Origin of the sequence: Paenibacillus sp. GM1FR (assembly GCF_002803315.1) — a bacterium.
GTDB classification, from domain to species: domain Bacteria; phylum Bacillota; class Bacilli; order Paenibacillales; family Paenibacillaceae; genus Paenibacillus; species Paenibacillus amylolyticus.
This window is the reverse complement of record NZ_MKZL01000009.1, coordinates 1-109,349: the sequence shown is the minus strand read 5'-3', so window position 1 is coordinate 109,349 and position 109,349 is coordinate 1. Positions and strand designations below refer to the sequence as shown.

Sequence of the window (109,349 nt, the reverse complement as noted above, 5' to 3'; positions counted from 1 at the left end):
CTTTTGAGCCTGAACATCTCAATTTTATCGGAATGGTCTTGGTGGTCAAACCCTCGATCCCTCCACCCGCATAGCGGGTGGTTTTTTGTTTCGCGCGTTTCACGCACTCAACTGGCTAAAGCCATAATAAAAAACCACTCTCCATACATGTATGGAGAGTGGTTTTGAAGATACACATCCGTTTTAACCATGTTCAGTTTGTAGGGTTTGCAGTGAATTTACTTACCAGAAGGTTGAGCTTCTGCTGTATACCCTGTTGGGATATCCGTTTCTGCAGTCACATTGGTGATAACCATCGGATACATCATGTCTGGATCAGGTTGAATAATGGAATAGAGCACGATAGCGCGTCCATCCTTCTCCAATTTCACATCATCAATCTTCAATCCATAACCAGGATGCGGCATTTCAGCACTGAGTTTAACTTTGGTTGTTTTGTCATCAACCTTTGTCGTTGTTACTTCAGGTACAATCGCTTGTTGGCCTTCACCTGGATTGGTTGGAGCTGGCTCTGTTGAGCCGCCATTTCCGTGTTTATCCACAAATTCAAGTGCATTGAAGATCATGCTTGCAGCCTCCATACGGGTAAGCGACTGATCTGGACGGAAATTCCCGTCCTTATCCAGTTCAATGATGTTCATGTTCAGCAGGTTCTGGACTGCAGATATGGCGTCCTTACCGATTTTATTTTCGTCCTTAACAAGATTATACTTCATGATGACCGGATAATTCCCGGTTGTGTTAATCCCTTCATGTAGCAAAGTGACAAACAGTTCACGAGTCATCTTGCCCTGCGGGTTCACTTCAACTGGAATGGACAGTCCATTCTGAGTAGCGGCCTGCACCGCATCGGCATACCACGTATCCGGACTGATTTTATTCAGAGCGGATGCTTCCGCAAATTCATTTTTCAGACCAAATGCATTCACAATCAGTTGAACACCCTGTGGCTCGGACAATGCAAGATCTGGACGGAACAGATCCGCCGTTACTCCGTTAACAATGCCTTTTGATTTCAATGAATCCACAACCGACTTCTGACCTTCATCCTTCACATCTGTGAAAGCAAATACCGATGCACCTCCTGCTGTCATAGAAACGCAGAGCGCAAGTGTTGCAGCCAAACCTTTTTTATGTTTCATTTCCTGGCACCTCCATATGATTAGTAAAGCCTATTTTTTACCTCTTCATTCCTACAGACGGGGCATCCCTAGAAAATGTTTCAGAAATTTCGACATCTGGTGAATACAACACGGGAACACTGCATAGAGCTCCTTTCCGACGTCGATAATCCGATCACCTGCTTTTTGCTAACTGGCTTCGTTGACATCCCATCGGATTAGCGCAAAAATAAGAATAGAGAAATCTATCGGATGACGGATAAACAACGAACTGGATCGCATACAGTAAGAGGGCACGACGCGCTAATAACAGGTGTCGGCCCTTTTCTTGACTCCACCTGCCTGAACTGACTTCACCTATAACAAAAGGAGAACAACGCTTATGTCCAAGAAAGGATTACTTCGCGGTTATGTTGTGTCGAACTGGCCTGTTTATCTGGTTGCTGTTCTTCTGATCATCGCCTCCAATGTCGGGCAAGCTTCCTTGCCCCGCTTACTCGGTAGCTTCACGGATCAGTTGATGCAGAACTCTCTTCAGATGCAGACGGTCGTAAGGTACAGCCTGTCCCTTCTAGCTATTGCCATCGGGTATAATCTGCTGTTCGGTACCGGGCAATTCATGATTATGAAGCTCGGTCGACGCTTCGAATTCATGACGCGTGAGCGTATATTCAGTAAGTTTTCCGAACTTAGCGAACATTATTTCTCCAAACAGGGGAACGGAAAGCTGCTCAGTTATGTCATGAATGACGTTACTTCCGTACGTGAAGCGATATCCAATGGTGTGACACTCATGACCAATGCCACCTTCCTGCTGTTGTCCTGCATTGTCATGATGTTGCTTAGCGGGATTCCGTTGACGCTCATTCTAATCAGTGTTGTCCCTTTGCTGGCGATTCCATTTCTGGTCGTGTTTTTTGGTCCGCGGATTCGCAAGCGCTCTCGCGACGTGCAGGAAGCTCTTGCAACCATGACGGAATCGGCGGAAGAGCAGCTGGGTGGCATTCGCGTAACCAAGACGTTTGCCATCGAAGACAGTGCTCGTGCACGCTTTGGAACCACCGTCGATGAGATCAAGAGCAAACAGCTTCGACTCGTTCGTCTGTCTTCGTTGTTTCAAGCATTGCTCCCGCTGCTGGGAGCCATCTCATTGGTCGTTTCTCTGCTTGTCGGAGGTATTATGACCATGCAGAATTCTATTACACTCGGAAGTTTTGTCGCCTTAACCTTATATCTGCGCATTATTATGGGACCGCTTCAACAGATCGGCAATGTTATTAATACCGTTCAGCGCTCAGGCGCATCACTGGAGCGGGTGAATGACCTGCTCAGCGAAGTAGCAGATGTACGTGAACTTCCTGAAGCCACAGCGCTCCAAACCGTACAAGATATCACCATGGAGAATCTAACCTTCTCCTATCCTGGCAGTTCATCTCCTGCTCTCAAAAACATTCAACTCCATATCCGTGCCGGGCGAACGGTCGGTATTGTAGGCAAGACCGGCTCAGGTAAAAGTACCCTCGTTAAGCTATTGCTGCGTACATATGAACCACCTGAAGGAACAATTCGCATCAATGGTACCGATATTCGGCAGTTGTCGCTGGAAAGTCTAAGATCGCGCATCGCCTATGTCCCTCAGGATGGATTCCTGTTTAGTACCACCATCCGAGATAACATCGCATTTAGCGACCGGGAAGTATCGCTGGATACAGTGGAACATAGTGCACGGCAAGCCATGATCTATGATAATATTGTCCGTTTTCCTGATCGCTTTGATACACTGCTTGGCGAACGTGGACTCACCTTGTCTGGTGGACAACGTCAGCGAACCAGCCTTGCAAGAGGACTGATCAAACAAGCACAGTTACTTATTCTGGATGACAGCATGAGTGCGGTTGATGCTGTCACCGAGAGTGGTATTCTGCGTAGCCTGCGTGAGATCGGCAAGGGCAAGACTACATTAATTATCTCTCATCGCATCAGCGCGGTCCGTCATGCGGACGATATTATCGTTCTGGATGAAGGGCGAGTCGCTGAACAGGGAACACATGCGCAGTTGATGGCTGCCAAGGGGTTATATGCGGCCACTTACCGTTTGCAGGAGGAGGGATTACATCATGTCTAACGCTAACCCTGAACTTCGCCCAGACGCAGAAGACGATCAGAGTAAACGAACTTCGGTTAAGGCAATGATGGCATACGCCAAACCGCATAAATGGGCTTTTGCCGGTATCTTTTTCTGCTCACTGCTTGGCATATCGGCAGATCTGCTGCAACCCTATCTGGTGAAGATCGCCATCGATGATCATCTGGCCGTGGGCCAGACCACTGTGGGCTTTCTCGTTCAGCTCGCAGCCATCTTTCTTGGGCTGGCTGTCATCAGTTTTATTTTTACCTATATCCAGAATAATCTGTTGCAGCATGTGGGTCAGAACATTGTATCCCGGATCAGAAAGGACCTGTTCAAGCATATCTCCAAGATGTCCATGTCCTTCTTTGACCGTTTTCATATCGGCAGTCTGGTCACAAACGTATCCAGTGATACGGAGACCATCAGCAGCTTTTTCACTCAAGTACTGCTCAGTCTGATTCGGGATGGTATGATGCTGGTGCTCATTATCGTCTTTATGTTCCAACTTGATCCTGTGCTGGCGAGTTACTCACTGATCGTTCTGCCTGTCATTGCGGTGGTTGCGGTATTATTCCGTAGTCGACTGCGAAAAGCTTATCAAAATGCCCGTACGCGTCTTTCCCGTCTGATCGCATTTACGGCGGAGAACCTGTCCGGTATGTTTCTGATTCAGGCTTTTCACCAAGAGGAAGAACAGAAGAAACGTTTCTCGGAACAGAACGCACTTCATCTGAAAGCCAACATTGCGCAAGCCCGCTCCAATGTTATCTTCAACCGGACGTTTGATATCCTTGGCAATGCGGCACTGGTTATGATGGTCTGGCTTGGAGGTCGCGCCGTACTGGGTGAGTCCCTGCAAGTCGGGGTATTGTATGCGTTTATCAGCTATATTCGTCAGTTCTTTCAACCGATTAACCAGATTACGATGCAATGGAATACATTCCAGTCCACGACCGTATCGATGGATCGCATCTGGAACATTCTGAATACACGGCCTGAAGTTGCTGATCCCAAACCCGGGATGGCCTCCTCGCTTGAACCACAAAATGTGATGGGCCAGATTGATTTTAACGATGTGTCGTTTGGTTATCGGGCAGACCGGCCCTTGATCCAACAGATGAACCTGCACCTCTATCCGGGTGAAATGGTAGGTATTGTAGGCACAACAGGCGCTGGCAAAAGCACACTGATCTCCCTGCTCAATCGCTTCTATGATGTAGACAAGGGCAGTATGGAGATTGATGGTACTGATATCCGGCATCTGCCGCAGGCTAAGCTTCATCGGATCGTGGGTCTGATTCAACAGGAACCTTTCCTGTTCTCCGGTTCCATTATTGATAATGTGAGGATGTTTCGTGAGGATATTACGCGAGAGCAGGCGATTGAGGCCTGCCGGTTTGTCGGAGCACATGCAATGATTTCACGTTTGCCTCACGGATATGATACACATCTATCCGAACGCGGAAGCGGACTATCCGCTGGGGAGCGGCAGTTGATTTCATTTGCCCGGATCGTGGTGTTCCAGCCCCGAGTGCTCATCCTGGATGAGGCAACCGCCAATCTGGACTCACACACCGAACAGCTCGTGCAGCAGGCGCTGGAATCGGTATCCCAGGGACGCACCACCATTGTCATTGCTCATCGCCTGTCCACAGTGATGCATGCCGATCGAATTCTGGTGATGGAGAATGGGGAGATTGTGGAGGAAGGACCGCACCAGGAACTAATCGCAGCCAAAGGTGTATATGCAGACTTGTACACCCATGCGCGTGATGCAGGTAAAAATTCAGCTATATCAGGGTAATGAACCTGAGTTATAGTAAATACAGAACGTTGAACATGCCGCTCTGCTCATGCAGGCGGCACGTTTGGCATATCGATCAGCATTGTTAATTAGGAGGAACATCTATGCAACAACCCGAAACACCCAAGCGTGACCATCAGCAGATTCGTTACCAACGCAGCACAGCTCTATGGAAGGGAAGTCTATGCTTCCTGTTCCTTCTCTTGTGCGTGAGCTTATTATGGATCATCGTGGACGGACAAGCCGAAAGACTGGAGACAATATACTATTCCATTGCAGCCGTGCTCGGTATGTGGTTGATCGGACCGCTATTCTTCATGTTTGTGTCACGACTAACCAGAACCCCTGCCGTGTTGTTATCCTGGGATGATGATGCGTTAAGCACGGGCAAACGGAAGATTGCTTGGAGCAAGATTCGCAAAGTCGAACTCGCCTCACCTGCCCGCAGCAAGTGGCTCCTGTCTGCTTCTCCCATGTTTGTCCTGTACTTAAAGGACGGCACACGGTCTCATATTCAGACAGATCATCTGCTGAGCAAAAAAGAGCTGAACCAGGCGGTGTCCTTACTTCAGGAGACTTTGCAGGAACAGCAGCAGGATCGTTGAGTACCGGGATGGATGAGGACAAGCTCCCCACTCATCACTGTGATTTCTCTACACCTATGGACAGGCTGACTTTGTAATTGCCGTAAGGTAGCAATGCTTCAAGCAGTTGGCCAAGCTGCTCTGTGGTGCCAGTCTGCACTCTCATCAGATAACAGCCTTCTCCACTGACGCGATGGACTTCAACGATGTCCTCACGTTCAGCAATGAATGTACGAAAGGCGGCATGTCTGTCGCCGGAGTTCAAGAAAACTGTGACAAAGGCCTGTAGGCCGAGGCCAAGGCGTTCCGGGTTCCATTTTACCGTGTACCCTTCAATCACACCCAGATCTTGCAGCTTTCGCACTCTTGCACCAACGGCCTGTCCCGTGAGATGAACCTCTTCACCGATCTCTTTGTGAGAACGTTTGGCATCCTGAATCAGAATCTGCAAAATACGTATATCCGTGTCATCTATCATTTCATTCATCTTGCTTCAGCAATCCTTTCACGGTGAAATTAGCGTGGCCTAATTCCATTCATCATGTTATGTACGCCGTTAAACGGGTTGTATACCATATAGGGTAATACTATTAAACAACTCGAAGGAGTGCAAATATAATGAAAATTCAATTGATTCGCAATGCTACACTGTGGTTGGAATACGGAGGACTGAACATTCTCGTTGATCCGATGCTGATGGACGCCGAAGTCATGCCTGCTTTTCCAAACACACCGAATGAGCTACGTAATCCAAGAGTGAGTTTGCCCGAAACCGAAACGGATTATCTGAATCCGGATCTGTTGATTGTTACACACACCCATGTGGACCACTGGGATGAAGCCGCGGCGAAACAACTTGGCAAAGACATTCCCCTGATCTGCCAGCCTGGGGACGAGAATGTATTTCTGGGTGCCGGATTCACCAATGTAACAGCTGTAGATGAAAAACATGAGCATCACTCTGTCCGATTCGCCCGCACATCCGGGCATCATGGCACAGGTGAAATCGGCGAACGTATGGGCAAGGTGTCCGGTTTCGTACTTGAAGCAGATGGAGAACCTGTCACCTATATTGCGGGGGATACGATCTGGTGTGAAGAACCTGCTGAGGCCATCCGCCAATATACGCCTGAAGTCATTGTCGTGAATGCCGGAGGTGCACGCTTCGTGGAGGGTGATCCCATTACCATGGACGGCCCTGACGTTGTCGCCGTGAAGCGCCATGCGCCGTCTGCTCATGTCATCGCTGTGCACATGGATGCGATTAACCATTGTGTGATGTCTCGTACGGATCTTGCGACTTATCTGGCATCCGAGCAGTTGGATGGTCAGGTGCTCATCCCACGTGACGGCGAAAGTTTTGAGTTTTGAATTGGAGCGGAAGCTACGCTGAATCAAAGCGGAAGAGAAATAACATTTTCACACAGGTGGGTGGATTGTAACGAACTCAGCACACGTTATTAGTCTGTTTTTGGATACTCTAATATTCTAACGAATCCTAGACACCTTATTTCCGCTCTGGGCATGCTTTTCCGGAGATTCATCCGTCTTTTTACCAGGATAACGTGTCTCCGATTCGTTAAATTTCTACTATAGCAATAATCGGCACAATAAGGTGTCCCAGGTTCGTTAGCGCGTATGCGTATGACAGGACCATGTACTTCATTTTCAACACACGCCATTACCTAATTTATATGCTACCTTGTCTGCCACATCATCACTCATGTCCCCCATGCCTTCCCTTTCCCTATAAAATATAACGGAAAAAGCTGGATGCGATGAACTCGCACCCAGCTTTTTTGATTGAAAGAACACGCTAATCCGCTGTCCGCTGGCTTCCTTCTCGGGCATCATCCCCGCCATTGCGCTCCAACGTGTCCCATCCCTTTATGCTAATCCATTACTGCACTTTCAAACGGATCACGTTCCATGATGCTTTCGCCAAACTCGCCGTAATCAAAGTATCAGATACAACTGCACCCCCGCGATTATGAGGAGCAACACGATTTGGTTGCGCTGCCGTATTAGATGCTTTGAGATCATCACTCTCCAGCACGATATGCTCGATCACGGTACACTTCCCGAAGCTACGCAGGTCCACTTCGAGCGGAAGGGATTCTTCCAGATGACGGTTGACTGCAAATACAGTCACTTCACCCTGCTCTTCGTTATGAACCGCAATAGCTTCCAGATAAGGGACATCTGTGATTTGTTTTGTATCGTATTTTGGAGACTGGATCAATGGCACCAATGCTGTTCCACGTCCGAAGAGAGATGTATGCATGAATGGATAGAAGATTGTCTGTCTCCATGAACCACCACCCGTATCTGTCATGATCGGCGCAATTACGTTAACGAGTTGTGCCAGACAGGCCATTTTAACCCGATCCGCATGTTTGAGCATACTGATCAACATACATCCAACAAGCAATGCATCCTCATGATTGTAGATATCCTCCAGCTGTGGCGGAGCAATCTGCCAAGGGTCCATCTTCGAATCATTTTCATTGGAGTGATACCATACATTCCACTCATCAAAGGACAGATACATCGTCTTTTTGCTACGTTTCTTGGCTTTGATATAATCACAAGTTGCCTTCACGGTATCGATAAAACGATCCATTTCAAGCGAGCGTGCCAGGAACGTTGGCGTATCTTGCTCTTGATTGCCGTAGTATTGATGCAAGGACAGATACTCCACGTGATCATACGTATGATCCAGCACCGTTGCTTCCCATTCCGGGAACGATGGCATATTCAGATTCGAACTTCCGCAGGCTACCAGCTCAATCGTCGGGTCCGTCCACTTCATGACTTTTGCCGCTTCAACAGCTAACCGTCCATACTCATCTGCCGTTTTGTGACCAATCTGCCAAGGACCATCCATTTCGTTGCCCAGACACCATGTTTTGATCGCATGTGGCTGCTTGTATCCATGCTTGATGCGAAGATCACTATAATACGAACCTTCCGGATGGTTGCTGTATTCCACAATATTACGAGCTGCATCCGTACCCCGTGTTCCCAGATTAACCGCCATCATCACTTCGGAGTTCGCCTGTTTTGCCCAGTCCACGAATTCATTGAATCCAAATTCATTGGTCTCAATCGTTCTCCAGGCCAGTTCCAGTCTGCGTTTGCGTTCTGACACAGGCCCAACCGAATCTTCCCAATTGTAACCGGATACAAAATTACCTCCAGGATAACGTACAATCGGTACATTCAACTCCTTGACCATCTCCAGCACATCCGTGCGGAAACCCTGTTCGTTCGCTGATGGATGCCCTGGCTCGTAAATCCCGCCGTATACAGCACGTCCCAAATGCTCAATAAATGATCCGTACAATCGCTTATCCACTACACCAATAGTAAAATCTTTATCTACCGTCATTTTTGCTTTTTCCATAATGAATTTCAACTCCCTAAGATTAATATAAAAATTAATTGATATTCTATGGATCAACGTTCATATTTATATTAAAATCGATTATAGCCTTAATTTCAACCTGAATTTTGCAAAATGTTATTCTTTTTACTGAATTTATGTTTAACTTAATTCTATACAGATAAAATGGAGGAACAACTGTGATCAGAGCAAATACCGATGCCGAATGGCTACCCCTATATGAAGCACTTGCCAGTGAAGTCCGTCTACAGATCATCCGCCTTGTTGCAGAGACTCCGATGAATGTGAAAGACCTTGCTGCTTCACTGGGTCTGAGTAGTGCCATCGTGACCATGCATGTCCGCAAACTTCAGGATGTTGGCATTATTCAGTCCAAAATGATACGCAAAGACGGCGGCACACATAAAATGAACAGCCTTGCTGTAGACTGGATTGGCATCTCCATGCCGCAGGAAAGCGGGACAGCCCGCAAGCTTCACGAGGTTTCCGTCCCTGTGGGACACTACACCCACTTTGACGTCTATCCGACATGTGGTCTGGCTACATCCAATCATGTTATCGGACAGTATGATGACCCTCGTTATTTTCTCGACCCCGAGCGGATGCATGCGCATATTCTGTGGTTTGGCCGTGGATTTGTGGAGTACAAAATTCCAAACTATATTTTATCCGGACAACAGATCAATGCGATTGAATTGTCCCTTGAGATCGGATCAGAAGCACCTTCGGTGAATCCGAATTGGCCCTCGGATATTACATTCATGCTGAATGGCATCCGATTGGGGGAATGGACCAGTCCTGGAGATTCAGGCAACGGACGTGGCATGTTCACCCCTGAATGGTGGAGTGACAGTGTCAATCAGTACGGCATGCTCAAGGTACTGCGAATTACCAATGAAGGTACGTTTATTGATGGACAACTTCTATCCGACATTACACTCGCAGATATCCCGGTCGAACGCAACCAATGGACTCTTCGTCTTTCGGTGGAGGAAGATGCTCAGCATGTGGGCGGGCTTACCTTATATGGCGAGGGATTCGGCAACTACAATCAGGATATCCTGTTCCGGCTGTACTATCACGATTGAGTTCTTCAAAATAATAAATAACACCAAAACACCTCCCAGTCGCCTGTCAAAGGCAGAATGGGAGGTGTTTTGTATGCATATGAACATGCGTAGATTATTTAAGAAAGTTCTTGTTCTAACTTACAGCGCACTGCCACCAAACAGGAAGCGATACTCCCAGTGTTTGCCGGAGATATCACTAGTTGTTACACCACCGCCAGCGTTGGAATACGTATGTAATACCTTGCCGTTGCCCAGGTAAATTCCTGTGTGCGTAATGGTTGCGCTAGATTTATTCACGCCCGAATACGATGATGCAGAGCTGCCTTTATACGACATGAAATACATCAGATCGCCGCGTTTCAGGTTTTTCCAGTTCGTCTGAACTGTACCCTTGGCTTTTACATAGTCTCCCTGTTTGCGGGAATCCGCTGGAAGCTTGATGCCCAGTGCATCAATGAAGGCCTGGCGTACAAAGCTGGAACAGTCAAAAGTAGCCGTGCTGTTACGACTGGCTCCGAACTCATAAGGTGTTCCCAAATATTTCATTCCCGCCGCAACCACTTTTTCTACAGACGCATTGCCGGTCACCGATGTACCACTATTCGAACCCGATCCGCTTGTGCCGCCACTAATCGCTTGTGTGTATTTGGATGAAGAAGATATGTAGCCTGTCCGGTTAGCAGAATCCTTAATCTTATACCAATCCGAACCGGATTGCTGAAGCACCGTTACCGTTTCCCCTTTAGCGACCAAGCGAACAATCTTCGCAGAAGAAGAAGGTGTTGTGCGTAGGTTTACGCCCCAAATTACTTTTACTTGTGAATTGTTAACAGCAGCTGCCGATACCTGTGCCGTTAGTGCTCCTGTCGTCAGACTTCCCATCAGCATCGTTGCTGTGACACTTGCCGTAATAATCGTTTTCTTCCAGTTCATGATGTCGAGTTCCCCCTGATGTTACAGAATTTTAACCTGGCTTGGTTCTCCCGGGCTTGCCCCATTGTAAACGGGCTATCCATAACGTTCATCAGTCAAAAGTCCTGTATTGATATAGGCGAACTTGAGCACTAAGTATCAGGGTGTATCCATAATCTACTGGAAAAATTCACTGCTGATTCCTTCTTTTTGAAAGGTTAAATTATTGTAACTATTTGATATGCTTCATTTTACCACGATAAAAGAGTTAGGTCGTTTCTCATTCAGGGCATATGCCATATGACCTAGATTTTAATGTTTAAAATCGCAAATATGGTAAACATTACTATGATTCATTTGCCGATTACCGTTCCCCGAATTCACATTTTTGCCTCCAGACTCAATACGGATCGATTTATCAGCAGTGTCCGTTTGATTATTTCGTATTTCATTTTTGCTTTTCCATAAAAAAAGAAAAGCCAGGGATTTCTCCCCGGCTTAACCTGTATGATGAGTAACATCACTCTACAATTGGTCGATCAACTCATTTAAGGTTCAATTCCCCATACCTTGGCGCCATCCTGATAAGCTGTCACTTTTGTCCAGGCACTGAAGGCCGTTTGGATGGAATCAAAGGAATAATCATTCGTTTGATCAAAATTCGTCCAGTTGTTTTTCGAGAAACGTCCCTGGATGATTCCGGTTTCGGCACCCGCGGCCAAACTGCCAGCACCCGATTTGAATCCAATCTCCAGATACGTATCCGCCGTGCCCTTGGCCGGATCTATTGAAACAAAATGCCCTTCCACGTTACCACTGCCAATCTGCGCATAATCACACCAGAAACTCAGATCAGAGGCACTATCCTTGGTGAAATAATACCGGACCTTCACTTTGCTCAAGTCCACAGCAGTTGTACCTGTATTCTTCACATTAAATTGTGGAGTAATCGCATTGACCGAAGCCCCTGAACTACCATTACGGTATTGTACTTCAAGCGTTCCTGTTGTAACTGGAGGTGCCAATGGGGTCAACACCAATACATTTGAATTCGTCTGACCACTCGTATTAATGGCTACGACTCTATAATTATAAGCCGTACCATTCACCGCTGTAGCGTCGGTATACGTCAGTGCGGTCAAACCTGTTGCCAGATCAGCATATGCTCCGGTACCAACCGAACGTTGTACCTTATAACTCGCTGCTCCAGTTGATGCGGTCCATGTCAGTACCGCCTGGGCATTGCCAGCTGTTCCAGTAAGGTTGAATACGCCTGGCACAACGGTACCTGCGAGTGGTGTTGCAGATGCCTGTGTCGACGGTGCAGACTCACCTACGGCATTCACCGCAGTGATGACATAATAATACGTTGTGCCGTTGGTCAAGCCTGTATCCGTGAATGTCGATCCTGTGACCCCTGTTGCTACAGACGTATAAGGACCACCATTCACCGCTGCACGTTTCACAGTATACGAGGCTGCACCAGCGGCTGCGTTCCAATTCAGAATCACTTGCTCACTTCCTCCAGTTGCTGTTACGCCAGCAGGAGCAGCGGGTACTTCCACTTCCGGACTATCCGAATCTCCGAGGAGACGATCATACTCGCCGTACGCTGTAGCCATATCCACCTGTGACCAGAACCGGTGATACGTAAAGGTAGGTGCACCGTTTTCCCACTGTTTCGTGGTTGTGTTATATGACGTTTTGTACAGATTATCCAGGTAAGCCCATGCCGGATCTTGCTTGATAGCTGGACGCAGATCGGAGTATCCAATGTATACGCCATTGCCACCTTTTGCCGGATCGGAAGGTACACCTGCTGTACCTGGAATCGTATTGCCTTGACCAAAGGTTCCAGACCAGTTCGCCGGGATATAGATCTCTTTGGCAAAGAAGCGGAAGTAGTCTTTACGCTCTTCTTCCGTAACAATCCCCACACCATCATTGTAATCCCAAGCTGTATCCAGCAAAGCCTCAGCCAAATCCTTGGCTTCTTGGCCTTCCGCGCTAAGTGTACCGTTCTCTGCCTGTGTTCCGGCTGCGAAGAAGGTCAGAGCTTTAACGTAACTTCCCAGAACTCCTGTATCCTGCACTGGATCTTTGGTCGTTACACGGAAGTTTGGATTTTCCGTAAACGAACTGAATCCATTCCATTTGTCCGGTTGACCCTGCCATTCCTGACCACCCGGAATCCAGAACTCACCCGGCGCCGGCGTTGTTGCTACCTGAACATTAGTTCCACCCAAAATGCGCTGTCCAGCCGCATTCAGATAATAGCCCTGCGCATCCGTCACCGGACGCTCACCTACAAATACATAATCCTTACTCCAGTCGATCCACTTCGTGATTACCTTCTTGGCCATCTGGAAGTTCTCAGAGGTCAAGTCCCCGCTCTCCGCAAGAATATAGTACATCTCGGCTACACGCTCCAGCGGCCATGCCTGGAATCCAAACCAGGTGTTGGAATCCGGATCACGATATACAGGTGCCTCCTGATAAGCCATGTCATAGAATGTACTTACGCCTGCCGGATAGGCTTTGTATGAACCATCCAGACTGTTGGTTGCTCCCCCGCCGATAGCTCCTTCATGGGATTGTAGCCAAGTGTAGAATTCCAACTGACGTTTCAGCGTAGCATTCCAATCTGCCTTCGCTGTTGCTGATTCCGGAATCAAGCCGCCAGCCGGATCAGACAAAGCATACGCTGCAACCGGGTTTTGATAAGCCTGATGGGTATGGCTCGCTCCAATGCGCCAAGCCCAATCCCCACCTTGACCCAAGCCACCTCCCCAAGACGTATACCAAGCCATGAGATACATGTTGGAATCCTTGCCTGTACCCGGAGTTGGTGTACCGCTCTTCGCACTTCCAATTTTCTGGAAGTATTTATCATACATTCCATAGCGCAGATAGTCCCCCATCTTCTTCGCTTTATCCAGATATTCCGGATTGTTGTATCCCATCTCCTTCGCCCAATACAGCACCTGTACAGCACGCGCATCGGCATCCGTTGCGTTAGTGTAACGCCATTGCGCTGACGGTACCTGCGTTTCCTTTGTGAACAAGCTCATGAAGCCTTCGTTTGCCTTACCAAAAGATTTATCATCCTGAGATGGATGCGGAATGGCTTCCCACACAGACTCCTGCTCCCCACGCTGGAACGTGTTCACATAGGTAGCCGTATGTGATGGATTCAACAGGTTTCCATATCCATACCAGTCATCCACATCGACCAGCCAGTGCATGAGATAGGTCTGATTGTTACCATAGGTCGCCTTAAGTTCGGCATCAATCGGGTCTTTACCCGCTGCATATTGACCATTAAGTTGCGATGGATATTGATCAGGAAAAGGTTTTTCCGCTGCATACGTAGCAGGGCTGTTCGGGTTGTATGAGCTCATCGTAGGCTGTTCTTCCTTGCCGTCACCTTCGTTGACCGGGATAATGTATTTCTCCATACTGTCCCAAGCTGCTTCCAGTTGGGACCAATCTCCCGTGTAGTGACCATACATGGTTTCCAACCACAGCCAGTAACTGTATGCCTCTGACGTCGTCATATGACCATAATCCGGGGCCTCACTCAACAGGGTCTCAATGGAATGATACGGTAGACCCTCTGGCGAAAAATATCCGTTCGCCGGATCTTTCAACTGATCATATAATTGCAAAAACCGGGCTTCATTAATGCCGTCTGCCTGAATCTCGATGGCCTGATCTGCGGCATGTGCTGTTTGCGGCCCTGCCCAGAGTCCGGTGTATCCGGTCAACATGACGGTTCCCGCCAGCATGGCTGTTAAACTTTTTTTCGCAGCTGATTTCAACATTAATATATACCTCCCTGGAATAGTGGAAATTGAATATAAGTGCTGTTGGTCTGCCCATGCTGCTCTTTGGCTTATGATTCAGCTAGTTACGGTTCCAAGCCCCATACTTTGGTGTTTCCCTGATACCCGGTTACCTTGTTCCATGCGGCAAAAGCCGTCTTGGAAGCATCATAGGAATAATCATTACTTAGATCGAAATTGCTCCAGTTATTTTTGGAAAAGCGTGCCTGAATCACGCCGGTCTCTGCTCCAGCGGCCAAACTGCCTGCTCCGGACTTGAAGGTAATCTCCAGATACGTATCTGCGGTACCCTTCGCCGGATTCACTGCGACAAATGTACCTTCAACATTGGCCGTGCCCATCTCGGCATAATCACACCAGAAGGTCATTTGATCCGCACCATCCTTGGTGAAATAATATCGGATCTTCACGGTACTGAGATCAATCGCCTGTGTTCCGGTATTCTTCACGGTGAACTGCGGAGTCACCGCATTACTTGAATTTCCGGACCCTCCGCTGCGGTACTGCACTTCAAGTGTACCGGTCGTCACCGGAGGTGCAGAAGGCGTCAGTGCCAAGACATTGGACAGTGTCTGTCCGTTCGCATTCACAGCTGCAATCCGGTAATTGTACGTGGTGCCATTCAGCGCTGTGGTATCGGTGTAAGTCAACACAGACAATCCGGTTGCCACATCTGCATATGTCCCGCCTCCCACCGAACGTTGTACCTTATAGCTAGTAGCGCCCGAGGCTGCTGTCCAAGTCAGGACCGACTGCGCATTACCAGCTGTCCCACTTAAAGTCAGTGCTCCCGGCACCGTCGAAGCTGCTTGCGGGGTAGCCGACACCTGTACAGAACCCGATGATTCCCCTGCTGAATTCACAGCAGTCACTACATAATAATAAGTCGTCCCGTTGGTCAGTCCCGTGTTTGTATAGGTCAATCCATTAACCCCTGTTGCAACAGTTGTATATGGTCCTCCACTCACCTCGGAACGCTTCACCGTATACGATTCGGCCCCGGATTCAGCGGCCCAAGTCAGGTTAACCTGACTGCCTCCCGCTACAGCCTGCACGCCAGCAGGTGCGCCTGGAACCGTGCCTGGTGTAACACCAGGCACCTGTCCATACACCTTCACCCCTGCATCATAGACTGGAAGGTACATGCTCTTCACAGGAGTGCCTGTGGTCAGCGTCTGGAACGAATGATCATTACTTGCATTCCATGCACCCTGTGGGCCTGTAATGCGGAACTGTACTTCTTTACGATAATTTCCTTCCCCACCTGGATAGATCTTGGTATTACCGAAGTTCGCCGTAATGGCATAGATATGCTGGGCTGTATTCACTACAACTGGTTGGGATACCGTCGCTCCCTCCGTATAGGAGGTCGTCACTTGCACGTCCGATACGGTACGTCCGGCAGCATACACTTCACTCAAATCCAGGAAATACTTAAAAGACAGTTGATCTCCCATTCGGGCAGGCCAAGCGGAACGATTATTAAGCTGTGCTCTGATTTCCGTATAATTGGCACCTGATGATTTGATCGCAGCCTCCACAAAGAACTCATCTCCCTTCACCTCAGGTGCAGGGAAGTTCGCCAGGGGCTGATGATTCTGACCAAATAGCAAATTCATCTTTGCCAGTGCGCCGGTAAAACCAGCATTGTAATCGGTTGCGACCTCATTGCTCACGTAATCCCCGATATCATCGGTATATCCATCCGATGCATCCGGGCCACCGACCATGGCACCATACAGAATGTGGCGATGGTTAGCCGGGATATCTTCGTTATTCAGCCATGAACTGTGAGCGGTCCGATGATGCGGATGTTGAGGTGCATTTTGCCCATATCCGACCACATAACTGCTCTGACGCGGATTATCGCCCAGAATATAATTCATCTGTGAGACAGCAAAATCCTGATATCTTGACTTTTTCACAGGATCACTGACCCAGTCGGAGTATACAAAAGAAATAAAGGATGCATTCGCTGCATATCGGAGCGATCCCCACTGATCCAGCCACGCCAGACCTCCTGGCGTATACTTGACTCGTGTCCCATTGACTCCAACCGTCCAATAATCCAGATTGCGCTCAGTCGACTGAATAAATCTTGTCGCCTCCGGCATGTTCAAACTGGACGTAATACGGGCAAGCAGAATCTGGGCACCATAATGTTTACTGTCCCAACCTTGTGTCCAGGTATAGGGCCAATTGGCTGAGCCTCCGCTAGAAGACCACCGGTCCGTAGCTGCAATGGCTTTGGACAAGTAAGCGCTATCATTAGTAGCTAAATAAAGCCATGCTCCACCCCATGCCAACTCGTCTTCGTATCCTGTCCACGAATTATAAAACGCTGCAGCATCAGTGATACAATCGGTGTATTCCCCCCGATATGTATCTGCGAAGTTGTACAGCTCTTTCGCATGTTGAAGCAGTCTGGCCGAATATACCGGATCATCATCTGCAAATACAATCGATGACGCTGCCAGCGCTGCAGCCGTTTCTGCCGCCAGATCACTGCCCGGGCATGAAGCATCTATCTTGAACGAAGGACGGTTCATCTGCATGACTTCTGCAGGACCCCACCAAGCATGGTCGGTATTACCTGCCCCCACTTGTCCCCATAATTCATTTGGTTTCGTATGCGCTTTCATAAAGTAGTCGGTCGCCCATCGGATATTATCCTTGATCTCCTCCAGTTGTCCGGCCTGTTCATATCCGTCGCTGTATTCCACGACAGACCAGGCGAGCATCGTTGCGGAAGCAGCCATCGGAAAACCAAACTTCACATGATCTCCGGCATCATACCATCCTCCGGTCAGATCAACGCCTACATCAGCCCCATCCTGCATGCCCGAATTACCACGCCATTCGACCCGGTTACTCGCTGGCAACGGACCAGAACGCTGTGCCTCATAGAAGTAAATGGCCTTTTGCAGTGCTTCAGCATAGTTTTGATTTCCGGCGGCCGCATCCGCCTTACGAATTCCTGTGCCCATCGATAAACTCCCTGCCAGTAATCCTGCCGATAACGCGATCATAGCGACTCGTCTCCACCAGCTCCCCTTCATGTTCAACTATTCATCTCCTCTTCATCAATATTCCGTATGCATTACTCTGGACTGCAAGTTTATATCGCTCCTCCCCATGGTGTATTTCAGTGTAAGTTCCACCATTAATTACCATTATAGCCGTTTGTTTCACCAGCTATATAAGCGTTGGTGACTTCTGAAATAACATTGTTGTGACCTGCTCTGCATCATGTGACAAAAAAAGCTGTTTCTCTAACGCATATGCGCGTTAGAGAAACAGCTTCTCGCCCTTGGTATCTTCAACAGTACAAATCGAATGGCATTCTGACCATCCGCCAGTATGTTTCTCTACACCTTAGGTATCAGAACATCTCATTGGTTACACTTTGAACTTGTTAATCTGCTCCTGCAGTTCTTCGGCCATTTTGGATAATGAACCTGCGGATGATGCAATCTCTTCCATCGAAGCCAACTGCTGCTGAGTTGCGGCAGATACATTATGAACCCCGCCCGCTGCCTCTCCAGCAATGTTGGAGATTTGACTTACATATCCTACAACCTCAGTTGTACTCGCCGACATTTCCTCTGAACCTGCAGATACTTCCTGGATTTCACCCGCTACTTTGTTGACCGCATCCGAGATCTGCTCGAAGGCTTGTCCTGCCGCAGTAACCATCTCGATTCCGGCTTCTGTCTCACTGCTGTTCACTTTCACTGCCTGAACAGCATGATCCGTATCTTTCTGAATCAATTGAACGAGATCCGTAATTCTTTGCGCAGATGTAGAAGATTCCTCAGCCAACTTACGCACTTCTCCCGCAACTACGGCGAAACCACGTCCGTGCTCTCCTGCTCGTGCGGCTTCAATGGCTGCATTCAGTGCAAGCAGATTGGTCTGCCGGGCAATGTTGTTGATTACCTCAGTAATGGTTCCAATCTCTGCTGAACGTTCCCCCAGCCCTGTAACCAATTCAGTAAGCGAAGCAATGGAATTTCGAACAGAACCCATCTGTTCAACCGCTTGCTGAATAATCATATTTCCTTCGGAAGATTGATTCGCCGCATCTACAGCAGATACGGATACACTCTGAGCTAGCTCAGCAATCTGCTCCGATCCGAGAGCCATCTCATTCATCGCCTGTGAAGAGCGTTTTACAATATCAACTTGATCCGACGTACCTACGGCCAGTTCCTCAACCGTTTCGGAAATCTGTTCCGAGGCTTGAGTATTCTGCTCCGCACTTGCAAGAAGTTCCTCCGATGAAGCGGCTACCTGTTCGGAAGTCATCGATACCGATTCAATCATGGAGCGCAGATTGCCACTCATGGTATTGAAGGAAGCCGCGAGCGTTCCCAATTCGTCTTTGTTCTTGAGCATAATCGTCTCACCCGTCAGATCACCATTGGCAATAGCCATGGCCGCTTCATTCATCTTTTTGATTGGACGTGAGATGATGCTTGCAATGAAGAATGCAATGAATATCGCGACCAGGAATGCAAAAATTGTCACTGCCAAAATCACATTAAATGTATTCTCAGCCAACTCGACAGAATCACCCGTTGCGGCTTGCGATCCTTCATTGCCTAAAGTGATTAACTTGGTGATAGAGTCGTTTGCTGTGTACCACATTGGATAGGCTTCAGTGTGCAGTCTACTTGCTTCTTCATAGTTATTTGCAATACCGAATTCTATGAATGCAGGCATTTTCTCCAGATACGCATCATAATTCGTACTGAAATCATTGTAGAGCTTCATCGATTCATCATTGCTCTCAATGTATGTAAGCAACTGTTTACGCTCATCCTCAATCTTGGTGAGGAGCAACTTTAACGCTTCATTCACCTTGACATTTTCTTCTTCGTCTTGTTCAACGATAATCGCCAGCGCCAACCGCTCTACATCCGAAACATCGCCATTCATCAAGCCAAGGAGGCTTACACTCGGCATCCAGGTCTGATCCACATCATTAGCTTTGTTTGACATTTGATGGATCTGAATTAATGCATAAACGCTTACAAAAACCAGCAGAGCCACGACGATTAAAAAACCAGTCAGTAACTTGCCTCGAATCGTTAACTTCAATATCCCCAACTTATTCCCCCGCGTGTCTTCCATGTGTCCCACTCCTCAAATAATACATATTTATAATATATCGTCACCGATCGTCGTGAATTGTAGATGTTAGAATTCAATTTCTATAAATTTCATGTAACTTCGAACATAACACAAAAAAAGTCTCCCATCTTTGGCAGAACCAGAGATAAGAGACTTCTTTCAATAAACTACCAAAACTTCACTAGACATTACTTTCAAAAGCTAACGAAAAACACGACGGTGTATGTTAATGAAGAAGTCGGGAATCGACTTGGTATAATTGCGGGTTGTAATCAGAACCACACTAAGCAGACTTCCGAGAATGAATCCTCCCAGAATATCTCCTGGATAATGCACACCAACATATACACGCGACACCCCTGTCAACACAGCGAGTAACAACATCCATGACCCGAAGCTACGTCCAATAAAGAATGAAGCAGCCGCTAGAGCAAATACAAAGGAAGCATGTTTACTTGGAAAAGAAGGATCAGGTACATGGGCAACCAGCTGATGCACAGTCCCTTCCACAAAAGGTCTTGGATGACCGACCGCTGGTGATATCCCCCATTTGGCCAGAACTAGCGCTACAATGGAAGCCACACAGGCATAAAAAACAATTCGCTGTTTCGATGGATCGCCGAGAAACCATACAATAACGAGCAGTGCGATCATGATCCAAACCGCATACTCGGATGATGTGATCATAAACCAGTCCAGAAACGGTATTTGGTCTGCAAACTGATTAATCCAATTAAATAGTGATTGATTCATAACTGGCTTTTAATACCCCCATTACACAAAACAAGATTATTTTTTACATAATAAATATACACTAACTATTTGTCAAACATTCCTCACATTGACCGAAGTTACGAAATCAAAGAGGACATTTTGCTTTCTTTTTGTTAAACTAGTTTGGGTTACATATCAGTTCAATCATAGAAAGGTGAAGATTATGCTTAAAAAATGGTTATGGGGTACAGCCCTGACCCTGGCACTTGCGATTACAGGTGTCGTTGTATATTACGGATATTCGATTGTTCATTTTGCCAATAGCATCTCCACGGCTTCCGGGACTTCATCCAACTCGTCCTCTTCCGGCACAGACAACGATTCAGACACACCAACAACAACGATTCCCAGATGGGAGGGCCAGGAACGGGTGAACATTCTGCTCCTTGGTGGAGACTCAAGAGGCGATGATTCAGGACGCTCAGACTCGGTCATGGTCGCTTCCATTGATCCGGTCACCAAGAAAGCCCATCTATTCTCCGTACTGCGAGATACCTATGTAGCCATTCCCGGGCATGGCAAAAGCAGACTTAATGCAGCCTTTTCCTACGGGGGTGCGGAGCTGACCAAACAAACCATCAGTGATCTGCTCGGTATTCCCATTCAGCATTATGTCTACACAGACTTTACAGGTTTCATGGCACTTGTTGATGCGATAGGCGGCATTGAGATCGATGTGGAGAAAGACATGTATTACACCAGTAAAGCAGATAAACATATGTACGACATTGACTTAAAAAAAGGATTGCAGCATATGGACGGCAAAACCGCCCTGCAATATGTTCGGTTCCGGCATGATGCCACCTCGGATTTTACGCGCACCGAACGGCAGCGGATCTTCATGACCGAGCTGGCCAAGAAAATGCAAAGCACTACGTCGCTCTTCAAAATCCCGGATATCCTGGAAGCCATCGCTCCTTATATTGAGACAGACCTCAGTCCAACCCAGATGTTAAAACTCGCATCACTTGGCTTCGATATCCATGTGAACGATATCGATCAGAAGCAGATTCCACCGAACAAACTACTCACCAATGAACTGGTCGGCTCAGCTCAGGTGCTGGGCGTTGATGTGACCAAACTCCAGTCCTACATTCAGAAACTGTTTGAAGAAGATGCCGAGTCCTCAGAGACTCCATCAGCAGAGGGACAGAACTAAAACAAGCATGAGATATATCAACAGAAAAGACGGCCAAAGCCGTCTTTTTTAGTACCTATTTTCTCCATTTAATGCAGCCTTAATGTTTAACAGGTACCCTTATATGATGAACTCCGGTTCCTGGAGGGAGGATTACAATGTGAAAAAACCGCGAATAGCGGAATGGACCGAACTGCGGGGCATTGCCTTTCTGGCAATCGTCATGCAGCATAGTATCGCTGAGTATATCTATCGCGCTGATATTGAACAACCGGATTCCATTATGCTGACCATGATTTATCATCTGACCCGATTTGGTACGCCGACGTTTGTATTTCTATCGGGTGTTATGTTGTTTTACCATCATCGTAACACCAAACCGGACTATCCTCGCTTCATTCGAAAGCGATTTGGCGATATCTATATGCCGTTTGTCGTATGGACACTGATCTACTGGCTTTCTGTCCGTATCTTCACCCCCGCGTTCTGGCTTGCAGGCATACCGGATTTTCGCAGTCTGATTCGTGAACTGTTTGTCCCACAGACAGGATATCATCTCTGGTTTGTCATTATGGTGTTTCAGTTCTATATTCTGTTCCCCCTGTTTTTGGTGGGAGCAAAAGCCATTCAGAGACGTATCCAGAACGCCTCACGTTTCACGCCCATGCAAGTCATTATCGGGCTAATTCTATTTGCAGCAGCACTATACGGCCTGCTTATGAAATGGTCCTACTATAATATGGGAGGCTGGACAGAATCCATGTCTGAGCCTTGGTCAACGTTGCTGCAATATCGCTCCTATTCATGGGTGATGTACTGGTTCTACTTTTTACTAGGTGCCGTATGTGCCTGGTCAGTGGATAGCTGGAGAAGTTGGACCACGAAGATCCTGCCATGGACGATCTGTCTGTTTATAGGGATGTATATATGGCTTGGTTACGATGTGCTGCGTGGGTCCGGGGATGTTGTGAATCTGAATATCTCCACCTATCTGAAACCAACCACATTCCTGATCATTATGGCTCAGATGTTTATGATGTATGGTTTCCTTGTACTGATGCGGAGCAAAAACACAAGGTTTCAGCGCCTGTTAGCCTGGATTGGCCGCTATTCATTTGGTGGATATCTGGTTCATGCACTGGTGATCTACGCGATCGCTTATGTCACCAGACCGCTTCAACTCAGTGGATGGCATCTGCCTGTAACGTTGCTATCGTTCCTTGTAACCGTTGGTATTGCTCTTGCTATCAGTTGGGCGCTATCCAAGCTTCCTGGCTCACGTTTCACCGTAGGATTAATGCGCAAATCACGTTCTATACCTAATTCATCAGCTGCTGTGAACAAAAGAAATTCATCTGAGCGAACTCCGTCACCCGGCCCAACTCGCAGTCCGGGAACGAGTGAGCCGTTTTAAAAATAAAGAAGAGCGCCCCCTCACGGAGACGCTCTTCTTTATTTCACTTCGCTCGAAGTTGATCGTCCAGGAACAGGTTCCTGGGGACCCGGGGCTGGATGCACGTTGCCCTTCTGATTCACAAATCTCTTCAGATCACCCGTTAATTGTTCCTTCAGCTTGTCCACCAGCTGCGTTTCGCTAATGCCTTTTGCCTGAGCAATCTCAGCCAGGGATTTCCCTCCCTGAAGCTGCTCGTGCAGTTGAGCAGGCGTGACTCCAATAAACCGGGCAATTTCGCCCTTATCTACCATGGAACGTTTGCCATGGTGGGCAAATTCACGCCGCAAATCACGCAGCGGGGTATTAATGACCTTTTTCAACTTGGTATCCATGTCCGCCTTCGTGGCTTCAGCTTGTTCCTTGGTGAGACAACCTTCTTCTACAGCTTGATCCAGACGTTGTGCCAGTGTAGGCTTCAACTTCTGCAATAACTGCTCCTCGCTAAGTCCCTTACGCTGTTTGGCAATCTGGGACAACGTCTTGCCAAGTTCCATCTGTTCTTTCAGATCCCGAAGTCCAATCCCAAGCAAGTCTGCCGTCTCACCAATCATGAACAGACCGTGTCCTGCCTGCATGCATGGCTTCGCTGGTTTGCCAGAGGAAGAAGCTTTTGACGCATCGTCATGTTGCTCAGCACGAACGGCTGGGTCAGCAAATGCCACATGTCCTGTTACTGCTGTTATAACTACGGCTGCCAATCCGGCTGCCATCCATGTTTTCCATTTCAAATTCATTTTTCTGCCGCCTTTCCGATGTCGAAATCCTGTGCCTTCCTAGTTTGAGCCTAAAATCCACTTTTTTATGCCATAAAATACAAAAAGTCATCATTTTTCTCACAATTGATCACAAAAAATCCTATTTTTTTCAGTTTATTTCCGCTATAATGAATGTAACTTCATGATCTAGTCGAACAGTCCTGAATCACCTTATCGCAGGAAGGACGAGATGTAACGATGCGGAAAGATTGGTTAGATCCGTTTAGATCCGATCTGGAGGTCGTGTTTGCTTCAGCGGAGCAACTCGTACGGGAATATCCCGAACCCTTGTCAGGACATGCATTAGAGCAGCTTCGTTCGGTTAATCCGCTGTTACGAGATTCGGGACACAGCTACATCGGGTACATCACTCCACTTTGGATTCAACACTCAGATAAACTACCCCCAGAGAAAGCACACCAATTAAGTACAGCCTGTCTCATTCACATGTTATATTTTCTGAATCAGGACGACGTGATGGATGAACAACCGGAGAATGCCACATTGCAGTTATCCCTGGGTAATCTATATTACATGGATGCACTTCAATCTTACGCGGTATTATTCAATCCTTCCTCCACGTTCTGGGTCTATTTCAGACAATATGTAGTGGATTGGGCCGTGAGTGTTACGGGTGAGCATTCCATTGATTATTTCCAACAGAATCCCTTGTTGATTGCGCAAAAGGCTGCCCCTCTCCTCATTGGAGCTACTGGTGCACTCCTTCTTCAGAATCAGTCCGACCGGATAATCCCGGTGTGTTCTGCCATCAACATCACACTCATGACTCTCCAGATGACCGATGACTTCACAGACACGCAACAAGATGCTGTGCATGGAAACTACAACAGCTACCTCTCCCACATATCCGCAGCACTGAATCACAACTATCCAGTTCATCCTCTAAGCGAACGTATACATGACAATGTATACAATACACAACTTATGAACTCTTATGTAGACATTGCTTATCACTATAATCGTATACTAACATCGTCTAACTTAGGAATATCGCATCTCGAGGCGTTTAATTCTTATTTATGCAGCACTTTAGTACAAGCTGTTCAGGACATTACACAACGGAAGAAACGGCTCCTCCAAGGCGGGTTTCATCACTGGATTAGCGAGCAACAGTTGGGATTCTGAACATAAGGACTAAGCTGATTCAGTTTAATTTTAAATATGAAGGGAATGTTGACGATGATGGTATCAGAGAAAACGTTGCATGAGGATATTATTGAAAAGGCTTGGACTGACGAGCACTTCAGACAACAATTGCACTCCAATCCGAAGCAAGCGCTTCGTGAAGCGTTTGGCATCATAATCCCGGAGCACATTCAGGTGCGTACCGTTGAGGAGCAGCAGAATGACTATGTGCTTGTCATACCTCCCAATCCTTCCAAAGTAAATTATGATGTGAATTGCGGACCTTGGAGAAGTTAAACCGGGTGAGTTATTGGTAATGTAAGAAATCAGGGGTAGGAACAAAAAAGCCGCTGTATCCTTCTGTGAGTTCGTCAATCGACGAACTCGGCAAAAGATACAACCGCTTCTGTTCCTACCCCTTTGGTGCTTGTAAAGCTGATCTGTCCTTGCATCGCTTCAACAATTCGGAATGTCACCATCATGCCCAGGCCTGTGCCTTTGATTTTATTGGAGAAATAAGGCTCGCCCAACCGGGAGAGTGCTTCCTCGTCCATTCCTTCTCCGTTATCCCTGACATGCACCTTAATCATTCCATCCTGCTTGTACGCCCAGATATCAATCTGACCTTGTCCCTGCAGAGCTTCAATACTGTTCTTGATAATATTGATAAAAGCCTGCTTGAACTTCGAGGAATTGCCTCGAATATATAGATCTGGCGGAATGTCGGTAGTGATTTTACCACCTTCCAGATTAGCCATCGGTACAAGAATGCCTTCAATATGATTGAACTCATCCGAGATATTGAGCGAGATAATATGGTCAAACTCAGGTTTGGCAAAGGTAAGAAAATCCGTTATGATGCCCGAAGCCCGATCAAGTTCTTCCAGTGCAATTCGCACATACCCCTTATTTTTGTTGTCTTCCTGTTCCGTCATAAGTTGCAGGAACCCTCTTGTCACCTGAAGTGGATTACGTACTTCATGGGCAACGGAAGCGGCCAGTTCGCTAATAATCTCCATCTTTTCGGATCGCTGCAACTCATTGTTGAACAGCTCCAGTTCCTTGGAATACTCTAGAACTTTAGTATGTTTTTCGGCAAAACGACTTCCGAGAATGGCAATCAACGAGATCACAAATGCAACCATGGACCATTTCCACCATAACAGATGATACGTCCCACTCCGCTGATAATACCACAACAGTTCAGCCACACTGATCAAGGCAAATGTACCAAATCCCGTTGCAAGCAGCATAGCTTCCCGATTTCGTTGCAGCGCTTTGGCGATGGTACCAACCAACAGGATTGTCAGCAGAATGACCAGCACAATGCCAACCACACGCTGTACGAGCAGATTGTAGAGGATCTCCCATTGCCCACCTGAAGTAACATAGATAAATAGAGAGAACACAGCGATAACTGAATATATGAATAGTATTTTTCGCAGTTTGGTGAAGATTCCATGCAGTCCTGGCCCGATTATCTGTTCAAAAAAATAACATAGCGCTGGCATACCCAGCAGCATCGCCAGATCAAAGACTACGGAATACAGGTCACCATATACCTGATAGAACGTATACAAAAATTGCGAGTACGTGATGATCATCGTTCCGATGGAACCCATCACAATGCATAGCGAGATCCATAATCCCTTATGGAATTTGCCAAGGAAGAACGTACAACTCAGCATCGTAATCGCTGTGAACACAAAGGTCGCGCCCAAAATTACATCAATAAGTCCGTTATGAATATATTTCTCCTGTAACGCGGCATAAGGTCCAACCTGAACAGTACCTTGTATCCCCAGACGGCCTTTTTCATTTTGCGACCATACATAGAGCGTGTCACCTGAATTTTCGCTGGATAAGGGCAGCAACACCGCATTATTATCATAATTGTAATGGTAGTTCTCGTAGACCTTGCGGTCTTCCAGATAAACAACAATATGATTGCCTTTAATGTTCTCAAATCGAATGGCTGAACTTTCCTCACTCAACTCAGGGATGGTCAGGCGAGTCCATAAAGAATTCGATCGATCCGTATTGCTATACTCTAACTTATCGCTGCCCTGCTTTTCCCATATTTCGTCTGCTCCCTTAACCTCACTGATGAACCCTTGGTCGTCAACGTTCCCCCATTTTACTTCCCATCCTGTAATGGATACAGGTTGCTGAACCGCTCCTGTAGTTGCAAAGACTATCCCATGTGGCATGCCTAGAATAATCAATACACTCATCCATAAGATGACGATAGCTTTGGGCACATTTTTCATTCACAGCACCTCAAAGTTCTAATTTTCCCTATCTTAGATTCTCTCATTTATCATTCGCCACCGTTTGTCACGTCACCTTCTTGAGATAAAATGAAATTTCACATTTAAGTCGATTTATAGTCTTATTTCCATTTTATTGTTAAAGTTATTCGATTAATCACGCAGGTCTTCGAACTGGTTCACTATCATTTCCCGTTCTTTCTGTTCAACTTGACTGCGAAATTCAAGCCACTGCTCTGTCTCCTCATCATCATAGATGGTCCATATGTCGGAAAAAAGGAAATCCCGTAACTGGACCACTTGCCCGGACCATATACCGCCTACCCAAAACAAACCATCCGGACGACGGATGACGGTACGGGAGAACCCGGGGGTGGACGCCTTTTGCCCGATACGGATGCGTGTGATCATATTACCCAGTGTATACCAGTCCACATGAATCCCTCCCTTACATATTCAAGCTTCATCATAACATAGGCAAAACAGGAAAAGCTGTAAAAACGGTGGCTGCGATTCAATCCTTTGCTCCGGGTGTAATGGTTTCTCAAAGCAAACAAACACGCTAAGGAGATGATTACAATGAATGAGCCCCATCGTACGGTTGAGGTAGAACATAAGGATGTTCAGCATAAATCGGATTCAAGTATGGTCGCTTCCACATTTATTAAATATGCCGCATATATCATTATCTTTTTCGGATTCTTATACTTCTTGGTTAAATATGTATTCCCCAAATTCTAAGGCATTCATATCGTAGTGAACACCCGGAGATAATAACCTGTGCAAGATTACAACACTAGCGCTTTGGGTAACTACGGGGTAAGAAGCATTTGGACAACCGACAATGAAAGGAAGTGTTACTCATGTCTGACAAACCAATTAGTAACGAAGAGAGCGACCGCTATTATGACCGTTATCAGAGGTCCCGCGATATTCCGCCAGAGACGGAAGTCCCGGAAGGCGATATGGATACCTTTGATGAAGTTTCCGGCAGACGGATTGTAACGGAAGATTCGGATCTGGCACCCGTAGCCGCAACCGCTGTGGATGAGCCGGAATTGGATTCACGTTTGGCAGAGACACCGCTGGAATCTGTACCGGATGCAGATCTTCTGCAACCAAACAGTCCGGTTGATCCTGCTGCACCCGATCCGGATGCGCTGCATGGTACCGATCTGCTTAATGGTGCTGGTGCGGATGCCAAACCAGAGAACGACATTCCACCGCGACATTAACAGCTGTTATGACATCCTGAATGAGGAGGTGCATACACGATGAAGGAAGATCGCCAAAAGCATGTGCATGAACCGGATAATCTCGTGACCGAACGGGATATTGACCCGGACTTCGGACTGTTCACTGAGGACTCCTTTCCCGAAGCACTTGAGGATGAGGATCAACGTGATGCGGTCGAGCATGCCATTCCCAAAGAGAAGGCTTCTCGTAAGCCCTCTTCGGATGACTAACTTATATAGATCCGTAGTAGACTTAAAAAAGATGACGTCTGTAATTTTCACAGCGTCATCTTTTTTGTTACCTGTAAGTTCACTTTCTCTTTGCAATTCAGCATCATCGTTTAGCGGAAACCTTACTTACCACGGGCAGTTTGTGATCCAATCCTGACCACTTGGCTACAATCGCAGTGATGATCAATGCAACTCCATTAATAATAAATATCCAGCGTATCGGCAGCCAGCCACCAAGTACACCACCAATAATCGGTCCCGCCATCGTCCCGATCTGGGCAGCGGATTGATTCAGACTAAAAGCCCTGCCCCGGAAACTCGATGCGGTAGCCTGCACAATCATGGCGTTAATTGCCGGAAATACAGCCGCAAAGAATAAACCATACACAAATCGTAAAATGCCGAATGCGATATAACCTGTTGTAAAGAACTGCAGAAGATTCCCTACAGCCCCACCAACCAGTCCGATGATCAACACTTTACCGTATCCAATCCTTGAACCAATCTTGCCCCACCGCGGCGCCATAATAACTGTTGCTACCCCCACCGCTGAGAAAATAATACCCGAGCTGAGTGAGGCACGATCCGGCTGAACACCCATCTCCATCACATAAACCGTCAATAATGGCTCCAGAATCATGACGGAGAACGTACATATGCCCATCATGCCAAGCACCGTCATAAACAAACGATTCGCTCTTGCTTCACGAATATCATCCATGACGTGGGAACGAGCTTTGTTCCGGTTGAAGTTCTCTTCTTTTACCCAGAAGGTTGCGATGATTGCTGAGACTAACACAACAATAGCCGAAAATAAAAATGCATTCCGGTTGCCATAATAATGACTCACCACGCCACCAATTAACGGTCCGATAATACCACCAGTGGCTCCTGCAGTGGACATAATACCAAGTGCATAACCAGTCTTCTCTTCAGGTGTATTTGTGCCTACCAGAGCAATCGCTGCTGGAACAAACCCTGCAAGCAGACCCTGAAACAATCGAACAACAATCAGAGAATACGGGTCCTGCACGAAATAATTGATTAAATACAAGACGGCAAGGCTGTATCCCGACCGGATCAGCATGGGCCTGCGTCCGTATTTGTCAGCCAGTGATCCCCAGAACGGAGACACGAGTGCACTCGCGAGAAACGTAATGCCAAATGCCAGTCCTGACCATAACTCCAGGTGATCACGAACCCCCAAGTCAGCACTTAGAAACAGGGGCAGAAATGGAATCGAGATCGAATACGCGGTGCTGCAAAAAAATACACCAATCCACAATATGACCAGATTGCGCTTCCACGAGAAGTTCATATACCCGCACGCCCTTTCCGTTACTGACGACGGGACTGCCGTGTATTGGAGCGGACGGAACAGACCCGTACGTCCCGATGCGGAAGCATTTTCCTTATTTTACACCCATCATTCCACGAAGACCATCCCTTGTTCACCACAAACACATGTATTACATTGCCATCCTGTCCACAAAAACGGTATGATAGTTGGGTAAATATCCAAATATGATTTGGAGAAAATATATAATGCAGAGATGCAAGGAGGAACGTTTTCATGTCTTTACGGTGGAAAAAAACAACCGCAGTATCGCTCGTTCTTGCGATGCTGCTTATCGTCATTAGTGGTTGCGGACGCCCTGCAACCAGTGCCGAGCAAGCGCCGGTCCCGGCCGCACCTGAAGGTCCAAACCCGGTGGCTACCATTGAGATGCAGGATGGTCAAAAGATCGTTATTGAGCTCTATCCCGAGATTGCGCCCAACACGGTGTATAATTTCATCTCCCTTGCGAATAAAGGGTTCTATGACGGCCTGATCTTTCACCGGGTCATTCCGGGCTTCATGATTCAGGGTGGTGATCCCGATGGCAACGGTTCAGGCGGCCCAGGTTATACGATCAAAGGGGAATTTACATCCAATGGCCACAAGAATCACCTAAATCATACTCGGGGAATCATTTCGATGGCACGTAAATCGGATAATCTTGATTCAGCAGGCTCCCAGTTCTTCATCATGTTAGCTGACGCGGATTACCTGGATAACTCATACGCTACCTTCGGTAAGGTAACAGAAGGTATGGAAGTTGTTGATGGTATTGCTGCTCAGGAAATAGGTGAAGGTGACAAACCGGTTTCCGATCAAGTTATGAAAAAAGTTACGGTAGACACCCACGGTCTGGAATATCCAGAGCCGGTAAAAATGCCTTAATGAACTTCCTTCCAAACGGATGATAATCCATGGTTATGACTTGTTAATGAACTCTAAACAAACAAAAGCTCTGTCCTTTGCGAATCTCGCAAGGCAGAGCTTTATTTTTTGATTTTAATGATAGCGGTTACATCTATGACTTTATAAAAAATGACCTCTTCCGGCATCATCCTCAATACATCCATCCCATCAAACGTAACCAGCCGATAATCGCAATCCATAACGGGCAGCTAAAGGCAACGCCCCATGCAAGCCCTTTCAGTAAACCACGGTTTACTTCCACGAACAACGACTCCTTTCTCCAGGGAATAGTCGCAGTATCGGTAATAGTATATGATTTTATACCCGTTTTCATTCGTCACGCAACCCTCGTTTTCCTGCTTTTGTTCCGCAGATTCATGGAATGCTTTACGGGAACCTGATATACTATGACTACTGTACGATAAATGGAACCTGATTCATGTTTGGAAAGGAGATTTTCCTATGGCAAAATCCAAAAAACGCACTCCTGCTCCCAAAGCAGCAGTAGCACAGGATAAACCCACAACACTGAAGGATCTGCTCAGCAGTGATGTGCTGGAGAAGCTGAAAGCTCAGGCGGATGAAGCCAAGGCTGCCGAGGCGGCTCTTAAAGAGCAGGAACGTCAGCAGGCAGAAGAAGCCCGCCAAGCGGAGCAGAAGCGCCGGGATAACGATTTCGAATATTTGCTCAATAACAGCGCTATGGACTGGAAAAAACATAAGTAAACCAAGGCATGACCTAAGGGTGTCTCCTATCACACATGCCAAAATAATATTACAGCAGACAGATGATGAAGTTGATCTGTTCCAGAACAGGGCCGCGTTGCGGTCCTGTTCTTTTTGATATATACACATATGATTCACGCGTCTTGAGCCGGGTATGTTAGAAGTAGAGCGTACAACGATAATCTAACTCATGGAGGGATCAGAGATGACAGAACAACGTTTGGAAGGCAAAGTGGCGATTGTAACCGGAGGTGGATCGGGTATTGGTCAGGCTACTGCTATTCGATTCGCCGAACATGGGGCCAAAGTGTACATGCTGGATCGCACACCCGAAAATGCGGAGGAAACCAAGCAGACGATCGAAAAGGCTGGCGGAGAAGCGTATGTGATCGAATGTGATATCTCCAAACCGGATAATGTGCAGAAGGCAATCAATCAGGCTGCGGCTGAAGCGGGTAAACTGGATATCATATTTGCGAATGCCGGCATTAACGGAACGATGGCCCCGATTGAAACGATGGAAATTGAGGACTGGGACCAGACGATGGAGATCAATATGCGCGGAACCTTCGCAACCGTCAAATATGCTATTCCTCATCTGAAAGAACATGGCGGCAGCATCATTATCACTAGTTCCATCAACGGTAACCGGGTCTTCTCAGGGATTGGTTTCTCTGCATACGCTTCCAGCAAAGCGGGACAAACTGCATTTACCAAGATGGCTGCACTGGAGCTGGCTCGTTATAAGATCCGTGTAAATGCCGTTTGCCCGGGAGCCATCGATACCAACATTGATGATAACACCTACCCGTCGGATGATCTGAAAGAAGTACAGATTCCTGTTGAATTCCCTGAGGGTCACGAACATCCGCTCAAGGGCGAACCTGGAACGTCGAAGCAAGTGGCGAACCTCGTTCTGTTCCTCGCTTCCGATGAAGCCTCTCATGTTACAGGTACACGAATCTACGTGGATGGTGCGGAATCTCTGCTCCGTGGATAAACATATAAAAGCTGGCCCCATTCAGGGACAACGCCCAAACATCCCGCAAGCGACCTGATCCAGTCAGGTTACTGCGGGATATTTTATTTATAAAGAGTTTATAATGCGGCGCAGGCGCAACTACTAGGATTATCCCTATACCGCGGAGCTTTTACCTTTTTTCACACGATGCTTCAACCGATCTGGAATGGCAAAGAGCAAAATGTACATCAGCGAGAACAAGACTAATGCAAGGATCTCTTCCCCAAGGATGTACATGGGATACGGACCTAGCACATCCAGCACCGAGGGTGTACTCGGTTTGTGTCTCAAAAACATATAATTCGCGTCAAGCATGACATCTACAATGTATACGATTAGTGCTGCCACATTCACAAATATCATCGAACCTGCTACAGATCTCCAGCTAGGTCGCAGCTGTTCCACCCAGGTCATATATAGTAAAGCCAGAATGATACAGGCATGAGCAACGATAAATTGAATGAATCGAAAATGTGCATAACCATAACCCAGATTAGGAGTCAGGATCGCCATAAGGGCTCCAGCAATGCCTGCAAACAGCAGTGCAGAATGTAACAGTCGACTGCGTGTCAGTAGTAACAACGCCGATAATAGCAGAGACAGACTGCATAGTTCGAGTGGCAGTGAAGTCTGCAGGCTCCATATCCCTCCATACACATACCAGAGTTGCAGCACGATTTCGCAGGCAAACATGATGCAGGCCAGAACAATCCGCAGTATGCGGCGTGCCCTCTCTGACCATGATCGAAGATGGTGTCGAAGCAAAAACATCAGTACAATCATTGCTGTAATTACGCTAATTGAAACGATATGTGAAGTGGAGAACAGGATAAACGGCTCTGCATCATAAGGGTCCAGCCATGTTGGATACGCCATGCATCTCTTCTCTCCTTTACAAGGATCTCACCAACAGTATCTCTCTTTAATGTTAACTTTTTCATTTTGCCATTGAATGAAAGAGCTGTCCAGTTGGAATTCTAAATAAGCATTGTAATTTAAATATCTTTATGTTAAGATAAATTCAGAAACAAAACAAACGAAAAGTTAGTAACTTTCTTAATCGAAATAAAATATACCGTACTTAACAAACGTTCAACTGAACATTTACACTATCCCATTTCATCTAGGAGGAAATATTATGCAAATCAAAGGACTTCACCACGTATCCGCTCTAACAGCACATGCCGATCAGAACTATCGTTTCTACACCAACATCCTGGGTTTGCGCCTCATTAAAAAAACGGTCAATCAGGACGACGTGTCCGTCTACCATCTCTTCTATGGCGATGAAAAAGGCAATCCGGGTACCGAACTTACCTTCTTCGAGATTCCGATGGCCGGACAGACACGTGAAGGTGTGAACAGTATATCTGGCACGTCACTGCGCGTTCCAAGTGATGCAGCACTGACTTACTGGCAGCAGCGTTTTGACGAATTCGAAGTCCCACATGGAGAGATTGTTGAACGGGGTGGTCGTGCCACGCTTTCGTTCACAGACTTTGAAGGACAACGTCTGATTCTGGTCTCGGATGAAAACAACACAGGTGTCGCTGGTGGTAAACCATGGGATCAGAGTCCTGTGCCTGCCGAGTATGGCATTGTAGGTCTTGGCCCTATCCATCTTACGGTAAAAGATGCTTCCCTTACCGCTCCGGTTCTTACAGAATTGCTCGGTTTCAGAGCTAAAGGAAGTTACCCTGCCTTTACTCCAGGTCAACCTGATGTACTCGTTTTTGAATCCGGTGAAGGTGGCAGCGGCTCCGAGGTGCATGTTGAGGAACGGAATGACCTTGCCCAAGAGCGTCCTGGACGTGGCAGCGTACACCATGTTGCATTCCGTGTGGATAACGAAGAAGAACTCAAACAATGGGTGGAACGGGTTCGTAACTTCCAATTCCCTAACTCCGGTTTTGTAGATCGCTTCTACTTCCGCTCCCTGTACTTCCGTGAAGCAAACGGTATTCTGTTCGAACTTGCAACTGATGGTCCGGGATTTGATACAGACGAAGAATTGGAGCATCTGGGTGAATCGCTTGCTTTGCCTCCATTCCTTGAAGGTCGCCGCGCCGAGATTGAAGCCAATCTCAAACCGCTGGATACCGTCATTCGTTAATATTCGTAACAAAAAGAAAATAAAAACGATGTTCACCAGGCAACTCTGAATACCGGATACGGTTCAGGAATCGCCTAGTGAATCATCGTTTTTTTATGTTTATGCTTGTCTTGCCCCTTCTGTAAGGTCGCAAACTTGCAGATTGTGTTTTACTTCGTCAGATACGATGTTGTGAGCGGTACAAACAGAGCCGAACCCGGATCTTCAGATACAATCTCTACATAGACAGCGTCTGTACCTTTAACATCCACATCTAGACTCATCATACCGCTTTCTGGAGTGATATTGAACTTTTTGAGTGTCGCGAGATCCTGATCATAGATATGAATCTCCTGATTTCCTTTCAGCGCGGCAAGTTCCAAGTGCAGAGAAGAATACTTTTTACCCGTATTAATCTGGATATCATCCCCCTGTTTCGTAGGATCATTATGCAGATAAACATCCTTGTAATCCTTGCCTTTATATGTGGTATCCTTAGGATCTTTGGTGTGCCAAGCGGTAGATCCCAGTACGGATGTTCCAAGTGCACTCAGCGTTACTTTTCCGTTGGTTACGGGCTCAGATCCATTCTTTCCGCCAATCAGGACGGATGAAGTTGCACTGTCATAAGTGATCTCTGTCCCAAGCAAAGATCCCACAGCACGCACAGGCAAATAAGTCGTTCCGTTGTAAGTGATAGGCAACACTGTTTTACCATTGGCATCTTTGGCTGTCACCGTGGCACCATCCATTTTTAGCGTAATCTTGCTGTTTAGATAGGCTTTAATCTGCTCCAACCCTGTTGCTGCGAGTGCACCTGTTCCGATCCCAAGCGTTAGTGTACCTACCATCAAACCCAGTACAACTTTTTTCTTCATCAAAATCCCTCCTGAATGTTAAAATGATTTGTCCTTTATACATTTAAACGACTAAAGTGATAATGTCAATTGTTTACTGCATTTTTAGTACACATTGCCTATTTCCGGGCAGCACAAAACGAGGCTGTATGTCCCCATTTTTTTCAGCCTCGCCCTGTTTCCCATTGTCCGTATACGGAGAAAGGAAGATATTCTTGTCAGTTGTTCACTTAACTCCACAATCGAGACTTTTAATTCCCACTGCACTATGATATCAACAGGATGATATCAATCAAAAGATTCATAATATTCTTCTTCATACACTTCCATGCTGTACTTCAAATCTACGGCCTTCCACTCGCCATCTTGATACTCATAAGCAAATGTCAGATCACCCGCATACAAAGCCGCACCGTAAGATCCTGCTGCTGATACGACAAGCTGGCCATCCTCTACACTGTAATAGGTAACTCCACCGAACCCCAACTCTTCGTTATATACGCCGCCACTCGTATCTTCCTCGATCCGTAAAGGTTCTGCTTGAACGCCATCAACGGCGACATCAACATCCACACGGTCTGATCTAACCGTAACTTTTGACTTCACATGTTGTTTCGCAATCTCATCCAGAGATTGCATCTTCATCTCTTCCAGCGTTACCGGATTAATGATACGTGCTTGTCCCAAATAAATACCTGTTCCATGACCTTCCGTGTACAAAACGATAATTTCTTTCTGGCCGTCTCCATTCAGATCCAACTCGTGCACTTCGGGTTTGTAAGACCCGCCTTCTCCCTGCCAATCACTAAATTCTCGCGTTTTGCCGTCCACTTCCAAAATCATTCCGTTATATATATATCCTGAACCCTCAACTTTCATAGGGTATAATCTGACCTTCTCATTCTCTGGAGCTACCGAAACGTATTCCTCTTTCACGGGAATCGATTCCTGTGTTGTCTTCGCTGTGTCATGCAGTTTATCTATATTGGAAGCCTCGCCCACTGCGGTCTGGCTGGATTGATCATCTATGTTAAGCTGTTTTTGCGATTCATTCATGGTTCTGGCAGCCGAAGTTGTACTAATCGTAGCTACCGCCAAAATAATCATCAGCAGGATACCTGTCCAAGTTTTCAATATACTGGGCTCCTTTATCTGTTATGATAATCCTATTATATCTTCATTTATCGCCCGCAAGTTGCGAATTTGTTAATCTTTCATAAAATAATCTTTACAAATTTTCGTTTTCACGAAAGAACGTTCTGCTTTAACCAGAATAAGCAAATTATCATGCCAAAACTGTGCTCCAAAAACAAAAAAAATCCCGAACACAGCTTAAGGCTGCATCCGGAATGCTTTGGTTTTGTCCAATAACCGATCGGTTAATTGTCTCAGTTCTTCAGCCGAGGATGAAATCTCCTCCATGATGGCTGTCTCTTCGTGTGCGGCATCCATAATTCGTCTCGCCTCATCCGAGAACGATCCGGCTTTCCCCTGGATCTTCTTCACATGACCGTGCGTTTGCTCCACGCGACCGGTCTGTTCTGCAATCTTGGAACCGATATCATGCGCACCCTTCATAAATACTTCCACTGTTCCTGTCAGTTCATGCAACGTCTGATCCACAGAGACGGTCCGCTCCGATTCATTAACCACGAGACCATGCTGCTCATGAGACAGTTGGGCTGTCTCCCTGATCCGCTGCTGCACACGACTAATCAGCTCATTAATACGGTGTACCGATTCCTTACTTTCGTCTGCCAGCTTGCGGATCTGCTGCGCCACGACTGCAAAACCAGAACCTTCTTCGCCAGCTCGTGCAGCCTCAATGGATGCATTCAGGGCAAGTAACCCTGTTTCCTCTGCGATGTTTTTGACAGACTGGGTAATTACCTCGATATCGGAGGCTTCCTTCTCCAGCAACAACATAATGTCGCGGGAACGATTGTGGGACTCGGCCAGCTCGTCCATCCCTTTCATCAACGATGAGAAAGTCTGTTTTGTATGATCCACCGATCGTTCCATCTGACCCGACATCTCTGTCATGTCCATAGACTGGCTATGCATACGCTGAAAATCGTTCAGCATCTCATCCGCAGTGATCAGAGATTGATGGGAAGTGACCTTCTGCTCTTCTACGCCTACTGCAATATGATCCACCGCATCCGACATCATCTCGATCTGTTCAGCGGCCTGGGTAATCGCTTCACTCAGAGACTGTGCGTTCTGTGAAGTCGTTCTTGTACTGTCTGCAATATCATTTACAATGCTTCGAAGGTTAGAAACCATTGCGCGAAAAGCATCATATAATACAGTAAGTTCATCCTGCGTGCGTCGCTGCGGAATCTCGGTTGTCAGATCTCCCGCTGAAACCTGCTGTGCAGCCCGGGACAGATGAACGATTGGACGAGTCAGCCAGCGTGAGGCAAACCATCCCAGAATCCCGTTCCAGCATACTCCCATGATCAGGATAATCGATATGTATACCCAATTCGGAATATCTAACGTAACCCAGTCTTTGACAAAAAATATAAAAAAGCCGCTAGTTCCGTAGGTAATAATCGAAATCAGTACCAGACCTGCGACAGTCTTTGCTCCTAAAGTCCATTTCATGTGCACACCCCGTAGTCCTTTTTTCCTATTTTACCAATCAAGTACCAAATTTCATGTGATATACATCACTGAAAACGTTCTATTTCCCCTCATACTTGCCGTTCATGCATGACTTCTCTACCATATAGCGCATAATGTATAAGACAAGCTTGGATATCCCTAATTTTATTTATTATCGGCACAAGAGGCCAAATGATTTAGATTGGCATCCATTTTGCTTAAATGATATACTGAGTGCGCTTCAGCAACGCTGAAGCCGAACTATTTTTATTGATGCCACTGGAGGCGAACGAGATGTCTACTATGTCCACACGGACGGAGAAAGATTTTATCGGTGAAAAAGAAATCCCGGCTTATGCTTATTACGGAATTCAGACGGTACGGGCCGTGGAAAACTTCCCGATTACCGGCGTTCCGGTACACCGTGAGCTGATCACGGCTCTGGCTGCGGTGAAGAAGGCAGCAGCGATTACCAACATGGAGTTGAAGATGCTGCCGAGCAAGATTGGCGATGTGATCGTCATGGCGGCTGAAGAAATGATGAAAGGCCATCATCTGGATCATTTTATTGTAGACTCCATTCAGGGCGGTGCAGGCACCTCCATGAATATGAATATGAACGAAATTTTGGCCAATCGCGGGCTGGAACTGTTAACCAAAAGCAAGGGAGACTACTTCCATTGCAATCCCAATAATCATGTGAACATGTCCCAATCTACTAATGACGTGGTTCCTACAGCACTGCGCATTGCGGCGTACCAACTGTCGGAGACGTTACTCGCTACCATGAGAAGACTACAGGATGCGTTCCGTAAAAAAGAAGTGGAATTTAACGATGTGGTCAAGGTTGGCCGTACCCATCTTCAGGATGCCGTACCTATTCGCCTTGGACAAGAATTCGGAGCTTATGCCCGTGTCATCGGACGGGATATTGAGCGTCTTGAATTCGCCAATCGCCGCTTGCTTACCATTAACATGGGTGCAACTGCGGTAGGTACAGGACTCAATGCCAAACCCGAATATATCGTCAAGGTTACAGAGCACCTGTCTGATGTTACCGGACTTCCACTACAAACAGCTGAGGATCTCGTGGATGCAACGCAGAACACAGATGCCTATCTGGAACTTTCAGCGGCGCTGAAGGTATGTGCGGTTAGCCTTTCCAAAATCTGTAATGATATTCGCATGATGGCTTCAGGTCCACGTGCAGGATTCAATGAATTGCGCCTGCCACCGCGTCAGCCAGGTTCGTCCATTATGCCGGGCAAAGTCAACCCCGTTATGGCAGAAGTCATTAACCAGGTATCCTTCCAGGTGATGGGGAACGACCATACGATCTGTATGGCGTGTGAAGCCGGTCAATTCGAGCTGAATGTCATGGGCCCCGTTATTGCGTTCAACTTGTTGCAATCGCTGAAAATTATGAATAACGGCATCGATGTTTTCACGCGTTATGCAGTTGAAGAGATGGAAGCTAACCGTGAGCGCTGCGAATTAATCATGAAGCAAAGTTTCAGTGTGGTTACGGCGTTGAACCCGCACTTAGGTTATAATGTGGCAGCTTCCATTGTGAAGGAAGCACTCAAGACTGGACTTTCCTTGCAAGAGATTATTCTCGAACGCGGATTGCTGACACCGGAAGAACTGGAAGAGATTCTTCATCCGGAACAGATGACTACACCAGGGATTGCCGGAGAACACTTCCTGCGTAATATGGAACGTTTGTAGGTAATCAGGAAAACTAATGCAGCAACCCAAACACAAATAATTAACAAGAACCCTCGCATACCGTTTATCCGGTTTGCGGGGGTTCTTGTATTCAGAGATAATAAGACGCCAGCTATTCGATTAAGCCCAACGTTTACGCTCAAGGGAAGGTAGAATCTGAAGTTCCTCCCTGTACTTGGCAACCGTTCTGCGGGAGATGACAATCCCCTCCTCGGCGAGGAATGTGGACAAATGACTATCCGAGTATGGACGCTGAGCCTGTTCCGTGCGAATGATTTCTTTTAATCTACGTTTCACCGCTGATGCTGATGTTTTATCCCCTGACGTTGTACTGATTCCCGAGGCAAAAAAAGCCCTGAGTTCATATACACCATGTGGGGTCTCAATGTATTTACCGTTCACCGCACGACTTACCGTTGATTCATGCATGCCAATCTTCTCTGCAATAACAGCCAGATTAAGCGGTTTTAGCCCGGATGGGCCTTTGACCAAAAAGTGCTTCTGCTCTTCCATCACTGCCGCCAGCACACGCACTAAAGTTCTGCGCCGCAAGTGTACACTCCGAATGATAGCCCTCGCTTCTGTCACGCGGGTAGACCAGGTTGCGTCGGGAGCCTCTTCCCTGATCCAGCGGAAGCACGCTTCATTCATCGATACCCGAGGGTTACCTGCTGCATGCAGACTATAATGGACCTCACCGTTACGCAACCCAACAATGGCATCCGGAATAATGTAATGTGGCCGTTCCGTACATCCGATCGATCGACAGGGCTTGGGGTCCAGACGTGTAATATAGTCATAGGCAGTCTGAGCTTCCCGTGAAGTCATACCTAATCGACTCCCTGTTCTACCTGGGTGAAAAGGAACCAGTGCTTCCAATCCCGCTTCCACCATCCACTCCGCATTCAGCGCTGCTGATGGATCACGTCTAATCTGGAGCAATAGACATTCTTGCAGATTCCGCGCCCCTACACCAGCAGGGTCCAGCGATTGGAGAAGATCCAGTCCCGCTGCAATCTTGCTCATCGGAAGCTCAAGTGTTGCTTGCACCTCTGCCAGTTCAACCGTCAGATAACCATCATCATTAACGCACCCTGCCAAATATACGGCCATATTTTCCAATTCGTCTGGAATTGTCATCACTCGAATTTGCGCAATCAGCAATTGTTCCAGAGTAGGTTCGGCACCTTTGGCCTGAAGCAGCGGATCATAGGAACCATACCTGCGCTGATCCATTCGCCGCGGAATCCGGGCGAGGGGCGCGGCTTGTTCTTCCAGTTCGAGTACTGGATTTTCCTCCGCCGCATCCAGCAAGTAACGGGTCAGATCCTGGCCAGACATGGTTAGCAAATGAAAGGATTGTTTCATCTCCGGCGTGATGGACAGCCGAATACGTTGTTCCTGTACCAACTGAACACCCAACATCCGTTACCCTCCTTATACCTTCGGCAATAAGCATCTGTGTTTCTTATACGAACAAAAGGATTTGCAGGGATAATAGCATACTATTCAAGCAAATGTAAGAAGTTTTTAGTCGGATCATGGGTTTCTGTCTAGTATTTCTCCGATACCAGCTTCGCCTGTGTAAACAGCAGTAGATAGTCTCTTCCACCTGCCTTGGAATCCGTGCCTGACATGTTAAATCCGCCAAATGGATGTGTGCCCACCAGTGCTCCGGTACATTTCCGGTTGAAATAAAGATTACCCGCAAAGTATTCACGTCTTGCCTGTTCCAGATGTTCACGATTTCGTGAGATCACCGCGCCGGTCAGACCATAGTCTGTATTATTGGCGATATCCAAAGCATCCTGGAAAGATTCTGCTTTGATGAACGCAAGCACAGGTCCAAAAATCTCATCCTGAGCAATTCGGGCTTTCGGGTCCACATCGGCAATTATAGTTGGTTCAATGAAATAACCTTCAACGTTCCCTGTACCGCCACCGTGCACAAGACGCCCCTCACCCTTGCCAATTTCAATATATTCCGTGATCTTTGCATATGCCTTGTCATCGATAACCGGCCCAACCTGACTGCCAACTTCAAGTGGACTGCCCATCGTCAGTTTCTGTGTCCGTTCAATCACTTTTTGCAATACTTCATCATATACATCCTTATGAATAATGGCACGGGAACACGCCGAACATTTCTGTCCTGAGAAACCAAATGCCGAAGCGGTAATGGACTCTGCCGCGAGTTCCAGATCACTGTCACTGTCTACTACGATGGAATCCTTGCCGCCCATCTCTGCAATAACCCGTTTAATCCACTTCTGACCTGGAGCAGTACGTGCTGCACGTTCATTAATTCGCAGTCCTACATCTCGGGAACCGGTGAAACTGATAAACCGGGTGAGCGCATGATCCACAAGATAATCACCCACTTCACTGCCTGGTCCAGGTAAAAAGTTCACGACGCCATCCGGCAGACCAACTTCTGCGAGCAGCTCCATAAACTTCGCGGCAATCACCGGAGTTGTGCTGGCGGGCTTTAATACTACCGTGTTGCCGGATACCAGTGCAGCAGAGGTCATACCTGCCATAATCGCCAGTGGGAAGTTCCAAGGTGGAATAACAACACCAACACCCAGCGGTATATAACTCAGTTCATTATCTTCCCCTGCAATCCGCACGAGGGGCTGCGGTTCACTCAGTCGCTGCATATCCCGTGCATAGAATTCCATAAAATCAATGGCTTCCGCTGTGTCCGCATCCGCTTCAGGCCAAGTCTTGCCGGCTTCATAGACCATCCATGCGGAGAATTCATGCTTGCGACGGCGCATAATGGCAGCTGCTTTGTATAGATAACGGGCCCGTTCATTCGGGTAAGTATGTTTCCATGTGTGGAATGTCTCCGCCGCTGTCTGAATGGCCTTTTCGGCCAATTCTCGATCTGCCTGATGGATCGTTCCGACAACTTGATTCTTGGCTGCGGGGTTCACGGAAGTTAACGTGCGGCTGCTTGTTATTTTTTTCCCACCAATAATAATCGGGTATTCCTGCCCAAGTTCAGCTTCTACCTGACGAAGTGCGTCTTCAAATGCTTCCTGGTTCGCCTGGACTGCAAAGGGTGTGAATGGTTCGTTAACAAAAGGGATATTCATCAATGATTCCTCCTTCAGGATGTAAGATTCGCTGGCTGCTCGCCTAAATTATTTTGCATGTTACTCATCACCAAATATATGTAGCAAAATCCGTGCCAACTCCGGTTGAGACTGAAATATTTTTCTCGTTAAATTTAACTAAAGAAAATTCACACGGGCCACTCCGATGACAGAATAACCTTCCGATCGCTGTTATCCCCAGATTTTTTTGATTCCTTTTTATAAAGTTAAAATTTCCATGAAAAATAGTAGACCATCGCCAAATCTGGCACGTTTCTTGCTTGAATTAAGGATGCACAATGCTGAAGGAGGAAACGAAAATGAGTGTGGGAACGGAAATATATCGCAAAACCTTATTAACCGTGGCAGGCAACAAAGCTGTAGAGAACCTGTCCATTAGATATGGTAAGAAGCTGGCAGGCAAATTTATTGCAGGAAACACCTTGGAAGAAGCTCTCCAAGAGATCCGCATACTCAATAACAAAGGCATTATGGCTACGCTCGATCATCTGGGTGAAGGCATCACCCGCCTGAGCGAAGCGGCATTGTACAGGGATGAGTATGTACGCCTGGTAGAAGGCATTGCACGTGAAGGCGTAGACTCCAACGTCTCGCTTAAACCAACCCAGATGGGCCTCGCACTTGACCCGGAAGAGGGTTACCAAAATATCCGTACCGTTGCCGCACAAGCCAAATTACATGATCTATTTGTTCGAATTGATATGGAGGATAGTCCATTTACTCAAGCGACGCTGGATATTGTCCGAAGACTGCACTCGGAAGGACTGCATAATACAGGCACAGTATTGCAAGCCTACCTGCATCGCACCGAAGAAGATACACGTGATATGATTCGGGAAGGTATTCGGCTTCGGCTGGTTAAAGGTGCTTACAAAGAACCCGGATCAGTCGCCTATCAGAATACTTCTGAAGTCATTCATCACTTCAAAACGATGATTCGTAATCACCTCGATCAGGGTGTGTACACTGCGGTTGCCTCGCATGATGATCACATCATTAACTGGACGAAACAATACGCCAAGGATCGGGGAATCTCGCCGGATGCCTTTGAATTCCAGATGTTATATGGTCTGCGGATGAGCGAACAGGAACGTCTCGCCAAAGAAGATTATCGCATTCGCTGTTACGTACCTTATGGCACCATGTGGTATCCGTACTATACCCGCCGTTTGGCCGAAAAACCGGCTAATCTCTGGATGGTCGTTAAGAATATGTTCCGATAGTTATTTTCCAGTTGGATCAATATTTATGAAAAAAGACAAAAGAAAACCATGTCGCCTCTTTTTTTCTGGGCACATGGTTTTTTCAGTACGAACACTTTACGAGAGCATCCAACTTGACGAATGGTCTAAACAAAAGTTGACAACTATATAGTTAGGCACCATACTATATGTATGGACAATCAAAACAAATCAACAACTGATATGTACCTCATCCCTTCGTTAGTACAAACGAAGCGTCAGGTTGATCGCTATCAATTAGACGTGGATGCACAAGCCGTGCTTGTCGCATCCAGACTGATGGTAGCAGGAGCCAAACTTGGGCATGCTGCGGAAATCCATTTCTCCAGATTCGGTTTATCGACAGGTCGATATCGTCTGTTGGCAGATCTTGAAGATCATGAAGGAGAAGAACTGCCCTCCCAACTGGCGGAAAATCTGGGTGTAACCCGTGCTACCGTAACTGGTCTAATCGAGATTTTAGAACGTGACGGACTGGTTGCTCGTCGGACGAGTTCCGTTGATGGTCGTCAGAAGTCAGTCATTTTGACCGCCAAAGGTGCGAAGAAACTAACGGATATGGCTGCTGAACATTTTGCTAGACTGGAAGCGATGGTCGGATTACTTACGATCGAGGAAAGGAGTGTGTTTCTCAACCTGCTGGGGCGTGTAACACAAGGTATTGCTGCACTTACAGATGAGTCACACGACTTGTCCGAACCAAAATCCTAGGAGCATAACGAAGAAAGGTAAACCGGGCTAGTTCAACTAGCCCATTTTCATCCCCATATAGTTAGGCTCCTAATTATATATAAATGAAAGCAAATCAGTGATTTCTAAACAAAAAAGGAGTAGTGATATGGTTAACCTTAATGACCCCATTCATTCCGAGGAAGCTTATCCAAACCGAGCCGCTAATCCTCCCCCAAAACCTTTTGTGCTGTGGCGTGAATTAATCCCGGCCTACTTGTCTCCTGCCATCATGGCAAGCATCGGGGGAATCGTTACCGCTGATAAAGTCCTTCAGTTACGAGCTTTAACAACGATTGGAGGGGCGTCTCTACTTATGGCTCTATGGGCCGGACTCTGGCTTCGTAACCGTAAGAACCGCACACAGTGGGTGGCGAAAGCACCCCGAATCGTTGTCGTGGGCTGCTTGGCACTTGCAGGCGCAGGGTTTGGCTTGGTGGCGGCGTGGGGGATTTCTAATGTATTGCAGATCGTAAACCCGAGTTCTTCATGGGCTTGGTTGGATCATATTGGGTTCGATTTTCCATTGTCCGGTGCAATAGCTTGTACGATCATGACATGGCGCTGGCGAGCTTACATTATCAAATAAACAAGTTCATTATAAGGAGAGATTGAAACATGATTACTATTATTGGAGCAACAGGCATGATTGGAAATGCACTTTTGAGACGTTTGATGAAAAGAGATATTCCCGTTCGGGCAGTAAGTAGAAAGCCGGATAAGCTTCGTCAACAAATGGCGGACTTGTCGTTGTCCGGGATTGAAATCTGTGCTGCCGATGCAAATGATTCCGAATCGATGCGCAGAGCTTTGGAGGGTACCAGTCAACTATTTCTAGCGTTATCCAACACCCCTAAACAAGTGGAACTAGAGACATCCATTATTCAGATGGCTGTGCAAGAGGGAGTGAAACATGTCGTCAAAATATCCAGCCCAGCATATGACGAACGTTCACCAGTAGCTGTAGCAGGCTGGCATGAACAAATCGAGCAAGCTCTAGTGAAATCCGGGATGACATATACGATGCTGCGGCCCTATGCTTTTATGCAAAATCTGCTCCGACTTGCACCAACCATTACAACCCGAGATGTATTCTTCGGCTGCATTGGAGATTCCCCGTGCAACTTCATCGATTGCCGAGACATCGCAGATATTGCTACAGAAGTTCTGACTAGAGACAAACCAGTGAACCGCATCTATACGCTTACCGGTTCCGAAGCATTCACTTATGCACAGATTGCAGATAAAATGTCCACCCTGTTCAATCGACCGATCGGATTCCTCAACCTCAAACCCGAGGAGCTTCGAACGGATCTGATCGAACATGGACAGATGCCTCCTTGGCTTGCAGACCACGTTGTGGAAATTCAGACGATGTCTACCGTTGTGCCAGAGAAGCCGACGGATATGGTTCAACGCTTGCTTGGCAGAGCACCGCGCTCACTTGATGCATTCCTGAGAGAACATCGAGATGCATTTAAACCAAGGCTGTAGCAGAGTTATACAATAACGAAAAGGGGCTCTCTGGCTCCAAGCGCTAACGCCCCCACCGCATATTAAAGCGATAAACAAAAATGCAAAGTTTAACGAACTTCAGCGTTCTAGAGGATGATTATGAGATCTACAGGAATCATAGGCGGTAATAATGTTTTTAATGAGAGAACTTAACTATTAATTAAGCTAAAGTCTAGCCTCTCTTTTTGAGTGGCTAGACTTTATATTATGACTCTTTTAATGCGAAAATTATTAAAGTGAGAACTTCCCATGATTTGCGCCCGAAGACTGTCAACCACTAATTATGAGATAGAACCACAATTTTAAATGTCTATTTTTCTGGACACACCCATTTATTATTTAAAAGTTAACCACTTAATTGTTGAATAAGGATAGAGGCATTGGCATTGATCTGTGATCCGCCCACCAGGGTTTGCAGATCAACAGCGGATGCACTGGAATGATTCCGCAATGTCAGCACATCACCGGGAGCAGCCGTAATAATGACCATGCCTGGATTCGGTTGAGTCCCAGCTCCTGAACCATAGACACTGCCACCTACAGGGGCTCCGTTTTGATAAAGGGTGAATTGGTTTGCCTGCACACCTGCAACGTTGAAAAACACCGCATAGTCCCCGGCATTACCAATAATAATCGCAGCGGTATTGGGCGCATGAGTAATATTAGTAAGATTTTGGTTGCTGTCGAAGATTACATCCGCTTCAATAGCTACAGTTTGAGCTGAAGTATTAAAAATATAGGCATAAGAGGACAACCCTTGCCCTGCTGTACCGGTTGCTCCAGTGGCTCCTGTTACTCCGGTAGCCCCGGTACTTCCCGTTGCTCCTGTAACACCAGTCGCTCCTGTCACTCCAGTAGCTCCAGTGCTTCCCGTTACTCCAGAAATGCCCGTGGCTCCTGTCACTCCGGTAGCCCCGATACTTCCCGTTGCTCCTGTAACACCAGTCGCTCCTGTCACTCCTGTCACTCCAGTAGCTCCAGTGCTTCCCGTTACTCCCGTAATACCCGTGGCTCCTGTTATTCCGGTGGCCCCTGTAACGCCCGTTGCTCCTGTCACTCCAGTAGCCCCGGTGCTTCCCGTTGCTCCCGTAACACCAGTGGCTCCTGTCACTCCAGTAGCCCCGGTGCTTCCCGTTGCTCCCGTAACGCCCGTCGCTCCTGTTACTCCGGTGACCCCGGTGCTTCCCGTTACTCCCGTAACGCCCGTGGCTCCTGTTACTCCGGTGGTCCCAGTGCCTCCCGTTACTCCCGTAGCTCCTGTCACTCCAGTAGCTCCGGTGCCTCCTGTTACTCCCGTAATACCCGTGGCTCCAGTGGCTCCAGTTACACCCGTTGTGCTCAGCGTTTCTCCCAATAACTCCTGGGATACCAATCGGTGAGCCGCGACTAATTCGCCTGCGGCATTTTTACCCCATACGGATATTTGTGCTTCTGGAGCAGCCGTGTCTGAGGTTGAAAATACAAACTCAAAAGCATCAAAATTCCCATTATAAACTTTGGTTATGACCTGATTAGGTGATACATTGAGCAGTTCTTCTACATATAATGTTCTGACTCCATTAAGGTAATAGCCCCGAAGAAGCACTGTGAACACATCTGTCGCATTCCGGTTATCGATTTTGACCGTAACGGATTGAGTTGGTCGGATCCCCGTTATTCCTGAAATATTATTCTCAATGGGCCCAGTTGATAGAATCGCCATTTCATCACCCTCCTTCGATTGAATTCATTCATTTCAGTCCTTGGTATAGTATTATTCAGACGATACTTAATGGTGTGGACAAATTGAGAGTCAACATATAGAATCACTTAACCTGCCCAGTGAATGTGTTGAGATTAACGAACTGATACTGTCATGTTCATGAATGCTTCACTTTCGCTTCAGATTGAGAGCGTATTCTAGTTGTACAAAACAAAATTAACCACTATTTCCGATTGTCTTATGTATGATTCATGTCAAAAAATCTATACACACTTCACTTTGAAAGCTATAATATGGATAACTATCTCACTCAAATATTTCCATTTACTCCGATCATAAAAGTTCCTTGTAACAGGTACAGTTCTGAAAGTTATGCCCTAACTGAGGTGATATCGATGAAACATTTACTTCCAGAATTAATGTCTTTATTGCGTACGGATATGGATGTTCTGGATACAGACCTCCCCACACTTACCATTCCGTCATCAACATCGTTGGTAGATGCCTTCTGCTTATTCGACACATCTTCTTATTTATTCATTCAGGATGATGGCCCTCTATTGGGATATATCGCCGTATCCGATGTTTTACATGCCATGATGCATGCGCATCGCCTAATAGAAGCTTATTTTGAGACCACACTGGAGACAGCGGGTTCAGCTCTGACATTAATTAATGAAGATGCCAAAGTGGCCTACTGGACAACTGGCGCGGAGCATGTTTTTTCGATCAGCAAAAATGATATTATCGGACAACCCGCGGCGGACTTTTTCCCTCCAGATCGGCTACAGTCTCTCAAAACGTTGTATACCGGTGAAACGGTCTACCGCAAACAGCATCAGCCACGGCCCGACCTCTTCGCCCTGATTAATGCTCGTCCTGTCCAACTGGATGGACATATTGTGGGTGCAGTTGCTGCCGAAGTGGATATAACAACCGAAATCCGATTACATCAGGAACTATTACATATGACCTCCAAAGTCCAGCACCTGGAGAAAGCCGTTGCTCGGCTACGTCCCGAATTAGATCCATTTGCCAGAATCAAGGGCAGCAGCCCGGTCATCAAACAGTGCATGGAGACCATTCGCAAGATCAGTACCACCTCAGCAACCGTACTTATTCTCGGGGAGAGCGGCACAGGCAAGGAGTTATTCGCCAAAGCCATTCATGATCTCCGTGAATTGCAGACTGCACCGTTCATCGCTATTAACTGTGGGGCAATCCCTGCTTCCTTGTTTGAAAGTGAGTTGTTCGGCTACGAAAAAGGTGCCTTCTCCGGAGCAGATCCCAAAGGAAAAAAGGGCAAGATTGAGCTTGCCGAAGGGGGTACTCTTTTTCTGGATGAGATCGGTGAGATGCCATTGGAATTGCAAGTGAAACTGCTTCGGGTGTTGCAGGAGAAAAGTTACTTTCCTGTGGGGGGAACGCGTATGAAACAGGCCGACTGCCGGATTATCGCAGCAACCAACCAGAATCTAATGAGTATGATTGCCCGTAATCAATTCCGAGAAGATCTCTACTATCGGCTGAATGTCATTAACCTAGTCATCCCTCCTCTGCGTATGCGCAAGGAAGATATATATGAATTAACCCAGACGTTCCTTCAAGAATTCTCATTGCTCTATAACCGTCATATTGAGTTGGTTCCACCTGAAGTGTTCAAGTTGCTGTTCCAATATGATTGGCCAGGCAATGTGCGTGAATTACGAAATGTGATCGAACGCCTGACCATTCTGACGACAGATGGTGAGGTGAAGCAGGAATATCTGCCCGATACCCTCACTTCCCTCATCATGCAAGAACAGTCCGAAGTTCAACTGACATCCGGAATTCATTCATATGCCAACAACGAAAATCAGCAACGTCAGGATTCGGCGGGAGCAGAACCAGAAAAAGAACCTCGATCCGTTGCAAATGTGGACGAATTAGATCCCTCGGATGATTCCGAACTTGTCTCAGGTGTTACCTACCAGCAAAAATTGGAAACCTATGAGGCGCAGCTTCTAATTCAATATCTGAAAGCAGCAGGTGGCAACAAACGAACACTGGCCAAGCAACTTGGCATCTCCAGGGCAACGCTCTATAATCGCATGAAGAGGCTTGGTCTATGACCAGCCTCTTCTTGTCGTTATTATCCGTATGATGAGTGAATAGAACCCTACAAAATCCGCGCCAAGCGAGTCAGCGCTGTTCTGAGATGGCGATAGAATGTCGCCCGACTCATGGAACACGTCTGGGCTGCGGCAGTTGGATTGCCAGCATGCGTCCAGTAGGCCGCGTATAACAGCATCTGATCCTGTGGAGATAGACCATGTACTCTGCCTTCCAGCAGATCCATGACATACAGCTGTAATTGGATCCCATCCCTGGCTCCTGCAACCCTGCCAGCATATTCATGCAATTCTCCTGGAGAACGAAGGTGCCCTAGCATCTTGCGAACCTCCTGTTCCGACCAGGATGTCCGCTCCCGCACCGTTGTTCCTGGCTGTATCCGATCATCTTGCCATTCAGGATCAAGCAGGGACATAACCCACGCTCCGAATTGCCCACTACGCAAATCCAAATCAAGCACATCTGCCGGGTCCTCATATCTGTCACAAGCACGGGTTCGGGTTCTCCGCATCTGAAAGCCAATACTCAGCAGGAACAACTTCAGATGAGGATTCGTTGCAATCAATATCACTCTCGCACCATCACCCAACAGAGACAGTCGGTCCAGTGCCATATACCCCACCAGTTCTTCTCGTGTGTAACCAGGCACGTCATCTCTTGCCGCAGCCAGCAAAGCAAAGTGAGTATCACTTTGATCCGGATCATTGCCAAGCTCCTGTGGTGTGAAGCATTCATTCATCTCATTTGGAAAATGCTTCAGTAGCAGCCCGCTACTTTCCCTATGTACTAGCACTGTAATGAACATGGCGATCGGCTCTCCAAGCTGGTCACGCATCAATACGATCCCTTCGGGATAACGGTGCGCCAGCTCATCCAGGAACGGGCCATAGAACACGGCCTGATCTGGTGCCACGCTGTATTCACACCATTGTTGTAACAGCCTGTGCAGCGAAGGCAGATCCTCTTGTTTCATCGTTTCAAGAGGGGAGAACAAGGAATCACGGGACACATCCGCGTACTTGCGGAATTGAAGCATGGACTCCTGACAGAGCAACAACATCTTCCGGGCAATCTGGCGGCGCTCATGCGAACCTGCCTGTTCATGTAGCGGTTTAAGCAACTTCGCGATTTGGATACGCATCGTCTGCAACCGATGCGGCTCACGTTGGCGCAAATCCCGTAGCAGATGCACCCTGCCCATGTCATGCAGGGCAAGACCATCCGGGCCGGAACGAATAAACGACATCTGTCTCAGCATGTGGTACTCTTCTTGGGTCACAGTTATATCCAGTACAGATGATAACAATTCCTGATTTGCTGTTCCAAGCAGGGTTAACACCTCCACCATGGGATGCAGACGAGGAATCGTCAGTTCCAACAGCAATCGGGCACTAATCATATGCGACAGTTCAGCCCATTCGGCATGGGGAAGATTCCGTCTCTGATCCGCAGCTTCCACAGCAAGCGCCAAACCCAGCGGATGTCCATCGGTCATTCTCGTAATAGTACCTGCCATCCCCTGATTCAGAGAGCCCGCAACCGAGATATACTCCGAAATCTCTTCGACGGTAAAATGTTGAAGCTGCATCTGTACAAACCGCTGATGCAATCGGGGATGTGTCCGCCAGGCGGATGCAAGTTCTGGGCGTGATGCCAGAATGACAAGTATCCCTCTTAACGGAAGTTTGGATATGAAGACTTCCATGAACCAACTTTCCAGCAGTGCGAGTTCTTCATAATTATCCACTGCCAGGACCAATCGCTTCTCGACCGAAGTGTCTTTCAGCAAGCTCAGTGGTCGCGGATATCCGTCATTATCCAGTGTTTCCAACTCCAACGTAGAGGACAAATATTCCATAAAAACGGAAGGCGTTGCGCCGCATGATCGGCCATCCATCCATATTGCCGTCGCACCTTGATCACGAGATACGGATAACATCTCTGAAAGCAAAGAAGATTTACCGATGCCTCCCATACCCGTAATTGAAAATATGGTCAGTGGCGCTTCCGGATGATTGAACCACCGCTCCAGTGTCGTCAGTTCCTTGGTTCGACCAATGAAACGTTTGCCATCCTCAACATATTTGTCGTATTGAGCCTCACTACTGTTTCCCATATATGTCCTCCGTACTAGATACTGGTACTTTTAATATACTTTTTTCTCTCACAAAATTGAGACTATATTGAGACGCGCAATTGCATGTGAAGTGATAGAATCTTGTTAAAAGCCAATTTATAGTAAATATTCAAAACAGCGGACATGGAAACGTTCTTACAAGGTATACATAGACCCCTCCGCGCTACTTCTTAACATAATGGATCATTCCGCCAATCAAGCACAGCCAACATGTACATGAGCATTTACCGATCTCGAATTCATGCTTCCCTTTCATACCCTACTACCAGCCCGATATTCCAGGAAAGGCGGATTTGTGTGAGAATAAACCTCGATATCTGTAATCTGAGCGGACAACTTGGAATCAATCCTAAACGACTTAATGAATGGCTGCACCAAAGTGGCATTTCAATGGAGGACAATGAAGCAGGACAGGAAGGACGTCCCGACCGGTCGTCACCCCCGTATCGGCTGGCTGCTCCTTCTTCATTATCACTGGCACCTTCCTCCGGTCAAACGAAGCTTTATCGGGGCCGACGCTCCACTTCCACTCTGCAACGCCTGCCTACTTCATTACGACACACCCGGCGGATTAGTAAAAACTGCTAGACTGTGCTCAAGGTAGTGTAAGGTCGATGCACAGTCTGTGTTGCATCCCTTTCACCTCATCAAGAGGATTGCCACTGTCCATTCTCAATCATCACGTGCGCGAGCAGCGCCATCTCCAGACAGATTCTTCTCCCTTGATCCATGTAACCTGGACCCATCAGTTCTTCCAGCTTCTCCAGTCTGTTGTACAACGTTTGCCGATGAATAAATAACTGGGCGGCCGCATCCCGTTTGGAACCAAAGTTCTGCAAGTAGGCATCCAACGTCTCTACCAATCGCAGGTGATGCGTTTGGTCATGTTCAATCAACATACCCAGGTGATCCTGGACAAAGGGTTGCAGGAAGGATTGGGGTAATGCCTTTAACATTTGATATATACCCATACGTTCGTAAAAGTGAACATGTTCCATCGAATCTACCGATCTCGAAACTTCGATCACCTGATAGGCCTCCTGAAGGCTCTCCGGCAGACTGGTCAAACGGCTGCGAAACTTGCCAAATCCTACATGAATCATAACCTGGTTCAAGTTGCGGCTGGCAAACCGCTTCACATCCAGGGCGATTCCTTCCAGCAATCGCAGCAGTTGATGACGTGCAGCGGCCGTAACCGCTTCCTTCGCACAGCACAGATATACCTGGTTGTTCTTCAGCATAATCAGGCTAGGCAGATTGTTCTTCTTGAGCAGGGAACGAAGCAGGACAAGAACATCCTGATGATTCGCTTCCATCCTCTCCCGGCCCGTACCCTTCAATCGATGCTCAATCTCGATGACCCCTCCCGCAAACCAGTACTGTCCCTTCACCAGCAAACGAAGTCCCATTCGGGTCTGGGCCTGCTCCTCCTGATGGATGTTGCCATTCATCAGATCCTGGATCAGCTCGTTCTGATTGCGGACCATCTTCTCTTCAAGAAACTGGGAGCGAAGCGTGAGCGCTGCCGCTGCCTTCGCTGAATAGTCGAGCAACAGCTTGAGATATTCGACTGGAGCTGCGGGATGCACAATCATGCCTACAGCCGAAAATACCTGGCCAAAACAGACGACCGGATGACACAACAGAGCCTTCTCTTCGTCTATGTGGAACCATAATTCGGTATCTGAATCATTCAAATCCAGATGTTCTACCTCCTGCTCATACCAGGTATAGATGGCCTGTTCCATCTCCGGAACAAGTTCGGGCACAAAACTGCCCGGCTCCATGGACGAAATGTACACCACCGGTTTGGCAGCATACTCATGCAGCAGGTTCAGCACAGCAGACATATCCGTACTCTGTAATGTACGCTGCTGAAGCTGGCGGGAGTAGGCTTCCAGACTTTTCAGCAGTTGGTGCTGATGATTAATGAGTAGAGAGTGAATATCCTGTGTAATCTCGACAAAACGGACCGGTTGCTCAAATACGATTAGCGGAAACTGGTGTCTGTCCGCCAGTTCAATCAGTTCTTCCGGGATTCCGAATATGCTGGTACCAAACTCCACACACAGCCCGGCTGCCTCACTGCCAATGAGCTGAAGCAGATACTCTTCGCGCCCTTCTTCCGATTGAAGCCAAAGTCCAGTGGATAAAATAAGATCATGGGGGCTTACGAATGGAGATACATTGGTAATCTCCAATACATGAACCCAGCCAACCTGACGGTTCACTCCATCCTTCCCTGCCGCTAGTCGTGCTCGGCCAAATACCGGACGTGCAAGGATATCTTTGATCGTAAACACACGGTCATTTCGCAATGGCGATCCCTCTTCGTGTTATTTTTTCTTACATTATAATCCATGGACAAATGTCCTGAACAGTCTTTTTCGACAATATGTTGAGTTCAATTTCTAAAGATTAGACATCAAGTAAGGTGCAAAACGATTATCCAAGTCATAAACTTGTAGTATAAGCTAACAACCAATAAATGGACGAGGTGCATGGTGATGAGAATCGGAATTCCCAAAGAAATCAAGAATAATGAGAATCGTGTAGCAATGACTCCGGCCGGGGCTGCTGATTTCATCAGAGCCGGTCACCAGGTACTGATTGAACAAGGCGCGGGGATCGGCAGTGGATTCACGGATCATGAATATCAAACTGTGGGCGCCGAGATTCGGATGGATGCCAAGTCCGTGTGGACCGAAGCCGATATGATCATCAAGGTGAAAGAACCACTTGCCAGTGAATATGGATATTTTCGTCCGGGACTGATTCTGTTCACCTACCTGCACCTCGCAGCGGAACCGGAGCTTGCCAAAGCCCTTATAAAGAGTCGGGTAACGGCTATTGCGTATGAGACGTTGGAGGTCAACAGCGCTCTCCCCCTGCTCACCCCTATGAGTGAAGTTGCAGGCCGCATGGCCTCCCAGATCGGAGCACAGCTACTGGAGAAAACAGAAGGTGGCAAGGGCATTCTGTTGTCAGGTGTACCCGGCGTCAGTCGGGGGAAAGTAATCATTATTGGTGGCGGAACGGTGGGAACAAATGCAGCCAAAATTGCTATTGGTCTTGGCGCCGATGTGACCATCCTTGACCTGAATCTGAATCGACTGCGCCAATTGGATGATATCTTCGGCAATCAGATCCACACGCTGGTATCCAGCCCGTCCAACATCGCAACAGCTGTTGCGGCGGCAGATCTGTTGATCTGTGCGGTGCTGATTCCGGGCGCCAAGGCGCCAACGCTTGTCAGCGAGCAGGTGGTGAAGACGATGGCACCGGGTTCGGTCATAGTGGATGTCGCGATTGATCAGGGCGGGATCGTTGAGACCATTGATCATATCACAACCCACGATGAACCGACCTATGTGAAACATGGCGTCGTGCACTACGCGGTGGCGAACATGCCGGGCGCCGTGCCGCGTACGTCCACGGTGGCGCTGACCAACGCCACCATGCCTTATGCGCTGCAACTGGCGAACCACGGTGCAGCCGCCGCGATTCGCGGCAGTTCGTCCATTCGCAGCGCGGTTAACGTGCTGAATGGACACATCACGTATGAGGCGGTTGCCCGGGATCTCGGGCATGCCTATGTTCCTGCGGGTCAGGCGCTGGAGAATACCGCCGCTGTCCAGTAATCTTGATATGATCGTTCCATCCGGCGCCTTGTCGCCAGGCCTGTGGGACGCAATAGAAGCGCAAGTCGGGCAGATGATGTTCCCGGCTTGCGCTTCTTGATTTTTTTCACATATAGGATAGCTTGTTGGTTGGTATAAGGCCTTTAGTTTCCTACGGTTTTGGCGCTTCAGACTGCTCGCTCACTGCACACTTCGCGGAAGTTGCAATCCCGGCAGGACCGGTGCGATGGCATCGCTGTGAAGTAGGTGACGTCCTTGGGACGGTTGTAATACTCATCCTCCACGCAGGATCGCATCTCCTCAATGTAACGACCTACGTTCTCCTCCACCTTCCGGATATCCTCTTCTGTCGCTGTAAACTCCCTGTGTTTTCCGGTTAACAGGTACTCCACTCGCAGCTCAATCTGCTCCAAAGGGATTCGGTAGTGTTCTCTCACATAGGATGCGTACAGCATTAGCTGATCGGAGAAGTCATCTTCCTTGCCCGTCTTCCAGTCCACAATGACAATATTGCCATTACTGCGCCGATACAATAAATCCATCTTCACATACACACGCGTATCGTGCAGCATCATGGTATCCCATTTCTCAATCTCCAGAATGTCCGTACTTGCCCGGGACAAGTCCTCCCACGTAAGCGTCTGGTACAGGTTACTAACACAGGCCGAAGCCCGCTCCTTAATCCTGGCGATCCGGTCATTCAACGTATCATCCCCGTAATAAATCTCGGACAACATCGTGCGGTTCTTGGGGTTCAGCCGCCACTGATCCGCGTCCATCGATTCCACATACGCCTGATTCAGCAGCTTGCGTATCGTCTGTTCCAAAAAGTGTTCACGCGGTTTATCTTTGCCCTCTTCCCTGCTGCGTACCGCCGACTCACACATCCGATGCGCAAGGTCCCCGAAGACAAGGTACAGATTGCTAAGCTGTTTCAGACGGTACAGACGAACCTGCATCTCATCAGCAGAGTCTGTCTTCCAGCCGTTATGGGCACCGTAATAATGATAATAATATTTGCGCAGGCACTCATCGAACATACTCGCCCGCGACTGCGAATAAGACCACTGCGGGTATTGTGCCATAAGATATTCTGCCTTTCTGTATGCCGGATCTGCATGAGATCCCTTAATGCTCACAGTATAAAGCCCGGGCAACATTGCCGCAAGCGCGCTTCCGTTATTTTCTTCTGACGCAACCGTTTCCGATTCGATCCGTATCGTTTATATAGTAACATCACCAAAAGATGAAATTGCGGAGCAGAACGCATAATATACTCCATAGAGGGCAGCGAGTCCAAGATGCTAGTAAGGGTCTTACGGGTCCAGCGCGGGCCCTGCGCTAACGAATCTCACACACAAACGTGAGATAAGACGTTCTCGGTTCGTTAGAAAATGTTTATAAGTTAAAAATTGTACAGGCATATCCTAAAAGGAGGCACCACCCATGAATCGACCGGATTGGTTCCAGGCGGAAGAAGCATTACAACAGATCCAAGTCATCGGAAGCGACCGGAATGAGCTCGTGAACATCATCGGCGATGTAGAAGGATTGAATTGCATTGGCACAGGTACGGATGCGGCTGTATTTACGTATGACGGCTTGCCGCAGTATGCCTTCAAGATGTACTCGGATCATGCCTTGGACAAACTCGAAAATGAAAAGCAAGTATACGAGCAACTCAAAGGCCTGCCATACTTCCCTACCTATTACGGCAGTGGCCGGAATGTTCTAGTGATTAGTTTTGAACCCGGGGATACCTTGCTGGAATGTTTGGAAAAAGGAATCCCCGTCCCCGAGCAGGTGATGCTCGATGTGGACGCAGCGCGAGAAGCTGTTCGCAGCCGTGGGCTGAACCCCCGCGACATTCATCTGAAAAATGTAATTCTTCAGGATGGACGCGGCAAAGTAATTGACGTATCCGAGTATATCCAGGACGGCAATGACAATCGCTGGGAGCATCTGGTCTGGGCCTATCACAACATCTATCCACGGATCAAAGGTACGCCCATATCTCCACGCATGCTGCAAACGATCAAATGGGGATATAATCAGTTCGATCATGCTAATGTCAAAATGGACGACCTCGCCAAGAAAGCCAATCGTCTGTTCTCCAGATTTATGAAATGAGCACGTTGTACGCATAGATGATTGTCTTGATATTATTGAATCAAAACCACCCGGATGAACGCCTCGAATTGGCCTTTATCCGGGTTATTCTTCGTAGATGTAAGTATGAGTATTGTTACGGTAATCACTGCTGTGTGCTCTACTTCTACTTCTGCTTTTGCTTTTGCTTTTGCTCACAATTGCGACTGCGAGTTACTTAGAGTCACAACCTTCGTTATAGACATTTTATTCGAGACTACTGCTAAACTGCTCGCGCTCAACCTTCTTTTCTCCCCCGCCCCTGCGAGGGGGTCATGCCCTTGTACTGTTTGTATAACTTCGTAAAATAGTTGGCATTGTCGCAGCCGACTCTGGCGGCGATCTCTGTAATGGTCAGACTACTACCTTGCAGCAGCTGCTCTGCCTCACCCATCCTGCACCCGTTCACGTATTCCACGAAGGTACGTCCGGTCAGCTTTTTGAACATTTTGCAGAAGTGATACGCATTCAGTCCCACATGGCTTGCCGCTTCCGTAACAGACATCCTACCTGTGGGGTCCGCTTCAATCTGTGCAATCAACTGTTTGAAACGTTCGCGGTTGGGAAAATACGATCCGCCCGATGATTTATCCGGCAACTGCTGCGGCATAAATGTACGCGCAAGCAGGGTAAACAAAGCATGCAGTTTGGACTTCACCACGAGCTGATAAGCCGGGGGCTGTAACGCCATTTCCTCCACAGCTTCATTCAGCAAAGAATAATAGCCTGCGCAGGTTGCATCTTCCTCTGCCGGTTTGACCGGAAACCTCACCCTGCCTTCCAGATACGGCGCGACATATTGCTCATGCACGGGATCATGGGTGAAATCATGGAACAGGGCGCGGTTAACCACAACGGAATCATAATCCACATCCCCATCATCCAGAGCATACCCGACATGCAACGTGCCTCCCGGAATGATGATGACCTCACCCGCTCGAACCACATAAGGTTTGCTATCAATATGAAACAACGCACTGCCCCTTCGCATGACAATCAGTTCAAAATGTTCATGCCAATGCAAATACAGAATACATTCTTCCTTTTTCATATCCGAACACCAATTTCGGAACAGCTGAAATGGGTGTGATTTATGATCAATTCGGGTGTTTTCGTGAAGCGCTTTCAGATCTAGCACGACTTCTCCCCCCTCTGAACAAGATCCGACTAATATTACACAAGATTGTGTAGAGCCATCCCGCTAATGCACGGCTATAATGAGTGTGTCACGAAGTACTATAAGCCAATATTGGAGTGAAATACAACCATGAATAAATCATTACGCATCGGTACCCTTGTAGGCGGGCAGGACGCCGTCCGTGTTATTCCGCAGATCATGCAACACGGCTTTGAATCATTTAACCTGACCTTCTGGCAAACAACTGGCGACCTGGACTTGGCAGAGACAGCCAAACGTGTCCGTGAAATCGTGGACGAACAAGGTATTGTCATTTCCGCGGTGAGTGTATTTGGTAATCCGCTCACAGGAGCCGGAGACAACGCCGATACACTGGCAAGCTGGGAGCGGGTTATCGATAATGCACAGCTCTTCGGTGCAGATATCGTCTCTGGATTCACCGGACGTCTGACCGATCAACCCATTAATGAGTCCATCCCCCGGTTCAAGGAAGTATTTGGTGAACTGGCACGCCGGGCAGCGGACCGGGGTGTACGCATTGCTTTTGAAAACTGTGATATGGGTGGTACCTGGCAGACGGGCGACTGGAATATTGCACATAACCCGACGGCTTGGGAGATGATGTTTGACGCTGTTCCGGATGACAATGTAGGCCTGGAGTGGGAGCCTTGTCATCAAATGTCCAGCCTGATCGATCCTATTCCACAACTGCGCAAATGGGCTCACAAAGTATTCCACGTACATGGCAAAGATGCCACGATTGCCTGGGATATCGTCAAGGAATATGGTGTGCATGGCCCACGTGAATTTGTCTGGCACCGCACCCCGGGCTTCGGGGATAGCAACTGGGCAGACATCATTACCATCCTGCGTCAGAACGGTTATCAAGGCACGATTGATATCGAAGGCTGGCATGATCCCGTCTACAAAGACGAACTCGAAATGACCGGACAGGTGCATGCATTGCGATATTTGAAACAATGCCGCGGCGGCGATTTTGTACCCAATCCGGTATAAAAAAACATGCGAGCTGTATAACACAATCCATGCGAAGGAGATGAGAACATGACTCATCCTTATCGGGTAATTATTGCTGGCTGCGGTGCCATGGCAAATACGTGGGCCGATTACGCCTTACAAAGACCGGATACAGAAATCGTCGGACTGGTCGATCTGTATGAACAGACAGCCCTTGCTTTTGCTACAAGACATGGTCTCACCTGCCCTACGTTCACCGATATCCGTGAAGCCATTCAAACGACTGGTGCAAATATCGTATTCGATGTCACCATCCCAGCGAGCCATTACGGCATTGCCATGACAGCGCTGAAGGAAGGATGTCATGTATTTGGCGAAAAACCACTGGCGGAATCCTTCTCCGATTGCACAGATATTGTGCAAACCGCTCGCAGTACAGGACACATTCAAGCCGTCATGCAGAATCGCCGTTTCGATCCGCGGATCCGCGCCTACCAGCACCTCATTTCCGGGGGAGCAATAGGGCAGGTAGGATACGCAGGAGCCGACTTCTTCCTCGGGCCGCACTTCGGCGGATTCCGGGATCTGATGGATAGTCCGCTGCTGCTTGATATGGCGATACATACTTTTGATCAGGCCCGATATATTCTTGGAGCCAACCCAATCTCAGTATATTGCCATGAGTTCAACCCTCCAGGTTCCTGGTATCAGGGCAATGCGATGGCGTTATGTATATTTGAGATGTCCGACGGGTCCGTGTTCAACTATCGCGGTTCCTGGTGCGCAGAAGGTGTACCCACATCATGGGAAGCAAGCTGGCGCGTAACGGGTGAAAAGGGTACTGCCATCTGGGATGGTCATGACGACATCTATGCTGAGGTGGTTACTGCGCAAAGCCTGGATGCTGATGGCAAACCATCCTTTTTCCAACCAAGTGAGCGGATTGAAGCGGAACTGCCTGTCATGGACAAAACAGGTCATCACGGCTGTCTCGAAGACATGTTCGCCGCACTGGAATCCGGACGATTACCTGAGACCGATTGCAGTGATAACCAGTTTAGCATGGCTATGGTCCTCGCTTCCTTGGAAAGCGCCCGCATAGGCCAGAAAGTCTTCATCGCCGATTTGCTAAAAAACACATAGCGAAGCGCCTATGTTTTTCATAATAAACAAAGCCCAACTGCAAAGTTTAGCAGTTTGGGCTTTCTTGTTTTTTTACCTACTCTCCTATTTTAAAAATGATATCGTTCAAAAACAGTCGCGCTCGATAGTAAAAGCAGTGCAGGGAACGAAATCGATTCTGAAGAAGCAAAGCGTTCACCTTTATCACCGGATTTCGACTTTACAAAAGTCGATCAGGAAATCCGGGGATAACAGCGATCAAAAGAACGATTCGTAACCGGAACGGCTGCTTCGCGAGCAATGAGCATCTTTTTGAACTTTCATCATTTTATAGAATTCCTTTTTTCATTGCCTTATACACTAGTTGCGAGAACAAGCTGTTGGACCAGGCGAACCACGGTCTGGTGAATGTGTTAGGATCATCGGCGTGGAAGCCCTCATGCATATATCCGGTACCCGCATCCGTGTTCTCCAGCAATTCAATCATCGCCAGCATCTCCTCGTCATTGTCTGCGGTCAGGCCCTGCATGGATAGCGCCATGTGCCAGATATATCCCGGAGGGGTATGAGGGCTACCAATGCCTTTCGCTACCTGCCCTTCATAGTAGAACGGATTTTCCTTACTCAAAATGAATCGACGTGTGTTCTGATACACCATGTCTTCAATCGAAGCATACTCCATATACGGAATGGACATTAGGCCAGGTGTACCCGCATCGTCCATCAGACAAAAGTTGCCGTAACCGTCCGTCTCATAGGCATAGATCTGTCCATACTCTGGATGACGGTAAGTACCGTACAGAGAAATGCCATGTCGTATGTCTTCTTCCAAACGAGCCATTCGACTCACCAGCTGTTCATCCCGGAACACCCACTTCGCGATCTCCCCCATCTGCCGCAAGGTTACCGCAGCGAACATATTCGCCGGAATATTATAATGAAAATCACAGGCATCATCGCTCGGACGGAATCCAGACCAGATCATGCCCGTATAATTCACTGGCATACCCAATCCTTCATTACGCAGGGTATCATGAGCTGGACAATTACGCCGCATGAACCGGTAAGGTGATTGCTCTGCGTGATGCTGTTCTGTCTCCCATAGTTGTACGATATTCTCCATCACTTTCTTGAAGCGCTCATCGAATATATCCGTGAGTTCCGTTTCCCGCCAATATGTATAAGCCAGCTTCATGGAGAAACAGAGGGAATCCAGTTCAAATTTCCGTTCCCACACCCAAGGTGACATCTCCGTCTCATCATTGGCATCCCAATGCCATCCATTCGCCGTTTCATTGAACGCATTGGCATAGATATCCATATCAGCGTAGAACGTGTGCCTTTTGATCAGCCCTCCGATGATACGCTGTAAGTTCTCGTCATACTTCGCAAGCGGAACATAATGCATGACCTGTTCTACAGAATCCCTTAACCACATCGCGGGAATATCCCCTGTAATTACAAAGGTTGTTCCATCCTCTAATAGCTTCGTGGTCGTTTCCAGTGTATTCGGAAAACAATTTCGAAACTGCGCCAGCAATCTCGGTCGATGTTGCAAACGCTCGTCCGCCTCAGTCAGAATATCCTGCACAGCTTGTGGCAATTCCAAATGTGGCATAGGGATTTTCGGTAATCTGAACTGTTCCATGGATGTCGTCTCCTTTGAATTGGTTTATTTAAGTTCAGCTAATATTTTTTACACCAGCACTCCGATTGCAGAATAACCTTCCGATCGCTGTTATCCCCAGATTTTTTCCGATCCCCTTTCTCAAGGGAAAATCCGGTGATAAAGGCGCACGCTTCGCTTCTTCAGGTTATTTCTGCCCTCTCCGTTATCGTGTAAATATTTAGTTGAACATATATAGATTGGAGCTAACACTCTAATTATATTGTTATTTTTGTTATGATAAATTATAATAACATTATTATTTGTAAGTGTACTGTGTCAGAAGATGATCGTCAAATGAAGGAGTAATGATATGTCACGCAAAGTATCCATTCAGACGCTGGCTGACCAGCTCGGATTATCCAAATATGCCGTCTCCCGCGCACTCAGTGGCAAGACGGGTGTCAGTGAAGGAACACGCGCACGGGTTCTGGAACTCGCTCGGGCACTGGGGTATCGCCAAAGTACTCCAGGTACTAGCAATAGTTCTGCTACTGCAAACCATGCAGATCCGTCCGAACCACCGTTTGTTCTCATTTGCATGAATCAGCTCAACCGCGGTGAACCCCACTACTGGCAACGTGTTCTGTCAGGCATGATCTCCGCCTGTAATGAGCGTGGTTGGCATCATGCCATTGTATCTCCCTCACTCGGAGTGACGGACGAGAACACCTCTCCCGAAAAAGCTATTGCTCCTCACTTGGACTGGGAACGTTGTGCCGGGATTATTGTCATGGGGGCTTTCCCGCATACGGTTCTGCAAAGACTCTCTCAGACAGGTCGGCCTATTATTTTGGTAGATCATCAGGAACCCCTGCTGAATTGTGATACGATCAGCCATGATAATCTGGAAGCTGGCATCACCGTGGCTAGATATCTAATGTCTATGAATTGCCGAAGAATCGGCCTCATCACAGATGATGGCCGTGCTGCGAGCTTCGCCCAGCGGAAAATCGGGATTGAGTTGGCTCTGAACCATTTCCATGTGGACACCAGTCATACGACCAGCTTTAGAGAATGGAATATTCCGTATGAGAACGGCGAATGGGTTAACCAATTGGCTACCGCCATTCAAAACATACCAGATGACAAACGTCCCGATGCCTGGATTGGTGTTAATGATGATATTGCTTTGCAATGGATGCATAAATTACAGGAGATGGGCATCTCCACGCCTAAAGATTGCCTTGTCATCGGTATCGACAATGTACATTCTGCCGTTACGTCCTCCCCGCCCCTGACCACAGTTAACCTGTGCAAAGAGGAACTTGGACAGCGTGCGGTGGAAGCTTTGCAACGCCGGATCGAACGCCCGGGAACGCCGAAAGAGACGGTTATGTTATCGACTACGTTGATTCCAAGGGAATCGGCATAATTCGGAAAGGGTAACCGTTGTTTTCTGAAGATGGTTTCGTTAGGTACTTGCTGTCCCCGTAAATCTGGTGCATACGAAAGAGGCCCCGCATACCATTATGCAGGGCCTTTTCGTATATTAGGCTTATACGCTTATATGTCTCTATACATCCACACTTAAATCAGTTGATCAATCCTTATATCATCCATTCAAAGCATCATTTACTTCATGTCTGAGAATTGTACTACTGGTTATTTCAGCCAAGGCAGGCTATCGTACGACGGAAGATCCACTTCCCAATTCACATCACGGAACTCACGGTGAACCACCGTTCGTTTCAAGGTGAACTTGGTAGCAGAATTCTGATGGAGTCCATGAACCATTAATTTGAGATCACTTGTAACATATTTTTCGTCATTATTTATCTCTTTAATCGAATTTAGAATTGAAACGGGATATTCGATTCCTTCACGATCAACCGCCACCCATTTGTCCCCGGCAATTTCGTTGGAGAACTCTGCACTTCCTAACAATACAAGAGAATGCTGGTCATCGGTTCCACTACCCGATGGAATATAACTCCCTCTTTCTGGATCAAAGTTATACCCATTCAAAACGACTCTGTCACCCGATTGCTCAAATATTGTGGTCGTGAGAGGGAGTTGTTCAAGATCAATTTCGATAGACTTTTCTTCCTTTACCAGTAAGGTGTAGCCATCTAATACAAAGCGAATATTCTTCGCATCCACCGTCACAAATGCGGGGTCCCACGTCTCGGATAGTTTCAACCAACCGCCATTTTCGTTCGCTTCACTCAGATCACGGAGCCGGAACTTCGGCTGTCGAGCGTAAGGCCTGCTTCCGTTAAATATTCTATACTCATTGGTTTCAGGAATTTCGATGTGATAAAGGATATCCATCTGTTCCTTCCAATCCTCACTCACTTTAGCCTGCAGTTGATCATTCAAACTGACATTCACATCAAGTCGGGTTCCGTTTGGCGTTCTCACAAGTTGTGTCATGTCTAGCTTTACCCCCTCAGGAGTGGTATAGGTGTTGTCCATGGGAGCCTCAACAGACATTAATTTGGCTTTGGTCATATCGATGTTGAATTGGAAGCTCCAATCCACCGTTGTATTACTTGCTGTAATTTTTCCAGTATCAAGATTATAATGATCAGGGATTTTTAAATAACTTAATTCCCCCCGTACAAATACGTGATCTGGAATATCATCATTCAATTGGAATACAAACCTTTGATACTTCCAACTGCTAAGCCTCGTATCTACCGCCATGGAAGCAACACTGTTCCCTTTTTCATCTGTAACATGAATTCTTCCCGCATCCAGATAAACATCCGATATCGTGTTGCCTTTAGGGTTGCTTTGTTCTGTTATAATAATAATTTGTGAACGATCCACTAGAACATCGCTAATCTTGAGCGTATACCCCTGATCTAGAATTTGAATATTCGGGTTAATTACAAGATCAAGTGGTTTCAGACGTTTGTAATCGTCCGTCAGATAAGCAGATCTTATCTCTTCTGGTACGGGGATGTCGGGAAGCCGCTGATCCACAGCATTTACCGCGGGTTGTGCTAGCTCTGCTGTTCGTTCGAAAGCAAACCAGGCCCCTCCCGCAAGAATCACAACTGCCGCTGCGGCGATTCCAGTCCGGCGCATCCAATGCGCTCTCTTGGATTTTTTCACGAATGGATGCTCTTCTTCTCCATTTTCCATAGACACGCCATCCAGCTTCTGCATGACCTTAAGCGTAAAATCCGCATCCGGCTCCTCACGGTACAGGTGCTCCTCCCATAACCGATCTTCATCCTTTGAAATAGGCTTCATACGTAGCTAAACCTCCTTTGCGTTCCATTTGCTTCCTCAGCGTTTTTTTCCCGCGATAAAGGGCGTTGCGCACTTTGGTTGAACTCATGCCTGTAATGTCTGCAATCTCTTCATAGCTCAACTCGTTTGTGTACTTCAGTAATAACACCAGGCGATACGATTCAGGTAACTGTTCGAGCTGTCGATATATTTCACGCTGCATCTCTTTATGCAGCACACGCTTTTCAGGTGTTTCATTACTGACAGGTTCGATCCCCTGATTGACCGGAGACATGACGGGTTTCTTTTCCCGTATAAAATCCCGCATCCGATTCACCGCAATGGTGTACACCCACGACGAGAAACTTCTTCCCTCACGCCGCGACGAGAGATAACGATAGATGCGAATAAACGTATCCTGAGCGAGATCCTGTGCATCCGGATGACTCGCGCCCATTCCGCGCATGATGCCGTAGACTTTATTTTTATATCGATCCACTAGCACGGAGAACAACTGCTTATCCCCTGCAACAATACGCTGAATAAGCTCCTCCTCCGGTATCTGTTGATTCATGTAATCCCCCTTCTCTACAGCTTCCATGCATGGTTCTGTACTATATAGACGGAAGCCATTCCCGAAACCTCTCACTTTATCCAAAAAAAAGAATTCGCCCTACCGGCAAAACCGACTGGGTGAACTCTGCTTACTTGCCTCTTAATCTTCCCTGTTCTTCTCCGCAACAAAATCAGCAAGCTGGGAATAGATCGCCACAATCTCATCCATCGACATGCGCACGAGTCCACTGGACGACGGAGCGACGAACTCCTGAATTTCCTTGACGACCGGGTCGTCCTGAAATCCCCATTGCACTTTGGTACGCTTGCTGTACTGGGTGTATACACCTTTTCCGACAAAACAAGCGATGTCCGGTCGGTATTTCTCCAACTTTTGCCGTAAAATCTGTCGTCCTTCTGCGTACTCTTCCTTCGTAATATCCTCCATACCTCTGGTGGGCCGGGCCACAATATTCGTGAATCCATATCCCAGCTTCAGCAACTCTCCATCCTCCTGTGCATCATATAAACGCGGGGTTAATCCCGACCGTTCAAGGATGCGCCAGAACCGGTTTCCTTTGTAAGCATAATGATGACCCGTCTCTCCAGACGTAATGCTCGGATTGAAACCAATAAACAATATCGATAAACCAACATCCAGATGATCTGGAATCATGATGGGAAGCCCCCTTATCTTTTTTAACTAATTACATCTTTCGTGTGTGTATAAAATGATATAATAAGCAAAGTATTTTCGAAATCGGATTGAAATTTTCATGAAAAAGGAAGCTGAACTAATGATTGCAGACATCATGCTTGAAGTCGTCCTGCCCGTCTTTCTCCTGATCGCCGTCGGGTCCTGGATGCAAAAGGTGTTCAAGCTGGACTTGTACACACTCGCCAAAATCAATTTCTATTGTATTACCCCAGCAGCCGTCTTTATGAGCATGTACCACTCGGATATGTCGGGCGAACTGCTTGGGACCGTGACACTCTTTTACGCGATATATGTATTGATTCTCTATATTGTAGGTTCTGTATTTGCGCGCTCGCTTCGGATGAATAAAGGCATGAAGGCTGCCTTCAACAACAGTATTATGCTGGATAACGCAGGCAACTATGGACTGCCCATCAATGCACTGGTATTCCGCGGCGATCCACTCGCCTCTTCCATTCAGGCACTGGTCATGTCTTTGCAGGCATTACTGACATTCACCTATGGCGTGTTGTCCATTCAGGGCGCGAAGCTCAAAGGTAATTACCGTGCGGTGATTATTGGTTTTCTTAAAATGCCTGTTCCATATGCACTCTTGCTGGGGATTCTGTTACACATGTGGGAGGTTCCCTTGCCTACGTTCCTGTCCATGCCACTGACCTATGCGCAGCAAAGTATGGTTGCCGTCGCACTGTTGACGCTCGGAGCACAGATTGTAAAATATCCAATTCAACTGTACCGTCTTGATGTGTATATTAGCACATTTTTGCGTCTTCTGATTGGCCCGGCTATCGGGATTTCAATTGTGCTACTGCTTGGGTTGGAAGGCATCGCCGCACAGGCACTCATTATTGCCTCGGGTATGCCGACCGGTGTCAATGCATCCATTCTCGCAGAAGAATACGATAACGAACCCGATTATGCAGCCCAGACCGTGCTAATCTCAACGTTGCTTAACATCATCACAATTACGGCACTTATCTCTTATGCCAAAACGTTCTGAAATTTTAGAATGGAATAAATATCCTTAGCATTAATAGAACGGTCTGTCTTCACATTGTGGAGATGGGCCTTTTTTCATCCATTACATTAAGCAAATGCCATAACACCCTTTTCAGAATAGATAAATAGTCCCTTCATTTCCTGAAATAAGTATACGCTCAAAATTTATTATGCTAAGATTTAGGAGTTTCCAAAATTTGAATCTACATTTAGAAAGGAAGTCAGCATGAAAAAGCTAGTTATAATCATGTTCCTCTTGTCATCTCTCATCGCAGGCTCTACAGCTGCCAGTGCCAAAAGTTCCACCTTCAATGATGTCTCCCAATACAAACACTCTTGGGCTATCGAATCCATTGAATTTATGAGCAAGAAAGGAATTATCAAAGGTTACCAAAATGGCAACTTCAAACCCGATAATAGTGTGACCAAAGCAGAATTCATCACGATGTTTTCACAGTTATTTAATAAATACATAACGAATGATGACACTCCAACTCGTAAGTTTAAAGATGTTCCTGCCAGTCACTGGGCTTACAGTTCCACATCTAAAGCACTCTCACAGTTTACCTATTCAACATATGCCATTAAGAAGGGAAACAACTATTTCTACCCTGATAACAAACTCACTCGTATCGGAGTAGTAAATCTGTTACCTGTCTTATACCAGGAGATTGATGATGATCAAGAAGTCTATGACATTCTCCACACGATGAAAGATATCCCCAAACACGAGTTTAAAAATGAACTTTTGGATGATGGACGCTTTAATTATGAAATTGATGGGACCAATAAGATCTACCCGTTACTTTTTGAAGGACTGGAACTTAGTGATGATCACTCGGCTTTGGTTGGAAGCCGTCTCTCAGCCTTGCAGAAGAAAGGTATAATGACAGCGAATGAAGGCCAATTTAATCCCAGAAAAACAATAACAAGAGCAGAAGCAGCAACTATTCTTCACAGATTATATCTCGATCTAAAAGCAGATGGTACGCTTAAAGAATATTCAAGCAAATAAAACGTAAAAACACTCTGTATCCAGTCTACAACATGGGCTACAGAGTGTTTTATTTTAACGAGTGTATACTATGTTTCAAACGTCGTTCGTTCCGGGAACTTGCCGCCTTCCCTGAATAAACATCGTACCAGTCGCTGCGCAGCTCGGTTAAAGAAAAAACTCGGACTTACCCCATCCACCTGGACAGGTTCCAGTTCCCTCACACTTTCCTTGATCTTATTCATCTCAATGAGCCCCATCTTTCGCTCATTCGGTCCGAAGCGATAAATAACCTTCTCATCGTCCTCCGTCTGTTTCACCAGCAGAATCACAGATGCCATACAGGTTACCCCCTATCGTTACGTTATGAGATTCCATTAATCACTTGCCTACTATAATTATTACCCAGATTCTAGTGGAAGGATATAGGACTTAAGTTAGTTACACCTAAATTAAATATCCTGATATAAAGATTCTCTGGAATGAGTCGTTGGGCTTACTAACACCCTGCTCACGCTATCCTTATGGATAGTCACTGTCATGAAAGTGCGTACTGCCCAAGTCGTTTTTCTCCGTTTATACTAACCTTATCTTGAATTCCCAAAGGAGAGAAACTTATGACTACAGCTCAAATATATAGCCACGGTGTGACCTGGGAAGAAGCATTTAGCGTTGCTCAGGGATACAGCATTAACGGTACGATCTACATTGCAGGACAATTTTCGCATGATATGCAGGGGACGTTTATTGGTGTCGATGATATTGAAGCACAAGTCCGCCAGACACTGGATAACTTGGATCGCGTGCTCGCAGGATTTAACGTGACCAAGTCGAACATTGCTGAACTGGAGATTTTTTTGGTTCACCCGCAGGAGCATCTTGAGCCATGTGTTGCCGTGTATAAAGAGTACATTGGTACGCATCGTCCAGCTGTTACGATGGTTGGGACATCGGGTCTGGCCTTCCCTCATCAACTGATTGAGATTCGCGCCGTTGCTCATACCGACTGATCCAGGTCATGTCAAAAGTTGCAGCGCCAAGTAAAATGGCCTGATAAGGTTTCGCTTTAACGAAGTTCATATACAAAAAAAGAAGCAGGGCCGGATAAACTCCTAACCTGCTTCTTTATGAATTCTTATTCTTATTATTTGACTTTCACCGTCAGCGTATTACCAGATGAAGTGAGGGATGCCCCAAGCCCTTCTACCAAAACTCTGAGGGGAATGTACGTCGTTCCCTTAATTTCCTTGGGTGCTGCCTGTAGGGTGACTTCTTTTCCGTTCACCTTCACCTTTTTACTGCCCAAGGTAAAGATTAGCTTGTACTTATCTTTGGTAACGGTAATGGTCTGAGTCTTACTGTCCCAAGACGTTTTGGCTTTCATTGCTTTGGCCATCTCACGCAGAGGTACGAGATTTGTGTTATTCATTACAATTGGAGACTCGGTGAAAATAACCTTGGAACCATTCACCTTCACCTGAACAGAAGACGTGATATATTCTGGTTTAGGAGCAGCTTTCTTTTTTGTTGCCGTTGAAGACTTGTTGCTTTTCTTGGTACTTCCTGAACTGGATGAACTTGAAGATGAAGATTTGGAACTCGAAGAGGAACCTCCGTTGTGATAGTGATATTCCCCTTGTTTCAGCCCCCATTTTGCACAGTTGGTACGACAGGTGTGCCCTCCACTCGAATCTGTTCTTCCCGGGTGAGCAGACGCAATCGTAGCAAAAATCATGAAAATGGCAAGCAAACTACTTATTACTTTGATACGCATACGGATAACCTCCAGCAATTAGTTTGGCCAGAGTATCATACCATAATTACCCATACAATATAGGTGAATAACAAAATTTATTTTCATATAACAATTTACAAACGCGGGTCTACTCGCTCTGATTCCAGCGAAAGCGCCGCCAGCACGCATTCATGAATTCGTTCCACTGGCTCTCTGCGTATAAAGCGCTCAATACCCTCCATACCCAAGACACTCTCCATTAAGGCGTGACGTTCTTTTTTGGACGTTTTGCGTTTACGAAGTCGGGACAGATTCTCGGGTGCCAGGTAGTCCATCCCATAGATGATGTGCAAATATGCACGTCCTCGTACTTTAATCGCAGGCTGAATCATTTTGTTATTATTCCAGGCGCGGAATGTTTCGGGTTTGATCACAATCCCCTCATGTCCTTCCGCCGTAATCTCATTCCACCAACGAATGACATCCGTTTCATCTGCCTCACTTGCGATCACGCGATATTCCGTCTCCATCATCAAGGTCGACATCCGGGCGAACTCACGGTTTTGTTCCATATGCCATTCATGTGTTTGCTCCCAAAATGCTCCCGTGCTATGTGCAAGTGTATGGAACGGCGCAATCCGAATGTCCCCGATATCATCCACATCCCAGCAGTATTTCTGGAATACATCGCGGAACGTTTGGGAATTAGTGAGTTTACCTACTGTTTCCTGCAACCACTCCTCTACGTTACGACCTGCTGCTTGAGCTTCGCGCAGTTTGTCCAGCACCGTAGAGCGATCCATCATGGAGGCTTCAGCCACATGTGCATATTGTGAAGCAATCAGCTCACGCGCCTTTAGATTCCAAGGTACAATCTCCGCATCGAGCAATACAAACTCCGTCTGATGACGCTCAAAATAACCGTCTACGGTCAAGTCCGCATGTAATCTGGAAAGCACATCTTGCTCTGTCGAAGGGTCAAAAAAGGATCGGCCCGTCCGGGTCACAATGTTCCCCAACATCGGCCTACCCACTCGTTGCACCGCAGCTTGCTCATCGCGGAAAAGAAGCAAAATGGCCCGACTGCCCATGTGTTTCTTCTCGGCAACCATACGGGTAACGCCCTGTGAGCGATAATAATGGAACGCATCCTGTGGATGCTCCAGATATCCCTCTACAGAACAGACACTCGGCGGCGGACTCATCGTGGGCGGGATGTAAATCAGTTCTTCCAGCGGTACAGTATAATGGGAAAACGTATCAATTGCCGTCTTCGCCACCTCACCGTGCACAAACACATCAAGTTTGGATGCTGTCTGAACCGTGAAACCCTCCTTGAACTTACGTATGTTGGGCGGAGCAAAACGCCGCTGTTCCCAGCGCTTTAATGGACTATCCGGATCCCTCGCATAATCCTGCTTCGCCGGAACACTGACTGCCTCACGTTCTGGCATTCGCCAAGCAGTGAGCATGCCACCAAAAACGACACCTTGATCAATGTTGACCGTATCATTCACAATCGTAGGATATGGACGGGGATCATGTCCCCAGACGATGCATTCACCCGAATTGTGATCCACGTACCAATCCTTGCGCATAGGCCGACCCTGCTCATCCGTACCCTCCACATCGCCATATCGGCAGTAATCCTGAATGCGTTTGGACTGTTTTCCGATAAAATGATCTCGAATTCCCGCGTGTGCTACAACCACCTGTCTTACCCCGTTCCGGGAAAAGACCAGATGAGATGGTGCATCAAGCAGAAATGCCCTAAGCTCTGCACGTACTCGCTTTGCTGTCTCTTGGCCTTGCTCCCGCTCAAACTGTAGCAGTTCCATCTCCACCCGTTCGTCACCATGACTCAACGTAACGTCACGACCATCCAGATAACGCGCGATCTTCCAGCAGTGATTACTGTCAATCATGTAGGCGAGCTCGGCGGCACAATGCCGTTGCCAGAACAACAGACAATTTAATGATTCTGGCCCACGGCTCGTTACGTCACCAACGGAAACCAATTTCCGTCCTCCAGGGTGACGGTACAGACCACTTCCATCCTCGTCCACATACCCGAGACGCACGATTATTTCCATCATTTCATCGTAACAGCCATGAATATCTCCGATGATATCAATACCTGTACCCATGTCGACCAGTGGATTGGATGTGCGGACAAACGTAATCTCATCCGGCCGCTTCAGCACATAACTGGCATCGAAGCCATCCTCACGGATCGAGCGTAATGTACGCTTGAACTGCTGTACCTGTTGCTTCACCCGTTGACGTCCACGCGGATACTCCCGCTGGGCATCACGTTCCAGCAGCTCTTTTTCAGGGATATCCAGCACCACAGCAATCACAGGCACATGAGCCTTTCTTGCCACCTGAATCAGGCGCTCGCGATCCTCGGGATACAGATGTGTCGCATCCACCCAGGTCAGCTTGTTCAGACGGCAGCGGGTTGCCAGCATCGCCTCCATCACCTCAAATGCTTTAGCCGATACTTGCTGATACTCCGCATAGATCACATCCGCTTCACTGCGAGGACGGTGTTTCCAATCCACATACTCATCATCTCCAACCAGCATGCGGAATTGATCTGACGAGACGGCTTCTGTGCGGCGAATGACACTTTCTGCAACGAGACGATCCAACATCGTACTTTTGCCACTGTTGGACGGGCCAACAAGAACGACGATACCTGCATAGGGCAGACGGATCTCCCGCTGTCTTTCCTTCATCTCATTTTTCCGATCCTGCTGTCCTCTGCCCACACTAGCTGTTTCGCTAGAACCCGTTTTTCCACTCATGATAGACTCTCCTTTCTCCGTTCAAAAATGACCAGTTGGGTAGGTTGTCCATAGCCCTCTACATGCTCACCGATACCCATAATTTCATAGCCATAGTTCCCGTGCTGCGTCCATTCCTCACACCGGGAAGCCAGCTCCGCACGAGTCCACTCAAAGCGATGATCATGGTGGCGGAAGCTTTCCTGCTCCATTGCATACACTTCGTTATATTCCTTGTTTGGCGTAGTGACCAGCAGCACTTCTGGCTGATATTCGTTCATGATTGTATTCATAATTCCGTTCAGACGATATTCCTCAATATGCTCAATCACTTCGCACAGAATCATGACGTCCTGGTTTTGCATCTGCTCGTCAAAATAAAACAGTGAACCGATGATCGGCTCCGGCATAGCCACCACTCCTGAACGACCCTCCAGCTTAGCAAAGCGCTCCATGGCCCGGAGCCGCGACTGCCCTGAAGGTTCAACGGCCAGAATGGCCTCCACACCGGGAATGTACGCCAAACGGGCAGACAGCTTGCCTTCACCCGCTCCCATATCAACAATCTTCCGTTTGACTGGCAACGCTGCAATCACATCTGTAATCGTACGATAACGCAACTCGTTTAACCGCACAGGAGGTTCAGATTGTTCATATTGCCCGCCATCTCCTCCAGCTGTACCTGTATCTACATCAGCAATCTTTGCATTACCATCTTCTATCTCTGTATCTACATCTGCATCCGTACATTCACCTGGACCTCTAGAATCTGCATTCAGTTGCTTCTCATCGCTATCGGACTCGGACCCCAGGTACTCTTGTTCTCCTTCTTCCTGATGCCCTGCTTTATTCTCCTGAATAATCGCTTCCGAGGTGTGGCCTATTCCCCTCTCCTGTCCAAAGGACACAGTCAAAGCACCCTCTTGACGCTCATACTGCCGAATCAGTTCGGTAAAACGTAGCGTACGCTTCACAATGAGTTCTTTCAGTGGATGAGCATCCAACCACCCTTCACCATATCGTTTGATTTTATCGATCTCATCTTCACTGATGAAATAATGTTTGTAATTATCCAGCACTGGAATCAGTAGAAAAAGCTGACGCAGTGCATGTTGTACCGTGTTACGACCACGCAGGATGATATGGCGAACCGTGCTTTTATTTTTCAGATTAAAGGAATAGGACAACTCTCCACGTTCCATCGAAACTGCGTATCCTAATGACGAGAATAATTCTTCCACAACTCGATCCGGCAGATCGGACGCCACTGGGCCAAATGTCAGTTCCAACTCAAAAGTATGACCTACCCATTGCACATAGTCTTCCTTGGGCTTACCATTCAGGGCCGTCCCTAGCGCCCCACGTATGTAGGAGCAGAACAAACTGCTGGTCACGAACTCACGATCATTGATATATTGCGTTATGTCATACCCATCGGGTGTACCCCTGACCAGATCCACAGGATCAGGCTCGGCATGAATCAGCACTTCCGTTTCGTTCTCTGTAGTTGTGGTGTACACCATTCTTACATGCACGCCTTTGTCTACGCGGTCATATATATTCAGCGGGTTCTTCGCTAACAAATGGGATACAACCCCCGCGTCAGCGCCGCTTGCTTTCAAGATCAGATGCATCAGTTCTCCTCCTTATATATAAAAAATGTCGTCACGCACTAGTGCGTTTCTTGCAAACCTGCTGAAAGCCCAAGCGTTCTTAAACGTCCCGGAGCCAGAGCAGCACAAGTGCATGATGGAGCGCTAACGAATCGCTGGCGTCTTATTTCATGATGAGAAGCACCCTCGGAAACCTAACAAACCCCAGTCACGCTATATGGAGATAAACCGCCTTCTTCTATCCTTTTATCCGACTTTTTCGGAAAATAACGTGTCTCATGTTCCTTACATTTTAAAAAATCACCCTTGAGGCAACATAAGACGTCCTGTGTTCCTTAGAACATACTCTCCCTCGTGATTCTTCACATTCAGCCAGCCGACCTGGACTATAAAACGTTCGGACGCGGACATTCATCATCGAATCGCTTGCCTGGTGTCCTAATTGTTCCCCCACACCTCTTGTAATGCAAAACGGAAAATCCGGTCCAATTCTTCAAATTGAATAATCCGCTCATTCTCCATCTGGCCGGCCAGTTGTTCAAAATGCTCGATCTTCTCCGCCAAAAAAGCTTGTATTGCGGGCAACTGCGGCTCCAGATCCAGTTCCTCGCCCGCCTTTTTCCGGCGCAGCAATTCATGAATCTCCGTATATAGCGGCGTAGTCGCAGGTACAAGTTCTTGCACAAGATCTTCAAATGCCATCGGCGGCATCGCATCATAACGTTCAATCCAGCCACAAGCGAGCAATGGACGTAGAACATAGAAATACTTTTTGATCTTCACCTGCTCACCTTGTAAATAATCGCGGAAGTTCCCCTTTGCCATATTGAGATAATGATACATGCAGGACTTGGGCGAGAAGGTCAAAGGCGACAGTGCACGGATATGCTGTGCCACGTTATACTGTTCATCATACTGAATGGGGGATTGCAGCCACTCCAGTAACGGTGGATTTGATTTGCGAAACAGCTTCAAAGCCTTACGCAGATCCCAACCATTAATATCGAGCTGATCACTGATGGGGCGTTCGATAACATCCCTTTTATCCTCAATCGACAAGTACCACTCCAGCGGTCTTACATACAAGAAACGAACATCATAATCACTATCCTGTGAAGGAAACCCCCACGCCCGACTGCCAGATTCACAGGCATAGATGATCCTTACCTGCTCCTCCTGTTCAATCTGCTTCAGCTGTTGTCTAATCGTATCTCTCATTTCTTCATGAACGTAGGTCATGGTCCGTCCCCTCCAAATTCCCCAATTTAAATCTCTATCTCTCTCACCCGGTTCGCGAGTGTATCATATCCTGCCACAGTCTCGGCAATATACGTCAATACCGTTTCACTCCAACCGTAGATGTAAAAGGTTTTGCCATCCCGTGGCGGTACCATTGCCTGTTGATAAGGTGCTATATCCACAATAAATGCCTTCAACTCCGGATTCATCATCCGGCGATATCGCTCAAGCTCAGCATATAACGGGCTGCCTTCATTCTGCTGTTCATCGGTGATCATAATGATCTGATCCACTTTTTCTCCGATATCCCGAAGTTCCCGCACCGGTCGACCGGTGTCTGTTCCACCTTGTGCGCGAATACGGTGAGCTTGGGAAAGGATGCTCTCATCCATCTTGGGACGAGCATCTTCAACCATATGGTCGAATAACCAGAACAGCGCGTTACCTCTTGTTTGTTTATATAGTGCCAGTGCCAGCACCGAACCAATCCGTAAATAATCCCCTTGCATGGAACCGGAACGATCCAGGAAAATAGCCGTTTTTCCCGGCAGCGTTGGTAGGTTGCCAATGGATAGCTCTACCGCTTGTCGCAAAGCATCCCGCAGCTCTTCCCTCGCAATCATTTCATATGCACTGGCGAATCGGAATGGTAAGATGCGCGACTTACGCAGGGCTTCTGCATCCGTTAGACGACCTGTTACGTAATCGATATTTTTCGATTTTTCAAAAACTCCCGCACGATCCATTGCATTCAGATGGCGCAGCAACGCAAAAGTCGGCATCTGTGACATTAACGCCTCCCACACCGTACGTGTCGGTTGCATGATCGAGGTGACCACCGAATACGGGAGTTTACCTTTCTCGATCAGATGCATCCGACTTGCCGGGTTTGGGGTAGCTTTCAGCTTTTCAAGCGCCTGCAACTGCGGAAGTTCCGTAAGATCCACCTCATGCCCGCGCAAATAACGGAATAAGGCTTGTTGCTTCGTATCTATCGGCTTGGGATGTGCTGTAGCGATCATATCGCCCAGACTGTATCCACGCCCACGCCCGTTGTATTTGATGGCCCAATATTCAGTAATGCCGTTCAAAAACCGACTCACCTGACGCTTCACCGCTCGGCCGCCCTGTCCCCGACCAGTTCCTCTGAGAATGGTCAGAAAATCGGCCAAGTCAGCCGGTGTCTGTACCACCTTGGAGAATACCTTCGCAAACTGATCCGGGTCCACTTTGGACAGCAGTGCCAGCCCGTATAGAGGCTGTAACCGCATCAAACCTTCATTACGAGCATAGACCAGCGCCCGCGCCATAAACCCTGCATCGACCTCAGCCATCTCCTGATGACTGACCATCGCATCGTCCATCAGTTGCTGGGTATCTGTATAAAACGTATTGTTCAATGTATTGGTCATCAACATCTGTATATATTGTTCCTCCACCAATCGCTCATAGGCTCCATAACCCCCATGATTACGTGTCGTTGGCTGAGGTTGATTAAATAATTGTTTCGCTCTGCTCATCACTCATGACCTCCCGGTGTGAGTCTATTTGCTGTTCTTTCATAATAAAATGTTCCGAGGAAAAAGGTGGGAAGGTATAATACCCGCTCTACCGCTGAGCTACACCGCCATGAACGGCGGCGATTGGATTCGAACCAACGACCTGGTCGATTAACAGTCGAAGTAACCCTCCCTGGCGCCTCGGAACCTTAATTCACAGCGCTTGTTGCTGTCCCGCTTCACAACCTCATTATGCCTCACACATCTACATGCGAACATGGTAAAAGTATGACGACGACTCAATTTCTGAAATGGAGTGAATTTTCATAAGTTTAAAATGAAACCTGCTACTCATCCTGCTACAATGAAGGGATAACAAGGAGTGAATGTGCATGGCAAGAGAGAGTTTTGACAAAGAAATTCAGTTCTTACGCATGTTATCCCTAACAAGCGGTGCATATAACCGCAAACAATATGCCGAGCGGCTTGGCATATCCGTACATACCTTTGATAAAACCAATCGCAGATTAAAAGAAATCATGCAGACCGTCGCCGACCAACGCTCAAGTGCCGAAGCAGGCCGGGAAATGGCAGATCTCGTCCGCTTCCAATACGGGGAGTCGGCAGAGCCTATGTTGCTCTTCCTCTTCCGCGCCAAGTCGATGAAAGAGACTGAAGTTCAGCGGCTTTCTGTCCTTTTGCATACCTTACAACATAAAACCCTGACCGCGATGGAACTGCTGGACGCCTGCTGTGCTGATCTGCCGGAGGATCTGGCGTTACCTGACGAGAAAACCATTCGTTCCGATCTGAAGTATCTGGAAGAGGTTGGGGTTATCCGAAAAGAGCCGGGTGGCAGACCGTATCGATATGCTTTACAACAGGACGTCCTTACCGAATTGACAGTGGAGGAACAGCTGGAGTTGTATGATTTTGTGGATATGATGGCGAACACCCAGGTTCCTTCCGTACAGGGGTACTTATTGCGCGACAGTTTAAAAAAAGCCATTACGGCAAGTTTCCCGCAAGAAGAAGCTACCGAGCCCTATATCTATAAGTATCACTATTATTCTCGTATCCTGGACGAAGCTCATCTCTACACGCTGCTTAGTGCGATTCGTCAGCGTAAACGTGTGCAGTTCCTATACTATTCACCGAAAAAACCATCCAGCTACAGTTCACAGAATACGAATCCACGCTTTGAACGGGAAGCAGGTGGTCGATCCAACCGGATCGTGCCCCTTGAAGTGATCTATGACCATCAGTATGGTCGTTGGTATGTAATTGGATATCAGGGCCGCCGTGGCTTTGTGAAATTCCGCATGGAAGGCATAACACAGTTGGAGGAACAAGATTCAGTAGAAGAGCAATACATGCTTGAACTGAAGCAGCAGTGGACCGACATTAGTCGCTACAGTTGGCTCGTGGATACGGGAAATACCGTGACGGTTCAAGCTCGCTTTTTCCACCCGGAGCGTGGTCAGCGCAACTTTATTCTGGATCGGGTTCGTCTGCAAGGTCAATGGGGCAAAATTATACCCGAAACGGATCATACCTTTCTCTACGAAATCCAGGTCAACGGTACCACTGAGATCAAACCGTGGTTGCGGAGTTTTGGCTCAAGCTGTGAAGTAATCGCACCTCAGAGACTACGCCAAGAGATGATCAAGGAATGGAAGGAGATTGCGGAATATTATGAACCTGTTCGAGAAGATGTTCAATTACCAGATGATGACACGACTGAATGAAACCGGACTGTTCACCTGGACCTCACAGGAACGGGCCTGGCTTCGCATGATGCTGAATCACCCTGCTGCGAGAGAAGCGCTGAGCGCTGTAACGTTGGATAAAATGTACAATATGCTGAATAGTGAGCAGGACCTGAACCTTCAGGATTACCTGACCGAAAAAGCCAAAAGTGAGGAAAACAGTGTCTCTCATCCACTTCTTAGACAATTACGGCTAATCATTCTCCATCACCAAGGATTTCGGCTGATCGGTCGCGTCCGCAATGGACGCACGAGCCATGATGAATTCGGCTTCCCGTATAAACTGGAGTATTCCATGGTCAAAAAAGAATGGTACGTGCTCTGGTATGCTCCTCGCTTCGACAAACTAATGTCGACCAAGCTGCACAGCATCGTTACCGTGGAAGCCCAACCGGTTGAACCGGATACCGCTTCTGGCTACACTGCCCGAATTGCTGTGATAACGGAAAAGCGCAAAACGACCATCACCATCGAGGTACTGCCCGAGTTCAATCAGGAACTGTCCCGAATCCTCTATGCCTTCTCCTGCTTTGAGAAACAGGTCGAGTACCTGGAAGCCAAGCAGACATATCGGATCGAGCTGACCGTTCCGCGCAATGAGATGGATTACGTCTTATCCAAAATGCGTTTTCTCGGAAAACGGGTTCGAATCGCTGACCACACAGTGCTACGGGAACGGATGTCTGAAACAGCTGCGAAGGCACTGGCACGTTATGCGGAAAAAGATCCCGATACGCATTCCGAACACTCCAATGAAGCTCAGCATCACCAACGTGAGGAAGGCTCTCTTGCGAAAGCCGATGGTCAATGATTTTGTAAGATTGGGTTAACCATAACTATTGCTCAAAAGCCAAATCCATATCTATATCCATATACGAAAAAAAGGTCTGGAGAATCTCATCCAAACCTTTTTGGTATACCTGTTTGCTCGTAAAATATCGTGAAGTGGCAACCAGCTTTACTCCGTTCCACTTAAAATCGTTTCCAGTGTCCAACACATTGCTATGAACAAGGTTAAGCGAGTCTTGAAGGGACTGCCTTTGCTAAGATGACGGTTAATGCGCTCCTGTACTACGTTCCTCCACTGCTGCTAGCTGCCGAGTTCCGTCTTTTGTTAATCGCGTGCACGCCCATAACCACTGCAATTAATTCATACGTGTCCAGTTGTTCCGACTGGTTATCTAATACAAATGCGCCTGAACTAAACCAGCCGCTGGTGCGACGGAAACTGGCCACAATGCGGCCACCACTGCCACTTATATCATATTCCTGCGAAAATGCTGGAGCAGACACATCATATGTACCTCGTGATCCTGCGTCATATTCATACTTTTTACTTAAGAAACTGAACCTGGCCCGCAACACACCCAGATGTCTCCCATCTGCTGCAGTGATATCCCAACGATTCGTTAACATGCGAAATTTGCCGCTACAGACCAATCCCTTGTTATCCGATACATCGAGCGAAGAACCAAAGACACTTTTCAAATCCAGATGCCCTGCCTGTTCCTGATTTGGATTCATAATCTCGGTGTAACCTGCGTTAAAAAAGTTATCCCTGAAGTATAGTTCCATAACGCTTTCTCCTTTCCCTTACATATCCTTTTGTTCTCTTTAACCTAATCTCACATCGAGCACACAATATATCTATATATACGTATAATTAATGGTAGTGGATTCAAAAAGTGGATTATTACTGGATGTAAAAAAACGAGCAACCCTGGTTGCTCGCATCACGTTCAAGTTATCCTGTTATCAGACTTCGACTTTTTTGTTGTTCAGGTAAATGGTAGCCCACACCAAGATGACCGCCACAATGACTTCAAATACAATGCTTCCCCACATGCCGTCCGACCATAGTACACCATTGGCTGTGATTGCAATACCTGTACTTTCTTCCGTATACCGGAACATCTCATTTGGACTGAAGCGTCCTGTCGTAATGATATTTTCCAACCAGCCAAGCAGATTAACTAGGACAAAGAATGCAACGATTCCAATCCATGGCCCAGTTCTCCAACGGAAGCTGCCTGCAATCGAGATCGAAAGGAAGATAATGACGGTCATGAATACCATAACCCATGCGCTAAACAGCAACAAACTAATATAATCCGAAACATGCAGACCCGAAAGATCAATATTGGTAGCCATGTTCATTCGTAGCTTCATTGAGATATAGATGTAGGCATGAGTCGCGAATATAATGACTAACCCCAACCCGCAAAGTAGTCCAAAGATCAAAGGAGACAACACATGTGATAGGCCCGTTACGGGTAACAGACGGCGATTATAAGAGCGGATATTGGACGTGTATGTTTTGATCATTTTCACATAAATAGCCACACCAACTCCAACATAACCCATAATGCCAAGCACAATCCCTGTGACCTCAGATACGAAAAGGGAAAGCCCCACTTGAGCGATAATCAAAATAACTAGCCCAGCCAGCAGTGTATTCCAGTTCCTTCTAAAGTCATACTTCAATAATGTCATCATTCCGCATAGACCTCCTTGAACATCTCATCCACACTTTTCCCATATTTCAGACGGAGCGTTTCCACTTCTTCCCGCATCACCAGCTCACCCTCGCGAATAAAGACAACTTCATCAAAAATCCGTTCGATATCATTCACAAGATGCGTGGAGATAATCAGACTGCTGTCTTCATCATAGAATTTGACGATCGCATCCAGAATCTTGCCACGCGCGACCGGATCTACTCCGCCAATCGGTTCATCCAGCAAATACAGACGAGCCTTACGAGAAAGTGCCAGTGTTAGTTGTAGTCGTTCATTCATACCTTTTGACAGATGTCGTACCCGGTCACTCTCGACAAGGTTCATGAAGTCCAGCATCTCCCGCGCCTTCTCCTCATCAAAATCAGCATAGAAATCGCGATAATACGCAATCGCATCCCGCACTCTCATCCACTTCTCGGTTAATGGACGATCCGGCATAAATGAAACCAGCGCCTTTGTCTCCAGCCCAACAGGCTTACCTGTGACTTGAATCGTTCCGCTGCTCGGATGTAACAACCCTGCAACCAGCTTCATGAGCGTACTTTTTCCACTACCGTTGCTACCCAGCAGACCTACGATTCGTCCTGGAGCAATATCCAATGTAATATTACTGAGCGCTTTCTTATTGCCATATGTCTTATTGATCTGGTTCAGTTCAAGGATGTTACTCATGCGTTGTTCCTCCCTTTCCTTCCGCAACGGCATCGGCTACGATGGATAAGATATCCTGCTCTTCGATCCCCAGTTCCTGCATTCCGGTCAGAAAACGTTCCAGCAATTCACCGGCCATCTCTTTTTTGATCGTCATAATCTTCCGCTCCTCACTGGTCACATATCTGCCCAAGCCCCGTTTGGTTTCGACCACTTCTTCCCGCTCAAGCTCCTGAAATGTCCGTTGTACTGTATTTGGATTGATCTGTAGTTCAGCCGCCAGTTCACGAACCGAAGGAATTTTGTCACCTGCCTGAAGTGTCCCGGTTACAATCTGTCTTTTGATGTACTGCATGATCTGCAGATAGATTGGTAAATTATTATCAAATTCTATAGTCACAAAGCTCTCGCTCCTCTCTGTACTGGTGTGTTAGTTACATAGTACACTAGTGAAATAGTGTTGTAAAGCCCATTTGTTAAAATATATATTCGCTCAATTGATGGGCAAGCTTCTGCTATCGATATCCAGACAAAAAAAAGAGCAGAGCGTGAAGATCTGCTCTGCATAACTTTATTAATCGTATTGTTATCTTATTCATATGCTTATCCAATAAAAAAGAGCCAGCTATACGATATCTAGAGGTACTTTGCCTTTAGGTGCAGGGAATGCCTCATCCAAACGGGCGAGTTCCTCTTGTGTCAAAACGATATTCACTGCTGCTGCATTGTCTGCCACATGATTCAGCTGTACCGCCTTGGGAATCGCCAGCACATCTCCATCCCTGATCACCCAGGCTAATGCGATCTGCGAAGTCGTAACTCCTCGATCCTGTGCAATCTCCTGAATGACTGGATGCTCCAACAGTTCACTTCGAAGTCTGCCACCCTGTGCCAGTGGACAATACGCCATTACAGGAACGCTCCGTTCCCGCATCCAGGGAAGCAGATCATGTTCGATACCACGCGAAGCTGCATGGTAAAGCACCTGATTCACCATGCACTGAGACCCCTCCGGCAGACTCCATAACTCCTGCATATCCCTTGTATCCAGATTCGATACACCCCAACGAAGAATTTTACCGGATTGCTTTAATTGCTCCAAAGCCTCAACCGTCTCTTCGAGGGGTACTCCCCCTCGCCAGTGAAGCAAATACAGATCCAGGCGATCTGTTCCTAAGCGCTTAAGACTACGTTCACAGGCCGTAATCATCTGCTTGCGATCCGCATGATGGGGATACACTTTGGATACGAGAAAAACTTCGTCACGATGGCCCGAGATGGCCTTTCCCGTAATAACCTCTGCCCCACCTTCTGCATACATCTCCGCCGTATCAATCACGGTCATTCCCTGTTCAATACCGGAACGCAGTGCGCGTACTTCTTCTTGCTGGCTGGATTGCTTCTCTCCCATGTTCCATGTGCCTTGTCCTATCGCAGGCAGGGCAGTTCCATCCGGAAGTAGAATCGTGCGTGTTTGATTACCATGCATCATCTATATTCCTCCATTCTGAAGACTTATGGACATTCCGACCTCTCTAACGACGACTATACGAATCATAAATCATGTTATCACTCACATGTCTCCAGTGGCTCATCATCATGATATACAATTGATCCAGTGGCACTGTGAGGCTACTTTGGGCAACGCTGATGGTCGCATCGACCATATTGCTGTTGACCGTCATCAATTTGCGTTTCATCCCGTTCTGACGATCCAGAAAGGCTTTCTCGTCCCGCAATTTGACCCCGATCATTTTCTGTCCCATCAATTCATACATAAAAATATTCTCAACGTCTCTCCAGGCCACGGCTCCTCCTGCAGTATAAGAAGATGCATCCACAAACCCATCCTCATCGATTACAAAAGAAGGTTCCTTCTTAATCATCTTTACCAGACTGTAACAGAAACATAGCCCAAAAAACAAAATGGATAGAAGTCCAATCACATCCGAAAGGATGGAATCATTCGTAACTGAAGAACGATCAAAAATCAAAAAAAATCCGGCTGCCACAAAGAGTGCCGCCCCTGCCGTAAGCCACGCCATTCGTTTCCGGTTTGGATATTCCACATGCTGCTCATAGGATGTGCTCAACGTGACGTTCCTCCTCCATTGTGACTGAATCATACAAGTTCTATATAAACGAATGGCTATGAACCAAATAGCTGAATGTAGAACAGGAATTGCATTGTACATTAAACCAAATTCACCAATGTTAAACATTAAAATTAGACCGTTTTTCGTCATTTCTGCGCTTATTCAACATTAGGATTCGTCATCCTTCGAGCAAATCCTTTTAACACACCTATATGAATTGAACTAAAGAATGTTTGCACCACCCACTCCGATGACAGAACAACCTTCCGATCACTGTTATCCCCAGATTTTTCGATTCCACTTTTTCAAAGTGAAAATCCGGGGATAGCCTATGATTCCGATGCAGCTTTCTTTCAGAAAGCTTTTAGGCGAACGCTCTGCTTCTTCAGGTAATTTCTGTCCTCTCCGTTATCACCCTTATTGTCCTGTCCCTAGCTTTCCGTTAATATAAATGGAAAGGTTAGGAAATTAACCAATTCTAATTCATGGTGGGAGGACAAACAATGATGAGTCAGCGCGGCATAACATCGGAAGATCTTTATCAGATTACATGGGTTAATGATCCAACTCCGTCCCCTCAAGGCGGACAACTGGTATATGTAAGCCGGAAAACGAATGAAGCACGTGACGGTTATTGTTCTCACCTGAGACTGCTGCATCTGGGGACTCAAAAGGACAGGCCCTTTACCTCTGGTGAGAAGGATCATTCCCCTGCCTGGTCGCCCGATGGGTCTCAGTTGGCCTTTTTAAGAGAGGTTGATGGGAAATCCCAAGTGTGGATTATCGCATCAGATGGCGGAGAAGCACAGCAAATCAGTCACCTGAAACATGGCGTCAGTTCCCTGCTCTGGTCACCAGACGGTCAAACTTTGCTTGTGAAATCATCCGCGGATATGAGCGGAGATGAAGAATCAGAACATACAGATCCTATAAACGACAAACCCAAACTGCTGCAAGAACATGTCGTAGACCGGATTCGCATGAAATCAGATGCCAGTGGATTATGGAACGGTCGACGTTCCCACCTTTTCGCTCTCGCACCGATCGATGCGGAAGCAATTCCTGTAACTACAGGTCATTATGACGTCGGAGACTACGCCTGGTCCCCGGACGGAACATCCGTCGCTTGGATTGCGCAGATGCCTGAAGAAGGCGAGGACCATAATGATTACACCCTGACTAATCATGTGTACCTCGCCAAGGCAGACGGATCGGATGTGAAGCAGTTGACCCCGGAAGGGTATACGTTCAGCCGACTGGCCTTTGCACCGGATGGACAATCCATTGCACTGCTCGCCAGTGACCGTTCCTATGGAAATGCCACGCTTGTGAAGTTGTACACCCTTCAGATATCAGGTGGTGAACTCGTATGTCTGAGCACAGATTGGGACGTACAGTTGAATCACAGCATTGTTGGCGACATGCGATCACATCTGACAACCACGGGGCCTGTATTCAGCAGGGATGGTTCTTCAATCTTCTGTCTGGCGACCATCCATGGCAGTGTACGCATCGCCAAATTCGCTCGAGACGGCAGCAGTGCTGACTATATATGGCCTGACGAACGGGAGATTTATCAATTTGCCGAGTTGGAAAACGGGCAGATCGTTGCCGCTGTAGCCGATACACTAAATCCTGGTGATCTATATATATATGAACAATCGGAAAATCCCGGGGTAGAACCGATTCAGCTCACCCGCAGCAATCCACAGCTTGAGGATGAGATCCATCTAAGTACACCTGAGACCTTCTGGTTCAATTCCTCAGATGGCCTACGGCTGCAAGGATGGATCATGAAACCTCATGGCATGGTCGACGGGGTCAAAATTCCGACCATTCTGGAGATTCATGGCGGCCCACACATGATGTATGGTTTTACATTTATGCACGAGTTCCAGATTCTCGCCGCACAAGGCTACGCTGTTATGTATATCAATCCACGCGGTGGCCTCGGATACGGGCAGCAGTTTGTAGACGCATGTCGCGGAGATTATGGTGGTGGAGATTATCGCGATCTCATGGAGAGTGTGGATTATGCCCTGTCCCAGTATGAGTTTATCGATGAATCACGATTGGGCGTAACCGGGGGCAGTTATGGTGGCTTCATGACCAACTGGATTGTTGGACACACGGACCGCTTTAAGGCGGCTGTTACCCAGCGTTCCATCTCCAATTGGCTATCCTTCTACGGTGTAAGTGACATTGGATATTTCTTCACGGAAGACCAGATTGGCGGTAACGCGTGGGATGACACGGAAAAGCTGTGGAAACATTCCCCACTCGCTTATGTGGGCAACGTTAGTACTCCCCTGCTCATTTTGCATGGCGAACAGGATCTGCGGTGTCCAATTGAACAAGCCGAGCAGTTGTTCATTGCATTAAAACGGCGCAAGCAGACCACAAGACTTGTTCGTTTCCCAGGGGCAAACCACGAGTTGTCCCGTGGAGGTCACCCTCACTTGAGGGTACGCCGTTTGGAGCATATTGCCGGATGGTTTAACGAGTACCTGTAACGGACTAATATTTAGACTATTAATTCAGAGTATAGAACCAGATATGGATACAACCCTAAAAGCCGTCCAATGAAATCTGTTATGATTTCAACGGGCGGCTTTGGCTGTTCACTTTTTATAGAAGGAAAGATTACTCTTCGCCCCACACTACGGTGATTTCATTCAGATCCTTGTTGGTTGCAGACACCGAACCTGTGATCGTTACGGCATATTTGCCATCTTCACGACCCACAATGCTGAAGCCATCTGCCTGGATATCCTGAGTGTTCTGACTCAAATTTTTGGTCTGGTAGTAGTCTTTGTAGGATGTTCCAACGGTTAGCAACGTTTCTTTGGTTGTGTACGTGAGCACTACTTTTTTGTCACCATCCATTATGTTCTCAATGAGACTTGTTGCCTTCGCATCCTTCGGTAATGGGAAATCAGCCGGAAGATACTTGGACTTCACACCTGCCGCCTGTGAGTTCGTACCTGTAGATGGTGATGTCGTTCCGCTGTTGCCTGTGGATGTTGACCCACCAGAAGAGCTTGAAGAGCCGATGCTAACTTTATTGTTTTGGGAATCATACTTCACTTCGGTCTTTAACGCATCGGCAATCGAACGAACGGGGAGATATGTACTGCCTTGATATGTAATTGGCGCAAGCTTTTTGCCCTGGTCACCTGTCGGTGTAAATTTCTGTCCGTTCACTTCGATGGTGAGCCCATGGTTCAGATAAGCTTTGATCGTCTCCAGTTGTGTACCTGCATATACACCTGCCGATCCGGTTAACACCATGCCAAACACACCCGCAGTAATCAACCACTTTTTGCTTTTCATCCTTAAACGCCTCCTGAGTTCAAATGTCAGCCTTATGCATAATACGATTCAAGACGATCGCTCGATGTACACGAAAGACTCATGTAGTTATGCTCATCATGTATGGATACGAGCTTATTCGGATAACAGCCCGTTGTTCCACCAAATGTTAGCAATATAATAGCATCTGACAAGAGGTTGTAAACGATAAATGGACAAAACAGGACCAAGGGCGTACAAAAATAGTCTTTGTCGTATGCCCGCTGTACTCTCGCTCGTTAAGTTGTTCTTATATGAATAAAGTCCTGAATTCCGGACCATACATATGAAGCTAATCATACATGCACAACAGTTGCGAAATTAACCAATGTATTAGATAATTATTTGTCGATTTGTGGTCGAAGGAACGGAACTCAAGGGGGATTAAATACGATGAATAACAATAACAGTACATTTGACCAGTCTATTAACCGGATCTCTACCGGATCAGAAAAATGGGATGCGCTTGAGGATATATTCGGTGCTGCTGATGCGCTTCCGATGTGGGTGGCCGATATGGATTTCGCTGCTCCACCATCCGTCATTCAGGCCCTGCAAACACGGATGGAGCACGGGATTTTTGGTTATACAGTACGGACTGAAGCGTATCATGCAGCTGTTGCAGGGTGGATGGAACGGCGTCACAACTGGAAAATTAACGATGACTGGATCGTATTCACTCCAGGTATTGTGCCCGCACTCAGCATTGCTGTACAACGATTCACCGATCCTGGAGATGCTGTAGTCATCCAACCCCCGGTGTATGCTCCCTTCTATGAAGTAGTACGTGGTCAGGGCCGTGAACTGATCACCAATCCTTTGGTAGAGAATAACGGTCATTATACGATGGATCTGGAACAACTGGAATCCAGCTTACAGACAGGTAGGGTCAAAATGCTGATTCTGTGCAGTCCTCATAACCCGGTTGGACGGGTATGGACTCGTGAAGAGCTTGAAGGGCTTACGTCATTGTGTCTGCAATACAACGTACTGATGGTTTCAGATGAAATCCATGCCGATCTTGTTCATCAGCGCGGAACTCATACACCACTGACCCTGATCTCGCACGCCGTCTCTGATCTAAGTATCATCTGTACGGCTCCAAGCAAAACGTTCAACATTCCTGGCCTCTGCACATCCAACATCATCATCCCCAATGCCAAGTTGCGGGAATCGTTCGCGCAGGGTGTAAAAACGATGGGACTTGCCAATATCAGCACACTGGGGGCTGTCGCAACCGAAGCTGCTTACAATGATGCCGAGGAATGGCTGGTTGAGTGCCTTGCCTATATCCGTGGAAATATGGCGTATGTACAGCAATATGTTGCGGAACATATGCCTCAGATTAAAATGCATCTGCCCGAAGCGACCTATCTGTTATGGATGGATTTCCGGGAGCTGAATATCCCACATGCACAACTATGCAATATGCTTCTTCATGAAGCAGGGCTTGCTTTCAATGACGGGAGCTTCTTTGGAACAGAGGGCACAGGGTTCATGCGCATTAATGTAGCCTGTCCACGCTCCACGGTTGAAGAGGCGATGCGCAGGTTATCTGTGTTATTAAGCAATGTGTCGGGCAAATAAGCTGTCAGTTACATCTATGTACGTTGCGAACAAAACGTGTACTGTTTGTTAAATGGTGAATATTTGTCAAAATAGAAAAAGGGGTGCCCCGTAGTCAAGTCCATGACTCATATTCATGGTCAATGACTTCACAAGGGGCACCCCATTTGTATTCGATCATTTTATTTATTCAAAACATAATTAAAATTACAGTCACATCGATATCGGCATCGGTGTAATTCTGTCGCACAACCTGTTCAACAAATCCCGATCATGGCTTATGATCAATAGCCCCAGATCACGCTGGCGAGCCACTTCCATCACGGTATGCCATATCTGTGCCTGAGTGATTGCATCCAGCATCGTTGTCATCTCATCTGCGATCACATAACGTGTCGCTGTGCCAAGCGCCCGCGCCACACAGAAACGTTGCAGTTCTCCACCGGATAATTCAGTCGGCCTACGGTCCAACCAGGTCTGCTGAATACCCAAAGCTTCGAGCAACTGTTCATCCTGCACAGACGCCTCCTGCAATACGCGGCGCATTCGCCAGCGTGGATTCACAGCTTTCTCCGGATGCTGGAATACCAGCTGAACCGGACATACTCCTGTACGTGGGAGTGGTTTCCCATCCAGAAGTACTTGTCCTGCCACAGGTTCGGCATATCCTGCAAGGATGCGTCCAAGACTTGTTTTTCCACAGCCACTTGGTCCCCACAAGCCAACGACTTCGCCTTGTTTCACCTGCATATTCATCTGCTGGAACACCCACGATTTCGGATCGTAACGGTAACTCACGTCCCGTGCTTCAAGTGACATGGAAACACCTCACTTCTCCGCCCCGTACCTTAAGAAGTTCTGGACGTTCGCGGGTACATGCAACGGTTGCTACGCTACATCGGGGAGCAAATGAACATCCTGTCGTGATTTCTTGACCTGCCAACGGCTGGGAGCCTGGGAGTGGCTGAAATCCGTTCTGCGGCAACGCATTCCAGAGCGCTTTTGTATATGGATGACGCAGACGTTCTCCCGTTCCCGTAAAATCATCTACCTGCGCCGTCTCTACATTGGCACCCGCATAAAATACAGCGATGCGATCCGCTGCCGTTAGGGCCGTCGTGATATCATGAGTAATCCACAGAATGCCTACACCATCATTAGCAAGTTCGCGAAATTGCTTCATTGTCTCGGCCAGTACTTCGGGATGGATGCCTGGTGTCGGCTCATCTGCAATGATCAGCTTCGGATGACCGGAGGTCGCTGTCGCCATCAACACCCGTCTTGCCATACCTCCGGACAACTCAAACGGGTATTTCCCGGCCGTTCCTTGAGGAAGATGATAACGCTCCATTAGCTCCTGCTCCGTCTTTTTCATATGAGATCGAGTTATGAAGCCTCGTTTCCGTCCGGAATCTCGGGTTACCGGCTGAACTTGCCTTCCCACCTTCATCAGCGGGTCCAAATAACTGACGGATTGTGGAATCAACATCAGTTCATCACCACGCAGATGAAGCTGCCGCTCCGGGGTCAAAGGCTCGCCACTATAGCTAATACGTCCCTCTAACCTGGAATTGGCAGGCAGAATGCCCATGATGGCCTGCGCCAGCACACTTTTACCCGATCCACTTGCGCCTACAACAGCCACAATCTCGCCCTCGTTTATGGAAAGATCCAGATTCTGAATGACATAAGTCTGTTCGTTCCCAAACCAACCGCGAGCGCGCCGAAATGACACCGACACTCCCTCAATATCAAGAAGAGCCATATTACCTCACCTCCCTTGAACTACCTGTACCCGTCAATGTCTTCAGACTGTTGCCCAATACATCAAACGCACGAACAACCACCAACAATGCCAGTCCCGGGAAAAAGGCGAGCCACCACATGCCAGCAGATAAATATCTCATCGACTCGGACAAAATAATTCCAATTGCCGGTTGTTGCGGGGACAACCCCAGCCCTAGAAACGTAATGGCTGCCTCATGCAGAATGGCATGGGGAAAGATTAGCAGTACGCCAACGAACAGCTGCGGGACCAGATGTGGCAGCATATGCTGCACCGCAATCTGTAACCGCGATTGACCCAACTTGTGTGAAATCTGAATGTACTCTGCGGATTTTAGTTGGATCATCTCCGCTCGTACAATCCGGGCCAGATTCGGCCAGTGTGTCAGCGCAATCGCTGCCGCAACTCCTGCCAAACCTCCACCGAATACAAAGGCCAACATAACCAGCGATACCAGATGAGGTACACTGAGGAACAAGTCGATAATCCATGAGATTACCCGGTCAGCAGCCTTGCTTGAAGCGGCAGCCAAACCCAATAGCAGTGCGATCAATCCGCCACCACATGCAGCAAGCAATCCCACTTGAATGCTGGTTGCCAATCCTTTTAACGTACGCATGAACATATCTCTTCCGAGCCAATCTGTGCCAAATGGATGCGCCCAGGTTGGAGCCAAATTCCGATCCATTAGTGAAGTCAGCGTAGAACCAGCCGGAAGCAGCCTGCCCGTCAACCACACAACGGCAATCCAGATCACCGCGAGGCTTCCCCAGATCACCGCTCTTTGGCGAGGGTTGCGGAAATTTTGGTCTCTGGCAGCCGTATAATCTTTTCTCGATGGGCGTGATGTTCCTGTTCCATTCCCAGCTTGTAGAGACCCGGTATTAATGTTGTACCGTACCTCTTGATTCGCAGTTTTCACTTTCTGTATTTTGGCTGTTTCTGTCGTCTGCTCGGAGGAGCGTTCTACCGTCTGCTTCATGACATCAGCTCCTCCTTCATCCGTGGATCAATCAAGCGATACAGAATGTCGGCAACCATATTACCTGTGAAAACAAAAATCGCACTGCACATCACAAGTCCAAGCAGCAGTGGAACATCTCCACGCAACCCCGCCTGAACCGTCGCCTGACCAAGGCCAGGGTATGAAAATACCTGCTCTGCAAGCACAGCCCCGCCAAACAGTTCACTGAACGAAGCAAACTGCAGCGTGATGGCTGGCAAAACAACATGTCTGAACCCATGTCGACGGAACAGCTGAAATCCACGCTCACCTCGCGCTCTCGCAAACAGAATATAATCTGACTCGAGCACATCTGTGAGCTTCTGCCGGGTATGCAAAGCAATAGAGGCTACCCCGGTCAGGCTGAGAGTCAACGCTGGCAAAATCATATGAATAACCCGATCTCCCCATGTAACCTGATCAGCTGACATCCCGGCGGGTACTCCAAGCCCAACCGGAAGCCATCCAAGCCACACACCAAATACCATCAGCAACAACAGCGCAATCCAGAATACTGGCGTGGAAGCCAGCGTATAACAATACCAACAGATCAGGCGATCCAGCTTCGAATCCCGTCTCATGGCGGCAACTACACCAAGAGTGAAACCAATGATGCCAGATAATATCCAAGCTACAGCCATAAGTGCGACAGAATTCATGAATCGTTCCTGGATAATATCCGCTACAGGTTGTCTGTAGATCATTGATGTCCCCAGATCTCCCTGAATCAGCGTTTGTCCCCAGGTTAGTAATCGTTCCACGGGAGATTCATTCAATCCCCAACGTTCTTCGATTAAACTGCGCTGTTCGGCGCTTACCCTGATCATGTCTCCACCAATGTAAGCTTCGATCGGATCAACAGGAGAGAATTGCATTAATATAAAAGACAACACACTGACTCCAACCAATAGAGATACAAGTCGCAACATTTTAAAACCAACAAATCTGGCCCATCCATTCCTGCCTGTCATCCAATCTCTCCCCAATTCAGGCTAAAGCTACCGGTACGTTTCCTACTTTGTACTGTTATCCCAGGACCATTCCTCCAGATTGGTTGTCACCGGCCAGCCGTGACCATGGGGGTGGATCTGCTGCTCACCAATGTTCAGGCCATTCGTAACCAGATACAGGTGATCTATGTTCACAAGCCACGCCCATGGCGCATCACCCTGATAACTGAAACCTGTTGTTCCATCCCATTCCGCTTTCTGCCAGAACGGCAATGCCTCTTCTTCACTTGTTGCCTGAAGGGCTTTCTCCATCCAAGAATCCACGACAGGATTGCTATACAGCCCCACATTGTAATACCCTTCTCCTTTGTGAGTACTGCTATAGAGGTTATAGGTTTCCAAAGGATCATGACTGCCCCACCCAAACAATACAGCGTTGGAGTAAGCCATCTTTTTCGTCTCTTCACGGCTTTTGCCTTCAACATTGATTTTGATTCCCGCCTGGGCTACCATATCCGCAGCAGCCAGTGCCAGAGATTGTCTTGTTAAATCACCTGCAAAATAAAGCAGATTGAACTCGGCCTTAACGCCGTTTTTCTCGACGATACCATCACCATCCGCATCCACCCAGCCACCAGACGCCAGAATGCGCTTCGCTTCTTCGAGATTGGCATCTGTAAATACAGCTTCTGCATTGCTCCAAGGCAGATCATCACTGACGGAATAAGCCGGACGACCGTACCCTTCCAGTACGCCCTCAACCAAAGCCTTACGATCAATCACAACGTTCACCGCTTGGCGAATCGCCAGATCGGATGTCACATCATTCCCTGCGGGAAGACCCTCGCCCGACTTGGCACCAGCAGGTTGCATGGGGAACATGATGCCACGGTTATCTACGGTTTTCACGGCCTCCAAAGTCATACCATTCACCTGTTGTTTGCTAAACGCTGCCGGGATAGCAGCGATATCCACCGTACCTGCCTGCGCAGCGGCGTAGGCCGCATCTTCATCCAGATAGAGGAAGGTGAGTTTGTGGAATGCAGACTTGTTACCGTAATATTCTTCATTGGCCTCAACGATAGCCTGTTGTCCTTTGTCCCACTGAACCAGCTTGTACGGCCCTGATCCGACCGGATGTTCTGCATAATCGGCACCATAGGCGTGTTCAGGCACAATGCCAAGTGTCGTCAGCAGACTGATGAATGTAGACTGCGGCGACTTCAGTGTAAATAAGACCGTGCTATCATCAGGTGCCTGTACATCAGCCATATTGGTCAGATCAATCACGGACCCACTCTTGGCAGCTGTTTCAAACGTAAATTTTACATCCTCAGCCGTCAGGGTTTCCCCATCAGAGAATTTCACATCGTTCCGAAGCGTAACCGTCCAGGTCAGCCCATCTTCACTAACTGAGTATGCGGTAGCCAGATCGTTAACCAGCTGTAACTTGGCATCCCTCTTCAGCAAGGTACTCTGGAAAAGCGGTGACCCATATTGCCCCCATCCGGTTGTCGGATCAAACCCGCCTTCCGGCTCGGTGCCAACGGCCAGCACCAATTCGTCTTTGGTTGAGGTTGTTCCTGACTGTCCATTCTCTGCTGATGAAGCTGTTGGTGCTGTGCCCTGCGCACAACCAGATAAACCAATGGAACATACAAGTAAAATGCCTAATCCTGTTCTACCTTTTCGTTTTCCCCATCTCCATGAAAATCTGCCCATTCTGGTCGTTCCCCCTCTAAAGTTGTGCTGCACTCACTTTTTCGTGTTACTTTTTAGAGAAATTGTAGCACAAAACACAAATCATATGTCAACAAAGTTAACTTCGTAATCCATATTTTTTCATATTTTAGATAAAAATCCGGGTAAACTCTATAATCGAGCATCTGGATCGCTTATAGAGAGTCAGGTATTATAACAAATAACAAAAAAACAGACCGTTGGCATCTTGAATTGAGATGTCATAGCTCGGATGACGCACAAAAGTTTCGGAACCAAAGAAGAACTAAATAACATTAAAATTAAATTATTATAAAACTTTTTTCATTTTTAGTTTTTATATATTATAAGAGCAGGAAAAACCATAGGAGAGTGAAGAAATGTCTAAGAGTAAGGTGAAATTATTTGGATTAAGCCTGGTGCATCTCTTATGTTCTCAGTGACTAGCTCATCTTTGTATGCAGCTCCTGTTTCTGTTGAACCAAAAGAAGGATTGTTTTTTGCTACCACTGAAGAAATTAGCAAAAACGTGGCACAGTCAAACATTGTACTAGAGAAACCTAGTTCTGATTTACATGACCTTAATGATTACAGCTTTTTCCCATATGATGTAAAGGAAGTTGCAATCAACCCTGAACTGAGATCATTCTTACAAAAAGCACTTCAAGGCGGGAAAAAGGTTTACTTATATGGTGGGCTGACTTCGGGGAAATATGAGGAGCTTTTAAACCAACCGTTAGAGTTTAAAGTAAGTAATGAAGCTGAGGGGGGAAGTAAGATCGCTCGTCATTAAATGATGTTCAACAAAACGAAGGTGAACTAAAAAGCGGCCTAAGAGAAACAACCGAACAAGAGATTGTGGGTTATACACTCGAGGATAAAAACTATAAATTGTTGTTGCTTAACTAGCAAAACATGAATGAAAACGGAAACGAAATACCTACGGATGCATCAATTATTTTAAATCAAATCGTCAATCACGAAGAAAGAGCGAATCAAATTACTCCTTCTGCTACTATTTAAAAAGTAATACAACTGATATTAGGACTCTTGTCGGCCTTTATGGACAATATAGTGGTGAAATGGTTACTCAATGGTTTCTGTACAAAGAAAATAATGAGTCAGATCCAAAATTTGATTATTTCGCAATCAAAGATATTATTCGAATAAACAAACTTGGGCTCTACCAATTCCAAGAAGTTAACAGTTACTCATGATGTAATTTACGCAAAAGATGATTTATATAGTGCTTCTCCTAAAACCTCAAGTAGTGGACCTTACACAGTTTCATTTGCGTATCCGTGGGGTTTAGAGTGGAGTTTTACTTACGATGGTAATCCCAACATTTCTGTCACAGAGAACACAAGTGCAGATACAGCAAAGTGGATAATCACACCTGGTTTCTTAAAGAATCTCCAAGGATCAGATAGACTTGAATTAGGTAGCAGCTGGAAAGCAAATCCTGCATCTACTTACACCGGAGTACAGGTCAGTCATGTTTCGGAATGGCACAGTGCCATTGAACACATGTTCGATTTAAGTAACACATTCAATGTGGGGGTATAATTGGTAATGAGTAAATTCCAAAAAATTGTGTCTGTTCTGCTGGTGCTGATAATTGTCTTACTGTGTCTTAACTATTTTGAGATACGGTACAGCAATAAATTACAAAATATTATCATTGAGCATTTGTACAATCATAAATCCTAGAACAAATTTAATTACAGAAGGCCACCTACATCTTGAACTGCTCCCTGTAAAGTAGCAGTTAAAAACTAAAAATGAGTTCATTGAGATGCCTTAGCTCGTTTGACGCGCTAAGGCATCTTTTTTTATGCAGCACGTTGGTATTCGTTCGGATATATACCTTCCAAATTCTCTGTCTACGGTAGTTATTTTAGTTACGTAATATACCTGTTAACGGCGCTATAAAGATCTTCGTAGGTGCCATACTTCGTAAGATAATAACTTTATAACTTATAAGTTCCCCAGAATCATTCAGTCGGTTGGTTATCCAGACAGCTACTTACACGAAACTTCCTCTTCGTTTATCCGTACTTCAACTGAAGATGGTTCTACTCATGAGACGTGTACGTACTGAACGCCTCTGTCACCCTAGCTCATAGGCAGCTCACCTGAATGTTTGGCGTACGCCTTTTTCAAGGTATCCATCACGAGTTTATTATCTGCATGGGATGAGTACCTATGAAACAAGATGCTTCACTTCTTTTCCATTATGCAATACGTTTTTGAGCTTTTATTTTTAAGCTCTTTAATCACAGGAGAGCATCTTTTCCCTTTATGAGCAGGTTTACATTCAATCCCTGAGTATCGGTTTTCGGTACCTTTAACCCGTCCAATCCATGTACTCTGTATCCTGTACTGAATTCTTGCTTACCTTAAAATGTTTAGCTTCTACATTCGGATTGAATTGGAGCTCAAGACAGCGTTGTACAACCTGCAGTTTAATTTCTAAAGAAACAAAACTTCGTTTAGACAAAACAAAACTCCCCTCATCGTAGACGTAGGAGTTTGTTTTTCTGCTGTCTACGATGAAGGGACATCTCATGTCTAACCCAGAGTCTGTTTTAATTACATTCACTTATTTTTTCAAAATTTCACTCTTATTTATTTAATCTGCAGAGCGATGATGATGATGGCTGTGACCATGCTGACCTGCACTTTGATTGTGATGATCCAGACTTTGATCCGGATTGCCATCCTGATGACTCTGAGCATGAGCCAGTTTATTGAGTTCATCCACATAAGTCACAGACAGCTCAGCGTACAGTACCCCTTTTTGCACTTGAATCTGTTGATGCAGATGACGTAATCGTCCCAGGTTTCCCCGCACTGCAATTACCTCCAGACATTGGTCATGGTTCAGGTGCACGTGCATATTGGAGATGATGTCATGATGCGCCTCATGTTGCAGCTCCATCAAACGAATGGGAAGATCACTGATATGGTGATCGTAGACCATCACAATGGTGCCTGCCACATCCTGGTCGGATTGTAATGCAGAAGGTTGCAGTAATGTTTTGCGAACAAGATCACGGAAAGCCTCAGATCGGTTTTTGTATCCCTGTTCCTCAATATAATGGTCAAACTGCTCAATCAGAGGTGTAGGAAATGCCACACCGAACCGGGTCAAATCTTCTTTGTCTGCCATGCTTCTCCTCCTGCGCCCTCATTTGCTTCGAGTGTACCACAGACTTGTCTGCTCATCGACTATACTGTTGCATAAAGCGTACTGCCGAATGTATCGCCTGTTGACCAGCTTCACTCTCCAGATCAAATTGATAATCATGTCCCAGCTTCTCTGAGGAGTTCGAGAAAAATAACGTTTCCGTATCAACATCAAGTCGCTTCAAGACTTGTGCCAGCTCAATCGATTGACTGGTCAACGGGTCAACATTGCCTGAGGTAATGAATGCAGGTGGGTACGCCGCAGTAACCTGAAGCACAGTCGACATTTCATTCAGTCTCGGGTAGTCTTCGAATGTTTTGACTCCGGTATATGACCAGAGAAATGTACGTATGAGTGGAAACCCTGTTTCCGCTACTGTACTTAGATTGTAAGGACCACAGAATAGAAGAACCCCGCGCAAATCATCCGGTTGGGCTACTCGTGTTATATTCATCAGCTTGGCTAGGGATGGATTCGTCACCACGGCCGCAGTCTGACTTGCAATCTGGGCACCTGCCGAGTTGCCTGCGAGAAATATGTTATCCGGGTCACCCTGATACTCGCTGACATGGTTCTTCACATACATCAAAGCCTGATTCGTCTGGATCACGGGAGTGGGATATGTCGTATCTGGTGCGAGCGCATAATTCATACTGACGATAACATAACCCTGTTTGGCTAATTGTACGGCATAATCTGCGATGTCCTCTTTGTCACCCAAGACCCATCCACCGCCATGAACCCATAGCACGACAGGCAAAGGTTCCGAAGTTACGGAAGGATAATAGATATCCAGCGTACTGTCATTACGCCCTTCGTCTGCATAGGGTACATCCGCAACACGAGTTATCCCATCCGAGAGCGTAGTGTCCTTGCTATTTGTGTCTGGATTAGCAGTTTCAATTAATGATTTTAATAAAAATACCGTTATTTTGGGTGTCCATTGTGTGCCAATCCCAATAAAACCTATGATCAAAATTAGTACAACGCTGGGAATCCAGTAACGTTTACGTTTAAAACCTTTTGCCCCCGTACGTTTCGTTTCCAACTTGGACTGCAATAGTTTCACCTCGTTCCATCATCATCGAAGCGTCTTTACATCTAAAGTTGTGTACGTTGCGGAGAGAACCGGGTTTCCTCTTATTTGGGTCTCTTGGCGATTTCCTGTCTGACTTTCACATACGTAGTGGATACGTTTTGCTCCAGTGTATGAATACTTTGTTTTGTTCCTGCCCACTTCTCTGCTGCAGACGCCAATGTGTTCAATGAGCTGAGTACACGTGACGTTTGGCTTTGTTTTGTACTCTGTTTGAACTGTTGTAGAGCGTTGGAATATCGTTCTTTTGCCAGACTCGCCTGTTTTTTAGCCGTTTGAATCTGTTTCTTCGTGGAGTCGGCCCCTGCTAGCATAGCTCGTAAACGTTTTATTTCAGCGCTCTTCCGTTTACGAGCTTCAGCAAGTTCCTTTTTCTTGATCCGGATGTCTTCTCTGGCAAGTTTCACAACGGGTCTCAACGTCTCTGCCTGAGTGCGGATCGCTGCACTCCATTCCTTATTTTTGATGGCTTTGGCTGCATCCAACTGTCTATTGACTGAACTATAGAGGGCGAATAGTGGTTCATATCGGGCTTGGGTTTGCTTTACCTTTTCAGCTAGAGCTGCGACCTTCGCATCATCGGTTTGTCTTATTTCTACACGTAATCGCTCCAATTCGGCGGTATTGGCGGCATGAAGTGTCTTTATCTTTTGCTCCCAAGCCTGCTCTTGTGTCTTCCAGTTCCCCACTTTCTCGTACGCTTGCTTCAACGTTAACTTGGTTTGTGCGTCGGCTTTATTCAAAACGGAATCCCAGGCTTTCTGCGCTGTTACGCCAAGATCTATGCCCGCAGCCTCCACTGAAGAAGCAAAATAGATCGTGCCTGCGCTGAAAAGAATTACAAGCCCTATAAGCAGGCGTGATCTGAAAATAAGATGAGTCATCGATGGCAATTGACGACGCCGGACGTTACTTTGTTCCATCATGTGACTATGGCTACCTGCTATTGGAGAAGGGAATAGAATGTCTCTCATCTCCATTGAAGCTATATCTTCTGTAGCTGTATCTTCGCTATGCTGTCGCCCCTTCTTTTCTTCTAATAAACCATAGTGATCTATGAAGTTATGAGAGCTTGATCGTTCCAATAGGGAACAACATGCCATGGCCTCCTGTTCATTTATCGTTTCCTTCCATGCTTCTGTTTGCATGCGTCTCTACACCCTTTCTTCTAAAATATTTAGCAGAATAGCCAACGAAATCAGCGAACGACAAAAAAGCACCCGCAAGTCAGGCATTTGCCTGCTCTTACGGGTGCTTCCCTCATAAGCCGTTCCATATGAGATTCGATTGAACGAGTCGCTCGAACCTTTCCTTTTTCTAATATATTCCATTCACTGTGTCTGGTCAAGTAAATCTGGTTTCACTGGTTGAATAAAACTTTCGATCAACGGGAGAACCCTTCCCGCTTATAGTTAACAACTGATACAGCTCAGCTTATTGATTGACCAAAATAGCTTTCATTTCCTCGGTCAGATCCTCTTCTTTCAGCATCATGTAGATGTTCTCGCCACGAGTTACATTTAACTTGATCTGATAAATGGTATCTTTCTCTGTTAGATAACCAGACCGTTGACGTTTGAGCAAATCAATAATGATTTCTTTGTTTTTAGTCGCTATCTGTTTGTTACCACTTAGATTTCCATCGATATATTCTGGCTGCGGAGTAGTCCACTGAAGCGAACCCGGACTGTTAATCTCCTGCTTCGCAAACTGAGCGGAGACAATCTCATCTGCCTGGACAAGCAACTGGTCGTATAACTTGTTCTCCTTCAGCCAAGCCAATACCCGATCATAGCTAGGTTTGATCTCAAAATTCCACATCTCCCTCGGTTGAAATGGATCTTTCGAAGTAGAATCCTGATTCATCTCCGCGTAGGCAAACGACTGCCACGGGGAGCGCTGTTCTTCATAGGTCTGATCCAAAATGTCCTGTTTCAACAATGCTTTGAACTCACGGACTTGCTCCGGATTGCTAATATAAACCTTCCGGTATGAACTTATGGCAGAGCGAATGCCGAAACTTAACGCATCTTCATCCAGCTTATACGTTTCAAAGGCGACTCTTTTGTAATCCTGAGACTGTTTCAGAGCCATTAATTCCTGATGGAATTCCGCTTCTGGAATGTAGTATTTACGTTTCATCACTTTGCCGTTATCCAGCTTGTAGTTAATTAATATAGACTCGTCATTACGCATACCTGTATTAATTGGATCATCCAGTAAAGGAAGATCGGAATCAACAATTTTTTGATGAAGAGCGATAACTGCCCCCATGTATTCCGGATCATTAGAATAGAGGTGAGCATCGTCCTTTTTCTGACTGACACCGTTACTGTAGGTATAACTCTCCCCACCAAGCTTGATGCTGTTCACCTTGCTCATTTCAGGCACTCGAGCGGCGTATCCATTCCAGTCGGCAATAGGTACGTACAGTATCAGACCAGCGATGATACCATATAGAATCAGCTTGGGTAGCAGCCTGCTGCTCCAGATCAGCCATGTTTTGCGAATAATCATCTCCGCAACGATATAACCTACAATTCCTCCGAGGATATATCCGAAGATTCCCCATCCAGCTGATCCTCTTGGAGCAATCATTGTAAAGTAACCTCCGCCAATCAGAACCAATGAAAACATCAATCCAAAGCGGAATATAGGTTTTATAAGCTTAAACGTAACTGCTTGAGTAGCAGATTCAACCTGTCTCTTCGCATAAAGTACATAGGTTAGAGGAATAAACAGGATTGCAAATATAGCATAGATAATTAACTCCTGACGGATTACAGGGAGGTTACTGATCGAACCCACACGCAGGACAAGTGAGAGTTTCTCCGCATTAAAGCCCACTTCTTCAAAAGCATAACCGAGCAAATAATGCTGGAGATGAAGTGACATAATGAACCATACGACAACAGGTAACAAGACGAGTGCATACACGGTGAGTCCCTGCAATACAGATTGACCAATACACATGCCCACCGCCACAGTTAGCATGAACATAAACAGCGAGTAGATACTCATGCTCAAGCCCCACATCCAGATTGTACTGCCATCAAACAGAAACGCAGGTTGATCCAGTACCGCCCATACCCAGCCGGTAATCGCAGTTGTAATCCAGATTGGAATCAGGATCATGGCATATCCGGTCAACAGATTCACCGTTAATAGATGTTTACGACGTAACGGCAAACTATGGAACAGATCCGAAGGTGCACCAGATTGAATGTACCGAAAAAGAAAGATTCCAGCCGCTACGGGCAGTGTGATAGCGAACAGAATCTGCACTTCACCATTGGCCTGAAACAAACTTATAATCTGCTGTGGCACATCCCTGTACTCGGTAGCGATATATAACGGAAGTGAGAACAACAATGTGATGAGATATAAAATGCCTATCCATCCATGCTGTCTGAAATTTTGGATCAGGATGCCCCGGTTACAGAACAATCGGTTGAATATCATATCCTGCGTCCTCCATTTCATAGATAAAGATTTCTTCTAGCGTCAAAGGCAGTACATCCAGCAGATACGGATCATGTATACGGAATTGATCCGTTACCTGTTGTCGGTTACCTTTGACAATGTACAGGGATACACTTCCCCGTTTCTCTTCATGCAAAATATCAATCTGCTCATCCATGGCTTTGGCATGGTCCGGGTGGCGGAAAGCGACCTGGATTTTATGCGTATCCGCCTTCAGATCATCGAGATCTTTCTCTACAATAATTCGGCCTTTGTGCATAATCGCCACATGGTCACACAGATCTTCGATCTCACGCAAGTTGTGGGACGAGATGACAATGGTTACCTGACGTTCAGCTGCTTCCTGGAACAGCAAGTTTTTGATCTGCTGGCGCATGACCGGGTCAAGGCCGTCAATCGGCTCATCCATCAGCAGCACTTCAGGCATACAGCTAAGTCCCAGCCATACGGCTGCCTGACGGCGCATGCCTTTGGACATGCGATGCAGCTTGCGTTTTACATCCAGTTTGAATACGGTGGCCAGTTGCTTGAACCGCTCCTCATTCCAGCGCGGGTAGACAGAACGATAAAATGCAGCCATCTGAGTTATTGAAGATTGCGGGAAAAAGTAGGGTGAATCTGCCATAAAAATCGTGCGGCCTTTGAGATCCATATTTTCATAAATCTCATTATCTTCGATACGAACAGTCCCGCTGTCCTGACGGTAAATACCAGCCATCATTTTGAGCAGCGATGTCTTGCCTGCCCCGTTGGAACCGAGCAAACCATAGATCGACCCCTTATGTATGTGCATCGTTACGCCATCCACTGCCTTTTCCTGTTCAAATGCTTTGACGACTTGATTCAGCTCAATCATGAGGCTCCTCCTTCTCTATACGGGCCATCGCTTCCTCAAACAAAAGCGTCATATCCGCTTTTGTCAAACCGGAATACGAAGCTTCTGCAATCAACTTCACCAGAGACTCTCTGATCTCATCTCTCATGGCTTCATTCGGATGTTCCACTGACGATGATACGAAGCTCCCTTTTCCCTGCAAAGAATAAATGTAACCTTCACGTTCAAGCTCACGATACGCTTTCTGAATCGTATTTGGATTCACGGTCAGCTGCGTGGATAACGCACGAACGGAAGGAAGCTGCTCGTCGGGCTTTAGAATACCGTATACGATCATTTCTTTGACTTTGTCCACTAGTTGCTCGTAGATCGCCTTACGGCTGCGTACATCTAATTCGAACATCCCGCACCTCCTTTCTGTAAATGTGTGAAATAACCCATGGGTTTTAAATGACTGTAACTGAGGTGTATGTGTAGTTATCTAGGTGAAAAAGGCGTTACCTAAGCTGTACAGCTGTAGTGCCGTACATATTCAACTCTTAGGTGTATTAACTGTACTACTATTATTAATACAGTTAAATCAGATTGTCAACTGTTGACTTTGACTTCTTGTTTTATTGGGAGTACGTTAATAAAGAAAGATTATATGGTTTAAATGACATATATAATTTTTGGAAGAGGTTCATTCTGGCTTAGGACGCGGCACGATCAGGATGACGTTCACATGAGGTGAGGCAAAACGGCTATCTGAAGCGATGTGACTAGATGTGGCTACTCGAAGTGATACGGCTACCCGCAACCTTTGCTTGACCGCTTTTGACAGAATTACATGCAAAGGTTGTTCAGGTCTTTCCCCTTCCGTTATGATGGAGATGAAATATTGTTCAATAATCACTTTATCTTTGTTACTTTTTGTGCGCGTTTAACCTGATTGATTGTTAGGTCTGTTATGCGTTTGTTGTGTTGTAGACCTATTGTTTGCACAGTAGTGGCTGTTTAGCAGGTAGCTTATAAGAGTTAGCAAAACTGTGTATTTGCTTAAATTCGGGTTTGCACAAATGAGCTACTATGCAGTGGTCGAGTGTAGAATGGGCCCGTTATTCATTTGGCTTGTTGGTCTAAAAATCCGAAGGTCTGTATATCATTCGCGTTGAATGGGTCGGGCAGACTCCGGCCTTTTCAATCGTTTATCTGTTCGTTTGGAGTGCCAACTCGTGCTGTCCGCACTGAGCATACATATTGCATATTTGTCTTTCAAAGGGTGGACAAGTACATGAGAAAGCACCTCGGAATTGATATCCTACATATAGATTATTTTTAATTTTATATCTGAAAACATCTATATGTAGTGTTTCATATTCATGGATGGATATAGTATCTTTTTAGAAAAAGTGTCCACTCTTTGAAAGACAAAATCAAGATAAATGTCCTTTTGTAGTGGACAAATATATGCCCGAATTCCATTTATATAAGCTGAACTATACATTTACACGAAAATATAGAAGTAAGTAGTAACCCTAAGAAGTGTAACTAGAAGCTTGCTGTAAGAAAGATACTATGGAGGCATATGTTACACTTCTAATACCTCATAAGGAGAATCCGAGATGAATGAACATAGACAGGATAAAGATCAGAATAATAAAGCGAACGCCTCATTCGAGACTAGTGACCAACAGGGAGAATTAAGCGGGGCAACAACGACTTCAGATACTAGTCCGGTACAAGCAAATTCATCACAACGTGTGTTAATTGTAACCGCGGTTGATGCGGAGAAAGATGCGGTCCTCCGTGGTTTGGGAAATACGGCCGCGGAACGATTTGACGTCATCGCTGCGGGCGTTGGCCCAGCCTCGGCCGCAGCAGGAACAGCCGCTACATTGGCATATGCCGTAGCGGCTGCAAGCACTAGGGCGTTGGCGCAGGGTTCCACCGCGCCAAGCCCATCCGATGTGGCACAGGCATCTGCCACATCTTCAAGGCCGGGCCCCCTTGCCGGGACCGGTAGTTCACCAGCCTACATGCTGGTGATCAGTGCCGGCATCGGCGGTGGGTTCCCCGGCCGGGCAGACGTCGGCTCCCTCGTGGTAGCCGACGCTATGGTTGCTGCCGATCTGGGCTCGCAGACGCCAGACGGCTTCCTTAGTGTGGACGAGCTCGGATTCGGCTCGTCCATTGTGGCGGCGGACGCAGAGCTTGCCGCTCGCCTGCGCCATGAACTGCAGCGGGCTGGGCTCGCTGTCAGCGGAGGCACTGCGGTCACCGTGTCCACGGCGACCGGAACAGCGGAGACGGCTGCGGAGCTATTGCGCCGCGTGCCGGATGCCGCCACCGAAGGCATGGAAGGCTTCGGCGTGGCAACAGCTGCCCAGCAGTTCGGCGTGCCAGCACTCGAACTGCGGGCCATATCCAACGCGGTCGGTCCACGCGACCGCGACGCTTGGCGCATCAAGGATGCCCTTGATGCGCTTCAGGCTGCAAGTTCCATTTTACGGGAGGTTATTACATCATGAAAATTGCATTTTCCCCTTGTCCAAACGATACATTTATCTTTCACGCGTGGGTGCACGGGTTAATCCCGGGCGCACCTAAGCTGGATGTCCGTTATGCGGATATTGATATTACCAATGGTCTGGCAGCAAATTCGGATGGACCCAATACACCTGAAGTGATGAAAATATCTTATGCAGCACTGCCATACGTGTTATCTGACTATGCTCTGCTTCCTGCTGGAGGCGCACTTGGCAGAGGCTGTGGTCCTTTGGTTCTGACCGCCAATGGCACGACTGACCCAGCATATCTGTCTGGACGACGGGTTGCTGTGCCAAGTGAACGTTCGACAGCATATCTATTATTCCGTCTGTGGGCAGCGCAAAATGTTCCGAGTGGTGTAGGCGAGATTGTTGTCATGCCATTCGACCAGATCATGCCTGCTGTACGTGACGGCAAGATCGATGCCGGACTTGTCATCCATGAAGCACGCTTCACGTACCAGAATTATGATCTCAAACTAATGACAGATCTCGGGAACTGGTGGGAAAGCGACACAGGCCTTCCGATCCCGCTTGGAGCGATCATCGCACGTCGCAACATGGATGCTCATGCCCTCGCCGGATGGGCACGCGCCTCCGTTGAATATGCATGGGCGCACCCCGATGAGTCGAGAGCATACGTTATGGAACATGCCCAAGAAATGGACCCTGACGTAGCTGCACAACATATCGGCCTGTACGTTAACGAGTTCAGCGCCAACCTGGGTGATGATGGTTACGGTGCAATCACTGCACTGCTTGGCCGCGCCATGAAAGAAGGACTCGTTCCCGAGTTCGACCTTGATCTGTTGCGAATCTAAATTTGATTTAATTTGAGTTAGTTTCTCTTCGCTCTATATCTAAAGAACCCAGCGCACCTTATCTAGCCGAATAACGTAGTATGAGAATTCTAAAGAATCTCAGACACCGTATTCGGCTAAATCTCGTTCAAATTGCCGATAACTCTCACACTCAAGCACAATAACGATCTTACGATTCGTTAGAAATTGGTATGTGCAGATTTTCCTAGAATAGCGTGTGCTCGGTTCGTTAGAGTTCGTTCCAAGACGCTCTGAGGAGCAAGCTTCGTAGAAGCCTATTCGGGGATTCGAAATTTAAGTGGTTTGTAAAAGTAGACTTAGGGTGCTACAAATTCGCAGTTTTTTTCTCTTACGAACCCAGTGCACCTTATTTAGCCAAATATCATGCTACGAAAATTCTAACGAATCTCAGACACCGTATTCGGCTAGAATTCGTTCATATCACCGACAAACTCGCATAATTTCGCACAACAACGATCCTACGATTCGTTAGAAATTGGTATGTGCGGATTTTCGGCGAATAGAGTGTGGTCGGTTCGTTAGAGTCCGTTCCACAGTGTTCTGAGGAGCAAGCTTCGTAGAAGTCTATTCAGGGTTTTCGTGGATACAAACTTCTTAGCTAGCTAGGGTGATGACGGTGTCCTAGCGTCTTGTTTTGTAAGAGCTTGGTTACTTCGGGTTAATAAAGGTTGTATTCAGAAGCTTAGAAGGCTCACGAATCGGAGTCTACCCTTAAACTCCCCCGCACCTATTTCGCTGAATCTCTACTTTCCAGCAAAAGTTATATAAGCCTTACCGGGTTTCGGATTTGCGGTTTGCGGTTTGCGGTTTGCGGTTTGCGGTTTGCGGTTTGCGGTTTGCGGTTTGCGGTTTGCGGTTTTAGAGTCTAATCTTTAAACTATATAGATTGAACTCATAAAATTAAGAACCGCCTAATCGGGTAAAAGATAGTAATAACTGAAAAGGGCGGGGATTCAAGTGACAAATGAAGAAGAGATTGAAGAGCTAACAACGGCCATGAAAGAAACGGATAGTACGCGCATGTATGAAAGATATTTAGCTGTCCGTTTGCATTTGGAAGGCCGGACTTTAACCGAAACTGCAGACATTTTGGGCAG

91 protein-coding genes are annotated in these 109,349 nt (G+C 47.1%); 39 read left to right on the top strand and 52 right to left on the bottom strand.

All coding sequences use genetic code 11. From position 1 onward, the window contains the following. Nucleotides 1-218 precede the first annotated feature (218 nt). On the bottom strand, nucleotides 219-1,142 hold the full coding sequence (locus tag PAEAM_RS05550; RefSeq protein ID WP_100526932.1) for an S-layer homology domain-containing protein: 924 nt from the start codon (nucleotides 1,140-1,142) through the stop codon (nucleotides 219-221). A gap of 361 nt (nucleotides 1,143-1,503) precedes the next feature. On the opposite strand from PAEAM_RS05550, the gene PAEAM_RS05545 reads away from it, so the two are divergent. From PAEAM_RS05545 to PAEAM_RS05535, 3 genes are all read left to right on the top strand, one after another. After that, the gene (locus PAEAM_RS05545; protein WP_100526931.1) at nucleotides 1,504-3,246 is read left to right on the top strand and encodes an ABC transporter ATP-binding protein; all 1,743 of its coding nucleotides are present in this window, start codon (nucleotides 1,504-1,506) and stop codon (nucleotides 3,244-3,246) included. Beyond that, the gene (locus tag PAEAM_RS05540) at nucleotides 3,239-5,056 is read left to right on the top strand and encodes an ABC transporter ATP-binding protein (RefSeq protein ID WP_100526930.1); all 1,818 of its coding nucleotides are present in this window, start codon (nucleotides 3,239-3,241) and stop codon (nucleotides 5,054-5,056) included. The genes PAEAM_RS05545 and PAEAM_RS05540 overlap by 8 nt, the downstream gene beginning before the upstream one ends. Before the next feature lie 104 nt (nucleotides 5,057-5,160). Then, nucleotides 5,161-5,661, top strand: coding sequence for a hypothetical protein (locus tag PAEAM_RS05535; RefSeq protein WP_100526929.1), 501 nt, complete (start codon nucleotides 5,161-5,163; stop codon nucleotides 5,659-5,661). A gap of 34 nt (nucleotides 5,662-5,695) precedes the next feature. Here the strand turns inward: PAEAM_RS05535 and PAEAM_RS05530 are convergent, their stop codons facing one another. Then, nucleotides 5,696-6,127 (bottom strand): Lrp/AsnC family transcriptional regulator, encoded by a 432-nt coding sequence (locus tag PAEAM_RS05530; protein WP_036611514.1) that lies wholly within the window; start codon nucleotides 6,125-6,127, stop codon nucleotides 5,696-5,698. 131 nt (nucleotides 6,128-6,258) lie between these two features. Here PAEAM_RS05530 and PAEAM_RS05525 point away from each other — a divergent pair, with 131 nt between their 5' ends. Next, on the top strand, nucleotides 6,259-7,011 hold the full coding sequence (locus PAEAM_RS05525) for an MBL fold metallo-hydrolase (RefSeq protein WP_100526928.1): 753 nt from the start codon (nucleotides 6,259-6,261) through the stop codon (nucleotides 7,009-7,011). 529 nt (nucleotides 7,012-7,540) lie between these two features. Here the strand turns inward: PAEAM_RS05525 and arfA are convergent. Continuing rightward, nucleotides 7,541-9,046 carry an arabinosylfuranosidase ArfA gene (arfA, locus tag PAEAM_RS05515; protein WP_100526926.1) on the bottom strand — a complete coding sequence of 502 codons (1,506 nt, stop codon included), beginning with the start codon at nucleotides 9,044-9,046 and terminating at the stop codon, nucleotides 7,541-7,543. Nucleotides 9,047-9,228: 182 nt separating this feature from the next. Between arfA and PAEAM_RS05510 the strand changes: the two genes are divergently transcribed. Further along, on the top strand, nucleotides 9,229-10,134 hold the full coding sequence (locus PAEAM_RS05510) for an ArsR/SmtB family transcription factor (RefSeq protein WP_430211574.1): 906 nt from the start codon (nucleotides 9,229-9,231) through the stop codon (nucleotides 10,132-10,134). A gap of 120 nt (nucleotides 10,135-10,254) precedes the next feature. On the opposite strand, the gene PAEAM_RS05505 is transcribed toward PAEAM_RS05510, so the two are convergent. The 5 genes from PAEAM_RS05505 to PAEAM_RS05485 all read right to left on the bottom strand — a co-directional run bounded on the left by PAEAM_RS05505 (nucleotide 10,255) and on the right by PAEAM_RS05485 (nucleotide 20,762). Beyond that, nucleotides 10,255-11,049, bottom strand: coding sequence for a C40 family peptidase (locus PAEAM_RS05505; protein WP_100526924.1), 795 nt, complete (start codon nucleotides 11,047-11,049; stop codon nucleotides 10,255-10,257). A 527-nt stretch (nucleotides 11,050-11,576) separates the two neighbouring features. After that, a complete protein-coding gene (locus tag PAEAM_RS05500) occupies nucleotides 11,577-14,852 on the bottom strand; it encodes a glycoside hydrolase family 48 protein (protein WP_100526923.1) in 3,276 nt (1,091 codons plus the stop codon). Nucleotides 14,853-14,938: 86 nt separating this feature from the next. Next, nucleotides 14,939-17,932 carry a glycoside hydrolase family 9 protein gene (locus PAEAM_RS05495; protein ID WP_243391278.1) on the bottom strand — a complete coding sequence of 998 codons (2,994 nt, stop codon included), beginning with the start codon at nucleotides 17,930-17,932 and terminating at the stop codon, nucleotides 14,939-14,941. A gap of 340 nt (nucleotides 17,933-18,272) precedes the next feature. Next, nucleotides 18,273-20,009, bottom strand: coding sequence for a methyl-accepting chemotaxis protein (locus tag PAEAM_RS05490; RefSeq protein WP_243391277.1), 1,737 nt, complete (start codon nucleotides 20,007-20,009; stop codon nucleotides 18,273-18,275). A 201-nt stretch (nucleotides 20,010-20,210) separates the two neighbouring features. Next, nucleotides 20,211-20,762, bottom strand: coding sequence for an undecaprenyl-diphosphatase (locus PAEAM_RS05485; protein ID WP_100526921.1), 552 nt, complete (start codon nucleotides 20,760-20,762; stop codon nucleotides 20,211-20,213). 184 nt (nucleotides 20,763-20,946) lie between these two features. Between PAEAM_RS05485 and PAEAM_RS05480 the strand changes: the two genes are divergently transcribed. Together PAEAM_RS05480 and PAEAM_RS05475 are read left to right on the top strand one after the other, a co-directional pair. Further along, a complete protein-coding gene (locus PAEAM_RS05480; RefSeq protein ID WP_100526920.1) occupies nucleotides 20,947-21,942 on the top strand; it encodes an LCP family protein in 996 nt (331 codons plus the stop codon). Between the two features lie 139 nt (nucleotides 21,943-22,081). Beyond that, nucleotides 22,082-23,335, top strand: coding sequence for an acyltransferase (locus PAEAM_RS05475; protein ID WP_100526919.1), 1,254 nt, complete (start codon nucleotides 22,082-22,084; stop codon nucleotides 23,333-23,335). Nucleotides 23,336-23,373: 38 nt separating this feature from the next. Here the strand turns inward: PAEAM_RS05475 and PAEAM_RS05470 are convergent, their stop codons facing one another. Beyond that, nucleotides 23,374-24,111, bottom strand: coding sequence for a hypothetical protein (locus PAEAM_RS05470; protein WP_100526918.1), 738 nt, complete (start codon nucleotides 24,109-24,111; stop codon nucleotides 23,374-23,376). Between the two features lie 219 nt (nucleotides 24,112-24,330). Between PAEAM_RS05470 and PAEAM_RS05465 the strand changes: the two genes are divergently transcribed. Together PAEAM_RS05465 and PAEAM_RS05460 are read left to right on the top strand one after the other, a co-directional pair. Beyond that, nucleotides 24,331-25,278: a hypothetical protein gene (locus tag PAEAM_RS05465; RefSeq protein ID WP_100526917.1), complete on the top strand. Its 948-nt coding sequence runs from the start codon at nucleotides 24,331-24,333 to the stop codon at nucleotides 25,276-25,278. Nucleotides 25,279-25,332: 54 nt separating this feature from the next. After that, nucleotides 25,333-25,575, top strand: coding sequence for an NHLP leader peptide family RiPP precursor (locus PAEAM_RS05460; protein ID WP_017690236.1), 243 nt, complete (start codon nucleotides 25,333-25,335; stop codon nucleotides 25,573-25,575). 74 nt (nucleotides 25,576-25,649) lie between these two features. On the opposite strand, the gene PAEAM_RS05455 is transcribed toward PAEAM_RS05460, so the two are convergent. Together PAEAM_RS05455 and PAEAM_RS05450 are read right to left on the bottom strand one after the other, a co-directional pair. Beyond that, nucleotides 25,650-27,512 (bottom strand): sensor histidine kinase, encoded by a 1,863-nt coding sequence (locus PAEAM_RS05455; RefSeq protein ID WP_243391276.1) that lies wholly within the window; start codon nucleotides 27,510-27,512, stop codon nucleotides 25,650-25,652. 189 nt (nucleotides 27,513-27,701) lie between these two features. Next, the gene (locus tag PAEAM_RS05450) at nucleotides 27,702-27,983 is read right to left on the bottom strand and encodes a hypothetical protein (RefSeq protein WP_036611533.1); all 282 of its coding nucleotides are present in this window, start codon (nucleotides 27,981-27,983) and stop codon (nucleotides 27,702-27,704) included. Between the two features lie 144 nt (nucleotides 27,984-28,127). Between PAEAM_RS05450 and PAEAM_RS31715 the strand changes: the two genes are divergently transcribed. The 3 genes from PAEAM_RS31715 (at nucleotide 28,128) to PAEAM_RS05440 (ending at nucleotide 29,014) form a co-directional block, all read left to right on the top strand. Continuing rightward, complete coding sequence (locus PAEAM_RS31715) at nucleotides 28,128-28,289, top strand: hypothetical protein (RefSeq protein WP_017690239.1); 162 nt, start codon at nucleotides 28,128-28,130, stop codon at nucleotides 28,287-28,289. A gap of 122 nt (nucleotides 28,290-28,411) precedes the next feature. Beyond that, nucleotides 28,412-28,783, top strand: coding sequence for a hypothetical protein (locus PAEAM_RS05445; RefSeq protein ID WP_036611534.1), 372 nt, complete (start codon nucleotides 28,412-28,414; stop codon nucleotides 28,781-28,783). A gap of 39 nt (nucleotides 28,784-28,822) precedes the next feature. After that, nucleotides 28,823-29,014: a hypothetical protein gene (locus tag PAEAM_RS05440; protein ID WP_036611535.1), complete on the top strand. Its 192-nt coding sequence runs from the start codon at nucleotides 28,823-28,825 to the stop codon at nucleotides 29,012-29,014. Nucleotides 29,015-29,117: 103 nt separating this feature from the next. Here the strand turns inward: PAEAM_RS05440 and PAEAM_RS05435 are convergent, their stop codons facing one another. Next, nucleotides 29,118-30,332, bottom strand: coding sequence for an MFS transporter (locus PAEAM_RS05435; protein ID WP_100526915.1), 1,215 nt, complete (start codon nucleotides 30,330-30,332; stop codon nucleotides 29,118-29,120). Between the two features lie 255 nt (nucleotides 30,333-30,587). Here PAEAM_RS05435 and PAEAM_RS05430 point away from each other — a divergent pair, with 255 nt between their 5' ends. The 3 genes from PAEAM_RS05430 (at nucleotide 30,588) to PAEAM_RS05420 (ending at nucleotide 32,985) form a co-directional block, all read left to right on the top strand. Beyond that, complete coding sequence (locus PAEAM_RS05430; RefSeq protein ID WP_100526914.1) at nucleotides 30,588-31,238, top strand: peptidylprolyl isomerase; 651 nt, start codon at nucleotides 30,588-30,590, stop codon at nucleotides 31,236-31,238. A 483-nt stretch (nucleotides 31,239-31,721) separates the two neighbouring features. After that, nucleotides 31,722-31,985, top strand: a complete 264-nt coding sequence (locus PAEAM_RS05425; protein ID WP_036612099.1) for a YqkE family protein — start codon at nucleotides 31,722-31,724, stop codon at nucleotides 31,983-31,985. A gap of 205 nt (nucleotides 31,986-32,190) precedes the next feature. Then, complete coding sequence (locus tag PAEAM_RS05420; RefSeq protein ID WP_036612094.1) at nucleotides 32,191-32,985, top strand: SDR family oxidoreductase; 795 nt, start codon at nucleotides 32,191-32,193, stop codon at nucleotides 32,983-32,985. A gap of 135 nt (nucleotides 32,986-33,120) precedes the next feature. Here the strand turns inward: PAEAM_RS05420 and PAEAM_RS05415 are convergent, their stop codons facing one another. Beyond that, nucleotides 33,121-33,882, bottom strand: a complete 762-nt coding sequence (locus PAEAM_RS05415; RefSeq protein ID WP_100526913.1) for a YwaF family protein — start codon at nucleotides 33,880-33,882, stop codon at nucleotides 33,121-33,123. A gap of 262 nt (nucleotides 33,883-34,144) precedes the next feature. Between PAEAM_RS05415 and PAEAM_RS05410 the strand changes: the two genes are divergently transcribed. Further along, the gene (locus tag PAEAM_RS05410; RefSeq protein WP_100526912.1) at nucleotides 34,145-35,119 is read left to right on the top strand and encodes a ring-cleaving dioxygenase; all 975 of its coding nucleotides are present in this window, start codon (nucleotides 34,145-34,147) and stop codon (nucleotides 35,117-35,119) included. Nucleotides 35,120-35,268: 149 nt separating this feature from the next. Here the strand turns inward: PAEAM_RS05410 and PAEAM_RS05405 are convergent, their stop codons facing one another. The 3 genes from PAEAM_RS05405 to PAEAM_RS05395 form a co-directional block, all read right to left on the bottom strand. Continuing rightward, nucleotides 35,269-35,976: a stalk domain-containing protein gene (locus PAEAM_RS05405; RefSeq protein WP_100526911.1), complete on the bottom strand. Its 708-nt coding sequence runs from the start codon at nucleotides 35,974-35,976 to the stop codon at nucleotides 35,269-35,271. A 267-nt stretch (nucleotides 35,977-36,243) separates the two neighbouring features. Then, nucleotides 36,244-37,089: a hypothetical protein gene (locus PAEAM_RS05400; RefSeq protein ID WP_100526910.1), complete on the bottom strand. Its 846-nt coding sequence runs from the start codon at nucleotides 37,087-37,089 to the stop codon at nucleotides 36,244-36,246. A gap of 198 nt (nucleotides 37,090-37,287) precedes the next feature. Further along, on the bottom strand, nucleotides 37,288-38,565 hold the full coding sequence (locus PAEAM_RS05395; protein WP_100526909.1) for a methyl-accepting chemotaxis protein: 1,278 nt from the start codon (nucleotides 38,563-38,565) through the stop codon (nucleotides 37,288-37,290). Between the two features lie 294 nt (nucleotides 38,566-38,859). On the opposite strand from PAEAM_RS05395, the gene PAEAM_RS05390 reads away from it, so the two are divergent. Then, the gene (locus PAEAM_RS05390) at nucleotides 38,860-40,293 is read left to right on the top strand and encodes an aspartate ammonia-lyase (RefSeq protein ID WP_100526908.1); all 1,434 of its coding nucleotides are present in this window, start codon (nucleotides 38,860-38,862) and stop codon (nucleotides 40,291-40,293) included. Between the two features lie 120 nt (nucleotides 40,294-40,413). Here PAEAM_RS05390 and rpoN read toward each other — a convergent pair whose 3' ends face one another. After that, the gene (rpoN, locus tag PAEAM_RS05385) at nucleotides 40,414-41,718 is read right to left on the bottom strand and encodes an RNA polymerase factor sigma-54 (RefSeq protein WP_100526907.1); all 1,305 of its coding nucleotides are present in this window, start codon (nucleotides 41,716-41,718) and stop codon (nucleotides 40,414-40,416) included. Between the two features lie 128 nt (nucleotides 41,719-41,846). After that, complete coding sequence (gene pruA, locus PAEAM_RS05380) at nucleotides 41,847-43,394, bottom strand: L-glutamate gamma-semialdehyde dehydrogenase (protein ID WP_100526906.1); 1,548 nt, start codon at nucleotides 43,392-43,394, stop codon at nucleotides 41,847-41,849. Nucleotides 43,395-43,714: 320 nt separating this feature from the next. Between pruA and PAEAM_RS05375 the strand changes: the two genes are divergently transcribed. From PAEAM_RS05375 to PAEAM_RS05360, 4 genes are all read left to right on the top strand, one after another. After that, on the top strand, nucleotides 43,715-44,638 hold the full coding sequence (locus tag PAEAM_RS05375; RefSeq protein ID WP_100526905.1) for a proline dehydrogenase family protein: 924 nt from the start codon (nucleotides 43,715-43,717) through the stop codon (nucleotides 44,636-44,638). Nucleotides 44,639-44,809: 171 nt separating this feature from the next. Continuing rightward, nucleotides 44,810-45,367, top strand: coding sequence for a MarR family winged helix-turn-helix transcriptional regulator (locus PAEAM_RS05370; RefSeq protein ID WP_051449834.1), 558 nt, complete (start codon nucleotides 44,810-44,812; stop codon nucleotides 45,365-45,367). Nucleotides 45,368-45,494: 127 nt separating this feature from the next. Beyond that, nucleotides 45,495-45,974, top strand: coding sequence for a hypothetical protein (locus PAEAM_RS05365; RefSeq protein WP_036672385.1), 480 nt, complete (start codon nucleotides 45,495-45,497; stop codon nucleotides 45,972-45,974). 29 nt (nucleotides 45,975-46,003) lie between these two features. Continuing rightward, nucleotides 46,004-46,879, top strand: coding sequence for an SDR family oxidoreductase (locus PAEAM_RS05360; RefSeq protein ID WP_100526904.1), 876 nt, complete (start codon nucleotides 46,004-46,006; stop codon nucleotides 46,877-46,879). 367 nt (nucleotides 46,880-47,246) lie between these two features. Here PAEAM_RS05360 and PAEAM_RS05355 read toward each other — a convergent pair whose 3' ends face one another. Continuing rightward, nucleotides 47,247-48,602: a collagen-like protein gene (locus PAEAM_RS05355; RefSeq protein WP_100526903.1), complete on the bottom strand. Its 1,356-nt coding sequence runs from the start codon at nucleotides 48,600-48,602 to the stop codon at nucleotides 47,247-47,249. A gap of 419 nt (nucleotides 48,603-49,021) precedes the next feature. On the opposite strand from PAEAM_RS05355, the gene PAEAM_RS05350 reads away from it, so the two are divergent. Then, nucleotides 49,022-50,713 carry a sigma-54 interaction domain-containing protein gene (locus tag PAEAM_RS05350; protein WP_243391275.1) on the top strand — a complete coding sequence of 564 codons (1,692 nt, stop codon included), beginning with the start codon at nucleotides 49,022-49,024 and terminating at the stop codon, nucleotides 50,711-50,713. A 47-nt stretch (nucleotides 50,714-50,760) separates the two neighbouring features. On the opposite strand, the gene PAEAM_RS05345 is transcribed toward PAEAM_RS05350, so the two are convergent. Further along, entirely contained in the window at nucleotides 50,761-52,830 is a 2,070-nt protein-coding gene (locus PAEAM_RS05345) for an nSTAND1 domain-containing NTPase (protein WP_100526901.1), read from the bottom strand. A gap of 318 nt (nucleotides 52,831-53,148) precedes the next feature. Here PAEAM_RS05345 and PAEAM_RS31580 point away from each other — a divergent pair, with 318 nt between their 5' ends. After that, nucleotides 53,149-53,439 carry a hypothetical protein gene (locus PAEAM_RS31580; RefSeq protein WP_133120414.1) on the top strand — a complete coding sequence of 97 codons (291 nt, stop codon included), beginning with the start codon at nucleotides 53,149-53,151 and terminating at the stop codon, nucleotides 53,437-53,439. A gap of 59 nt (nucleotides 53,440-53,498) precedes the next feature. On the opposite strand, the gene PAEAM_RS05340 is transcribed toward PAEAM_RS31580, so the two are convergent. Further along, a complete protein-coding gene (locus PAEAM_RS05340) occupies nucleotides 53,499-55,169 on the bottom strand; it encodes a PucR family transcriptional regulator (protein WP_100526900.1) in 1,671 nt (556 codons plus the stop codon). Nucleotides 55,170-55,358: 189 nt separating this feature from the next. Between PAEAM_RS05340 and ald the strand changes: the two genes are divergently transcribed. Continuing rightward, nucleotides 55,359-56,492: an alanine dehydrogenase gene (ald, locus tag PAEAM_RS05335; RefSeq protein ID WP_100526899.1), complete on the top strand. Its 1,134-nt coding sequence runs from the start codon at nucleotides 55,359-55,361 to the stop codon at nucleotides 56,490-56,492. A gap of 167 nt (nucleotides 56,493-56,659) precedes the next feature. Here ald and PAEAM_RS05330 read toward each other — a convergent pair whose 3' ends face one another. After that, nucleotides 56,660-57,577, bottom strand: a complete 918-nt coding sequence (locus PAEAM_RS05330; RefSeq protein WP_100526934.1) for a PD-(D/E)XK nuclease family protein — start codon at nucleotides 57,575-57,577, stop codon at nucleotides 56,660-56,662. Nucleotides 57,578-57,938: 361 nt separating this feature from the next. On the opposite strand from PAEAM_RS05330, the gene PAEAM_RS05325 reads away from it, so the two are divergent. Continuing rightward, nucleotides 57,939-58,622: a serine/threonine protein kinase gene (locus tag PAEAM_RS05325; protein WP_076329467.1), complete on the top strand. Its 684-nt coding sequence runs from the start codon at nucleotides 57,939-57,941 to the stop codon at nucleotides 58,620-58,622. A 256-nt stretch (nucleotides 58,623-58,878) separates the two neighbouring features. On the opposite strand, the gene PAEAM_RS05320 is transcribed toward PAEAM_RS05325, so the two are convergent. Next, nucleotides 58,879-59,778, bottom strand: a complete 900-nt coding sequence (locus PAEAM_RS05320; RefSeq protein ID WP_100526898.1) for a helix-turn-helix transcriptional regulator — start codon at nucleotides 59,776-59,778, stop codon at nucleotides 58,879-58,881. Nucleotides 59,779-59,907: 129 nt separating this feature from the next. Between PAEAM_RS05320 and PAEAM_RS05315 the strand changes: the two genes are divergently transcribed. Further along, nucleotides 59,908-60,795 (top strand): sugar phosphate isomerase/epimerase family protein, encoded by an 888-nt coding sequence (locus PAEAM_RS05315; RefSeq protein WP_100526897.1) that lies wholly within the window; start codon nucleotides 59,908-59,910, stop codon nucleotides 60,793-60,795. 48 nt (nucleotides 60,796-60,843) lie between these two features. Next, nucleotides 60,844-61,899, top strand: a complete 1,056-nt coding sequence (locus tag PAEAM_RS05310) for a Gfo/Idh/MocA family protein (RefSeq protein WP_100526896.1) — start codon at nucleotides 60,844-60,846, stop codon at nucleotides 61,897-61,899. A 307-nt stretch (nucleotides 61,900-62,206) separates the two neighbouring features. Here the strand turns inward: PAEAM_RS05310 and PAEAM_RS05305 are convergent, their stop codons facing one another. After that, nucleotides 62,207-63,526, bottom strand: coding sequence for a glycoside hydrolase family 125 protein (locus PAEAM_RS05305; protein WP_100526895.1), 1,320 nt, complete (start codon nucleotides 63,524-63,526; stop codon nucleotides 62,207-62,209). Between the two features lie 331 nt (nucleotides 63,527-63,857). Here PAEAM_RS05305 and PAEAM_RS05300 point away from each other — a divergent pair, with 331 nt between their 5' ends. Continuing rightward, entirely contained in the window at nucleotides 63,858-64,919 is a 1,062-nt protein-coding gene (locus PAEAM_RS05300; RefSeq protein WP_100526894.1) for a LacI family DNA-binding transcriptional regulator, read from the top strand. A gap of 230 nt (nucleotides 64,920-65,149) precedes the next feature. Here PAEAM_RS05300 and PAEAM_RS05295 read toward each other — a convergent pair whose 3' ends face one another. From PAEAM_RS05295 to PAEAM_RS05285, 3 genes are all read right to left on the bottom strand, one after another. Then, nucleotides 65,150-66,748 (bottom strand): hypothetical protein, encoded by a 1,599-nt coding sequence (locus PAEAM_RS05295; protein WP_100526893.1) that lies wholly within the window; start codon nucleotides 66,746-66,748, stop codon nucleotides 65,150-65,152. Continuing rightward, nucleotides 66,726-67,301 carry an RNA polymerase sigma factor gene (locus PAEAM_RS05290; RefSeq protein ID WP_100526892.1) on the bottom strand — a complete coding sequence of 192 codons (576 nt, stop codon included), beginning with the start codon at nucleotides 67,299-67,301 and terminating at the stop codon, nucleotides 66,726-66,728. Before PAEAM_RS05290 ends, PAEAM_RS05295 begins: the two co-directional genes overlap by 23 nt. Nucleotides 67,302-67,442: 141 nt before the next feature. Next, nucleotides 67,443-67,958, bottom strand: coding sequence for a mismatch-specific DNA-glycosylase (locus PAEAM_RS05285; RefSeq protein ID WP_100526891.1), 516 nt, complete (start codon nucleotides 67,956-67,958; stop codon nucleotides 67,443-67,445). Nucleotides 67,959-68,079: 121 nt separating this feature from the next. Here PAEAM_RS05285 and PAEAM_RS05280 point away from each other — a divergent pair, with 121 nt between their 5' ends. Further along, nucleotides 68,080-69,000 (top strand): AEC family transporter, encoded by a 921-nt coding sequence (locus PAEAM_RS05280; RefSeq protein ID WP_100526890.1) that lies wholly within the window; start codon nucleotides 68,080-68,082, stop codon nucleotides 68,998-69,000. Nucleotides 69,001-69,225: 225 nt separating this feature from the next. Beyond that, entirely contained in the window at nucleotides 69,226-70,014 is a 789-nt protein-coding gene (locus tag PAEAM_RS05275; protein ID WP_100526889.1) for an S-layer homology domain-containing protein, read from the top strand. Nucleotides 70,015-70,082: 68 nt separating this feature from the next. Here the strand turns inward: PAEAM_RS05275 and PAEAM_RS05270 are convergent, their stop codons facing one another. Beyond that, a complete protein-coding gene (locus PAEAM_RS05270; protein ID WP_091015650.1) occupies nucleotides 70,083-70,334 on the bottom strand; it encodes an RNA-binding protein in 252 nt (83 codons plus the stop codon). Nucleotides 70,335-70,610: 276 nt separating this feature from the next. On the opposite strand from PAEAM_RS05270, the gene PAEAM_RS05265 reads away from it, so the two are divergent. Then, the gene (locus PAEAM_RS05265; RefSeq protein WP_100526888.1) at nucleotides 70,611-71,003 is read left to right on the top strand and encodes a RidA family protein; all 393 of its coding nucleotides are present in this window, start codon (nucleotides 70,611-70,613) and stop codon (nucleotides 71,001-71,003) included. A 134-nt stretch (nucleotides 71,004-71,137) separates the two neighbouring features. Here the strand turns inward: PAEAM_RS05265 and PAEAM_RS05260 are convergent, their stop codons facing one another. From PAEAM_RS05260 to PAEAM_RS05240, 5 genes are all read right to left on the bottom strand, one after another. After that, nucleotides 71,138-71,767: a copper amine oxidase N-terminal domain-containing protein gene (locus PAEAM_RS05260; protein WP_076319440.1), complete on the bottom strand. Its 630-nt coding sequence runs from the start codon at nucleotides 71,765-71,767 to the stop codon at nucleotides 71,138-71,140. Between the two features lie 95 nt (nucleotides 71,768-71,862). After that, nucleotides 71,863-74,469, bottom strand: coding sequence for a polynucleotide kinase-phosphatase (locus tag PAEAM_RS05255; protein WP_100526933.1), 2,607 nt, complete (start codon nucleotides 74,467-74,469; stop codon nucleotides 71,863-71,865). 65 nt (nucleotides 74,470-74,534) lie between these two features. Then, nucleotides 74,535-76,151, bottom strand: a complete 1,617-nt coding sequence (locus PAEAM_RS32200; RefSeq protein WP_243391274.1) for a 3' terminal RNA ribose 2'-O-methyltransferase Hen1 — start codon at nucleotides 76,149-76,151, stop codon at nucleotides 74,535-74,537. 417 nt (nucleotides 76,152-76,568) lie between these two features. After that, nucleotides 76,569-77,369, bottom strand: a complete 801-nt coding sequence (locus PAEAM_RS05245) for a nucleotidyltransferase domain-containing protein (protein ID WP_100526887.1) — start codon at nucleotides 77,367-77,369, stop codon at nucleotides 76,569-76,571. A gap of 26 nt (nucleotides 77,370-77,395) precedes the next feature. After that, entirely contained in the window at nucleotides 77,396-78,889 is a 1,494-nt protein-coding gene (locus PAEAM_RS05240; protein ID WP_100526886.1) for a TROVE domain-containing protein, read from the bottom strand. Between the two features lie 371 nt (nucleotides 78,890-79,260). Between PAEAM_RS05240 and PAEAM_RS05235 the strand changes: the two genes are divergently transcribed. Both PAEAM_RS05235 and PAEAM_RS05230 read left to right on the top strand, forming a co-directional pair. Beyond that, on the top strand, nucleotides 79,261-80,616 hold the full coding sequence (locus PAEAM_RS05235; protein ID WP_100526885.1) for a helix-turn-helix transcriptional regulator: 1,356 nt from the start codon (nucleotides 79,261-79,263) through the stop codon (nucleotides 80,614-80,616). Beyond that, entirely contained in the window at nucleotides 80,564-81,448 is an 885-nt protein-coding gene (locus tag PAEAM_RS05230) for a WYL domain-containing protein (RefSeq protein ID WP_100526884.1), read from the top strand. The genes PAEAM_RS05235 and PAEAM_RS05230 overlap by 53 nt, the downstream gene beginning before the upstream one ends. Nucleotides 81,449-81,708: 260 nt before the next feature. Here PAEAM_RS05230 and PAEAM_RS05225 read toward each other — a convergent pair whose 3' ends face one another. The 6 genes from PAEAM_RS05225 to PAEAM_RS05200 all read right to left on the bottom strand — a co-directional run bounded on the left by PAEAM_RS05225 (nucleotide 81,709) and on the right by PAEAM_RS05200 (nucleotide 85,900). After that, complete coding sequence (locus tag PAEAM_RS05225; RefSeq protein ID WP_100526883.1) at nucleotides 81,709-82,212, bottom strand: LURP-one-related/scramblase family protein; 504 nt, start codon at nucleotides 82,210-82,212, stop codon at nucleotides 81,709-81,711. Between the two features lie 180 nt (nucleotides 82,213-82,392). Continuing rightward, nucleotides 82,393-83,133 (bottom strand): hypothetical protein, encoded by a 741-nt coding sequence (locus PAEAM_RS05220; RefSeq protein ID WP_036672426.1) that lies wholly within the window; start codon nucleotides 83,131-83,133, stop codon nucleotides 82,393-82,395. Beyond that, complete coding sequence (locus PAEAM_RS05215; RefSeq protein WP_017690291.1) at nucleotides 83,130-83,828, bottom strand: ABC transporter ATP-binding protein; 699 nt, start codon at nucleotides 83,826-83,828, stop codon at nucleotides 83,130-83,132. Before PAEAM_RS05215 ends, PAEAM_RS05220 begins: the two co-directional genes overlap by 4 nt. Beyond that, nucleotides 83,821-84,207 carry a GntR family transcriptional regulator gene (locus PAEAM_RS05210; RefSeq protein ID WP_036606428.1) on the bottom strand — a complete coding sequence of 129 codons (387 nt, stop codon included), beginning with the start codon at nucleotides 84,205-84,207 and terminating at the stop codon, nucleotides 83,821-83,823. Before PAEAM_RS05210 ends, PAEAM_RS05215 begins: the two co-directional genes overlap by 8 nt. Nucleotides 84,208-84,432: 225 nt before the next feature. Beyond that, entirely contained in the window at nucleotides 84,433-85,296 is an 864-nt protein-coding gene (locus tag PAEAM_RS05205) for an aldo/keto reductase (RefSeq protein ID WP_165789840.1), read from the bottom strand. Between the two features lie 46 nt (nucleotides 85,297-85,342). Continuing rightward, nucleotides 85,343-85,900, bottom strand: coding sequence for an STM3941 family protein (locus PAEAM_RS05200; protein ID WP_100526881.1), 558 nt, complete (start codon nucleotides 85,898-85,900; stop codon nucleotides 85,343-85,345). Nucleotides 85,901-86,406: 506 nt separating this feature from the next. Between PAEAM_RS05200 and PAEAM_RS05195 the strand changes: the two genes are divergently transcribed. Then, a complete protein-coding gene (locus PAEAM_RS05195; protein WP_100526880.1) occupies nucleotides 86,407-88,416 on the top strand; it encodes a S9 family peptidase in 2,010 nt (669 codons plus the stop codon). A 130-nt stretch (nucleotides 88,417-88,546) separates the two neighbouring features. On the opposite strand, the gene PAEAM_RS05190 is transcribed toward PAEAM_RS05195, so the two are convergent. Further along, nucleotides 88,547-89,236 (bottom strand): stalk domain-containing protein, encoded by a 690-nt coding sequence (locus tag PAEAM_RS05190; protein ID WP_100526879.1) that lies wholly within the window; start codon nucleotides 89,234-89,236, stop codon nucleotides 88,547-88,549. Nucleotides 89,237-89,647: 411 nt separating this feature from the next. On the opposite strand from PAEAM_RS05190, the gene PAEAM_RS05185 reads away from it, so the two are divergent. Beyond that, complete coding sequence (locus tag PAEAM_RS05185) at nucleotides 89,648-90,841, top strand: MalY/PatB family protein (RefSeq protein WP_100526878.1); 1,194 nt, start codon at nucleotides 89,648-89,650, stop codon at nucleotides 90,839-90,841. Nucleotides 90,842-91,033: 192 nt separating this feature from the next. Here the strand turns inward: PAEAM_RS05185 and PAEAM_RS05180 are convergent, their stop codons facing one another. The 5 genes from PAEAM_RS05180 to PAEAM_RS05160 are packed head-to-tail and all read right to left on the bottom strand — an operon-like array spanning nucleotide 91,034 to nucleotide 96,281. Further along, nucleotides 91,034-91,639: an ABC transporter ATP-binding protein gene (locus PAEAM_RS05180; RefSeq protein WP_100526877.1), complete on the bottom strand. Its 606-nt coding sequence runs from the start codon at nucleotides 91,637-91,639 to the stop codon at nucleotides 91,034-91,036. Continuing rightward, nucleotides 91,629-92,585 (bottom strand): ABC transporter ATP-binding protein, encoded by a 957-nt coding sequence (locus tag PAEAM_RS05175; protein WP_100526876.1) that lies wholly within the window; start codon nucleotides 92,583-92,585, stop codon nucleotides 91,629-91,631. The genes PAEAM_RS05180 and PAEAM_RS05175 overlap by 11 nt, the downstream gene beginning before the upstream one ends. 1 nt (nucleotide 92,586) lies before the next feature. Further along, nucleotides 92,587-93,588: an ABC transporter permease gene (locus PAEAM_RS05170; RefSeq protein ID WP_100526875.1), complete on the bottom strand. Its 1,002-nt coding sequence runs from the start codon at nucleotides 93,586-93,588 to the stop codon at nucleotides 92,587-92,589. Continuing rightward, the gene (locus PAEAM_RS05165; RefSeq protein ID WP_047841855.1) at nucleotides 93,585-94,580 is read right to left on the bottom strand and encodes an ABC transporter permease; all 996 of its coding nucleotides are present in this window, start codon (nucleotides 94,578-94,580) and stop codon (nucleotides 93,585-93,587) included. Before PAEAM_RS05165 ends, PAEAM_RS05170 begins: the two co-directional genes overlap by 4 nt. 42 nt (nucleotides 94,581-94,622) lie before the next feature. Further along, nucleotides 94,623-96,281 (bottom strand): ABC transporter substrate-binding protein, encoded by a 1,659-nt coding sequence (locus PAEAM_RS05160; protein WP_100526874.1) that lies wholly within the window; start codon nucleotides 96,279-96,281, stop codon nucleotides 94,623-94,625. A gap of 427 nt (nucleotides 96,282-96,708) precedes the next feature. On the opposite strand from PAEAM_RS05160, the gene PAEAM_RS05155 reads away from it, so the two are divergent. Both PAEAM_RS05155 and PAEAM_RS31710 read left to right on the top strand, forming a co-directional pair. Then, on the top strand, nucleotides 96,709-97,071 hold the full coding sequence (locus PAEAM_RS05155) for a hypothetical protein (RefSeq protein ID WP_100526873.1): 363 nt from the start codon (nucleotides 96,709-96,711) through the stop codon (nucleotides 97,069-97,071). Nucleotides 97,072-97,454: 383 nt separating this feature from the next. Beyond that, nucleotides 97,455-97,844 carry a hypothetical protein gene (locus tag PAEAM_RS31710; protein ID WP_165789839.1) on the top strand — a complete coding sequence of 130 codons (390 nt, stop codon included), beginning with the start codon at nucleotides 97,455-97,457 and terminating at the stop codon, nucleotides 97,842-97,844. Nucleotides 97,845-98,910: 1,066 nt separating this feature from the next. Here PAEAM_RS31710 and nikR read toward each other — a convergent pair. The 7 genes from nikR to PAEAM_RS31705 all read right to left on the bottom strand — a co-directional run bounded on the left by nikR (nucleotide 98,911) and on the right by PAEAM_RS31705 (nucleotide 105,777). Then, entirely contained in the window at nucleotides 98,911-99,450 is a 540-nt protein-coding gene (nikR, locus tag PAEAM_RS05150) for a nickel-responsive transcriptional regulator NikR (RefSeq protein ID WP_100526872.1), read from the bottom strand. 52 nt (nucleotides 99,451-99,502) lie between these two features. Continuing rightward, a complete protein-coding gene (locus PAEAM_RS05145) occupies nucleotides 99,503-100,516 on the bottom strand; it encodes an alpha/beta hydrolase (protein WP_165789838.1) in 1,014 nt (337 codons plus the stop codon). A gap of 92 nt (nucleotides 100,517-100,608) precedes the next feature. Next, complete coding sequence (locus PAEAM_RS05140; protein ID WP_100526870.1) at nucleotides 100,609-101,712, bottom strand: hypothetical protein; 1,104 nt, start codon at nucleotides 101,710-101,712, stop codon at nucleotides 100,609-100,611. A gap of 286 nt (nucleotides 101,713-101,998) precedes the next feature. Then, nucleotides 101,999-104,026, bottom strand: coding sequence for a hypothetical protein (locus PAEAM_RS05135; RefSeq protein WP_100526869.1), 2,028 nt, complete (start codon nucleotides 104,024-104,026; stop codon nucleotides 101,999-102,001). Then, on the bottom strand, nucleotides 104,001-104,903 hold the full coding sequence (locus PAEAM_RS05130; RefSeq protein ID WP_036606401.1) for an ABC transporter ATP-binding protein: 903 nt from the start codon (nucleotides 104,901-104,903) through the stop codon (nucleotides 104,001-104,003). The genes PAEAM_RS05135 and PAEAM_RS05130 overlap by 26 nt, the downstream gene beginning before the upstream one ends. Further along, complete coding sequence (locus tag PAEAM_RS05125; protein WP_036606399.1) at nucleotides 104,896-105,285, bottom strand: GntR family transcriptional regulator; 390 nt, start codon at nucleotides 105,283-105,285, stop codon at nucleotides 104,896-104,898. Before PAEAM_RS05125 ends, PAEAM_RS05130 begins: the two co-directional genes overlap by 8 nt. Nucleotides 105,286-105,564: 279 nt before the next feature. Continuing rightward, nucleotides 105,565-105,777 (bottom strand): hypothetical protein, encoded by a 213-nt coding sequence (locus tag PAEAM_RS31705; RefSeq protein WP_165789837.1) that lies wholly within the window; start codon nucleotides 105,775-105,777, stop codon nucleotides 105,565-105,567. A 709-nt stretch (nucleotides 105,778-106,486) separates the two neighbouring features. On the opposite strand from PAEAM_RS31705, the gene PAEAM_RS05120 reads away from it, so the two are divergent. Together PAEAM_RS05120 and PAEAM_RS05115 are read left to right on the top strand one after the other, a co-directional pair. Continuing rightward, complete coding sequence (locus tag PAEAM_RS05120) at nucleotides 106,487-107,392, top strand: futalosine hydrolase (RefSeq protein WP_100526868.1); 906 nt, start codon at nucleotides 106,487-106,489, stop codon at nucleotides 107,390-107,392. Next, nucleotides 107,389-108,231, top strand: coding sequence for a 1,4-dihydroxy-6-naphtoate synthase (locus PAEAM_RS05115; RefSeq protein ID WP_100526867.1), 843 nt, complete (start codon nucleotides 107,389-107,391; stop codon nucleotides 108,229-108,231). The genes PAEAM_RS05120 and PAEAM_RS05115 overlap by 4 nt, the downstream gene beginning before the upstream one ends. Nucleotides 108,232-109,349: the final 1,118 nt, after the last annotated feature.

Bases quoted from the DNA above. Each gene is read 5' to 3' on its own strand.
- PAEAM_RS05415 (WP_100526913.1), bottom strand. From the start codon at position 33,882: ATGGCGTATCCAACATGGCTGGACCCTTATGATGCAGAGCCGTTTATC.
- PAEAM_RS05260 (WP_076319440.1), bottom strand. From the start codon at position 71,767: ATGCGTATCAAAGTAATAAGTAGTTTGCTTGCCATTTTCATGATTTTT.
- PAEAM_RS05430 (WP_100526914.1), top strand. From the start codon at position 30,588: ATGTCTTTACGGTGGAAAAAAACAACCGCAGTATCGCTCGTTCTTGCG.
- PAEAM_RS05525 (WP_100526928.1), top strand. From the start codon at position 6,259: ATGAAAATTCAATTGATTCGCAATGCTACACTGTGGTTGGAATACGGA.
- PAEAM_RS05405 (WP_100526911.1), bottom strand. From the start codon at position 35,976: ATGAAGAAAAAAGTTGTACTGGGTTTGATGGTAGGTACACTAACGCTT.
- nikR (WP_100526872.1), bottom strand. From the start codon at position 99,450: ATGGCAGACAAAGAAGATTTGACCCGGTTCGGTGTGGCATTTCCTACA.
- PAEAM_RS05130 (WP_036606401.1), bottom strand. From the start codon at position 104,903: ATGATTGAGCTGAATCAAGTCGTCAAAGCATTTGAACAGGAAAAGGCA.
- PAEAM_RS05310 (WP_100526896.1), top strand. From the start codon at position 60,844: ATGACTCATCCTTATCGGGTAATTATTGCTGGCTGCGGTGCCATGGCA.
- arfA (WP_100526926.1), bottom strand. From the start codon at position 9,046: ATGGAAAAAGCAAAAATGACGGTAGATAAAGATTTTACTATTGGTGTA.
- PAEAM_RS05125 (WP_036606399.1), bottom strand. From the start codon at position 105,285: ATGTTCGAATTAGATGTACGCAGCCGTAAGGCGATCTACGAGCAACTA.
- PAEAM_RS05170 (WP_100526875.1), bottom strand. From the start codon at position 93,588: ATGAAGCAGACGGTAGAACGCTCCTCCGAGCAGACGACAGAAACAGCC.
- PAEAM_RS05245 (WP_100526887.1), bottom strand. From the start codon at position 77,369: ATGACCTACGTTCATGAAGAAATGAGAGATACGATTAGACAACAGCTG.
- PAEAM_RS05345 (WP_100526901.1), bottom strand. From the start codon at position 52,830: ATGGGAAACAGTAGTGAGGCTCAATACGACAAATATGTTGAGGATGGC.
- PAEAM_RS05165 (WP_047841855.1), bottom strand. From the start codon at position 94,580: ATGACAGGCAGGAATGGATGGGCCAGATTTGTTGGTTTTAAAATGTTG.
- PAEAM_RS05495 (WP_243391278.1), bottom strand. From the start codon at position 17,932: ATGAAGGGGAGCTGGTGGAGACGAGTCGCTATGATCGCGTTATCGGCA.
- PAEAM_RS05315 (WP_100526897.1), top strand. From the start codon at position 59,908: ATGAATAAATCATTACGCATCGGTACCCTTGTAGGCGGGCAGGACGCC.
- rpoN (WP_100526907.1), bottom strand. From the start codon at position 41,718: ATGTTGGGTGTTCAGTTGGTACAGGAACAACGTATTCGGCTGTCCATC.
- PAEAM_RS05140 (WP_100526870.1), bottom strand. From the start codon at position 101,712: ATGCAAACAGAAGCATGGAAGGAAACGATAAATGAACAGGAGGCCATG.
- PAEAM_RS31715 (WP_017690239.1), top strand. From the start codon at position 28,128: ATGAATGAGCCCCATCGTACGGTTGAGGTAGAACATAAGGATGTTCAG.
- PAEAM_RS05180 (WP_100526877.1), bottom strand. From the start codon at position 91,639: ATGTCACTTGAAGCACGGGACGTGAGTTACCGTTACGATCCGAAATCG.
- PAEAM_RS05290 (WP_100526892.1), bottom strand. From the start codon at position 67,301: ATGAATCAACAGATACCGGAGGAGGAGCTTATTCAGCGTATTGTTGCA.
- PAEAM_RS05425 (WP_036612099.1), top strand. From the start codon at position 31,722: ATGGCAAAATCCAAAAAACGCACTCCTGCTCCCAAAGCAGCAGTAGCA.
- PAEAM_RS05275 (WP_100526889.1), top strand. From the start codon at position 69,226: ATGAAAAAGCTAGTTATAATCATGTTCCTCTTGTCATCTCTCATCGCA.
- PAEAM_RS05175 (WP_100526876.1), bottom strand. From the start codon at position 92,585: ATGGCTCTTCTTGATATTGAGGGAGTGTCGGTGTCATTTCGGCGCGCT.
- PAEAM_RS05470 (WP_100526918.1), bottom strand. From the start codon at position 24,111: ATGAATTTGAAATGGAAAACATGGATGGCAGCCGGATTGGCAGCCGTA.
- PAEAM_RS05300 (WP_100526894.1), top strand. From the start codon at position 63,858: ATGTCACGCAAAGTATCCATTCAGACGCTGGCTGACCAGCTCGGATTA.
- PAEAM_RS05190 (WP_100526879.1), bottom strand. From the start codon at position 89,236: ATGAAAAGCAAAAAGTGGTTGATTACTGCGGGTGTGTTTGGCATGGTG.
- PAEAM_RS05530 (WP_036611514.1), bottom strand. From the start codon at position 6,127: ATGAATGAAATGATAGATGACACGGATATACGTATTTTGCAGATTCTG.
- PAEAM_RS05480 (WP_100526920.1), top strand. From the start codon at position 20,947: ATGCTTAAAAAATGGTTATGGGGTACAGCCCTGACCCTGGCACTTGCG.
- PAEAM_RS05305 (WP_100526895.1), bottom strand. From the start codon at position 63,526: ATGGAACAGTTCAGATTACCGAAAATCCCTATGCCACATTTGGAATTG.
- PAEAM_RS05330 (WP_100526934.1), bottom strand. From the start codon at position 57,577: ATGGCACAATACCCGCAGTGGTCTTATTCGCAGTCGCGGGCGAGTATG.
- PAEAM_RS05540 (WP_100526930.1), top strand. From the start codon at position 3,239: ATGTCTAACGCTAACCCTGAACTTCGCCCAGACGCAGAAGACGATCAG.
- PAEAM_RS05205 (WP_165789840.1), bottom strand. From the start codon at position 85,296: ATGCATGGTAATCAAACACGCACGATTCTACTTCCGGATGGAACTGCC.
- PAEAM_RS05485 (WP_100526921.1), bottom strand. From the start codon at position 20,762: ATGAATCAATCACTATTTAATTGGATTAATCAGTTTGCAGACCAAATA.
- PAEAM_RS05490 (WP_243391277.1), bottom strand. From the start codon at position 20,009: ATGGAAGACACGCGGGGGAATAAGTTGGGGATATTGAAGTTAACGATT.
- PAEAM_RS05135 (WP_100526869.1), bottom strand. From the start codon at position 104,026: ATGATATTCAACCGATTGTTCTGTAACCGGGGCATCCTGATCCAAAAT.
- PAEAM_RS05505 (WP_100526924.1), bottom strand. From the start codon at position 11,049: ATGAACTGGAAGAAAACGATTATTACGGCAAGTGTCACAGCAACGATG.
- PAEAM_RS05445 (WP_036611534.1), top strand. From the start codon at position 28,412: ATGTCTGACAAACCAATTAGTAACGAAGAGAGCGACCGCTATTATGAC.
- PAEAM_RS05185 (WP_100526878.1), top strand. From the start codon at position 89,648: ATGAATAACAATAACAGTACATTTGACCAGTCTATTAACCGGATCTCT.
- PAEAM_RS05215 (WP_017690291.1), bottom strand. From the start codon at position 83,828: ATGAGTAACATCCTTGAACTGAACCAGATCAATAAGACATATGGCAAT.
- PAEAM_RS05225 (WP_100526883.1), bottom strand. From the start codon at position 82,212: ATGGAACTATACTTCAGGGATAACTTTTTTAACGCAGGTTACACCGAG.
- PAEAM_RS05230 (WP_100526884.1), top strand. From the start codon at position 80,564: ATGAACCTGTTCGAGAAGATGTTCAATTACCAGATGATGACACGACTG.
- PAEAM_RS05350 (WP_243391275.1), top strand. From the start codon at position 49,022: ATGTCTTTATTGCGTACGGATATGGATGTTCTGGATACAGACCTCCCC.
- PAEAM_RS05355 (WP_100526903.1), bottom strand. From the start codon at position 48,602: ATGGCGATTCTATCAACTGGGCCCATTGAGAATAATATTTCAGGAATA.
- PAEAM_RS05285 (WP_100526891.1), bottom strand. From the start codon at position 67,958: ATGATTCCAGATCATCTGGATGTTGGTTTATCGATATTGTTTATTGGT.
- PAEAM_RS05455 (WP_243391276.1), bottom strand. From the start codon at position 27,512: ATGAGTGTATTGATTATTCTAGGCATGCCACATGGGATAGTCTTTGCA.
- PAEAM_RS05365 (WP_036672385.1), top strand. From the start codon at position 45,495: ATGGTTAACCTTAATGACCCCATTCATTCCGAGGAAGCTTATCCAAAC.
- PAEAM_RS05435 (WP_100526915.1), bottom strand. From the start codon at position 30,332: ATGAACTTCTCGTGGAAGCGCAATCTGGTCATATTGTGGATTGGTGTA.
- PAEAM_RS05295 (WP_100526893.1), bottom strand. From the start codon at position 66,748: ATGAAGCCTATTTCAAAGGATGAAGATCGGTTATGGGAGGAGCACCTG.
- PAEAM_RS05370 (WP_051449834.1), top strand. From the start codon at position 44,810: ATGGACAATCAAAACAAATCAACAACTGATATGTACCTCATCCCTTCG.
- PAEAM_RS05280 (WP_100526890.1), top strand. From the start codon at position 68,080: ATGATTGCAGACATCATGCTTGAAGTCGTCCTGCCCGTCTTTCTCCTG.
- PAEAM_RS05535 (WP_100526929.1), top strand. From the start codon at position 5,161: ATGCAACAACCCGAAACACCCAAGCGTGACCATCAGCAGATTCGTTAC.
- PAEAM_RS05420 (WP_036612094.1), top strand. From the start codon at position 32,191: ATGACAGAACAACGTTTGGAAGGCAAAGTGGCGATTGTAACCGGAGGT.
- PAEAM_RS05410 (WP_100526912.1), top strand. From the start codon at position 34,145: ATGCAAATCAAAGGACTTCACCACGTATCCGCTCTAACAGCACATGCC.
- PAEAM_RS05390 (WP_100526908.1), top strand. From the start codon at position 38,860: ATGTCTACTATGTCCACACGGACGGAGAAAGATTTTATCGGTGAAAAA.
- PAEAM_RS05500 (WP_100526923.1), bottom strand. From the start codon at position 14,852: ATGTTGAAATCAGCTGCGAAAAAAAGTTTAACAGCCATGCTGGCGGGA.
- PAEAM_RS05255 (WP_100526933.1), bottom strand. From the start codon at position 74,469: ATGAAGGAAAGACAGCGGGAGATCCGTCTGCCCTATGCAGGTATCGTC.
- PAEAM_RS05375 (WP_100526905.1), top strand. From the start codon at position 43,715: ATGAGTGTGGGAACGGAAATATATCGCAAAACCTTATTAACCGTGGCA.
- PAEAM_RS05550 (WP_100526932.1), bottom strand. From the start codon at position 1,142: ATGAAACATAAAAAAGGTTTGGCTGCAACACTTGCGCTCTGCGTTTCT.
- PAEAM_RS05360 (WP_100526904.1), top strand. From the start codon at position 46,004: ATGATTACTATTATTGGAGCAACAGGCATGATTGGAAATGCACTTTTG.
- PAEAM_RS05220 (WP_036672426.1), bottom strand. From the start codon at position 83,133: ATGATGACATTATTGAAGTATGACTTTAGAAGGAACTGGAATACACTG.
- PAEAM_RS05325 (WP_076329467.1), top strand. From the start codon at position 57,939: ATGAATCGACCGGATTGGTTCCAGGCGGAAGAAGCATTACAACAGATC.
- PAEAM_RS05460 (WP_017690236.1), top strand. From the start codon at position 25,333: ATGATGGTATCAGAGAAAACGTTGCATGAGGATATTATTGAAAAGGCT.
- PAEAM_RS05195 (WP_100526880.1), top strand. From the start codon at position 86,407: ATGATGAGTCAGCGCGGCATAACATCGGAAGATCTTTATCAGATTACA.
- pruA (WP_100526906.1), bottom strand. From the start codon at position 43,394: ATGAATATCCCTTTTGTTAACGAACCATTCACACCCTTTGCAGTCCAG.
- PAEAM_RS05395 (WP_100526909.1), bottom strand. From the start codon at position 38,565: ATGAAATGGACTTTAGGAGCAAAGACTGTCGCAGGTCTGGTACTGATT.
- ald (WP_100526899.1), top strand. From the start codon at position 55,359: ATGAGAATCGGAATTCCCAAAGAAATCAAGAATAATGAGAATCGTGTA.
- PAEAM_RS05465 (WP_100526917.1), top strand. From the start codon at position 24,331: ATGCGGAAAGATTGGTTAGATCCGTTTAGATCCGATCTGGAGGTCGTG.
- PAEAM_RS05120 (WP_100526868.1), top strand. From the start codon at position 106,487: ATGAATGAACATAGACAGGATAAAGATCAGAATAATAAAGCGAACGCC.
- PAEAM_RS05160 (WP_100526874.1), bottom strand. From the start codon at position 96,281: ATGGGCAGATTTTCATGGAGATGGGGAAAACGAAAAGGTAGAACAGGA.
- PAEAM_RS05440 (WP_036611535.1), top strand. From the start codon at position 28,823: ATGAAGGAAGATCGCCAAAAGCATGTGCATGAACCGGATAATCTCGTG.
- PAEAM_RS05545 (WP_100526931.1), top strand. From the start codon at position 1,504: ATGTCCAAGAAAGGATTACTTCGCGGTTATGTTGTGTCGAACTGGCCT.
- PAEAM_RS05270 (WP_091015650.1), bottom strand. From the start codon at position 70,334: ATGGCATCTGTGATTCTGCTGGTGAAACAGACGGAGGACGATGAGAAG.
- PAEAM_RS05235 (WP_100526885.1), top strand. From the start codon at position 79,261: ATGGCAAGAGAGAGTTTTGACAAAGAAATTCAGTTCTTACGCATGTTA.
- PAEAM_RS05115 (WP_100526867.1), top strand. From the start codon at position 107,389: ATGAAAATTGCATTTTCCCCTTGTCCAAACGATACATTTATCTTTCAC.
- PAEAM_RS05155 (WP_100526873.1), top strand. From the start codon at position 96,709: ATGTTCTCAGTGACTAGCTCATCTTTGTATGCAGCTCCTGTTTCTGTT.
- PAEAM_RS32200 (WP_243391274.1), bottom strand. From the start codon at position 76,151: ATGCATCTGATCTTGAAAGCAAGCGGCGCTGACGCGGGGGTTGTATCC.
- PAEAM_RS05265 (WP_100526888.1), top strand. From the start codon at position 70,611: ATGACTACAGCTCAAATATATAGCCACGGTGTGACCTGGGAAGAAGCA.
- PAEAM_RS05240 (WP_100526886.1), bottom strand. From the start codon at position 78,889: ATGAGCAGAGCGAAACAATTATTTAATCAACCTCAGCCAACGACACGT.